Origin of the sequence: Aquamicrobium sp. LC103 (genome assembly GCF_001014615.2) — a bacterium.
Classification (GTDB): Bacteria; Pseudomonadota; Alphaproteobacteria; order Rhizobiales; family Rhizobiaceae; genus LBCQ02.
In genome coordinates this window covers 226,000-337,023 of the sequence record NZ_LBCQ02000004.1, presented here as the reverse complement: position 1 = coordinate 337,023, position 111,024 = coordinate 226,000, and the positions used below count along the sequence as shown (strand labels likewise).

At 63.2% G+C, this 111,024-nt stretch carries 114 protein-coding genes and 5 tRNA genes (2 of these 119 cut by a window edge); 26 read left to right on the top strand and 93 right to left on the bottom strand.

Going from position 1 to position 111,024, the window contains the following annotated elements:
* Window positions 1-148 carry the 3' end of a heat shock protein HspQ gene (gene hspQ, locus XW59_RS10425; protein WP_047144979.1) on the top strand. 176 nt of this gene lie to the left of the window's left edge, so 148 of the gene's 324 nt are visible here — the last part of the coding sequence; its start codon lies beyond the left edge, outside the window; the stop codon is at window positions 146-148.
* An 80-nt stretch (window positions 149-228) separates the two neighbouring features.
* Here the strand turns inward: hspQ and XW59_RS10420 are convergent, their stop codons facing one another.
* Window positions 229-855: an invasion associated locus B family protein gene (locus XW59_RS10420; protein ID WP_047144870.1), complete on the bottom strand. Its 627-nt coding sequence runs from the start codon at window positions 853-855 to the stop codon at window positions 229-231.
* Between the two features lie 289 nt (window positions 856-1,144).
* Between XW59_RS10420 and XW59_RS10415 the strand changes: the two genes are divergently transcribed.
* Complete coding sequence (locus tag XW59_RS10415; RefSeq protein WP_047144978.1) at window positions 1,145-2,926, top strand: extracellular solute-binding protein; 1,782 nt, start codon at window positions 1,145-1,147, stop codon at window positions 2,924-2,926.
* Between the two features lie 26 nt (window positions 2,927-2,952).
* On the top strand, window positions 2,953-3,627 hold the full coding sequence (locus tag XW59_RS10410) for a DsbA family oxidoreductase (RefSeq protein WP_047144977.1): 675 nt from the start codon (window positions 2,953-2,955) through the stop codon (window positions 3,625-3,627).
* Window positions 3,628-3,658: 31 nt separating this feature from the next.
* Here the strand turns inward: XW59_RS10410 and mfd are convergent, their stop codons facing one another.
* Window positions 3,659-7,153, bottom strand: coding sequence for a transcription-repair coupling factor (gene mfd, locus XW59_RS10405; protein WP_047144869.1), 3,495 nt, complete (start codon window positions 7,151-7,153; stop codon window positions 3,659-3,661).
* Window positions 7,154-7,163: 10 nt separating this feature from the next.
* The gene (locus XW59_RS10400; RefSeq protein WP_047144868.1) at window positions 7,164-7,451 is read right to left on the bottom strand and encodes a succinate dehydrogenase assembly factor 2; all 288 of its coding nucleotides are present in this window, start codon (window positions 7,449-7,451) and stop codon (window positions 7,164-7,166) included.
* Between the two features lie 193 nt (window positions 7,452-7,644).
* Here XW59_RS10400 and recG point away from each other — a divergent pair, with 193 nt between their 5' ends.
* Complete coding sequence (gene recG, locus XW59_RS10395; protein ID WP_047144867.1) at window positions 7,645-9,753, top strand: ATP-dependent DNA helicase RecG; 2,109 nt, start codon at window positions 7,645-7,647, stop codon at window positions 9,751-9,753.
* On the opposite strand, the gene XW59_RS10390 is transcribed toward recG, so the two are convergent.
* The 3 genes from XW59_RS10390 to glmU form a co-directional block, all read right to left on the bottom strand.
* The gene (locus XW59_RS10390; RefSeq protein WP_047144976.1) at window positions 9,750-10,412 is read right to left on the bottom strand and encodes a DUF502 domain-containing protein; all 663 of its coding nucleotides are present in this window, start codon (window positions 10,410-10,412) and stop codon (window positions 9,750-9,752) included. The two genes, recG and XW59_RS10390, sit on opposite strands and share 4 nt — an antisense overlap.
* An 84-nt stretch (window positions 10,413-10,496) precedes the next feature.
* The gene (glmS, locus tag XW59_RS10385; protein WP_047144866.1) at window positions 10,497-12,320 is read right to left on the bottom strand and encodes a glutamine--fructose-6-phosphate transaminase (isomerizing); all 1,824 of its coding nucleotides are present in this window, start codon (window positions 12,318-12,320) and stop codon (window positions 10,497-10,499) included.
* 106 nt (window positions 12,321-12,426) lie between these two features.
* Window positions 12,427-13,797 (bottom strand): bifunctional UDP-N-acetylglucosamine diphosphorylase/glucosamine-1-phosphate N-acetyltransferase GlmU, encoded by a 1,371-nt coding sequence (gene glmU, locus XW59_RS10380; RefSeq protein WP_047144865.1) that lies wholly within the window; start codon window positions 13,795-13,797, stop codon window positions 12,427-12,429.
* Between the two features lie 107 nt (window positions 13,798-13,904).
* Here glmU and XW59_RS10375 point away from each other — a divergent pair, with 107 nt between their 5' ends.
* Window positions 13,905-14,828, top strand: a complete 924-nt coding sequence (locus XW59_RS10375; protein ID WP_047144975.1) for a DMT family transporter — start codon at window positions 13,905-13,907, stop codon at window positions 14,826-14,828.
* Between the two features lie 3 nt (window positions 14,829-14,831).
* On the opposite strand, the gene XW59_RS10370 is transcribed toward XW59_RS10375, so the two are convergent.
* Window positions 14,832-15,581, bottom strand: a complete 750-nt coding sequence (locus XW59_RS10370; RefSeq protein WP_047144974.1) for a cytochrome c biogenesis CcdA family protein — start codon at window positions 15,579-15,581, stop codon at window positions 14,832-14,834.
* A gap of 214 nt (window positions 15,582-15,795) precedes the next feature.
* Here XW59_RS10370 and XW59_RS10365 point away from each other — a divergent pair.
* Both XW59_RS10365 and XW59_RS10360 read left to right on the top strand, forming a co-directional pair.
* Window positions 15,796-15,871 (top strand) — tRNA-Lys (locus tag XW59_RS10365).
* Window positions 15,872-16,341: 470 nt separating this feature from the next.
* The gene (locus XW59_RS10360; RefSeq protein ID WP_047144864.1) at window positions 16,342-16,800 is read left to right on the top strand and encodes a BA14K family protein; all 459 of its coding nucleotides are present in this window, start codon (window positions 16,342-16,344) and stop codon (window positions 16,798-16,800) included.
* Between the two features lie 65 nt (window positions 16,801-16,865).
* Here XW59_RS10360 and XW59_RS10355 read toward each other — a convergent pair whose 3' ends face one another.
* The 12 genes from XW59_RS10355 to coaD form a co-directional block, all read right to left on the bottom strand.
* Window positions 16,866-18,284: a pyridoxal-dependent decarboxylase gene (locus XW59_RS10355; RefSeq protein ID WP_047144863.1), complete on the bottom strand. Its 1,419-nt coding sequence runs from the start codon at window positions 18,282-18,284 to the stop codon at window positions 16,866-16,868.
* A gap of 26 nt (window positions 18,285-18,310) precedes the next feature.
* Window positions 18,311-19,039: a proteasome-type protease gene (locus XW59_RS10350; RefSeq protein WP_047144862.1), complete on the bottom strand. Its 729-nt coding sequence runs from the start codon at window positions 19,037-19,039 to the stop codon at window positions 18,311-18,313.
* Between the two features lie 31 nt (window positions 19,040-19,070).
* Window positions 19,071-19,865: a transglutaminase family protein gene (locus XW59_RS10345; protein WP_047144861.1), complete on the bottom strand. Its 795-nt coding sequence runs from the start codon at window positions 19,863-19,865 to the stop codon at window positions 19,071-19,073.
* Between the two features lie 9 nt (window positions 19,866-19,874).
* Complete coding sequence (locus tag XW59_RS10340; protein ID WP_047144860.1) at window positions 19,875-20,810, bottom strand: alpha-E domain-containing protein; 936 nt, start codon at window positions 20,808-20,810, stop codon at window positions 19,875-19,877.
* A 17-nt stretch (window positions 20,811-20,827) separates the two neighbouring features.
* Window positions 20,828-22,240, bottom strand: a complete 1,413-nt coding sequence (locus XW59_RS10335; protein WP_047144859.1) for a circularly permuted type 2 ATP-grasp protein — start codon at window positions 22,238-22,240, stop codon at window positions 20,828-20,830.
* A gap of 173 nt (window positions 22,241-22,413) precedes the next feature.
* Complete coding sequence (tgt, locus tag XW59_RS10330; RefSeq protein ID WP_047144858.1) at window positions 22,414-23,544, bottom strand: tRNA guanosine(34) transglycosylase Tgt; 1,131 nt, start codon at window positions 23,542-23,544, stop codon at window positions 22,414-22,416.
* On the bottom strand, window positions 23,537-23,806 hold the full coding sequence (locus XW59_RS10325) for a hypothetical protein (RefSeq protein WP_047144857.1): 270 nt from the start codon (window positions 23,804-23,806) through the stop codon (window positions 23,537-23,539). The genes tgt and XW59_RS10325 overlap by 8 nt, the downstream gene beginning before the upstream one ends.
* A gap of 1 nt (window position 23,807) precedes the next feature.
* A complete protein-coding gene (gene queA, locus XW59_RS10320; RefSeq protein WP_047144856.1) occupies window positions 23,808-24,881 on the bottom strand; it encodes a tRNA preQ1(34) S-adenosylmethionine ribosyltransferase-isomerase QueA in 1,074 nt (357 codons plus the stop codon).
* Window positions 24,882-24,893: 12 nt separating this feature from the next.
* Complete coding sequence (locus XW59_RS10315) at window positions 24,894-25,280, bottom strand: hypothetical protein (RefSeq protein ID WP_047144855.1); 387 nt, start codon at window positions 25,278-25,280, stop codon at window positions 24,894-24,896.
* On the bottom strand, window positions 25,280-25,792 hold the full coding sequence (locus XW59_RS10310) for a peptidylprolyl isomerase (RefSeq protein WP_047144854.1): 513 nt from the start codon (window positions 25,790-25,792) through the stop codon (window positions 25,280-25,282). The genes XW59_RS10315 and XW59_RS10310 overlap by 1 nt, the downstream gene beginning before the upstream one ends.
* A 23-nt stretch (window positions 25,793-25,815) precedes the next feature.
* Window positions 25,816-26,400, bottom strand: a complete 585-nt coding sequence (locus tag XW59_RS10305) for a peptidylprolyl isomerase (protein WP_047144853.1) — start codon at window positions 26,398-26,400, stop codon at window positions 25,816-25,818.
* Window positions 26,401-26,418: 18 nt separating this feature from the next.
* A complete protein-coding gene (coaD, locus tag XW59_RS10300; RefSeq protein ID WP_047144852.1) occupies window positions 26,419-26,919 on the bottom strand; it encodes a pantetheine-phosphate adenylyltransferase in 501 nt (166 codons plus the stop codon).
* A 207-nt stretch (window positions 26,920-27,126) separates the two neighbouring features.
* Between coaD and XW59_RS29795 the strand changes: the two genes are divergently transcribed.
* On the top strand, window positions 27,127-27,261 hold the full coding sequence (locus XW59_RS29795; protein ID WP_281406224.1) for a hypothetical protein: 135 nt from the start codon (window positions 27,127-27,129) through the stop codon (window positions 27,259-27,261).
* Between the two features lie 31 nt (window positions 27,262-27,292).
* On the opposite strand, the gene gyrA is transcribed toward XW59_RS29795, so the two are convergent.
* Complete coding sequence (gene gyrA, locus XW59_RS10295) at window positions 27,293-30,073, bottom strand: DNA gyrase subunit A (protein WP_047144851.1); 2,781 nt, start codon at window positions 30,071-30,073, stop codon at window positions 27,293-27,295.
* A gap of 348 nt (window positions 30,074-30,421) precedes the next feature.
* Here gyrA and XW59_RS10290 point away from each other — a divergent pair, with 348 nt between their 5' ends.
* Window positions 30,422-31,051: a MarC family protein gene (locus XW59_RS10290; protein ID WP_047144850.1), complete on the top strand. Its 630-nt coding sequence runs from the start codon at window positions 30,422-30,424 to the stop codon at window positions 31,049-31,051.
* A 233-nt stretch (window positions 31,052-31,284) separates the two neighbouring features.
* On the opposite strand, the gene XW59_RS10285 is transcribed toward XW59_RS10290, so the two are convergent.
* From XW59_RS10285 to XW59_RS10275, 3 genes are all read right to left on the bottom strand, one after another.
* On the bottom strand, window positions 31,285-31,686 hold the full coding sequence (locus tag XW59_RS10285; RefSeq protein ID WP_047144848.1) for a DUF4168 domain-containing protein: 402 nt from the start codon (window positions 31,684-31,686) through the stop codon (window positions 31,285-31,287).
* 224 nt (window positions 31,687-31,910) lie between these two features.
* Window positions 31,911-32,408, bottom strand: a complete 498-nt coding sequence (locus XW59_RS10280) for a GyrI-like domain-containing protein (RefSeq protein ID WP_047144847.1) — start codon at window positions 32,406-32,408, stop codon at window positions 31,911-31,913.
* A gap of 12 nt (window positions 32,409-32,420) precedes the next feature.
* A complete protein-coding gene (locus XW59_RS10275; RefSeq protein ID WP_047144846.1) occupies window positions 32,421-32,936 on the bottom strand; it encodes a single-stranded DNA-binding protein in 516 nt (171 codons plus the stop codon).
* Window positions 32,937-33,722: 786 nt separating this feature from the next.
* On the opposite strand from XW59_RS10275, the gene uvrA reads away from it, so the two are divergent.
* From uvrA to XW59_RS10260, 3 genes are all read left to right on the top strand, one after another.
* Window positions 33,723-36,647 carry an excinuclease ABC subunit UvrA gene (gene uvrA, locus XW59_RS10270; protein WP_047144845.1) on the top strand — a complete coding sequence of 975 codons (2,925 nt, stop codon included), beginning with the start codon at window positions 33,723-33,725 and terminating at the stop codon, window positions 36,645-36,647.
* 67 nt (window positions 36,648-36,714) lie between these two features.
* Complete coding sequence (locus tag XW59_RS10265; protein ID WP_047144844.1) at window positions 36,715-37,341, top strand: glutathione S-transferase family protein; 627 nt, start codon at window positions 36,715-36,717, stop codon at window positions 37,339-37,341.
* A gap of 63 nt (window positions 37,342-37,404) precedes the next feature.
* Complete coding sequence (locus tag XW59_RS10260) at window positions 37,405-38,211, top strand: DUF72 domain-containing protein (protein WP_047144843.1); 807 nt, start codon at window positions 37,405-37,407, stop codon at window positions 38,209-38,211.
* On the opposite strand, the gene XW59_RS10255 is transcribed toward XW59_RS10260, so the two are convergent.
* Entirely contained in the window at window positions 38,206-39,747 is a 1,542-nt protein-coding gene (locus tag XW59_RS10255) for a bifunctional ADP-dependent NAD(P)H-hydrate dehydratase/NAD(P)H-hydrate epimerase (protein ID WP_047144973.1), read from the bottom strand. The two genes, XW59_RS10260 and XW59_RS10255, sit on opposite strands and share 6 nt — an antisense overlap.
* A gap of 296 nt (window positions 39,748-40,043) precedes the next feature.
* Here XW59_RS10255 and XW59_RS10250 point away from each other — a divergent pair, with 296 nt between their 5' ends.
* On the top strand, window positions 40,044-40,382 hold the full coding sequence (locus XW59_RS10250; protein ID WP_047144842.1) for a P-II family nitrogen regulator: 339 nt from the start codon (window positions 40,044-40,046) through the stop codon (window positions 40,380-40,382).
* Window positions 40,383-40,443: 61 nt separating this feature from the next.
* Window positions 40,444-41,853, top strand: coding sequence for a type I glutamate--ammonia ligase (glnA, locus tag XW59_RS10245; protein ID WP_047144841.1), 1,410 nt, complete (start codon window positions 40,444-40,446; stop codon window positions 41,851-41,853).
* Window positions 41,854-41,920: 67 nt separating this feature from the next.
* Here glnA and XW59_RS10240 read toward each other — a convergent pair whose 3' ends face one another.
* Window positions 41,921-42,580, bottom strand: coding sequence for a hypothetical protein (locus XW59_RS10240; protein ID WP_136068097.1), 660 nt, complete (start codon window positions 42,578-42,580; stop codon window positions 41,921-41,923).
* A 258-nt stretch (window positions 42,581-42,838) separates the two neighbouring features.
* Between XW59_RS10240 and XW59_RS10235 the strand changes: the two genes are divergently transcribed.
* The 4 genes from XW59_RS10235 (at window position 42,839) to XW59_RS10220 (ending at window position 45,718) form a co-directional block, all read left to right on the top strand.
* A complete protein-coding gene (locus tag XW59_RS10235; protein ID WP_047144839.1) occupies window positions 42,839-43,099 on the top strand; it encodes a DUF4212 domain-containing protein in 261 nt (86 codons plus the stop codon).
* Between the two features lie 11 nt (window positions 43,100-43,110).
* Window positions 43,111-44,973, top strand: a complete 1,863-nt coding sequence (locus tag XW59_RS10230; RefSeq protein WP_047144838.1) for a sodium:solute symporter family protein — start codon at window positions 43,111-43,113, stop codon at window positions 44,971-44,973.
* 107 nt (window positions 44,974-45,080) lie between these two features.
* Window positions 45,081-45,395 carry a YggT family protein gene (locus XW59_RS10225; protein ID WP_047144837.1) on the top strand — a complete coding sequence of 105 codons (315 nt, stop codon included), beginning with the start codon at window positions 45,081-45,083 and terminating at the stop codon, window positions 45,393-45,395.
* Window positions 45,392-45,718: a hypothetical protein gene (locus tag XW59_RS10220; RefSeq protein ID WP_136068095.1), complete on the top strand. Its 327-nt coding sequence runs from the start codon at window positions 45,392-45,394 to the stop codon at window positions 45,716-45,718. Before XW59_RS10225 ends, XW59_RS10220 begins: the two co-directional genes overlap by 4 nt.
* A 73-nt stretch (window positions 45,719-45,791) precedes the next feature.
* Here the strand turns inward: XW59_RS10220 and XW59_RS10215 are convergent, their stop codons facing one another.
* The 42 genes from XW59_RS10215 to rpsL all read right to left on the bottom strand — a co-directional run bounded on the left by XW59_RS10215 (window position 45,792) and on the right by rpsL (window position 73,993).
* Window positions 45,792-46,589, bottom strand: coding sequence for an ATP12 family protein (locus XW59_RS10215; protein WP_047144835.1), 798 nt, complete (start codon window positions 46,587-46,589; stop codon window positions 45,792-45,794).
* Between the two features lie 23 nt (window positions 46,590-46,612).
* Window positions 46,613-47,533: a DMT family transporter gene (locus XW59_RS10210; protein ID WP_047144834.1), complete on the bottom strand. Its 921-nt coding sequence runs from the start codon at window positions 47,531-47,533 to the stop codon at window positions 46,613-46,615.
* Window positions 47,530-48,516 carry an RluA family pseudouridine synthase gene (locus XW59_RS10205; RefSeq protein ID WP_047144833.1) on the bottom strand — a complete coding sequence of 329 codons (987 nt, stop codon included), beginning with the start codon at window positions 48,514-48,516 and terminating at the stop codon, window positions 47,530-47,532. The genes XW59_RS10210 and XW59_RS10205 overlap by 4 nt, the downstream gene beginning before the upstream one ends.
* A gap of 37 nt (window positions 48,517-48,553) precedes the next feature.
* Window positions 48,554-48,931, bottom strand: coding sequence for a fluoride efflux transporter CrcB (crcB, locus tag XW59_RS10200; RefSeq protein WP_047144832.1), 378 nt, complete (start codon window positions 48,929-48,931; stop codon window positions 48,554-48,556).
* Window positions 48,932-48,994: 63 nt separating this feature from the next.
* The gene (locus XW59_RS10195; protein ID WP_047144831.1) at window positions 48,995-49,336 is read right to left on the bottom strand and encodes a winged helix-turn-helix domain-containing protein; all 342 of its coding nucleotides are present in this window, start codon (window positions 49,334-49,336) and stop codon (window positions 48,995-48,997) included.
* A 108-nt stretch (window positions 49,337-49,444) separates the two neighbouring features.
* Window positions 49,445-50,524 (bottom strand): molybdenum ABC transporter ATP-binding protein, encoded by a 1,080-nt coding sequence (gene modC, locus XW59_RS10190; protein ID WP_137327006.1) that lies wholly within the window; start codon window positions 50,522-50,524, stop codon window positions 49,445-49,447.
* Window positions 50,521-51,222, bottom strand: coding sequence for a molybdate ABC transporter permease subunit (gene modB / locus XW59_RS10185; protein ID WP_047144829.1), 702 nt, complete (start codon window positions 51,220-51,222; stop codon window positions 50,521-50,523). Before modB ends, modC begins: the two co-directional genes overlap by 4 nt.
* A gap of 5 nt (window positions 51,223-51,227) precedes the next feature.
* Window positions 51,228-52,031, bottom strand: coding sequence for a molybdate ABC transporter substrate-binding protein (gene modA / locus XW59_RS10180; RefSeq protein ID WP_047144828.1), 804 nt, complete (start codon window positions 52,029-52,031; stop codon window positions 51,228-51,230).
* A 193-nt stretch (window positions 52,032-52,224) separates the two neighbouring features.
* Window positions 52,225-53,523, bottom strand: coding sequence for a replication-associated recombination protein A (locus XW59_RS29790; RefSeq protein WP_047144827.1), 1,299 nt, complete (start codon window positions 53,521-53,523; stop codon window positions 52,225-52,227).
* A 108-nt stretch (window positions 53,524-53,631) separates the two neighbouring features.
* Window positions 53,632-55,110, bottom strand: coding sequence for a DegQ family serine endoprotease (locus XW59_RS10170; protein ID WP_047144826.1), 1,479 nt, complete (start codon window positions 55,108-55,110; stop codon window positions 53,632-53,634).
* Window positions 55,111-55,272: 162 nt separating this feature from the next.
* Complete coding sequence (gene rplQ, locus XW59_RS10165) at window positions 55,273-55,704, bottom strand: 50S ribosomal protein L17 (RefSeq protein WP_047144825.1); 432 nt, start codon at window positions 55,702-55,704, stop codon at window positions 55,273-55,275.
* Window positions 55,705-55,743: 39 nt separating this feature from the next.
* Window positions 55,744-56,754, bottom strand: a complete 1,011-nt coding sequence (locus XW59_RS10160) for a DNA-directed RNA polymerase subunit alpha (protein ID WP_047144824.1) — start codon at window positions 56,752-56,754, stop codon at window positions 55,744-55,746.
* Between the two features lie 106 nt (window positions 56,755-56,860).
* Window positions 56,861-57,250, bottom strand: coding sequence for a 30S ribosomal protein S11 (rpsK, locus tag XW59_RS10155; RefSeq protein WP_047144823.1), 390 nt, complete (start codon window positions 57,248-57,250; stop codon window positions 56,861-56,863).
* 156 nt (window positions 57,251-57,406) lie between these two features.
* A complete protein-coding gene (gene rpsM / locus XW59_RS10150) occupies window positions 57,407-57,775 on the bottom strand; it encodes a 30S ribosomal protein S13 (protein WP_047144972.1) in 369 nt (122 codons plus the stop codon).
* Between the two features lie 187 nt (window positions 57,776-57,962).
* Window positions 57,963-58,556, bottom strand: coding sequence for an adenylate kinase (locus tag XW59_RS10145; RefSeq protein ID WP_047144822.1), 594 nt, complete (start codon window positions 58,554-58,556; stop codon window positions 57,963-57,965).
* On the bottom strand, window positions 58,553-59,893 hold the full coding sequence (secY, locus tag XW59_RS10140; protein WP_047144821.1) for a preprotein translocase subunit SecY: 1,341 nt from the start codon (window positions 59,891-59,893) through the stop codon (window positions 58,553-58,555). Before secY ends, XW59_RS10145 begins: the two co-directional genes overlap by 4 nt.
* Window positions 59,857-60,045, bottom strand: coding sequence for a hypothetical protein (locus XW59_RS10135; RefSeq protein WP_047144820.1), 189 nt, complete (start codon window positions 60,043-60,045; stop codon window positions 59,857-59,859). Before XW59_RS10135 ends, secY begins: the two co-directional genes overlap by 37 nt.
* Window positions 60,046-60,075: 30 nt before the next feature.
* A complete protein-coding gene (gene rplO, locus XW59_RS10130; protein WP_047144819.1) occupies window positions 60,076-60,549 on the bottom strand; it encodes a 50S ribosomal protein L15 in 474 nt (157 codons plus the stop codon).
* An 18-nt stretch (window positions 60,550-60,567) separates the two neighbouring features.
* Complete coding sequence (gene rpmD, locus XW59_RS10125; RefSeq protein WP_047144818.1) at window positions 60,568-60,765, bottom strand: 50S ribosomal protein L30; 198 nt, start codon at window positions 60,763-60,765, stop codon at window positions 60,568-60,570.
* A gap of 32 nt (window positions 60,766-60,797) precedes the next feature.
* The gene (gene rpsE / locus XW59_RS10120; RefSeq protein ID WP_047144817.1) at window positions 60,798-61,367 is read right to left on the bottom strand and encodes a 30S ribosomal protein S5; all 570 of its coding nucleotides are present in this window, start codon (window positions 61,365-61,367) and stop codon (window positions 60,798-60,800) included.
* Window positions 61,368-61,446: 79 nt separating this feature from the next.
* The gene (gene rplR, locus XW59_RS10115; protein ID WP_047144816.1) at window positions 61,447-61,806 is read right to left on the bottom strand and encodes a 50S ribosomal protein L18; all 360 of its coding nucleotides are present in this window, start codon (window positions 61,804-61,806) and stop codon (window positions 61,447-61,449) included.
* Window positions 61,807-61,886: 80 nt separating this feature from the next.
* Complete coding sequence (rplF, locus tag XW59_RS10110) at window positions 61,887-62,420, bottom strand: 50S ribosomal protein L6 (RefSeq protein ID WP_047144815.1); 534 nt, start codon at window positions 62,418-62,420, stop codon at window positions 61,887-61,889.
* 40 nt (window positions 62,421-62,460) lie between these two features.
* The gene (gene rpsH, locus XW59_RS10105; protein WP_047144814.1) at window positions 62,461-62,859 is read right to left on the bottom strand and encodes a 30S ribosomal protein S8; all 399 of its coding nucleotides are present in this window, start codon (window positions 62,857-62,859) and stop codon (window positions 62,461-62,463) included.
* Window positions 62,860-62,871: 12 nt separating this feature from the next.
* A complete protein-coding gene (rpsN, locus tag XW59_RS10100) occupies window positions 62,872-63,177 on the bottom strand; it encodes a 30S ribosomal protein S14 (protein ID WP_047144813.1) in 306 nt (101 codons plus the stop codon).
* 27 nt (window positions 63,178-63,204) lie between these two features.
* On the bottom strand, window positions 63,205-63,762 hold the full coding sequence (gene rplE / locus XW59_RS10095; protein WP_047144812.1) for a 50S ribosomal protein L5: 558 nt from the start codon (window positions 63,760-63,762) through the stop codon (window positions 63,205-63,207).
* Complete coding sequence (rplX, locus tag XW59_RS10090; protein ID WP_047144811.1) at window positions 63,755-64,066, bottom strand: 50S ribosomal protein L24; 312 nt, start codon at window positions 64,064-64,066, stop codon at window positions 63,755-63,757. The genes rplE and rplX overlap by 8 nt, the downstream gene beginning before the upstream one ends.
* 13 nt (window positions 64,067-64,079) lie before the next feature.
* Entirely contained in the window at window positions 64,080-64,448 is a 369-nt protein-coding gene (rplN, locus tag XW59_RS10085; RefSeq protein WP_047144810.1) for a 50S ribosomal protein L14, read from the bottom strand.
* 68 nt (window positions 64,449-64,516) lie between these two features.
* The gene (rpsQ, locus tag XW59_RS10080; protein WP_047144809.1) at window positions 64,517-64,777 is read right to left on the bottom strand and encodes a 30S ribosomal protein S17; all 261 of its coding nucleotides are present in this window, start codon (window positions 64,775-64,777) and stop codon (window positions 64,517-64,519) included.
* Window positions 64,778-64,788: 11 nt separating this feature from the next.
* Complete coding sequence (gene rpmC, locus XW59_RS10075; protein WP_047144808.1) at window positions 64,789-64,989, bottom strand: 50S ribosomal protein L29; 201 nt, start codon at window positions 64,987-64,989, stop codon at window positions 64,789-64,791.
* 14 nt (window positions 64,990-65,003) lie between these two features.
* The gene (gene rplP, locus XW59_RS10070) at window positions 65,004-65,417 is read right to left on the bottom strand and encodes a 50S ribosomal protein L16 (protein WP_047144807.1); all 414 of its coding nucleotides are present in this window, start codon (window positions 65,415-65,417) and stop codon (window positions 65,004-65,006) included.
* A gap of 28 nt (window positions 65,418-65,445) precedes the next feature.
* The gene (rpsC, locus tag XW59_RS10065) at window positions 65,446-66,153 is read right to left on the bottom strand and encodes a 30S ribosomal protein S3 (protein WP_047144806.1); all 708 of its coding nucleotides are present in this window, start codon (window positions 66,151-66,153) and stop codon (window positions 65,446-65,448) included.
* Window positions 66,153-66,542 carry a 50S ribosomal protein L22 gene (gene rplV, locus XW59_RS10060; protein WP_047144805.1) on the bottom strand — a complete coding sequence of 130 codons (390 nt, stop codon included), beginning with the start codon at window positions 66,540-66,542 and terminating at the stop codon, window positions 66,153-66,155. The genes rpsC and rplV overlap by 1 nt, the downstream gene beginning before the upstream one ends.
* Before the next feature lie 2 nt (window positions 66,543-66,544).
* Window positions 66,545-66,823 carry a 30S ribosomal protein S19 gene (gene rpsS / locus XW59_RS10055; protein ID WP_047144804.1) on the bottom strand — a complete coding sequence of 93 codons (279 nt, stop codon included), beginning with the start codon at window positions 66,821-66,823 and terminating at the stop codon, window positions 66,545-66,547.
* A gap of 16 nt (window positions 66,824-66,839) precedes the next feature.
* Window positions 66,840-67,673 (bottom strand): 50S ribosomal protein L2, encoded by an 834-nt coding sequence (gene rplB / locus XW59_RS10050; protein WP_047144803.1) that lies wholly within the window; start codon window positions 67,671-67,673, stop codon window positions 66,840-66,842.
* Between the two features lie 10 nt (window positions 67,674-67,683).
* Window positions 67,684-67,977: a 50S ribosomal protein L23 gene (locus tag XW59_RS10045; protein ID WP_047144802.1), complete on the bottom strand. Its 294-nt coding sequence runs from the start codon at window positions 67,975-67,977 to the stop codon at window positions 67,684-67,686.
* Window positions 67,974-68,594, bottom strand: a complete 621-nt coding sequence (rplD, locus tag XW59_RS10040) for a 50S ribosomal protein L4 (protein WP_047144801.1) — start codon at window positions 68,592-68,594, stop codon at window positions 67,974-67,976. Before rplD ends, XW59_RS10045 begins: the two co-directional genes overlap by 4 nt.
* Window positions 68,594-69,325 carry a 50S ribosomal protein L3 gene (rplC, locus tag XW59_RS10035; protein ID WP_047144971.1) on the bottom strand — a complete coding sequence of 244 codons (732 nt, stop codon included), beginning with the start codon at window positions 69,323-69,325 and terminating at the stop codon, window positions 68,594-68,596. Before rplC ends, rplD begins: the two co-directional genes overlap by 1 nt.
* 22 nt (window positions 69,326-69,347) lie before the next feature.
* The gene (gene rpsJ, locus XW59_RS10030; RefSeq protein ID WP_007066362.1) at window positions 69,348-69,656 is read right to left on the bottom strand and encodes a 30S ribosomal protein S10; all 309 of its coding nucleotides are present in this window, start codon (window positions 69,654-69,656) and stop codon (window positions 69,348-69,350) included.
* A 65-nt stretch (window positions 69,657-69,721) separates the two neighbouring features.
* Entirely contained in the window at window positions 69,722-70,897 is a 1,176-nt protein-coding gene (tuf, locus tag XW59_RS10025) for an elongation factor Tu (RefSeq protein WP_047144787.1), read from the bottom strand.
* A gap of 65 nt (window positions 70,898-70,962) precedes the next feature.
* Window positions 70,963-73,053, bottom strand: a complete 2,091-nt coding sequence (gene fusA, locus XW59_RS10020; protein ID WP_047144800.1) for an elongation factor G — start codon at window positions 73,051-73,053, stop codon at window positions 70,963-70,965.
* Window positions 73,054-73,086: 33 nt separating this feature from the next.
* The gene (gene rpsG, locus XW59_RS10015) at window positions 73,087-73,557 is read right to left on the bottom strand and encodes a 30S ribosomal protein S7 (protein WP_047144799.1); all 471 of its coding nucleotides are present in this window, start codon (window positions 73,555-73,557) and stop codon (window positions 73,087-73,089) included.
* A 64-nt stretch (window positions 73,558-73,621) separates the two neighbouring features.
* Complete coding sequence (rpsL, locus tag XW59_RS10010; protein ID WP_024585419.1) at window positions 73,622-73,993, bottom strand: 30S ribosomal protein S12; 372 nt, start codon at window positions 73,991-73,993, stop codon at window positions 73,622-73,624.
* A 461-nt stretch (window positions 73,994-74,454) separates the two neighbouring features.
* On the opposite strand from rpsL, the gene XW59_RS10005 reads away from it, so the two are divergent.
* Window positions 74,455-74,736, top strand: a complete 282-nt coding sequence (locus tag XW59_RS10005; RefSeq protein WP_047144798.1) for a hypothetical protein — start codon at window positions 74,455-74,457, stop codon at window positions 74,734-74,736.
* Window positions 74,737-74,909: 173 nt separating this feature from the next.
* Here XW59_RS10005 and XW59_RS10000 read toward each other — a convergent pair whose 3' ends face one another.
* The 15 genes from XW59_RS10000 to XW59_RS09930 all read right to left on the bottom strand — a co-directional run bounded on the left by XW59_RS10000 (window position 74,910) and on the right by XW59_RS09930 (window position 92,735).
* Window positions 74,910-76,055 carry a helix-turn-helix transcriptional regulator gene (locus XW59_RS10000; RefSeq protein WP_047144797.1) on the bottom strand — a complete coding sequence of 382 codons (1,146 nt, stop codon included), beginning with the start codon at window positions 76,053-76,055 and terminating at the stop codon, window positions 74,910-74,912.
* A 202-nt stretch (window positions 76,056-76,257) separates the two neighbouring features.
* Window positions 76,258-80,454, bottom strand: coding sequence for a DNA-directed RNA polymerase subunit beta' (gene rpoC / locus XW59_RS09995; protein WP_047144796.1), 4,197 nt, complete (start codon window positions 80,452-80,454; stop codon window positions 76,258-76,260).
* A gap of 159 nt (window positions 80,455-80,613) precedes the next feature.
* The gene (gene rpoB / locus XW59_RS09990; RefSeq protein WP_047144795.1) at window positions 80,614-84,747 is read right to left on the bottom strand and encodes a DNA-directed RNA polymerase subunit beta; all 4,134 of its coding nucleotides are present in this window, start codon (window positions 84,745-84,747) and stop codon (window positions 80,614-80,616) included.
* 189 nt (window positions 84,748-84,936) lie between these two features.
* Window positions 84,937-85,317: a 50S ribosomal protein L7/L12 gene (gene rplL, locus XW59_RS09985; protein ID WP_047144794.1), complete on the bottom strand. Its 381-nt coding sequence runs from the start codon at window positions 85,315-85,317 to the stop codon at window positions 84,937-84,939.
* 53 nt (window positions 85,318-85,370) lie between these two features.
* Complete coding sequence (rplJ, locus tag XW59_RS09980) at window positions 85,371-85,889, bottom strand: 50S ribosomal protein L10 (protein WP_047144793.1); 519 nt, start codon at window positions 85,887-85,889, stop codon at window positions 85,371-85,373.
* A 361-nt stretch (window positions 85,890-86,250) separates the two neighbouring features.
* Window positions 86,251-86,949, bottom strand: a complete 699-nt coding sequence (gene rplA, locus XW59_RS09975; RefSeq protein WP_047144792.1) for a 50S ribosomal protein L1 — start codon at window positions 86,947-86,949, stop codon at window positions 86,251-86,253.
* Window positions 86,950-86,953: 4 nt separating this feature from the next.
* Window positions 86,954-87,382, bottom strand: coding sequence for a 50S ribosomal protein L11 (gene rplK / locus XW59_RS09970; RefSeq protein ID WP_047144791.1), 429 nt, complete (start codon window positions 87,380-87,382; stop codon window positions 86,954-86,956).
* A 167-nt stretch (window positions 87,383-87,549) separates the two neighbouring features.
* On the bottom strand, window positions 87,550-88,089 hold the full coding sequence (nusG, locus tag XW59_RS09965) for a transcription termination/antitermination protein NusG (protein ID WP_047144790.1): 540 nt from the start codon (window positions 88,087-88,089) through the stop codon (window positions 87,550-87,552).
* A 28-nt stretch (window positions 88,090-88,117) separates the two neighbouring features.
* The gene (secE, locus tag XW59_RS09960) at window positions 88,118-88,321 is read right to left on the bottom strand and encodes a preprotein translocase subunit SecE (protein WP_047144789.1); all 204 of its coding nucleotides are present in this window, start codon (window positions 88,319-88,321) and stop codon (window positions 88,118-88,120) included.
* A gap of 236 nt (window positions 88,322-88,557) precedes the next feature.
* Window positions 88,558-88,633 (bottom strand) — tRNA-Trp (locus XW59_RS09955).
* A 387-nt stretch (window positions 88,634-89,020) separates the two neighbouring features.
* The gene (tuf, locus tag XW59_RS09950) at window positions 89,021-90,196 is read right to left on the bottom strand and encodes an elongation factor Tu (protein WP_047144787.1); all 1,176 of its coding nucleotides are present in this window, start codon (window positions 90,194-90,196) and stop codon (window positions 89,021-89,023) included.
* 191 nt (window positions 90,197-90,387) lie between these two features.
* Window positions 90,388-91,314 (bottom strand): tripartite tricarboxylate transporter substrate binding protein, encoded by a 927-nt coding sequence (locus XW59_RS09945; protein WP_206077699.1) that lies wholly within the window; start codon window positions 91,312-91,314, stop codon window positions 90,388-90,390.
* A gap of 322 nt (window positions 91,315-91,636) precedes the next feature.
* Window positions 91,637-92,413, bottom strand: coding sequence for a glycosyltransferase family 25 protein (locus tag XW59_RS09940; RefSeq protein WP_082137505.1), 777 nt, complete (start codon window positions 92,411-92,413; stop codon window positions 91,637-91,639).
* 142 nt (window positions 92,414-92,555) lie between these two features.
* Window positions 92,556-92,629 (bottom strand) — tRNA-Gly (locus XW59_RS09935).
* Between the two features lie 21 nt (window positions 92,630-92,650).
* Window positions 92,651-92,735, bottom strand: a tRNA-Tyr gene (locus tag XW59_RS09930).
* A gap of 201 nt (window positions 92,736-92,936) precedes the next feature.
* Between XW59_RS09930 and XW59_RS09925 the strand changes: the two genes are divergently transcribed.
* The gene (locus XW59_RS09925; RefSeq protein WP_047144786.1) at window positions 92,937-93,803 is read left to right on the top strand and encodes an RNA methyltransferase; all 867 of its coding nucleotides are present in this window, start codon (window positions 92,937-92,939) and stop codon (window positions 93,801-93,803) included.
* 3 nt (window positions 93,804-93,806) lie between these two features.
* Here the strand turns inward: XW59_RS09925 and XW59_RS29325 are convergent, their stop codons facing one another.
* Window positions 93,807-93,974 carry a hypothetical protein gene (locus tag XW59_RS29325; protein ID WP_170990122.1) on the bottom strand — a complete coding sequence of 56 codons (168 nt, stop codon included), beginning with the start codon at window positions 93,972-93,974 and terminating at the stop codon, window positions 93,807-93,809.
* Between the two features lie 609 nt (window positions 93,975-94,583).
* Here XW59_RS29325 and XW59_RS09920 point away from each other — a divergent pair.
* Together XW59_RS09920 and XW59_RS09915 are read left to right on the top strand one after the other, a co-directional pair.
* Window positions 94,584-98,222: a glycosyltransferase gene (locus XW59_RS09920; protein ID WP_170990121.1), complete on the top strand. Its 3,639-nt coding sequence runs from the start codon at window positions 94,584-94,586 to the stop codon at window positions 98,220-98,222.
* Window positions 98,219-99,127, top strand: a complete 909-nt coding sequence (locus tag XW59_RS09915) for an NAD-dependent epimerase/dehydratase family protein (protein ID WP_047144784.1) — start codon at window positions 98,219-98,221, stop codon at window positions 99,125-99,127. The genes XW59_RS09920 and XW59_RS09915 overlap by 4 nt, the downstream gene beginning before the upstream one ends.
* A 653-nt stretch (window positions 99,128-99,780) precedes the next feature.
* On the opposite strand, the gene XW59_RS09910 is transcribed toward XW59_RS09915, so the two are convergent.
* The 3 genes from XW59_RS09910 to XW59_RS09900 all read right to left on the bottom strand — a co-directional run bounded on the left by XW59_RS09910 (window position 99,781) and on the right by XW59_RS09900 (window position 101,842).
* Entirely contained in the window at window positions 99,781-100,638 is an 858-nt protein-coding gene (locus XW59_RS09910; RefSeq protein ID WP_047144783.1) for a rhamnan synthesis F family protein, read from the bottom strand.
* Between the two features lie 184 nt (window positions 100,639-100,822).
* Window positions 100,823-101,548 carry a methyltransferase domain-containing protein gene (locus XW59_RS09905; RefSeq protein ID WP_170990119.1) on the bottom strand — a complete coding sequence of 242 codons (726 nt, stop codon included), beginning with the start codon at window positions 101,546-101,548 and terminating at the stop codon, window positions 100,823-100,825.
* Between the two features lie 218 nt (window positions 101,549-101,766).
* Window positions 101,767-101,842: transfer RNA gene (locus tag XW59_RS09900), tRNA-Thr, on the bottom strand.
* 146 nt (window positions 101,843-101,988) lie between these two features.
* Here XW59_RS09900 and XW59_RS09895 point away from each other — a divergent pair.
* Both XW59_RS09895 and XW59_RS09890 read left to right on the top strand, forming a co-directional pair.
* Entirely contained in the window at window positions 101,989-102,762 is a 774-nt protein-coding gene (locus XW59_RS09895) for an NAD kinase (protein ID WP_047144782.1), read from the top strand.
* Between the two features lie 216 nt (window positions 102,763-102,978).
* A complete protein-coding gene (locus XW59_RS09890) occupies window positions 102,979-104,499 on the top strand; it encodes a DEAD/DEAH box helicase (RefSeq protein ID WP_047144968.1) in 1,521 nt (506 codons plus the stop codon).
* Here the strand turns inward: XW59_RS09890 and XW59_RS09885 are convergent, their stop codons facing one another.
* Entirely contained in the window at window positions 104,500-104,823 is a 324-nt protein-coding gene (locus tag XW59_RS09885) for a TfoX/Sxy family protein (protein ID WP_047144781.1), read from the bottom strand.
* Window positions 104,824-104,902: 79 nt separating this feature from the next.
* Here XW59_RS09885 and XW59_RS09880 point away from each other — a divergent pair, with 79 nt between their 5' ends.
* On the top strand, window positions 104,903-105,400 hold the full coding sequence (locus XW59_RS09880) for a GFA family protein (RefSeq protein ID WP_047144780.1): 498 nt from the start codon (window positions 104,903-104,905) through the stop codon (window positions 105,398-105,400).
* 1 nt (window position 105,401) lies between these two features.
* Here the strand turns inward: XW59_RS09880 and sufA are convergent, their stop codons facing one another.
* The gene (gene sufA, locus XW59_RS09875; RefSeq protein WP_047144779.1) at window positions 105,402-105,788 is read right to left on the bottom strand and encodes a Fe-S cluster assembly scaffold SufA; all 387 of its coding nucleotides are present in this window, start codon (window positions 105,786-105,788) and stop codon (window positions 105,402-105,404) included.
* A gap of 178 nt (window positions 105,789-105,966) precedes the next feature.
* On the opposite strand from sufA, the gene XW59_RS09870 reads away from it, so the two are divergent.
* Window positions 105,967-106,272, top strand: coding sequence for a DUF1236 domain-containing protein (locus XW59_RS09870; RefSeq protein ID WP_047144778.1), 306 nt, complete (start codon window positions 105,967-105,969; stop codon window positions 106,270-106,272).
* 52 nt (window positions 106,273-106,324) lie between these two features.
* Here XW59_RS09870 and XW59_RS09865 read toward each other — a convergent pair whose 3' ends face one another.
* From XW59_RS09865 to sufB, 5 genes are all read right to left on the bottom strand, one after another.
* The gene (locus tag XW59_RS09865) at window positions 106,325-106,711 is read right to left on the bottom strand and encodes an SUF system Fe-S cluster assembly protein (RefSeq protein WP_170990118.1); all 387 of its coding nucleotides are present in this window, start codon (window positions 106,709-106,711) and stop codon (window positions 106,325-106,327) included.
* A 5-nt stretch (window positions 106,712-106,716) separates the two neighbouring features.
* The gene (locus XW59_RS09860; protein ID WP_047144776.1) at window positions 106,717-107,958 is read right to left on the bottom strand and encodes a cysteine desulfurase; all 1,242 of its coding nucleotides are present in this window, start codon (window positions 107,956-107,958) and stop codon (window positions 106,717-106,719) included.
* A gap of 70 nt (window positions 107,959-108,028) precedes the next feature.
* A complete protein-coding gene (gene sufD / locus XW59_RS09855; RefSeq protein WP_047144775.1) occupies window positions 108,029-109,294 on the bottom strand; it encodes a Fe-S cluster assembly protein SufD in 1,266 nt (421 codons plus the stop codon).
* A 9-nt stretch (window positions 109,295-109,303) separates the two neighbouring features.
* A complete protein-coding gene (gene sufC, locus XW59_RS09850; RefSeq protein WP_047144774.1) occupies window positions 109,304-110,059 on the bottom strand; it encodes a Fe-S cluster assembly ATPase SufC in 756 nt (251 codons plus the stop codon).
* A gap of 30 nt (window positions 110,060-110,089) precedes the next feature.
* Window positions 110,090-111,024, bottom strand: the 3' portion of a protein-coding gene (sufB, locus tag XW59_RS09845) for a Fe-S cluster assembly protein SufB (RefSeq protein WP_047144773.1). 577 nt of this gene lie beyond the right edge of the window; 935 of the gene's 1,512 nt are visible here — the last part of the coding sequence; the start codon falls outside the window, past its right edge; it ends in the stop codon at window positions 110,090-110,092.

Here is a 111,024-nt window from a genome sequence, read left to right as displayed (position 1 = left end):
CGACGAAACCGAATACGTCGCCTATGTCTCGGAGCAGAATCTGGTCTCCGACGAGACCGGCGAGCCGGTCCGGCATCCGCAATTGGGCGAATTCTTCGACAAGACGAGCGACGGACACTACGCCCCGAAGCCGCGCGCGCATCATTGAGGTCGCCTCGAGGTCTGCCTGTAGCATAAAAAAAGCGGGGCGCATCGCCCCGCTTTTTCAATGGTTTTTTGGAACTGCGATCAGTTCTGCTTCGCCTTTTCCTGCTCTTCCTTGAGCTTCTTGGCGAAATCCTCGGTGTTCTTGCTGACGAATTCCTGGATCTTGCGCTGGCGATCCTCAAGGTCGGACTGCTGCAGCGCCTCGCCGTCGAACGCGCCGGTGAAGCCGGAAAGCGTCATCTTGATCGGGTTCGGCTGATTCTGGAAATTGACCGAGGTCAGCGTCAGCTCGGAGCCGCGCTTGAACGAGTTGACGAGTTCGTCGGACATCTGGCCCTCGGCGATGCAACGGTCGGGCAGGCAGATCACGTAGTCGATCTTCTGCGCCTTGCCGCCGTCGATCTGCAGACCGATGCCGGGAGGCACCATGCGGCCCGAAGGCACGGTGATCTGGAACACCTTGCGGTTCACCTTGCCCTTGACCTCGATGAGGCTGACGCCGGTGAGCAACTGGCCGGAATCCGCGACCATGATGTTCTGGACGTTGCAGATATCGACGTCTTCCTGCTTGCTGCACGCCTTGAACCAGCCCTGCGGCAGTTCGGGTCGCTGCTGCGCGGAAGCCGGTACGAGGCTGCTGGCAAGAAGACCGGCAATGCCTGCGGCCATGATCGATGCACGGGACGCGTTGAATTTCCGGCTAGTCATAAATCGTAATCCTCTCGAATGTGCGCGTTGCTGCAGGCTAGACCGTTTCGACGGTACCTGATGCCGAATTGCGGCGACAGCATGACTCCCGCGCGCCTGTTACACCGCAAAAAGCCGCAAATCCAGTGAAATAAAGCGCTCCGTGCCGGCTGGCGGATCGCGAAGCGAGGGTGAGGTTCCTCGCCCTTCGGCAGTCATGTTACGGTGGGGCGAATCACCGCCCGGAAATCACGAGGAAGAAATGAGAATGCGATCAGGCGCATTGTTGCTGATTGCCGCGACGTTCGGCATGGCGACCGTGCACTCCTTCGCGCAGGAAGCGAAGCCGAAACACGCGATCGCGATGCAGGGCGAGCCGGCGTTGCCGGACGACTTCGCGCATTTCCCCTATGCCGATCCCGACGCCCCGAAGGGCGGCAGCATAACCTATTGCGTCATCGGCAGCTTCGATAACCTCAATCCGTTCATCATCAAGAGCCTGCGCACCACCGCGCGTGGCGTGATCGATACCATTTTCGGCAATCTGGTGTTCGAGGCGCCGATGATGCGCAACGCCGACGAGCCCTTCGGGCTCTACGGCCTGCTGGCCGAAACGGTGACGATGGACGAGGAACGCTCCTTCATCGAGTTCCATCTCAATCCGAACGCCAAATGGTCGGACGGAAAGCCGGTGACGCCGGAAGACGTGCTGTTCACCTACGACGTCTTCACCGAAAAGGGCCGACCGCCCTACAGCGACCGGATGAAGCGCGTCTCCAAGCTCGAGAAGACCGGCCCGCACAGCGTCCGTTTCACCTTCAACGAGGAGGCAGACCGGGAATTTCCGCTGATCGTCGCGATGACTCCGATCGTCCCGAAGCACGCCTTCGACAAGGACACTTTCGACGAGACCACGCTGAAGCCGGTGATCGGCAGCGGGCCGTACCGCATCGCCAGCGTCGCCCCCGGCCAGCGCATCGTCTTCGAGCGCAACCCCGAATATTGGGGCAAGGACATTCCGTCCAAGCGCGGCTTCGACAATTACGACCGCATCACCATCGAATATTTTCTGAACGCCAACGCCCAGTTCGAGGCCTTCAAGAAGGGCATCTGCGCGATCCACGCCGATGCCGACCCCGTGCAGCGCGAGCGCAATTTCGATTTCCCGGCCTTTCACAAGGGCGACGTGGTCGCCGAGACCTTCGAGGTCGGTGTGCCGCCGGTCGTGACCGGCTTCGCCTTCAACACGCGCCGGCCGATATTCGCCGACGTCAGGGTCCGCCGCGCGCTTTCGATGCTCTACGATTTCGAATGGGTCAACCGCAACATGTTCGCCGACAAATACAAGCGCACGGCGAGCTACTGGCAGAATTCGGAACTCTCCGCTCTCGGGCGGCCGGCGAGCGCGAAGGAGCGCGAACTGCTCGCCCCCTTCCCCGATGCGGTCACCCCGGAGGTGATGGAGGGAACCTACGCGCCGGCGGAATCGGACGGCTCGGGCCGCGATCGCGAAAGGCTGCGCGCGGCTTACGATCTGCTCAGGGAGGCAGGCTATTCGATGCGGGATGGCCGGATGATCGGCCCCGACGGCAAGCCATTCGCGTTCGAGATACTCGTCGCCTCGCAGCAGGAGGAACGGCTCGCGGCCGTCTACCAGCGCGCGCTTGCCCGCCTCGGCATCGCCATGACGATACGCGCCCTCGACGACACCCAGATGCAGCAGCGCAAGCAGCGCTATGAATTCGACATGATGATCGGCACCACCGGCTTTTCCGGCACGCTGTCGCCGGGCATCGAGCTGCTCAATCGCTGGTCTTCGGAAGCCCGCGACGTGGAAGGCTCGTTCAACCTCGTGGGCGCAGCCGACCCGGCCATCGACGCGATGATCGGGGCGATGCTCGCCGCGCGCACGAAGGAGGATTACGTGGCCGCGGTGCGCGCGCTCGATCGCGTGCTGATCTCCGGCGCCTATATGGTGCCGATGCAGCACAATACCGAGCAGTGGATCGCCTACTGGAAATATCTGAGACACCCGGAGCGATCGCCTATATACGGATATCAGCTGCCGACATGGTGGCGCGAACCCGGATAGGGCGCGGGGGCTTCGAGGAGGCCAAATTGAACGAAATCGCTTCAATAACCGTCGACGTCGTTTCCGACGTCGTGTGCCCCTGGTGTTTCATCGGCCAGAAACGGCTGGAAAGAGCGGTCGACGCCGTTCCCGAGGTGGATGTGACGGTGCGCTGGCGGCCGTTCCAGCTCGACCCGACCATCCCCGAGGAGGGATTGGATCGCCGCGACTACATGCTGGGCAAATTCGGCAGCGATGAGCGCATCCGCGAAATCCATGAGCGCATCTCCGCGCTCGGCGTGGCGGAGGGCATCGCCTTCGATTTCGACGCCATCGAGGTTGCTCCCAACACCTTGAACGCGCATCGGCTCATCCGCTGGGCGGGCACCGCCGGCGAGGAAGCGCAGAACCAGGTGGTTCGCCGCCTCTTCAAGCTGAATTTCGAGGACGGCGCCAATCTCGGCGACAATGAAGTGCTCGTCGGCGTCGCGCGCGAGTGCGGCATGGATGCTCCGGTCGTCGAGACGCTGCTGCCGACCGATGCCGACCGGGAGGCCGTGACCAATGAGATCGCCACCGCCTCGCGCATGGGCATCACCGGCGTGCCGTGCTTCCTCCTGGAAAGCAAATACGCGGTGATGGGTGCGCAGGACGCCGAGACGCTGGCCGACGCGATCCGCAAGGTCGGCGAGGCGAAGGCGCGCGGCGAACTGGAGGGCTGAGCGTCACGCGCCCGTCGATTTGATCTGATGCCTAGGCCGCCGCCTTGTCGGCGATGCGCGCGAGCTGCGTCATGACCACGGCGGAGCCTGCCAGGCGCTTCTCGGCGTTCGGCCAGTCGCGCATCAGAACGATGCTGTGGTCCGGCCTGATCTTGGCCAGCGACCCCTGTTCGCCGATGAACCGCACCAGGCCCGCCGGTTCCGGAAACTGCTTGTTGCGGAAGTGGATGACGACGCCCTTCGGCCCGGCGTCCAGCTTCTCGACGTTCGCCTTGCGGCAGAGCGCCTTGATGTAGACGATCTTCAGGAGATGGTCGACCTCCTGCGGCAGCGACCCGAAACGATCGATGAGCTCCGCGCCGAAGCCGTCGATCTCCTCGGGCGTGTCGAGATCGGCGAGACGGCGGTAGAGGCCGAGCCGGAGCTGCAGGTCCGGAACGTAGTTTTCCGGGATCATGACGGCCGTTCCGATGGTGATCTGCGGCGACCAGCCCGTATCGACCGCCTCGCCAGTTCCGCGCAGCTCGGCCACCGCTTCCTCCAGCATCTGCTGGTAGAGTTCGAAGCCGACCTCCTTGATGTGACCGGACTGCTCCTCGCCCAGAAGGTTGCCGGCCCCGCGTATGTCGAGATCGTGGCTAGCAAGCTGGAACCCGGCTCCCAGCGTGTCGAGCGACTGAAGCACCTTCAACCGACGTTCCGCGAGCTGCGTCAATGTCCGGTTGGCGGGCAGCGTGAACAGGGCGTAGGCGCGCAGCTTCGAACGCCCCACACGTCCGCGAAGCTGATAGAGCTGCGCGAGGCCGAACATGTCGGCCCGGTGGACGATCAGCGTGTTGGCCGTCGGAATATCGAGACCCGATTCCACGATCGTGGTCGAAAGCAGCACGTCGTACTGCCCGTCGTAGAAGGCGTTCATGATGTCGTCGAGCTCGCCCGCCGGCATCTGGCCGTGCGCGGTCGCGATCTTCAGCTCCGGCACCTGCTCGGCGAGGAAGCCGTGTATCTCCGAGAGATCGGAGATGCGCGGGACGACGTAGAAGCTCTGCCCGCCGCGATAGCGTTCGCGCAGCAGGGTCTCGCGTATCACCAGCGGATCGAATGGTGAGATGAAGGTGCGCACCGCCATCCGATCGATCGGCGGCGTCGTGATCAGCGAGAGCTCGCGCACGCCGGTAAGTGCCAGTTGCAGCGTGCGCGGGATGGGCGTCGCGGACAATGTGAGCACGTGAACGTCGCTCTTCAGCTCTTTCAGCCGCTCCTTGTGCTTGACGCCGAAATGCTGCTCCTCGTCGACGATGAGAAGGCCGAGATTCTTGAAGGAGATCGACGAGCCCAGAAGCGCGTGCGTGCCCACCACGATGTCGATCGTGCCGTCGGTGATACCCTTCTTGGTTTCGGCAAGCTCCTTGGAGCCGACCAGCCGGGAGGCCTGCCTTACCGTCACTGGCAAACCCGCGAAACGCTGGCTGAACGTCTTGAAATGCTGGCGGGCAAGCAGCGTCGTCGGCACCACCACCGCCACCTGAAAACCCTCCATCGCGGCGAGGAAGGCAGCGCGCAAGGCCACTTCGGTCTTGCCGAAGCCGACATCGCCGCAGATCAGCCGGTCCATCGGCCGGCCGGCCGCGAGATCGTCCTTGACCGCGTCGATCGCATTCTGCTGGTCGTCCGTCTCGTCGTATGGAAAGCGCGCCGCGAACTCGCCGTAGAGCCCGTCTTGCGGCGCGAGCACCGGTGCCGCGCGCATCTGGCGCTCCGCCGCCAGCCGGATGAGCTGGCCAGCCATTTCCAGAAGCCGCCGCTTGAGCTTCGCCTTGCGCGATTGCCATGCGACGCCGCCGAGCTTGTCGAGAACGGCCTCGGCGGAATCCGAGCCGTAGCGCGACAGGAGCTCGATGTTCTCCACCGGCAGGAATAGCCGGTCGTCGCCCGCATAGTGGATTTCCAGGCAGTCGTGCGGCGCGCCCGCCGCCTCGATGTTGCGCAGGCCGATGAACCGGCCGATGCCGTGATCGGCATGAACGACGATGTCGCCGGCCGAAAGTGCCGCCACCTCGGCGATGAAGTCTGAGGCGCGCTTGCGTTTCTTGGCGCGGCGCACGAGCCGGTCGCCCAGCATGTCCTGCTCGGCGATGAAGGCGAGCCTGGGCGTCTCGAAGCCGGTTTCGAGCGGCAGGACGGCAAGCCCCGCCTCGCCCGCGGCCAGCTTCCCCACTTCGGCGAGATTTGCGACCGGCTTCAGATTGCCGAGATGGTGTTCGGCGAGGATCTGGCTCAGCCTGTCCGACGAGCCCTCGGTCCAGCCCGCGACGACGACGCGGCGGCCAGAGGCGCGCAGTTCCGAAATGTGGTTCACGACATGATCGAAGACGTTGGCCTTCGGATCCGCCCGCTCCTCGGCGAAATTGCGCCCCCCATGTGCCCTGGCGTGACGCAGGGTGCGCCCGCTCGTCTCGGGCGCGTCGAAGGGGGTGAATTCGGCGAGCCGATGCCCGACGGCGCGCGCGTTCACCTCGTCCGGCGAGAGATAGAGCAGTTCCGGCTTCACCGGCTTGTAGGGCACGGTATCGGCCAAGCCGGAAGCCGGCTGGCGAATACGGGATTCGTAATGGTCGACGACGAGTGCATGTCTTTCGCCGATCGCCTCGCGCGCCAGATGGTCGTAGACGATCGTCGCCTCCGGCAGGTAGTCGAACACCGTCTCCAGCCCTTCGTGAAAAAGCGGAAGCCAGTGCTCCATGCCGGCAAAGCGCCGGCCCTCGCTGATCGCGGCGTAGAGCGCGTCGTCGCGCGACGGAGCGCCGAAGGTCTCGATATAGTTGCGGCGGAAGCGGCTGATCGTCTCCGGCGTCAGCGTCACCTCGCTCATCGGCCTGAGCGTGACGATGGTGCGCTGTCCGGTGGTGCGCTGCGTCGCAACGTCGAAGGCGCGGATCGTCTCGAGCGTGTCGCCGAAGAAGTCGAGCCGCAGCGGCTCGCCGCCGGGCGCGTAGAGGTCGAGTATACCGCCGCGCACCGCATATTCGCCGACGTCGCGAACCGTCGCGACGCGCTCGAAACCGCTCGTTTCCAGGCGCGCCAGAAGCGCGTTCATGTCGACCTGGTTTCCGGGGCGCGCGCTGAATGTCTGCGCCTCGACGGAAGCCGCCGGCGGCATGCGCTGGAGAACCGCGTTGGCGCTCGCCAGGATGACGGCGCGGTGCGGCGCCCGGCGCAGCGCGATCAATGCCGCCATGGCGTCGAGACGGCGCGCCGCGGCATCCGAACCCGGAGAGACGCGGTCGTAGGGGAGGCAGTCCCAGGCCGGCAGTTCGAGGACCGGCAGGCCAGGCGCGGCAAACGCCAGGATTTCCGCGATCGCGGGAATGCGCTGGCCGTCGCGGGCGACGAAAAGCACCGGCCGCTCGCCCTGTTCCTCGGCGAGCGCGGCAAGCGCGAAGGCCTCGTAGCCGTCGGCCACGCCGTCGACGACGGTCAAGCCGCCGCCGTTCTCGGGCAGTCTGATGGGATCGATCAAGCTCATCTGCAAACCGTCAGGCCGAATTTGTCTCGCGATAAGCGAGAATCTTGCGGAAAACAGCCGTGTCGTGGCGCGCAGGCAGCGGCGCCTCGCCCGTCACCCATTTGAGGATATCTCCGTCGGACTCGGCCATCAGGCTTTCGTAGATATCCAGTTCCTCGTCGCTCAACGCGCCGATCTCGCCGTCCGCGAAGCTGCCGAGCACGAGGTCGACCTCGCGCATGCCGCGATGCCAGGAGCGGTAGAGCACCTTGCGTCTTCTGTAGTCGAGATCGGAGCTCGACCGCGAGGTTCCGGTCATTGTTCACACCTTGTTCGAGGAACCGGGATATAACCATTGACGAGGCGGATGTCAGCCTTTGCGATGGGTCTTCGCCGGACTTTGTGGCGCCCGGGCAAGACCCGGGCCGCAGCGCCACTCCTATCCCCTTGTTTGCACACCGGATTATCGGAAACCGGTTCCCATCCTCGGGTCCGATGTCTAATGTCGGCCCATGCGCCCATCCCTGCTCGACCCCCTCTTTGCGCCCGTAACCTCGCTCGACGGCGTGGGCGGCAGGATTTCGGCCCTGCTGGCGAATGTCGTGCCCGTGGACACGACAGGACGCGAGGTGCGCATCGGCGACCTGATCTTCGTTCTGCCCCATTCGATGATCGACCGCCGCAACCGGCCAGGCATCGCGGCGGCGCCCGAAGGCGCGGTCGTCACCCTGGAGGTCCGGGTCGATCGGCATCAGCCGCCGCCGCGCGGGCGCGGATCGGTGCCCTACCGGGTCTTTGCCTATGACGATACCGGGGAGATCGCGCTTACCTTCTTCCACGCCAAGCAGCCATGGATCGAAAAGCTCCTGCCGGTCGGCGAGGACGTGATCGTTTCCGGTCGCATGGAGTGGTTCAACGGCCGCCCCAGCATGGTGCATCCCGACCACGTGGTGCTGGCCGACAAGGCGGAAGAATTGCCCGAGGTCGAGCCGGTCTATCCGCTGACCGCCGGCCTCTCGGCGAAGGTCCTGCGCCGCGCGATCGTCGGCGCCGTCGACCGGGTACCGGTCCTGCCGGAATGGCAGGATGCGGCGCTGATGCGCAAGCAGACCTTTCCCTCCTTTACCGACGCCCTGCGCCGTCTGCACGAGCCCGCCGACCCGATCGACATTGATCCGGCGAATTCCGCGTGGCGAAGGCTCGCTTATGACGAGCTTTTGGCCGGGCAACTGGCGCTCGCCCTGGTCAGGTCCAGGATCAGGCGCGTCACCGGCCGGCCGCTCAGGGGCGACGGCGCCGTCGAGGCGCGCATCCGTGCCGCCCTGCCCTATTCGCTGACGCCTTCGCAGCAACTCGCGCTCGACGAAATCCACGCCGACCTCGCCTCGCCGGACCGGATGCTGCGCCTGCTGCAAGGCGACGTCGGCTCTGGAAAGACCGTGGTGGCGCTGCTTGCGATGGCACGCGCGGCGGAGGCCGGTGGCCAGGCCGCATTGATGGCGCCGACGGAGATTCTCGCCCGCCAGCATTTCGCCACCATCGACCCCCTGGCACGGGCCGCGGGCTTGACGACAGCCATCCTCACCGGTCGCGAGAAAGGTGCAGAGCGCACGAGAATCCTCGACGACATCGCCGCCGGCCGAACGAATTTCGTCATCGGCACGCACGCACTTTTCCAGGAAAGCGTCAATTTCGGCGACTTGGTCCTTGCCATCGTCGACGAGCAGCACCGGTTCGGCGTCCACCAGCGGCTGGCGATGACCGCCAAGGGCGACGTGCCGGACATGCTCGTCATGACGGCGACGCCGATCCCGCGCACGCTGGTGCTGACCGCGTTCGGGGACATGGACGTCTCGCGCTTGACCGAAAAACCGGCCGGCCGCCAGCCGATCCAGACGGTCACCCTGCCGCTTTCACGTCTTTCCGAACTGGTCGAGCGGATGCGAAAGGCGGTTTCAGAGGGGCAGAAGATCTACTGGATCTGCCCGCTTGTCGAGGAATCCGAGGAAATCAAGCTGATGTCGGCCGAGGACAGGTTCGCTCATCTGAAGCCCGTCTTCGGCGATGCGGTCGGCCTGATCCATGGCCGCATGAACGGGCGCGACAAGGACGAGGCGATGCGCGCCTTCAAGGAAGGCGAGACGCGCATCCTGGTCGGAACGACGGTGATAGAAGTCGGCGTCGACGTTCCCGACGCCACGATCATCGTGATCGAGCATGCCGAGCGCTTCGGTCTCGCCCAGCTCCACCAGCTCCGCGGCCGCGTCGGGCGTGGATCGAAGCCATCGACCTGCGTGCTCCTCTACAAGGAGCCGGTCGGCGAGGTCGCCAAGCGCAGGCTTTCTGTCATGCGCGAGACGGAGGACGGCTTCCGCATCTCGGAGGAGGATCTGAAGCTGCGTGGCGAAGGCGAGCTGCTCGGCACCCGTCAATCCGGCACGCCGGGATTTCGCGTCGCGAGGCTGGAGCTCCACGGCGACCTGCTCGAGATCGCCCGCGACGACGCCCGCCTCGTCCTCGATCGCGACGCCGAGCTTCGTTCGGAGCGCGGCGAGGCGTTGCGGATGCTGCTCTATCTGTTCGGCCGCGACGACGCGATCCGCCTGCTGCGCGCCGGCTAGGCCGCGTCGCTCTTTCTCGCTTCCTCGGCGAGCCTGGCGGTCTTGGCCTGGTATTCGGGCGCTACCAGCCCGGCCGAGATGATGAGCTTGGCCGCATCCTCGATCGACATCGAAATCTCGATCACGTCCGTCCGAGGCACATACATCAGGAAGCCGGTCGTCGGATTGGGCGTCGTCGGCATGAAGACGGCGACCACCTCGTCATGCAGGTCCTCCAGCCGGCTCGACACCTCGTTCGGCTTGTCGCTGGCGATGAACACGATCGACCAGACGCCCTTGCGCGGATATTCGATCAGCGCGACCTTGTTGAACATGTCCGCCTTGTTGGAAAGAACGGTCTCGAATATCTGCTTCAGCCCGCGATAGACGCTGCGCACCAGCGGCATGCGGTCGAGGATGTACTCGCCGTAGGAGACGATGGTGCGGCCGATGAAATTGGCGGTCAGGAAGCCGACCAGCGTGATCAGCATCAGCGCGACGATCAGCCCGAAGCCGGGAACCGCGAAAGGCAGATAGTTGTCGGGATTGTACCTGCCGGGGATATAAGGCTTTACCCACGAATCGACCCAGCCGACGAAGGACCACGCCAGATAGGCGGTGATCGCCAGCGGCGCGGTGACGATGAAGCCCGTCAGAAAGTAGTTTCGCAGGCGGGTTATCAATGCTTCGTTTCCTGGCTGCAGGACAAGGCGCCGACCGAGGATAGGTCAGCGCCCGTGCCTTTTGAATGGCGAATCTCGTGGCTATTCGACCGTGACGGACTTCGCCAGGTTGCGCGGCTGATCGACGTCCGTGCCCATGAACACGGCCGTGTAGTAGGCCAGCATCTGCACCGGCAGGGCATAGACGATCGGCGTGATGATCTCCGGCACGTCCGGCACCACGATCGTCTCCAGCGTCTGAACCGTCGCCTGCTCGGCGCCCTTGCGGTCGGTGATCAGGATGATCTTGCCGCCGCGCGCGGCCACCTCCTGCATGTTCGAGACGGTCTTTTCGAAGATGCGGTCGTGCGGCGCGATGACCACCACCGGCATCGTCTCGTCGATCAGCGCGATCGGCCCGTGCTTCAGCTCGCCCGCGGCGTATCCCTCCGCATGGATATAGGAGATTTCCTTGAGCTTGAGCGCGCCTTCCATGGCCAGCGGGAAATTGGTGTCGCGCCCGAGATAAAGCATGTGCTTCACATGCGCGAGCTCACGCGCCAGCTTCTCGATCTGGTCGGAAAGCTTGAGCACCTGATTGGCGTATTTCGGCGCTTCGGAAAGCTGGCGGATGAGGCCCGCCTGCTCCTGCGGCGTCACCTTGCCGCGATCGGCCGCCGCCTTCACCGCGAGCGAGGCGAGCACGGAGAGCTGGCAGGTGAACGCCTTGGTCGAGGCGACGCCGATCTCCGGTCCTGCCAGCGTCGGGAAGACGCCGTTGGATTCGCGCGCGATCGTCGATTCCCGAACGTTCACGATCGAAGCGATGGGCAGTCCTTCCTGCTTGCAATAGCGCAGCGAGGCGAGCGTGTCCGCCGTCTCGCCGGATTGCGAGATGAAGAGAGCGGCGCTTTCCTTCGAAAGCGGCATTTCGCGATAGCGGAACTCCGAGGCGATATCGATGTCGACGGGCAGCCGCGCCAGCCGCTCGAACCAGTATTTGCCGACCAGCCCGGCCAGATAGGCGGTGCCGCAGGCCGAGATCGCCAGGCGGTCGATCTTTGCGAAATCGAAGGGCATCTCGATCTGCTTTGCCGCGCCGGTCGTGAAGTCGAGATAGTGGGCAAGCGTGTGGGAGATCACTTCCGGCTGCTCGTAGATCTCCTTCTCCATGAAATGGCGATAATTGCCCTTGTCGACGAGGAAGCTGGTGCCGATCGACTGCTGGCGCTTGCGCTGCACCTCGGCGCCGGTCATGTCGTGGATCTTCAATTCGTTGCGGCGCACCACCGCCCAATCGCCATCCTCGAGATAGGTGATGGCATTGGTGAACGGCGCGAGCGCGATCGCGTCCGAGCCCAGGAACATCTCGCCGTCGCCATGGCCGACGGCGAGCGGCGGGCCGTTGCGCGCGCCGATGATCAAATCGTCGTCGCCGCGGAACATGATCGCCAGCGCGAAGGCGCCCTCGAGCTGCTGAAGCGTCCTGAACGCCGCCTGCTCGGGGTCTGCACCGCGATCCATCTCGCGCGACACCATATGGGCGACGACTTCGGTGTCGGTCTGGGACGTGAATTCGTAGCCGTCAGCGAGAAGGCCGGCGCGCAGCTCGGCGAAATTCTCGATGATGCCGTTGTGGACGATCGCGACGTCCTTCGAGAAATGCGGATGCGCGTTGGTCTCGTTGGGAACGCCGTGCGTCGCCCAGCGCGTGTGGCCGATGCCGATCAGCCCGTCCAGCGGCTCCTCGCCGATGCGGCGCTCCAGATTGACGAGCTTGCCTTCGGCCCGCCTTCTGTCGAGCCTGCCCTTCTCGATCGTCGCGACGCCGGCGGAATCGTAGCCGCGATATTCCAGTCGCTTCAAGGCGTCCACGATCAGCGGCGCAACGGGCGTCCGCCCGACTATCCCAACGATTCCGCACATTGAAATCTACCTTCCCTTCCCGCCCGACGAATGCCGGTGATCTAGCCAATCCCATGCATCCGCGAAATTCAAAATTGGTTTCACACAATCGCCGATCGTGTGAAAATCATTTGCCTTTTTCAGCCTTTCGCTTCGCCGCCGCCTCGGCATGTTTCTCCCGCAGGCGGCGCCCGTAATCCGGCTTGGTCACCTGCCGGGCGCGGCCGAAAGCCAGCGCATCGGCGGGAACGTCGTCGGTGATCACGCTGCCCGACGCGATATAGGCGTTCTCGCCTATGGCCACAGGCGCCACCAGCGACGAATTCGACCCGACGAAGACGCCCGCGCCGATCTCCGTATGATGCTTGAGAAAGCCGTCATAATTGCAGGTGATCGTTCCGGCGCCGAGATTGGCTTTCGCACCGACATGCGCGTCGCCGACATAGGTCAGGTGGTTGATCTTGGCGCCTTCGTCGACGACGGCATTCTTGACCTCGCAGAAATTGCCGACCTTGGCCTTCGCGCCAATGTCCGCTCCCGGCCGCAGACGCGCGAAGGGGCCGATTTCCGCGCCCGGCGACACATGCGCGCCCTCGATGTGCGAGAACGCCCTGATCTTCGCGCCGGGCTCCACCTTCGCGCCGGGGCCGAAGACGACATTCGGCTCGACGATCGTCTCCTCGCCGATCTCCGTGTCGAAGGAGAGATGAACGGTATCGGGCGCGGTCATCGACACGCCGGAAAGCATCAGCTCGCGACGCTTGCGCCGCTGCCAGATCGCCTCGGCCTCGGCCAGCTCCACGCGGTTGTTGACGCCCAGCACGTCCTCGTGGCCGGCTTCCGTGGCGACGACCTTCATCCCTCGATCGGCGGCGATCTCGACGATGTCGGTGAGATAATATTCGGACTTGGCATTGGCGTTGCCCACGGCTTCCAGCAGCGAAAGCGCCTCCGCACCGGCGACCGCCATCAGTCCGCCATTGCAGAAATCGATCTTCAATTCTTCCGGCGAACAGTCGCGATGCTCGCGGATCGCGGCGAGATTGCCGTCCTTCTCGATCAGACGGCCATAGCCGGTCGGGTCGGGGGCGCGAAAACCCGCAACGACGACGCCAGCGCCTTCGAAAAGACGCCCGCGCAGGTCGGCCAGCACGTCCGACCGCACAAGCGGCGTGTCGCCGAAGACCACGAGCACGTCGTCATAGCCCCGTGCAATCGCCTCGCGGGCAGCGAGAACCGCATGCGCCGTGCCCAGCCGCTCGCTCTGCACGAAGATTCCGGCCGCCGGCGCGAACGGCTCGACCGCCTCGCGCACCCGCTCCGCCGCGCGCCCGACCACGACCGCGATGTCCGATTCGCCCGCACCCAGCGCTGCGCGCACGACATGGCCGATCATCGGCAGTCCCGCGATCGGATGCAGCACCTTCGGCAAGGCGCTCTTCATGCGGGTGCCCTCACCGGCGGCAAGGATGATCGTCAGGCAGCTTCTGTGGCTCATGCGTGCGTTCCGGCGTGGAATTGATGGTGGTTCGCGATCTCTGTTATCACCGTCGGCAGTTCCGTCCAATCCTCCCCTCCGTGGAAGGGATACCTCCTTTGAGCGCCATGCCAACAAGCCGCACCCGGGTTGCCTTTCTCGTCATGCTCATGGCGCCCCTGTTCTTCTCGACCAATCTCGTTTTCGGCCGCGGCGTGACCGGAGACGTCGCCCCGTTCACGCTTGCCTTCATAAGGTGGGCGGCGGTCGCGCTCGTGCTCCTGCCTTTCATGATGAAGCAGAAGGATGAACTGTTTCTTGTGCTTCGCAAAAACGGCTTCCTGATAGCATTGCTCGGATTTCTCGGCATGTGGATCTGCGGCGGCGTCGTCTATCTCGGTCTCGGGATGACGACGGCGACCAACGGCACGCTCATCTACACCACCTCGCCGGTCATCATCATCCTCATGGAAGCGCTGCGCGGCCGCCCGATCGCCGCGCGCGAGGCGATCGGCGCGCTCATCGCGTTTCTCGGCGTCGCGGTGATCCTGCTCAAGGGCGACCTGTCGGCCTTGTTGAAGTTCGATTTCAACCTCGGCGACCTGCTCATCCTCGGCGGCGCCTTCGCCTGGGCCGCCTATTCGATCCTCTACCGCTCGCCCTCGCTGCAGCGTCTTTCCAACCTGGCGCTTTTCGGCATCGTCGCCGCGGCCGGCGCGATCCTGCTCCTGCCGATGGCCCTGCACGAATGGGCGACCGGAGCCCAGATGCCGGTGACGCAACGCGCCTGGATGGGGATTGCGGGGATCGTGGCCTTCTCCTCGCTGCTCGCCTTTTCCTTCTTCCAATACGGCATCCGAATCCTCGGCGCCTCGATCAGCGGCATATTCATGTATCTGCTGCCTGCCTATGGCGTGATGCTCGCGGTTCTGCTTCTGGGCGAAAGCCTCGAAGGACATCACATGGCGGGCATCGCGCTCGTCATGGGCGGCATCGTCCTCGCCACCCTGCCGGCCGGACGGGCAAAAGTCGGGCGAGCAAAAAAGGCGTGAACGTCAGCCCAGCGTTCCGAGCGTGGGGAAGGTTTCGAGCAGCCAGTAGGACGCGGCCTGGATGCCGCCGGTGAGGAACAGCACGCCGGCGATCACCAGCAGACCGCCCATCACCTTCTCGACACGCCCCAGATGCACTCGAAAGCGTGAAAGGAAGCGCATGAAGGCGCCCGAGAACAAGGCCGCCAGCAGGAACGGAATGCCGAGCCCCAGCGAATAGGCGGCCAGCAGCAAGGCGCCCTCGCCCACCGTGTCGCGGCCGCCGGCGAGCGTCAGGATCGGACCGAGCACCGGTCCGATGCACGGCGTCCAGCCGAAGGCGAAGGCAAGGCCCATCAAATAGGCCGCGGCCATGCTCGCGGGGCTGCCCTTCGCCTGGAACCGCGCCTCGCGCGACAGGATCGGGATGCGGATGACGCCGAGGAAATTCAGCCCCATCACGATGATGATGAGGCCCGCGACGATTGCGAGTTCCTGTTGCCAGGCCCGCAGCAGGCCGCCGATGGTGGAGGCGCCGGCGCCGAGCGCGACGAAAACCGTCGAAAAGCCGAGCACGAAGGCGACCGATGCGCCGGCGAGCGCCAGCCGCGCCGGGCTCGCGGCCGCGGACGGTGCCTTGTCAGCACGAAAATCGTCCATCGACACGCCGGCCATGTAGCACAGATAGGGCGGGACCAGCGGCAGGACGCAAGGCGAAAGGAAGGAGATCGCCCCCGCCGCGACCGCGCTTGCATAGCCCACATCTATCGCCATCGATTCCCGATCCGTCTTCTCGAACTGCGCATTGCATATAGCCGCCGCGCTCCCCAGCCTCCAAATCACCATTGCGTGGCAAAGGGTCGCTGGGCGGTGCCCGTAAAAAGCCGGGGACAGGACGGATGAAATAGCGGCTTTTCCGGTTGACCGCCAACCGCTCTCTCCCTATGTTCCGCCGCAATTTCGAGGAGCGCCGCACTGCGCTTCACGGGAGCGCGTAGCTCAGCTGGTAGAGCAACTGACTTTTAATCAGTAGGTCCAGGGTTCGAGCCCCTGCGCGCTCACCAATCGAACCAAAGGCTTAGTAGTTAGATTTTGGAACGCAGCCAGAACAAAGTATGGCTGTGCGAGATTTTTGCGAGATTCAAATCTCGCACGGCCCAATTCCGCCTCGCACGGCAGGGCTCCCTTTCCCGGGCGAAATTACGGGCTTGGGTTGGTCAAGTGCCTCATCAGACGGGATTTCTCCCAACCGGCGGCCGCAAGGAGAGTACCCCGGCCGCCGGCCCCTCGATTGCCTCGCGCCCGTAGTTGCTCAACCGCCGGTAACGAGGCTGCCTGCCCCGGAGGGTGGGACGGGCGGGCGCGGCGTAGCGGGAAAAGGCGGAGGAATTGGGGCGCGGGTCGAGGCCCTCAACCCGGTTACCACCTTTACGACAAGGTCGAAATCGTTCTATCCAAGGTGGCGGAACAAAAAGTGGCGCGCCACGTTTCCACCGCGAGGGACTGCAACCTGGAATCCTCTAGGAGGTCACACATGATGAAGATCGTTTCGAGCCTTTGCGCGGCCGCAATGGCGCTTTCGATCCCGTTCGCCGCCCCGGCGGTGGCCATGCCTGCTCCGAAGCCCGTATTCGATCAGGTGAACACGACAAACGTACAGTATCGCGATCGCCGCCATTATCGTGATCGTCGCGACCACCGGCGCGGCGGCTATTATCGCCAGGGCAACCGCCACTACTACAACGGCCATCGCGGCTACCGCCACCACCGCCCCGGCTATCGCCGTCACAACGGCTATTGGTTCCCGCCGGCCGCCTTCATCGCCGGCGCGATCATAGGCGGCGCCATCGCCAGCCAGCCGCCGGTGCGGTACAGGCCGCGCGGCAATGCCCATGTCGACTGGTGCTATGCGCGCTATCGCTCCTATCGCGCGTCGGACAACACGTTCCAGCCCTATAACGGACCGCGCCGACAGTGCATCTCGCCTTACTGATTGACGGCAGATAACCGACCGAAAGGCCCCGCGTGTTTGCGCGGGGCCTTTATTTTTGCGCCTGGCTACGCCGAAGCGAGTTTCTTGGCGCAATCGCGGATGACGTCGAAGGCCATGTCGACATCCTCCTTCGTCGTCTCGAACTGCCCCGCCTGAAAGCGGATGGCGATGCGCCCGTCGACGCGCGTCTGCGTGAGATAGATGCGGCCGTCGTCATTGATCGCGTTGACGAGCGCCAGATTGTGCGCATCGACGTCGTCGCCGCCTTCCGGAACGTGCCTGAAGCTGAAAAGCGATAGCATCGGCTTGGTGACGAGTTCGAAATCCGGCTCGCCGGCGATCTTCCTAGCCAGGTCGCCGCTCCATTCGACATGGTTGCGGATCATCGCCCTCAACTGCTTCAGCCCGTGGGCGCGCAGCAGGAACCACAGTTTCAGCGCCCGAAAACGCCTGCCGAGCGGCACCGACCATTCCGAATAGTTGACGATGCCGTCGCTGCCATGCGTCTTCAGATATTCGGGCTTTATCGCCAGCGTGCGGACGAGGTCGTCCGGCTCGCGGATGAAATGCGCCGAGCAGTCGAACTGCGCGCCGAGCCATTTGTGCGGGTTGAAGACGATGGAATGGGCCTTCTCCACGCCCTGCCAGAGATGACGGAATTCCGGACAGATCATCGCCGAGCCGGCCCATGCGGCATCGACATGAACATAGAGGCCGTGCCGCTCGGCGATCTCGCACACGGCCGCCACGTCGTCGGTGCCGCCGACGCTGGTTCCGCCCACCGAGGCGACGATGCCCGCGGGTAGAAGGCCTGCCTCCCTGTCGCGAACTATGGCCTGCTCCAGCGCCTCCGGAACCATCGGTCGCAGCGGTCCGGCAACCGGAATGCGCACCAGGTTTTCCTCGCCGATGCCCGAAACCCAGATCGCCCGATCGACGGAAGTGTGCACCTGGTCGGAGGAATAGACCCTCACCTTCGGCTGCCCCGCGAGGCCCTGCCGGTTGCCTTGCCAAGAAAGCGCACGCTCGCGCATCGTCAGGATGGCGGCGAGCGTGGCGGAAGACGCCGAATCCTGGATGACGCCGCGAAAACCGTCGGGTAGGCCGAGCGCCTGCCTCAGCCAGTCGAGAACCCGTGTCTCAAGCTCGGTCGCGCTGGGCGAGGTCTGCCAGAGCATGCATTGCGCCGCCATGGCGCTGACGAGATATTCGGCGACCACCGACACCGGCGCGGCATTGGCCGGAAAATAGGCGAAGAAACGCGGATGCTGCCAATGCGTCATGCCGGGAAGGATCTTCTCTTCGAAATCCGCGAAGATCGCCTCCATCGGCTCGCCGTCCTCCGGCGGCGCGGTCTCCATGCCTGCCGCGATCTCGCCCGGCTTGGTGCGCGCCCGCACCGGCAGCTCGCGCAGGCCGGCGCGATAGTCCGCGCCCCATTCGGCCGCCTTGCGCGACCATTCGCGAAAATCGTCGTTGTTCATGGAGCCTCCCGCGCCATGGCGGCGTTTCAGTCCTTCAGATGGGGCAGGCTCTTGAAGGCGGTTCTCAACGCTTTCGACCAACCCTCTGCAAGCTCTTGATAATACGGATCGTCCTGCGCGAAGCGCCGGCGGTAGGTCACCTTGTACGTATCGCGCTCGCAGAACAGCAGATCGAGCGGCAGACCTACCGACAGGTTCGATCTGAGCGTGGAATCGAAGGAGAGAACCAGCAGCTTCACGGTCTCCTCGAAGGACATCGCCGGATCGTAGGCGCGCACCAGTATCGGTTTGCCGTATTTCGTCTCGCCGATCTGGAAGAAGGGCGTGTCCTCGCAGGTCTCGATGAAATTGCCTTCCGGGTAGATCAGGAAGATGCGTGGCTCGCCGCCCTTGACCTGCCCGCCGAGGATGAAGGAGGCGGCGAAGGCGTCGGCGCTCTCGCCGGCGGGCGCGGAGCTCGCGATCACCTCCTTGACCGTGTCGCCGACGAGCTTCGCCGTCTGGTACATCGACGGTGTGTGCATGATCGAAGGCGGACGCTTTCCGGTGGATTTCACCCGCTCGTTGAGATTGCTCACCACGGCCTGCGTGGTGGCCAGGTTGCCGGCGCCCATCAGCACGATCACGCGCTCGCCCGGCTCCTCCCAGGTATACATCTTGCGGAAGGTCGAAATGCTGTCGATGCCCGCATTGGTGCGGGTGTCGGACATGAAGACGAGGCCTCGATCGATCTTGAGGCCGACGCAATAGGTCATGAGTCAGGGATCCGTATTGTCTCTGCCGCAATTACTGCTCGACAGTTATGTGAACTGCAAGCGCTTCCTGCGCGCTGCCCAGCCTGATGCCCGAGGTCGGCATCGCGTCGCGGTAGTCACGGCCGGTGGCGATGCGGACGTAACGCTCGTCCGGCGAAATACCGTTGGAGACGTCGAAGCCGACCCAGCCGAGCCCGTCGATATGGGCTTCCGCCCAGGCATGGGTCGCCACCTGGTCGGTCGCGTCGTCGAGCATCAGATAGCCGCTCACATAGCGGGCGGGAAAGCCGAGCGCGCGGGCCGCCGCGAGAAAGATATGGGCGTGGTCCTGGCAGACCCCCCGTCCAAGCGCCAGCGCTTCCTCCGCGGACGTGCCGGCATCGGTCACGCCGATCACGTAATCCACCCTGGCGCGTATCGCCGCGCTCAGCCCATGCAGCGTCTCGATCTCCGACGCGCCGGAGGAAGTCGACGTCAGATCGCGCGCCAGCGACCCCGCGCTGGTGAGCCCGGTCTCCTGCTGGAACAGCCAGAGCGGCGCAAAGCCGGTGTGCGCACCGGCGACGCCGCTGGTGTCGCGCGTCTCTATTTCGCCGCTGGCGACGATCGAGATTTCATGCGGCTCGCCCGATACGCTGATCAGCCGCGTGTCGTTGCCGAAATGATCGTGAAAGCGGAGTTCTTCCCTCGCCCCTTCTATCGAAACCGTCCACGAATGCACCGTCTGCGTCGCACCGCCGAGCGGCACGAGCCTCACCCGCTGCAGCGCATAGGGCACCGGCGCGTCGTAGCTGTATCGAGTCCTGTGCGAGATCTTCAGGCGCATCGGCCGCCCTCAATAGAACCGGTAGGCCTGGGCGACTTCGTTGCCCAGCTTGTTGTTGAGCCTGATGAAGTCGCCAAGGAACTCGTGCAGCCCGCGGTCGAATATGTCGGCGATTGTGCCCCGCTGCAGCATGCGCATGGTCTGTACCGCCGTATCGTGGCAATCGTGCCGCGCATCATAGTCGTCGCCGAGAAAATTCAGGCTTTCGAGGATCATCCGGTAGCAATAGGCGAGCGAACGCGGCATGCGGCGGTTGAGGATCAGGAAATCGGCGACATTGGTCGGCCGGTAGTCCGCCTCGTAGACCCAGCGATAGGAGCGATGCGCGGCCACCGAGCGCAGGATCGATTCCCACTGGTAGTTGTCGAGCGACGAACCGACCCATGAGATCGACGGCAGCAGCACGTAATATTTGACGTCGAGAATGCGCGCCGTATTGTCCGCGCGCTCGACGAACGTGCCGAGTTGCGAGAAGTCGAATATCTCGTTCCTGAGCATCGTGCCGTGGAAGGAACCGCGGATCAGCGCCGTCTCCCGCTTGATCGCGTCGAGGATCTTCGGCAGTTCGCGCTCGTCGATCGGCACGGCCAGTATGCGCTTCAGCGACATCCAGGCTTCGTTGATGCTCTCCCAGGTCTCGCGCGTCAGCGCGGTGCGCACCATCCGGGCATTGTTGCGCGCCGTCTCGATGGAAGAAAGCACGCTCGAGGGGTTGACCGTGTCGCGAAGCAGGAAATCGATCGCCAGCGGACCGCTATATTCGGAGTGGCGCGCGTCATAGGCATCGCGCGCGCCGGCGCTGACCACCACCGAGGCCCATTCGTCGGCCGAGCTTTCTCGCGTCAAGGCGAGCCGCAGGCCGGCATCGACCAGCCGCGCCATGTTCTCGGCCCGCTCGATGTAGCGGCTCATCCAGTAGAGGCCGTTTGCGGTGCGCCCGAGCATGTCAGCCTGCCTGCCGATCAGTCATCGAGCACCCATGTATCCTTGGTGCCGCCGCCCTGCGAGGAATTGACGACGAGCGAGCCTTCCTTCAGCGCCACGCGGGTCAGGCCGCCGGGAACGATGCGGATGCGGTCGGAAACCAGCACGAACGGCCTCAGATCGACGTGGCGGGGCGCAAGCCCCTTTTCCGTCAGTATCGGGCAGGTCGAAAGCGCGAGCGTCGGCTGGGCGATGTAGTTGGCGGGCTTCGCCTTGAGCTTGCGGGCGAAATCCTCCCGCTCCTTCCTGCTCGCGGCCGGTCCCACCAGCATGCCGTAGCCGCCCGAGCCGTGCACTTCCTTGACCACCAGCTCTCCGAGATGCTCCAGCACATATTTCAGGCTGTCGGGCTCCGAGCAGCGCCAGGTCGGTATGTTGCCGAGAATCGCCTTGCGGCCGGTGTAGAACTCGACGATCTCGGGCATGTAGGAATAGATCGCCTTGTCGTCGGCGATGCCGGTTCCCGGCGCGTTGGCGATGGTGATGTTGCCGGCGCGGTAGACGTCCATGATGCCGGCGACGCCGAGGGCGGAGTCCGGATTGAAGGTCAGCGGATCGAGATAGGCGTCGTCGACGCGGCGGTAGAGCACGTCGATCTGCTTGTAGCCCTGCGTGGTACGCATGGCGACGTGGCCGTCGACCACGCGCAGATCCTGCCCCTCGACCAGCTCCACCCCCATCTGGTCGGCAAGGAAGGCGTGCTCGAAGAAGGCCGAATTGTAGCTGCCCGGCGTCAGCACCGCGATCGTCGCCTCGGCGGCATTGCCGCGCGGGCTCACCGCCGAAAGCGACTGGCGCAGCAATTGCGGATAGTTCTCGACCGGCCGCACCTTGATCCGCTGGAACAGCTCCGGAAAGAGCTGCATCATCGTCTCGCGGTTCTCCAGCATGTAGGACACGCCCGACGGCGTGCGGGCATTGTCCTCCAGCACGAAAAACTCGTTCTCGCCGGTGCGCACGATGTCGACGCCGATGATGTGCGTATAGACGCCGGCGGGCGGGCGCACGCCGATCATTTCGGGAAGGAACGCCTCGTTGCGCGCGATCAGCTCCTTCGGCACGCGACCCGCGCGCAGGATCTCCTGGCGATGATAGATGTCGTCGAGGAAGGCGTTGAGCGCCTGGACGCGCTGCTCGATGCCCTGCGTCAGACGTCGCCATTCGGAGCCGGAAATGATGCGGGGCACGATGTCGAAGGGAATGAGCCTTTCGGCCGCCTCCTCCGTGCCGTAGACCGCGAAGGTGATGCCGGTCCTGCGGAAGACGCTTTCCGCGTCGCGCATCTTTTCGGTCAGGCGCGTCGTGTTCTGGGCCTGCAGCCAGTCGCAATATGCCGAATAGGGTTCCCTCAGCCCGGTCTTTTCCGGGCGCATTTCGTCGAACGCAGCCACACGGACACTCCCCTCTGAGAGAGCATTTCAATGGCCGAAAACGGGAAATGCAAGCAGATTTCACATCGGACGGGCTCTCCGATGCGCGAATCCGCGCCATTGCTCAAGCCTGAGGCAGATTGCACCGTGTCCTGCATGGCGCTTGAGCATGTCGGAAAGCGTGAAGATCGCGCTCAGAGCGGGGCGATGTCGCCCCGCGCCCAGCCCTCCGTCAGTTCCGCCGCGCGATCGCTGAACCTGCCGGCGGCAATCGCCTCGCGGATATCGGCCATCAGGCGCTGGTAATAGGCGAGATTGTTCCAGGTCAGCAGCATGGCGCCCAGCGCCTCGCCGGATTTCACGAGATGATGCAGATAGGCGCGGCTGTAGTCGCGTGCGGCGGGACACTCGCTCTCCTCGTCGAGAGGGCGCGGATCGTCGGCATGGCGGGCGTTGCGCAAATTGATCTTGCCGCGCCGTGTATAGGCGAGACCGTGACGTCCTGCCCTCGTCGGCATGACGCAGTCGAACATGTCGATGCCGCGCGCCACCGATTTGAGGATGTCGTCGGGCGTGCCGACGCCCATCAGATAGCGCGGCTTGTCCTCGGGAAGAACGGGACAGGTCGCCTCGAGCATGTCGAGCATCACCTCCTGCGGCTCGCCGACCGCGAGGCCGCCGACCGCATAGCCCTTCAGGTCCATCGCCGTCAGCGCGGCCGCCGACTTTTCCCGCAGCTCGCCGATGTCGCCGCCCTGGACGATGCCGAACATCGCCTTGCCCGCCTGCTCTCCGAAGGCCGCCTTGCAGCGCTCGGCCCAGCGCAGCGAAAGTTCCATCGCCCGCTCGATCTCCTTCGGCTTGGCGGGAAGTGCGGTACATTCGTCGAGCTGCATCTGGATGTCGGAATCGAGAAGCCCCTGGATCTCGATCGACCGCTCGGGCGTCATCTCATAGGCGGCACCGTCGATATGCGAGCGGAAGGTGACGCCGTTTTCGTTGAGCTTGCGCAGCTTCGCCAGCGACATCACCTGGAAGCCGCCGGAATCGGTCAGGATCGGATAGGGCCAGCGCGCGAAATCGTGCAGGCCGCCAAGCCGCGCGACGCGCTCCGCGCCCGGCCGCAGCATCAGGTGATAGGTGTTGCCGAGGATGATGTCGGAGCCGAGCGCCCGCACCTGGTCGAGATACATCGCCTTGACGGTGCCGCCGGTGCCCACCGGCATGAAGGCGGGCGTGCGCACCGTTCCGCGCGGCATCGTGATCTCTCCGCGCCGGGCTGTTCCGTCTGTGGCGAGGATGCGGAAGGAAAAAGTCTCAGTCATCGAATTCCTTGTCGTGAACGGGCGCGCCGGGCACCTGTTCTTCAAGCGGCTGGCGGTAACGGATGCAGCCGCGCATGAATTTCGGCCATGGCGGCACGGCTATCGAGGGTTTCGTGCGCTCCGGCAGAAGCGCCCAAAGGTCGGGGTGATGCGAGCAAAGGTCATGGCCGGTGGAATCGCGATACGCCCGGATGCCGGCGCGCAGCCGCTTCGCCTCCTCGATCAACGTTGCCCGGTCCATGCGGCCCAGATCCTCGTCCATCTCACTTCTCCCTGAAAAGAAGACTTGCGTCCCCATAGGAATAGAAGCGGTAGCCGGTGTCGATTGCGTGGTGGTAGGCCTCCCGCATCGTCTCCAGGCCAGCGAAGGCGGAGACGAGCATGAACAGCGTCGAGCGCGGAAGGTGGAAATTGGTCATCAGCATGTCGGCGGTCCTGAAGCGGTAGCCGGGCGTGATGAAGATATCGGTCGCGCCGGACCACTCGCCGAGCGCGCCGTCAGGCGCCGCCGCGCTCTCCAGCAGCCGCAGCGAGGTGGTGCCGACGCAGACGATGCGTCCGCCCCGCGCCCGCACCTCGTTCAAGGCGCGCGCCGTGGCCGCCGGGACATATCCCCGCTCCGCGTGCATGCGGTGGTCGGCCGTGTCGTCGGCCTTCACCGGAAGAAACGTTCCGGCGCCGACATGCAAGGTAACGAAATGCCGTTCTATTCCAGCATCTTCCAGCCGCGACATCAGGTCTGGCGTGAAGTGCAGCCCGGCGGTCGGCGCGGCAACAGCACCCTCTTCGCGCGCATAGATCGTCTGGTAGTCGGCGCGGTCGCGTTCGTCGTCGGCGCGCTTGGAGGCGATGTAGGGCGGCAGCGGGATATGGCCGACCGCATGCAGCGCCTCGTCGAGGAACGGGCCGGATATGTCGAAGGCAAGCAGCACCTCGCCCGCCTCGCCCTTCTCCATGACGGTCGCGTCGAGCGCACCGATCATGCAGGCGTTTTCCTCGTGGCCGAAGCTGATCCGGTCACCCTCCGCAAGCCGCTTGGCCGGGCGCACGAACGCCTTCCAGCGATCGGCGTCGACGCGCATGTGCAGCGTCGCGTCGACATGGGCGATCGCCTCGCCGCGGCGGCGAATGCCGCGCAGCTGCGCCGGGATCACCTTGGTGTCGTTGAAGACGAGCGCATCGCCCGCCCGCAGCAACGAGGGCAGATCGCGCACGATCCGATCCTCCGGCGCCTCGCCGGGTCGCACGATGAGAAGCTTCGCGCTGTCACGCGGCTCGGCCGGGCGAAGGGCGATGCGATCCTCGGGCAGATCGAAGTCGAAGAGATCAACGCGCATGGCTATCCGGCCTCAGGGCCCGACGCAGGTGACGGCCCAGGCGCCCTTGCCCGCTATCTTGAGCGTGCCGGCCATGGCCGCGTCATCGCCCTCGGCGGCCTTGAAAAGCCTGATTTCGGCAACTACCGCCTCGACATTCGCGTCGGTGAAGTCGATCCGCATCTCGCCGGGGGTCTCGAATGCCTGGCCGACCCGGATCGACCGTTCATTCCCGGCCAACGACCAGGTCTCGCCGGCGGCATCGATTTCGGCGCCCACGACCGCGAGCACCGGCACATTGCCGATGGTGAGGTCGAAGGACGCCCGATCGTCCGCGGCCGCGCAGCCGATGCTCGCCGTCGCCGACGCCTGTCCGGCGCAGGCAAGCAAGATCGATGCGGCCGCGAAGATCCGTTTCATCATTCCACGTCGGCCGCGACCTTCAGCGACACGATCTTGTCGGGATCCTGCACGGGTTCGCCGCGCTTGATCTTGTCGACATTTTCCATGCCCTCGATGACCTGGCCCCAGACCGTATACTGGCGGTTGAGGAAGCCTGCATCCTCGAAACAGATGAAGAACTGCGAATTGGCGGAGTTCGAGTTCTGCGCGCGCGCCATGGAGCAGGTGCCGCGGCCGTGATTGACGTTGGAGAACTCGGCCTTCAGGTCCGCCTTGTCGGAGCCGCCCATGCCGGCGCGGGCCGGATTGAAGCTCGGGCCGTCGGACTTGCCGAACTTCACGTCGCCGGTCTGCGCCATGAAGCCGTCGATGACCCGGTGGAAGACCACGCCGTCATAGGCTCCCTCGCGGGCGAGTTCCTTGATGCGGCCGACATGGCCGGGAGCGAGATCGGGAAAGAGCTCGATGACGACCTGGCCCTTCGTCGTCTCCATGATCAGCGCGTTCTCGCGATCCTTGATTTCAGCCATAGTGAGAATCCTTTGCTTTGAGTTCAGTTCGCGTCCGCGCCGATGCGGACCGAAACCATCCTGTCGGGGTCGGTGACGGCGCCGTTGTTGGCCGCATCGCCCTTCTTGATGTTGTCGACGAGTTCCATGCCGCTCTCCACCTGCCCGATGACGGTGTAGTTGCCGTCGAGCGGAGGCGCCGGAGCGAACATGATGAAGAATTGCGAATTGGCGGAATCCGGATCCTGCGCGCGCGCCATGCCGACCGTGCCGCGCACGAAGCGTTCGTCGGAGAACTCGGCCGGAATGTTGCCGAGCGAGGAGCCGCCCGTGCCGGCGCGCTGGCTGTTGTAGCCGTTCACCATATCGCCGAATTCGACGTCGCCGGTCTGCGCCATGAACCCGCCGATGACGCGGTGAAAGGCGACGTTGTCGTATTCGCCGCCGCGCACCAGCTTCTTGATCTGCTCGACATGCTTGGGCGCGAGGTCGGGACGAAGCGCGATCGTCACCTCACCGTCCTTGAGTTCGATGACCATGGTGTTCTCGGGCTCGGCGGCGATTGCCGAACCGGCCATCAGCAAGCCCGCGGCGACGATCGCCGACGAGGCAAACCTCAGAAATTGCATGGAGCCACTCCCGTCTGTTTATGATTTGAATTTGGCCGCGAGCGCATCCGCCACGACCGAGGGAACGAAGGGCCGGATGTCGCCGCCCATGGAAGCTATCTGGCGCACGAGTGTGGCCGTAATCGTGCGCACCGAGGGGCTGGCCGGCAGGAAGACCGTCTGCAGTTCCGGCGCCATCGTCTCGTTCATGCCGGCCATCTGCATCTCGTAATCGAGATCGGTGCCGTCGCGCAGCCCGCGGATCATGATCGAGGCGCCATGCTCGCGCGAGGCGTCGATCACCAGTCCCTTGAAGGAGACCACGCGCAACCGCGGCGCTTCCTCCCCGAGCTCCCCCTTCGCCCAGTGCTCGATGAGCTTCACGCGCTCCTCGAAGGAGAACAGCGGCTGCTTCGAGGCCTGTATGCCAATGCCGACGACGATCTCGTCGGCGATCGTCAGCGCGCCCTTCAGCACGTCGAGATGGCCGTTGGTCAGGGGATCGAAGGATCCCGCGTAGAAGGCGATGCGCTTGGTCATGCCTGCGCTTCTAGCGGGCTTGCCGGGCAAACGCAATTCGCACGCGCCGACCGCCCTCGATGGGCGAATGAACGCCGCATGAACGGCCGTCTCAGCATGGGTTCAACACGCTTCATCCAAAGTCCCCGCAGAATCACCGCCGACCATGCGGATGGCCGGTGAAACCAAATCGAAATTCGTCCGTTATTTCACCAAGGAGATACGCAGATGATGATTTTCATGCTCGCTCTGGCCATGACCTTGGCCATGCTCATCGCCACCGCATTCGGCATTCATCAGGAAACCCAGCGCATGCGGCTGCAGACACAGCGTGAAACCGTAAACCGCTACCGGCCTCGTTGAACCAACGGGGCCGGCGGCGTCTGCCTGATCCTTACGCTTCCGTCTCGCCCGCTTCCGCCTCGGGCATTCCGTTCTCGACGGCCTCCCCTTCATCCTCATCGCCCTGCGGCTCGGAGATGCGCTCGACCGAGACCACGCGCTCGCTCGCGGCGGTGTTGAAGATCGTCACGCCCTTGGTCGCCCGGCTGGCGAAGCGGATGCCGTTGACCGGCACGCGGATGACCTGGCCGCCGTCGGAGACCAGCATGATCTGGTCCTCGTTCTCCACCGGGAAGGCGGCGACGAGCGGGCCGATCTCCGCCGCTTTCGAGACGTCGGTGGCGCGAATGCCCTTGCCGCCGCGTCCGATCACCCGGAAATCGTAGGACGACGAACGCTTGCCGTAGCCCTTCTCGCTGACGGTCAGCACGAACTGCTCGCGCGCCTTCAGCTCGTCGAAGCGCTCCTGCGAGAGCTGGGCGTCCTCCTCGACCTCCTCGTTGGTGAGTGAGATTTCCTCTTCCTCGCCGGTCGCGAGCCTGCGTTCGGCGGCGCTCTGCTTGAGATAGGCCGAGCGTTCCGCAGGGCTCGCCTCGACATGGCCGAGGATGGCCATCGAGATCACCTTGTCCCCGGAGGAGAGATTTATGCCGCGCACGCCGACCGAATTGCGGCCCGCGAACACACGGACGTCCGTCACGGGGAAGCGGATGCACTGGCCGGTATCCGCCGTCAGCAGCACGTCGTCGTTCTCGGTGCAGGTGTAGACGCCGAGGATCTCGTCGCCCTCCTCGTCGAGCTTCATGGCGATCTTGCCGTTGCGGTTGACCTGGACGAAGTCGGACAGCTTGTTGCGACGCACCGTGCCGCGCTTGGTCGCGAACATGACGTCGAGCTCACCCCAGCTCGCCTCGTCCTCCGGCAGCGGCAGGATGGTGGTGATGCGCTCGCCCTGCTCGAGCGGCAGCATGTTGATCAGCGCCTTGCCGCGCGATTGCGGGCTGCCGACCGGCAGGCGCCAGACCTTCTCCTTGTAGACGATGCCGCGCGAGGAGAAGAACAGCACCGGCGTGTGGGTGTTGGCCACGAACAGGCGCGTGACGAAATCCTCGTTCTTGGTCGACATGCCCGAGCGGCCCTTGCCGCCCCGGCGCTGCGCCCGGTAGAGCGACAGCGGCACGCGCTTGATGTAGCCGGAATGGCTGACGGTGACGACCATGTCCTCGCGCTGGATGAGATCCTCGTCGTCCATGTCCGCGCCGCCGTCGACGATCTCGGTGCGCCGCGGCGTGCCGAATTCCTCGCGGACGGCGTTGAGTTCGTCCTTGACGATCTGCTGGATGCGCGCGCGCGACGAAAGGATGTCGAGATAGTCGGTGATCTCGGTGCCGATCGTGTTCAGCTCGTCGGCGATCTCGTCGCGGCCGAGCGCCGTCAGGCGCTGCAGGCGCAGTTCGAGGATGGCGCGGGCCTGCTCCTCGGAAAGGTTGTAGGTGCCGTCCTCGTTGATCCGATGGCGCGGATCGTCGATCAGCAGGATCAGCGCCTCGACGTCGGCGGCCGGCCAGCGTCGCTCCATCAACTGCTCGCGCGCCGTCTGCGGGTCCGGCGCGTGGCGGATGAGCTTGATGACCTCGTCGATATTGGCGACGGCGATCGCAAGCCCGACCAGCACATGCGCGCGGTCGCGCGCCTTGCGCAGCAGATACTTCGTGCGCCGGCTGATCACCTCCTCGCGGAACGCGGCGAAGGCGCGCAGCATGTCGAGCAGGTTCATCTGCTCCGGCTTGCCGCCGTTCAGCGCCACCACATTGACGCCGAAGGAGGTCTGCAAGGGCGTGAAACGGTAGAGCTGGTTGAGGATCACCTCGGCATTGGCGTCGCGCTTCAGCTCCACCACCACGCGGTAACCCTGGCGATCGCTCTCGTCGCGTATGTCGGAGATGCCCTCGATGCGCTTGTCGCGCACCAGCTCGGCCATCTTCTCGATCATCGAGGCCTTGTTCACCTGGTAGGGAACTTCGGTGACGATGATCGCCTCGCGTTCGTTGCGGATCTGCTCGATGGCGACACGGCCGCGCATCAGCACCGAGCCGCGGCCGGTCTGATAGGCGCTGTAGATGCCGGAGCGGCCGAGAATGAGGCCGCCGGTCGGGAAGTCCGGTCCTGGAATGATTTCCATCAGTTCCGGCAGCTCTATCGCCGGATTGTCGATCAGCGCGATGCAGCCATCGACCACTTCGGTGAGATTGTGCGGCGGGATGTTGGTGGCCATGCCGACGGCGATGCCGCCTGAACCGTTGACGAGCAGGTTCGGGAAGCGCGCCGGCAGCACCTTCGGCTCCTGCCCGGACGCATCGTAGGTATCCTGGAAATCGACGGTTTCCTTGTCGATATCTTCCAGCAGCTCGTGCGCGACCTTGGTGAGGCGCGACTCCGTATAACGCATCGCCGCCGGAGGGTCGCCGTCGATCGAGCCGAAATTGCCCTGTCCGTCGATGAGCGGCACGCGCATCGACCAATCCTGCGCCATGCGGACCAGGGCATCGTAGATCGAAGCGTCGCCATGCGGATGGTACTTACCCATCACGTCGGCGACGGGACGCGCCGACTTCACATATTTGCGGTTCCAGTGATAGCCGCTCTCATGCGACGCATACATGATGCGCCGGTGAACGGGCTTGAGCCCGTCGCGCACATCGGGGAGAGCGCGGCTCACGATCACGCTCATGGCGTAGTCGAGATAGGAGCGCTGCATCTCCTCTATGATCGAGATCGGTTCGATGCCGTCAGGCTCGTCCTGGGGCCCGCGCGGGGTGGTCTGGTCGGTCAATTGAAGTCACAATCATGCATGGGGATCACTGTCTCCTTATATAGGAACAGCAGCCATTTTTCCAAATCGGCGAGGGAGATTTCCAGAGACGAATTTTCATTTTAAATCAGATAGTTGACGCATTACGACGAAACACGTTGTCGCGGCCTCGCCCCGAAAACTCCCATATTGAACCGCCGATCGCCGGAAGGGTGATTCGCGGCCGTTGAAAACGGCAGATTTCGCTGCAATCCCCCACATCCCCCGCGCCGTCGTTTCGATCCGCGACCGGTGCCATGTTCTGGCCTTCGGCGCGATCATCCGCTACCACTGACGACGTGAAAGGGTCGCGCAGCGAGGGGAAAGGCGATGGCGAGCTTCGAGACCTATTTTAACGCCTTCGTGACGATCCTCGTGACGATCGACCCGCCCGGCCTCGCCCCGCTCTTCCTGGCGCTGACCGGCGGCATGAACCGCAGCGAGCGCATGCAGGTCGGCTTGCGCGCCAGCATCATCTCGCTCGTCGTCCTCGCCATATTCGCGATAGCGGGCGCCACCATTCTCGCCGTCTTCGGAATAACGCTGCCCGCCTTCCGCGTCGCAGGCGGACTGCTGCTCTTCTACATCGCCTTCGAGATGATCTTCGAACGGCGCCAGGAGCGGCACGAGAGGAGCGCGGAACGCGCCGTGACCAAGGACATGATCCGCAACATCGCGGCCTTCCCGTTGGCCATACCGCTGATCGCCGGCCCCGGCGCGATCTCGGCGACGGTGCTGCTTTCCGGCACCCTGCCCTCGCCGGCCGAGAGAGCCGCGCTCGTGGCGATCATCGCCCTGTCGATCGCGATCACCTATCTCGTCTTCGTCCTCGCCGAGCGCGTCGACGCCTTCCTCGGTGAGACCGGACGCTCGATCCTCACCCGGCTGCTGGGCGTCATCCTCGCCGCGCTCGCCGTCCAGTTCGTCGCCGACGGCATCAAGGCGCTCATCCTCGCCTGACTCATCCAAGCCGCGATGCGATCCTTCGGATTCGCTGACCGCGCCAAGGTCTTCGTTTCCACGCATGTCTACCGAACCCGGATACCGCTTTCGGAAGACACGCTTGGCCGGCCCGCCGCGATCGCAAGACGGGATCGTGGCGGTACCGGTCGACAGACAGACGGCACCGCGCCGGAAAAGTTCCGGCCGGCGCCGATGCCTTGCGTCCTGCGTGCCCGTTCGGGCCCCGCGGCCTATTGAGCCGCTTCGGTGATGTGTCCGTTGATCTTCTGGGCCAGTTCGGGATCCGTCTGCGCGGCCTGGATGATCTGCGTGTACTCCTCAACGGAAATACCTTCAGACGATTCAACCGCGTTGACCATCTTGTCGCTGGCTTCGGACTGGACGCGCTGCTGGTCCTCGGGCGTCTTGGCGCCCTCCAGCTGCGGCTGGTATTCCTGCGTGATCTTGCTGACCTCGAGGAAGGCGACCGCGAACGACTTCAGCTTCTCGTCGCTGAAGGACGGCGCTTCGGCAGAGGGTTGCTCCTGATTGGGAACCGGCGAAGCCTCCTGGGCATGCACCACGCCGAGCATCGGCCCGAAACCCAGGGCAACGACTGAGCACGCCGCGATGAGCTTTGTTCTGAGGTTCATAGGTTCTGTCCTTTTCGAGTTTTGGAATCGTGTCGAAAAGGTTATCCGCATCTTTGACCGGTTCTGACCCGGGTCCGAATAACCGCGCCTACGGTGATCCGAAAAACCTGCCGAGAATGTGTCGTAATTGTCTCAATCGGAAGACCAGGCTTCACTTTGTCCGAACAGATGAGACATATCTTTATCCGCGCGATTTCTTACGAGGCCGGAATAGAATACGAAGCTCAGCCTTTGACCGGCATCATGATTCTCAGCGTCGGCGGCAGGGTGAGATCGATGTCGTGAGGGTATTCCTCGCGCTGATGCATGAGCGACGCGTCGCGGGCAAGCCCCTCCTCCCGCATCCACTCGATCATGCGCCCGTAGTGGGGGACGACGTCGCCGTCGCGCGGGCCATGCCAACTGCTGGCGAAGCGCATCTCGGGCAGCGATATCCGCCCGAACCCGTCGGCTTCCTCCGCCGGCGACATCTCCCCCTCGCCGGCGGAAACGCCCGCGAAATAGCGGAAGCCCTCGGGGCGGTCGTTCCAGGAAATACCGACGATCGGACTTTTCCAGACCCCCGGCTGAGCGTCCGAATAGGCCTTCACGCGCTCGATCATCGAATGGAGCGCGCCGGCGGCGGCCTCGTAGGTTCCCTCCCAGGTCAAACCGGTGAGAACCTGTGCCGGCCGCTCGCTCAGCCCAAAGCCGTGGCGCGCGGCGGAAACGTCGCCGCACATCAGGCACATCGATCAGAACGGAATTTCGTCGTCGAGATCGCTGGAATAGCCGCCGCGACCACCGCCTCCACCGCCCGGTCCAGACTGGCCGAATTCCGATCCGCCGCGGGCCGGAGCGCGGTCGTAACCGCCGCCGCCGCGATCGTAGCCGACCTGGCCGCCGCCCTCGCCCTGCCCGCGCGCGTCGAGCATCTGCAATTCACCGCGGAACTTCTGGAGGACGACTTCGGTCGTGTAGCGGTCGTTGCCGGTCTGATCCTGCCATTTGCGGGTCTGCAACTGACCCTCGACATAGACCTTCATGCCCTTCTTCAGATATTGCTCGGCGACCTTGGCCAGGTTGTCGTTGAAGATGACGACATTGTGCCACTCGGTCTTTTCCTTGCGCTCGCCCGAATTCTTGTCGCGCCAGGTTTCGGACGTCGCGATCCGCAGATTGACGACCGGATCGCCGGAGTTGAGACGGCGGATTTCGGGATCTGCGCCGAGATTTCCCACCAGGATGACCTTGTTTACGCTACCCGCCATGATGCTGCTCCGCGCTCGTCCTAAACCGAATTGAAAGTGCCGCGCACTCTAGCCGAATGCGGCGGCGGATGCGCTCCTCCGCCCGAAATCGGCCGTGCTCGTCCACAGGTTACTTTGTTCTTATTTTGTTCCATAACCGGAATTCCCTCTCGGATCAAGAGGCGGCCGGCCTGTAAGCAGACGGCCCCGCCACTGGTGAGTGGACGGGGCCTTGTTCCGGGTTCTGTACCCTTTACCGAGCAATTCTTGCCGGTTCTGTTTCGGATGCGTCTCAGGTCGCGCCTGATGATCCGATCGTGGTTTCAAATTGTACGATGAATCGACGATTTCCGCTTCGCGCCCGGCGCGATGGGATTATCGCCGCGGCCCCGCGACATGGCGGAGCCTCTGGGCACTGTCCGGTGGGGTCATACCTCGCTCCCTTGGTCGTTGCACCGTCTTCCAGATGGCCCTTGCCACACGGCCTCTTCCGAGCCCCTCGGGCGTCGCGGAACTCGGCCGGGCGAGCTTCATCTGACGCCTCGAAGTGTGCTCCAGAGGCAAAAAGGCGTCAACCTCGAACCCGGCCGCCGATATAAATCGTGATCGAGCCGCACGATTTTTGTCAGTAGCCTGTTCGGCCTTTGTTCTTTTCCCTTGCCCTGCCGCGAAAAAAGCGTGAAAAGCCGGATGTGCGAGAAAAATCCGGTGCCGGCTGCTCTCGATGCCGGGCCGTGAATACCTATATGTGCGAATTGGCCGGCGTGTCCGCGCCAATGCCAGGAACATCGAGGCGGCGACAGGGTCATGGCTGACCAGAAATACATTTCCATACGCGGAGCCCGCGAGCATAATCTCAAGAATGTCGATCTCGACCTGCCCCGCGACAAGCTGACCGTGATGACGGGGCTGTCGGGGTCGGGCAAGTCGTCGCTCGCCTTCGACACGATCTATGCCGAGGGGCAGCGGCGCTATGTCGAAAGCCTTTCGGCCTATGCCCGGCAGTTCCTCGAGATGATGCAGAAGCCGGACGTCGACCAGATCGACGGCCTCTCGCCGGCCATCTCGATCGAGCAGAAGACGACGAGCCGCAACCCGCGCTCGACGGTCGGCACCGTCACCGAGATCTACGACTACATGCGTCTGCTCTTCGCGCGTGTGGGTGTTCCCTATTCGCCCGCCACCGGCCTGCCGATCGAGAGCCAGACGGTTTCGCAGATGGTCGACCGCGTCCTGGCGGTCGAGGAAGGCACGCGCCTCTACGTCACCGCGCCGATCGTGCGCGGGCGCAAGGGCGAATACCGCAAGGAACTCGCCGAGCTCCAGAAGAAGGGCTTCCAGCGCGTCAAGGTGGACGGCGTCTTCTACGAGATCGCCGACGTGCCTGCGCTCGACAAGAAGTACAAGCACGACATCGACGTGGTCGTCGACCGCATCGTCGTACGTGGCGACCTCGCGTCGCGGCTCGCCGACTCGATCGAGACGGCCCTGCGGCTGGCCGACGGGCTGGCGATCGCCGAATTTGCCGACAAGCCGCTTCCGGCCGGCGAAACGGCCGAGGAGTCGGTGAACAAATCCAAGAACGAAACCCACGAACGCATTCTTTTCTCGGAGAAATTCGCCTGCCCGGTCTCCGGCTTCACCATTCCGGAGATCGAGCCGCGCCTGTTCTCCTTCAACAATCCGTTCGGCGCCTGCCCGGCCTGCGACGGGCTGGGCAGCCAGCGCGCGATCGACCCCGACCTGATCGTGCCGGAGGAGCACGTGTCGCTGCGCGAGGGCGCCGTCGCGCCCTGGGCGAAATCGACCTCGCCCTATTACGTCCAGACGCTGGAAGGGCTCGGCAAGGCCTACGGCTTCAAGGTCGGCGACCGCTGGCGCGAGCTTTCGGACGAGGCCAAGCAGGCCATTCTCTACGGCACCGGCGAGCGCAAGGTCGAGTTCAGCTACGATGACGGGCTGCGCTCCTACAACACCGCCAAGACCTTCGAGGGTGTCATTCCGAACCTCCAGCGGCGCTGGAAGGAGACGGATTCGGCCTGGATGCGCGAGGAGATCGAGCGCTTCATGTCGGCGACCCCCTGCCCGGCCTGCAACGGCTACCGGCTGAAGCCCGAGGCGCTGGCGGTCAAGATCGGCGGCCTGCACATCGGCCAGGTCACCGAAATGTCGATCCGCAAGGCGAATTCCTGGTTCGAGCATCTGCCGGCGGACATGAACGCCAAGCAGAACGAGATCGCCGCGCGCATCCTCAAGGAGATCCGCGAGCGCCTGCGCTTTCTCAACGATGTCGGGCTCGACTATCTGACGCTGGCGCGCAATTCGGGCACGCTGTCGGGCGGCGAGAGCCAGCGCATCCGGCTGGCCTCGCAGATCGGCTCCGGCCTCACCGGCGTCCTCTATGTACTCGACGAGCCCTCGATCGGCTTGCACCAGCGCGACAATGCCCGCCTTCTCGACACGCTCAAGCACCTGCGCGACCTCGGCAACACCGTCATCGTCGTCGAGCATGACGAGGATGCTATCCTGCATGCCGATTACGTGGTCGACATCGGCCCCGCCGCCGGCATTCACGGCGGCCGTGTCATCGCCCAGGGCACGCCGGCGGAGATCATGGCGAACCCGAATTCGCTGACCGGGCAATATCTTTCCGGCGATCTCGGCATCCCGGTACCGGCGGAACGCCGGAAGATGAAGAAGGGCCGCGCCATCAAGGTAATGGGCGCGCGCGGCAACAACCTCAAGAACGTCACCGCGGAGATTCCGCTCGGCACCTTCACCGCCGTCACCGGCGTTTCGGGCGGCGGCAAATCCACTTTCCTGATCGAGACGCTGTTCAAATCCGCGTCGCGCCGCGTCATGGGCTCGCGCGAGCATCCGGCCGAGCACGACCGCATCGAGGGACTGGAGTTCATCGACAAGGTCATCGACATCGACCAGTCGCCGATCGGCCGCACGCCGCGCTCCAACCCGGCCACCTACACGGGCGCCTTCACGCCGATCCGCGACTGGTTCGCCGGCCTGCCGGAGGCGAAGGCGCGGGGCTACCAGCCGGGCCGCTTCTCCTTCAACGTCAAGGGCGGGCGCTGCGAGGCCTGCCAGGGCGACGGCGTCATCAAGATCGAGATGCACTTCCTGCCCGACGTCTACGTCACCTGCGACGTCTGCCACGGCAAGCGCTACAATCGCGAGACGCTGGAAGTCACCTTCAAGGGCAAGTCGATCGCCGACGTGCTCGACATGACGGTGGAGGAAGGCGTCGAATTCTTCGCCGCCGTGCCGGCGGTGCGCGACAAGCTCGCCACGCTCAACAAGGTCGGCCTCGGCTATATCCATATCGGCCAGCAGGCCACCACGCTTTCCGGCGGCGAGGCGCAGCGCATCAAGCTCGCCAAGGAGCTTTCGCGCAAGGCGACGGGCAAGACGCTCTATATCCTCGACGAGCCGACCACCGGCCTGCATTTCCACGACGTGGCGAAGCTGCTCGAAGTGCTTCACGAGCTGGTCGACCAGGGCAACACGGTCGTCGTGATCGAGCACAATCTCGAGGTCATCAAGACCGCCGACTGGGTGCTCGACCTCGGACCCGAGGGCGGCGACGGCGGCGGCGAGCTCGTCGCGGCCGGCACACCCGAGGACGTCGTGGCCGAGCCGCGCAGCTATACCGGCCAGTTCCTCAGGGAACTGCTCGAACGACGGCCGAAGGCACGGAAGGCGGAAGCGGCGGAGTGAGCGCGCGCGCCGCGCTCGCGGCCGAAGTCGCAGCGCCGACGAAGCCGACCTAGAGGAGGAAGACGGCGTGATTCTGATAGGACAATATGATTCGTCCTTTGTTCGACGCGTCGGCATTGCGCTGCGGCTCTACGACATGTCTTTCGAGCACAGGCCCTGGTCGGTGTTCGGCGATGCGGAGAAGATCGCGGCCTACAACCCGCTGACGCGCGTGCCGACGCTGGTGCTCGACGATGGCGACGTGCTCGTCGACAGCGTCACCATTCTCGACCACCTCGACAATCTGGTGCCGGCGGATCGGGCGCTTCATCCACGGACGGAGCCGCAGCGCCACCAGTCCTTGAAGATCGCGGCGCTGGCGAGCGGACTGGCCGACAAGGCGGTCAGCCTGTTCTACGAACGCCGGCTGCACGAGAATCCGTCCGAAGCCTGGGAGGCGCGTTGCCTGAAGCAGATCCGGGGAACGCTGGCTTCGCTTGAGGCGGATCGTGCCCGAAGCTCGGCCCCCTACTGGTTCGGCGATCGCATCGGTCACGCCGATATCGCGGTCGCGGCATCCATCCGGCACATGAGCGAGTCACATCCCGACCTTGCGGGCCTTGACGAGTTTCCCGCCCTGGCAAGCCATTGCGATTGGATGGAGAGGCTTCCTGTCTTCCGCGAAATTTCGCAGCCCTTCATTGCTCCGGCATGAGCGGGGTGCTGTGATGAAGGTTTCGACGGGCGGCGGCACCATGCAAGCAACGGAGATCAGAGCATGACCACTTCCGGGAAAATTCGCGCCGGCATGGGCGGCTGGACCTTCGAGCCCTGGGACACCTCCTTCTATCCCGACAAGCTCTCCAAGGCGAAGCAGCTTCAATATGCCTCGCGGCAGGTGAGGACGATCGAGGTCAACGGTACCTACTATTCCACGTTCAAGCCCGCCACCTTCGCCAAATGGGCGGCCGACGCGCCGGACGGTTTCGTCTTCTCGCTCAAGGCGATCCGCTTCTCGACCAACCGCAGGGTGCTGGCGGAGGCCGGCGAATCCGTCCAGCGCTTTCTTGATTCCGGCGTCGCCGAGCTCGGCGACAAGCTCGGGCCGATCATCTGGCAGTTCGCGCCGACCAAGAAATTCGATCCCGTCGATTTCGGCGCCTTCCTGGCGCTGCTTCCGGAAAAACAGGACGGCGTCCCGCTGCGCCACGCGATCGAGGTGCGCAACGACAGCTTCGTCGATCCCGACTTCGTCGCGCTCGCCCGCAAGCACGAGGCCGCGATCGTCTACGCCCACCATGCGACCTATCCCGAGATGGCGGATATCACAGGCGACTTCGTTTATGCGCGCCTGCAGCGCGGCAACGACGACAATCCGCATTGCTATGCCGACGATCAGCTCGACGGCTGGGCGGAGCGCGCCAGGCTGTGGGCCGAAGGCGGCGCACCCGGCGACCTGCCCTATGCCGATCCGTCCGCCCCGACCGAGAAGAAGCCGCGCGACGTTTTCGTCTACTTCATCACCGAGGGAAAAGTGCGCGCGCCGCATGGCGCGATCGCCCTGCAGACCCGCGTCGATTCATAGGCGGCGGTCGATCAGATCGCCGAGGACGCTCGGCAACAGCCCCGGCAGATCTTCTGCGATCAGGCCCGCGCCGAAGCGCCGCGCCGCCTCGGCGTGAATCCAGACCGCGGCGCAGGCCGCGTCGAAAAGTGGCATGTTCTGAGTGAGCATGCCGCCGATGATGCCGGCCAGAACGTCTCCGGAACCCGCGGTCGCAAGCCATGGCGTGCCGTTCTCGTTGATCGCGGCGCGGCCCGTCGGGCAGGCGATGATCGTGTCGGCGCCCTTGTAGACGATCGCGCATCGCGACCGATCGGCGGCCAGGCGCGCCTTCTCCAGCCTGGAAAGCTTCTCGTCGGCGGCGATGTCGGGAAACAGCCTGCGGAATTCGCCCTCGTGCGGCGTCAGCACGATGGCGGGAAACTCCTCCTCGCTCTCGATCGCCGCGACGGCGTCGAACAATCGCGCGGGGTCCTCTGCGAAAGCCGAGATCGCGTCGGCGTCGAGGACGAGACCGCCGCGAAGCAGACCGTCGCCAAGGACCGTATGATTTGCCCGCCCCAGCATGTGCAGGACGAACGCGCGCAACTTGTCGGGATTGCCGAAGCCCGGACCGATCACGGCGGACAACGGCCGTCGCCTGTCGAGGAAATCGTCGAGATCGGCCACCGTGTCGGCACGCGCGAGCATCGTGGCGGTCAGGTGGCCTGCATTGATCGCGAGCACCTGCGAAGGCGAAAGCAGGGTGACCGCCCCTGCCCCGCTTCTCGCCGCGGCGCTTGCGGCCAGCCGCGCCGCGCCGGTGGAAAGCGCGCCGCCCGAAAATACCGCGACGTGGCCGCGCGCATATTTATGCGCATGCGTCTCCGGGCGATCGAGCCCGCCGCGCCATAGGGAAGGCCGATTGACGAAGGTGCGCGGGCGATCGCGCGTCGGGCGTGGGATCGCGCCGTCGGGCACGCCGATATCGGCGACGACGACCTCGCCGCAATGCTCGCGCCCGGGATAGAGCAGATGGCCGGGTTTCATGCGAACGAACGTTACGGTCAGCACGGCCTTGAAGGCCCCCGCCGCCGCGCCGGTTTCGCCGGAAACGCCGGACGGCAGGTCGATCGACACCACCTCGCGGTGCCGGGAGCAGCTTAGCGCCGCCCGTTCGGCCGCGCCCGAGAGGCTCCGCGTGAGGCCCGCGCCGAAGAGCGCGTCGACGATCACGCGGCCGCCGCTCGGCTGGAAATCCTCGAGCCGCCGGCGCGGCAGCGCGCACTCGCGGGCGGCGCGCTCGGCATCGCGGCCCGGACGCGGCTCGCCCTCGGCCCATAGCTCGACCGGAAGCCCGGTCTCCGCCAGCAGCCGCGCCACGACATAGCCGTCGCCGCCATTGTTGCCTGGCCCGCTAAGCACGTCGAAGCCGGTCGCCTGCGGAAAGCGCGCGAGCAATTCCCGAAACACCGCCTCGCCCGCACGCCGCATCAGCCCGTACCCGTCGACGTCTCCCCCGTCGATCGTGCTCCGTTCCGCTTCCGCCATTTCCGTCGGTGTCAGCAGTTCATTCATCGCGACCATCCTTCAGGCATTGCATCCCCTCTCGAAGCGTCCGACACTGGCTGCCTGCCTATCTAATAGTCGGTTTGCATAATTTTTCATCAGCCTTTAGAGCATTGAACTTCCGCAACTGCCGATCTCCTGGCGCGAACACCGCAATCCGGCACCGCCGAAGCGCAACCTATGCTTGGCTGCCATACGTTCCCGCCGTGGAAAGCGGTCGTCGCGTCCGACTGGCACGCTTCGTGCTTTCATTTTGGCGAAGCGGAGCCCAACAGCGTTTTATCCCACCGGAGGCCAACCATCACATGAAAAAGATCGAAGCGATCATCAAGCCGTTCAAGCTCGATGAGGTGAAGGAAGCGCTTCAGGAAGTGGGGCTGCAAGGCATCACGGTAACCGAAGCCAAGGGTTTTGGACGGCAGAAGGGCCACACCGAGCTCTACCGGGGCGCGGAATATGTGGTGGACTTCCTGCCCAAGGTGAAGATCGAGGTCGTTCTGGGCGACGACGCGGTGGAAAGCGCCATCGAGGCGATCCGCAAGGCCGCGCAGACGGGCCGCATCGGCGACGGCAAAATCTTCGTCTCCAACATTGAAGAGGTCGTGCGCATACGCACCGGCGAAACCGGCCCCGACGCCATCTGATCGGCTCCGGGCTCCATTTTTTCAAACCATCTTTGAGAATGTCATCACAGGGAAATAGGAAATGACGACAGCAAATGACATCATGAAGCAGATCAAGGACAACGACGTAAAGTTCGTCGACCTCCGCTTCACTGATCCGAAGGGCAAGCTCCAGCATGTGACCATGGACGTCGCCGAGGTCGACGAAGACATGTTCGCCGACGGCGTCATGTTCGACGGCTCATCGATCGCCGGCTGGAAGGCCATCAACGAATCCGACATGGTTCTGATGCCCGACACCGAGACGGTCCATATGGATCCGTTCTTCGCCCAGTCGACCATGGTCATCCTGTGCGACATTCTCGACCCGGTTTCCGGCGAAGCCTACAACCGCGATCCGCGCGGCACGGCGAAGAAGGCCGAAGCCTACATGAAGGCGGAAGGCATCGGCGACACCGTCTTCGTCGGCCCGGAAGCCGAATTCTTCGTCTTCGACGACGTCAAGTACAAGGCCGACCCGTACAACACCGGCTTCAAGCTCGATTCCTCCGAACTGCCTTCCAACGACGACACCGACTACGAGACCGGCAATCTCGGCCACCGTCCGCGCGTCAAGGGCGGCTATTTCCCGGTGCCGCCGATCGACTCGTGCCAGGACATGCGCTCGGAAATGCTGACCGTGCTCACGGAAATGGGCGTGCGCGTCGAAAAGCACCACCACGAAGTGGCGGCCGCCCAGCACGAGCTCGGCGTCAAGTTCGACGCGCTGGTGCGCAACGCCGACAAGATGCTGCTCTACAAATATGTCGTGCACCAGGTCGCCAACGCCTACGGCAAGACGGCCACCTTCATGCCGAAGCCGGTTTTCGGCGACAACGGCTCGGGCATGCACGTGCACATGTCGATCTGGAAGGACGGCAAGCCGACCTTCGCGGGCAATGAATATGCCGGCCTGTCGGAAAACTGCCTCTATTACATCGGCGGCATCATCAAGCACGCCAAGGCGATCAACGCCTTCACCAACCCGCTGACCAACTCCTACAAGCGTCTGGTTCCGGGTTATGAAGCGCCGGTTCTGCTCGCCTATTCGGCGCGCAACCGTTCGGCCTCCTGTCGCATCCCCTTCGGCTCGTCGCCGAAGTCGAAGCGCGTCGAAATCCGCTTCCCCGATCCGGGCGCGAACCCCTACCTCGCGTTTGCGGCCCTGCTGATGGCCGGTCTCGACGGCATCAAGAACAAGATCCATCCCGGCCAGCCGATGGACAAGGATCTCTACGATCTGCCGGCAAAGGAACTGAAGAAGATCCCGACCGTCTGCGGCTCGTTGCGCGAAGCCCTGCAGAGCCTCGACAAGGACCGCGCCTTCCTGAAGGCCGGCGGCGTCTTCGACGACGACCAGATCGACGCCTATATCGAGCTCAAGATGGCCGAGGTCATGCGCTTCGAAATGACCCCGCACCCGGTCGAATTCGACATGTACTACTCCGTCTGATCGCGGGCGGGCAAACGAAGGGCCGGTGCGTCGCCGCACCGGCCCTTCTTCATTTTTGGGTTTTGTGTCAGTCGTCGCCGAGCAGATCGAGGATGACGGCCTTCGCATCGACGCGGTCCAGGAAATCGCTGTGAACACGCAGCAGGTTCATCCTGAGATTGTTGAATATATAGTCGTAGTCGTTGGTCAGCAGATTCTGGTGGATGGGAAGCGCCTCGAAGACCAGCCTCGCCGCCGGCTCGGCCATTTCCCGCACGGGCCGCGGCGCATCGGCCTGCGTCGCATCCAACCGTTCGCGCAGAAGCTCGAGGGCTTCGCTCCAGAACTGGTCCGAAAGCCCTTCCGGAACCGGATAACCGGCAAAGGTCCGGCTCGCCATCTTTTCCAGCGCCTCGGGAAGCTTGCGCTGGCGCAGCCCGGCGGCGGGCCGCAGAACGCTTTCCACGGCCTCGGCGACCATCGCATAGGCCGGCGGATAGCTTTTCCACCGCGAGCGGCGCAGCTCGGTCTGGAATTCCTCCTCGCTGAACAGCTTCTGCCAGTAGATTCCCGCTCTCACCCGGGAGAATTCCTCCACGCATTTCTGCCCCATGAAGGCAGCGCGCGAATCCATGAATTCGGCCAGTTCGCCCACCGTGCGAATGGGTTTCGCCCGGCTGAAGAAGTTTGGAAGAAGGTCGCCCAACAATCCCATATTGCCCGCGTTCCGCAGAAAGTGAAACGTCATCCTACACCCCGTCTCCGGCAAGTCCAACGCATGCTTATACAGGCAGGTCGCGGCAGGCATCCTCGACGAATTGTCTAAGCCTAAGGTTTAATCAACGACTCGATCAAGAAGTGTTACGCATATGTGAACGTCCGGGATTCGGTCGACAGGCCGGCCCTGCGATGTCGCGCATCGGGAGGGTTTTGCGATGCGTTCAGCGCAACAGCCGCCATTCGAGCCCTGCGCCCGCGGCGGCACTTTGGAGGAGGGTCACGCGCGATGGCCAATTCGTCGCAACATGAAGCGTACTGGAACAAGACGAAAAACCTCATGCTGGTCATGCTGGCACTGTGGTTCTTCTTCTCGTTCGTCATCCACATGTTCGTGGATGCGTTGAACAACATCACCATTCTCGGCTTCCCGCTCGGTTTCTACATGGCCGCTCAGGGATCGCTCATAGCCTTCGTCATCATGCTGTTCTGGTTCGCCCGCAAGCAGAACGCCATCGACGAAGAGTATGGCATGTCCGAAGACAACTGAGGGGGAGAACAATGGCTTCGACAACGGGAGGCGGCGACAGTTTCACCGCCAATCTTGGCCGCGTATACACGCTATACACCGGCGGCTTCATCGCATTCATCATCCTCATGGCCATTCTCGGCGCGATCGGCGTTCCCAACGTCGTCATCGGCTACATGTTCATGGGCTTCACCATCCTGATCTACGCGGTGATCGGCATCATGAGCCGCACCATGCAGGTCGGCGAATATTACGTCGCCGGACGCAGGGTGCCGGCGATCTACAACGGCATGGCGACGGGCGCCGACTGGATGTCGGGAGCTTCCTTCGTCGGCATGGCCGGCACGCTCTATTTGCTCGGCTATGACGGCCTCGCCTATGTCGTCGGCTGGACGGGCGGCTACGTTCTCGTGGCCATCCTCGTCGCGCCCTATCTGCGCAAGTTCGGCGCCTATACGGTTCCCGACTTCCTCGCGGCCCGGTACGGCGGAAACCTTGCCCGCTTCATCGGCATCGTCGTGCTTTTCTCGTGCTCGTTCACCTATGTCGTCGCGCAGATCTACGCGACCGGCATCATCGCGTCGCGCTTCCTCGGCCTGAACTTCTCGGTCGCCGTCTATGTCGGTCTCGCCGGCATTCTGGTCTGCTCGATGCTCGGCGGCATGCGCGCGGTGACCTGGACCCAGGTGGCGCAGTATATCGTTCTGATCATCGCCTACCTCATCCCGGCGATCTGGATGTCCACCGCCAAGACCGGCGTTCCGATCCCGCAGATCATGTACGGCTCCGCGCTCGAAAACATCTCCGCGCTCGAGGCGGCGCAGGGCATCAGTCCGGGACACATCGTGCCATTCGCCCATGGCGGCTTCGATGCGAAGAACTACTTCCTTCTCATCGTCTGTCTCATGGTCGGCACCGCATCCCTGCCGCACATCCTGATGCGCTACTTCACGACGCCCTCGGTTCGCGAGGCGCGCGTGTCGGTGGCCTGGTCGTTGCTCTTCATCTTCATCCTCTACTTCACCGCGCCGGCATACGCCGCCTTCGCGAAGTGGACGATGCTCGACCTGGTGGCGAGCGGCCTCACGCCGGACAACATCGCCGAGAAGGCCGGCTGGCTGATGCGGTGGGCGGCTGCCGACGGCACCATGGTGCAGATCTGCGGCAAGGCCGCCGTGGACGCGGCTGCAGTCGCGGCGGCGTGCTCGGAAGCCGGCGTCACCGGCAACCTCGCCTTCAGCGACATCACGCTCAACGCCGACATGATCGTGCTTGCCACGCCTGAAATGGCCGGCATGCCCTATGTCATCTCGGGTCTGGTCGCGGCCGGCGGTCTCGCCGCGGCGCTGTCGACGGCGGACGGCCTGCTCCTGGCGATCGCCAACGCGCTCAGCCACGACATCTACTATAAGATGATCGACCAGAACGCGCCGACCTCCCGTCGTCTTGTGGTGTCGCGTGCCCTCCTCGTCGTCGTGGCGGCGCTCGCCGCCTACACCGCGTCGACGCGTCCCGCCGACATCCTGTCGATGGTCGCCTGGGCGTTCTCGCTCGCCGCCGCCGGTCTCTTCCCGGCACTGGTGTTGGGCGTGTGGTGGAAGCGCACGACCTCGGCGGGTGCCATATGCGGCATGATCGCGGGCTTCGGCATCACGGTGCTCTACCTGATCGGAACGCAATACGGTTTCGACCTGACCAAGGGCACCGGTGACGAATGGGCGATGTGGTGGGGCGTCAAGAACGTCTCGGCCGCCGCCTTCGGCCTGCCGGTGGGCTTCGCGGTGATGATCATCGTCAGCCTCCTGACCAAGGCTCCCTCCAAGGAGATGCAGGACTTCATCGACGAGGTCCGCGTGCCGAGGGGCAAGACCCTCATGGAGGAAAAGACCACCTAGTCGGTCGCCCCGATCAAACGGAAGCGGGGTCCGGAAACGGGCCCCGCTTTTCTTTCTGCAAGCTCCGGGCCATAAAGTCCGGTCATGGGAGGCGGCGGCACAGGCGCATGAGCAGTTTCTGGACCTACTGGTATTTCCACATCCCCAATTTCGTTCTCGCGGCGGTGATGTACACGCTGCTCGGCAGGATCGTGCTCGGCCTGTTCGTGCCGGAGAACTGGGACAACTACATCTGGCGCGCCTTCAAGGCGATCACCGAGCCTTTCGTCCGCTTCTTCCGCATGGTCACCCCGCGCATCATGACGCATCTGGTGGTGATGCTCTTCGGCGTGCTCTGGCTGATGTTTGCGCGGGTGGCCTATTTCGTGCTGCTGCTCAATCTCGGGCTCACGCCCGTCGCAACCCAGGGAGCCGGCTCATGATGGACAGGAACGCCCTCGTGCCGGTCATGGCGGTGGCGATCGTCAACGGCATCTTCTCGCCCTGGGTGCTGGCGGTCTTCGTGCTCTATCCGATCTGGTACCCGTTCTGGGCACCGCCCTATTCCCAGGCGGTCTACATGGTGAGCGCGCTGATCCTCTCCACGCTCACGGTGATGATTTCAGGCGTACCGGCAGCGCTCTACGAACGGTTCGCGCCGGACGGCAGCGGCAAGGTCGCCGCTGCGATATGGCTGGGCTGCGCCTTGCTCCTCACATTGCCCGCCGTGCCGAACGCCTTGCGCGCGCTGGGCTTCGGCGGATAGGTCGTCGGTCCGAAAACCAGGTTCCGGTTTTCGGACCGCCTCCCCGACGCTTGAACGGAGGACGATGGCCGGATCAGCGGCTGAAGCTCAGCGCCCCGAGCAGCGAAACGGAAGCCAGCATGTCGCGCTTGCGCACGGCGCGGCGCTCCACGGCTTCGGCGTCCTCGCCCCATTTTTCGATGTTCCAGTCCTCGTCGACATGGGCGGCCGCCCAAGCGGTTTCGGCATCGATCTCGCCTGCCTCGACGGCGAGCGCGAGCAACGCCGAACCCATCAGCGAGGTCATCACATGCAGGGCCGAAAGCCTGAACGGGTCCTCCCGCAATTTCAAATGAATGCCGATCGCCCCTATCGTCTCGCCCGGCTGCTCGACATGCATGACGCCCTCGGCGAGGATGAAGCGGGCGCCGAGCGACGCTCTCGCCCAGTCGATGATCGGATCCCAGGCTTCCGCCTGCCGCGCGACGAGGCCTTCCGGCGCGTCGGCGCGGTAGCAGAGGAGGTCGGAGGACGCGAAACGCATGATGTCTTCGAGCACCGCCTGCGTGTCCGCCGCGACGCCGTCGATCGCCGTGTTCGCCAGCCGCAGCACCGGCATCGAGATCGGATCGATCTCGTCGCGCTGGGCAGCGAATTCGTCGGCGACGAGCCGGGCCGCCCGCTCGCTCGGCAGCGCGAGCAGCGCCTTGCCCGGCGTGCGCACGGGCCTCCCGTCGAGACGCACGGCATAGGCGTCGCCTTCCCGGGCGACCTCGGCCTCCTTGTAGAAGCGCTTCGGCAGCGGTGGGCGCATCTGCTTCTGCGCGCGCCGCATCGGGTCCTTGTCGGAAAGGAATTCCTCGCCGCCGATATCGCTCAGCTTGTCACGCATGGCACTGTTTCCGATCTTGTTCTCTACGCCGGTATATCGCTACGTGGGCGCCGGTTGACAAGCACGAGCCCCGCGGCGATCAGCCCCAGCGCCAGGAAAATTCGCGGCGTGACCGTCTCGCCCAGCAGGAACCCGCCGCACAGGACGCCGAATGCCGGCGTCAGGAAGGCGAAGCTAGAAAGACCCGACGCCGGATAGCGCCGCATCAGCCAGAACCAAAGCACATAGGTGAAGGCGACGATGAACACCGCCTGGAAGAGCAGCGAGGCGGTGGCGAGCGCCGTGACGTCGCGCAGCGCCGGCCCGGCGAGCGGAACGAACGGCACCACGAAGAGCGCGGATACCGAAAGCTGGTAAAGCAGCGTCTTTTCCGCGCTCGCGCGCGCAAGCCGCGATCCCTTGATGACGAGAATGGTCGCCGCCCACAGGATGCCGGCGCCGAGGCACATCAGATCGCCCCAGAGCGCGGACGGACCCGGTACGCTGAGCTTGTCCGAAAAGACGAGGAACACCCCGCAGAAGGCAAGCGCCACGCCCGCGAGCTTCAGCCGGGTGATGTGCTCGCCGAGGAGGAAATGCGCGCCGATCAGCACCCAGAACGGCATGGTGTTGATCATCAGCGCGCTGCGCGCCGCCGTGGTGAAGTCGAGCCCGAGGAAAATCAGCGCGAATTCTCCCCCGAACAGCACGCCCGCCAGTATGCCCGCTCCCAGCGTGCCGTCCCGCTCGAACAGCGGAATCCTGCGCAGCCTGCACCACAGGAGAACGAGCACACAGGCGATCACCGAGCGCAAGAGCACGGCGAAAATCGGATTGTAGCCGACATTCGCCACCTTGATCGCGACCTGGTTGAACCCCCAGGAAAAGGTGAGGCCTATCATCACCGCGGCGGCGAAGCCGTCTATCGAATCACGCCTTTCGAGCGCGCCGGCGGCATCGCTCATCGTTCGTCCTCGGCGGTCGCCTCGTCGAAGCCGATGAGGTTCCAGCTTTGAACCATGTGCGGCGGCATCGGAGCCGTCACGTCCAGCTTTCCGCCGTCCGGATGCGGGATGACGATCCGCCGCGCGTGAAGGTGGAGGCGGTTCTGGATTCCGCCGGGAAACTCCCAGTTCTGGTCCGCCTCGAAATATTTCGGGTCGCCGATGATCGGACAGCCGATATGGGCGGCGTGCACGCGAAGCTGGTGGGTGCGGCCGGTATGCGGCTCCATCTCCAGCCACGAGAGCGACTGCCCCGCCTGGTCGACGACGCGGTAATAGGAGACGGCGTGATCGGCCCGTTCCTCGCCGTGGCGGGCAACGCGCATACGGTCGCCGTCGGGTGTCTGTTCCTTGACCAGCCAGGTCGAGATCTTGTCCTCGCGTTTCTTCGGCACGCCCTTCACCAGCGCCCAATAGGTCTTCTTCGCATCACGCCCGCGAAAGGCTTCCGCGAGCTTCATCGCGGCGAGCCGCGAGCGCGCGACGACGAGAACGCCCGACGTGTCGCGGTCGATGCGGTGGACCAGGCGCGGCTTCTCGCCCTTCTTGTTGCGGAAGGCCTCGAGCATGTCGTCGACGTGTCGGTTGACGCCCGAGCCGCCCTGCACGGCAAGCCCGGACGGCTTGTTGAAGACGTAGACGGATTTGTCCTCGTGCAGCAGCATCTTTGACAGGACCTCGGCATCGTCCTGCCCGCGCATGCCGCGCGCCGTCAGCGGTACGTCGCCCTTGCGGTCGACCGCGAGCGGTGGCACGCGCACCACCTGTCCGGCCTCGATCCGCGTCTCGGCCTTGGCGCGACCGCCGTCCACCCTGACCTGGCCGGAGCGCAGCAGCTTCTGCAACTGCCCGAAGCCGAGGCCGGGATAGTGCGCCTTGAACCAGCGGTCGAGCCGCATTCCGGTCTCGCCGGGTTCCACCGATATCTGTTCTACGCCAGCCATTTCACGTCGCTTTTTTCTCGAAGACCGCGAGATAGCATCAGGCGAGGCTTCTTGCGAGCCACAATCCCAGGAACAGCGCCAATATCGCCAGTATCACGCTGGCAATCGCATATGCGGCGGCCTGAAACATCGCCCCGCGCTCGAAAAGTACCGCGAAATCGAGCGAGAAGGCGGAAAAGGTCGTGAAACCGCCGAGTATCCCGGTCGCCAGGAACAGGCGCAGTTCGTTCGACGCGCCGAAGCGCCGGGCGATCAGTTCGACGATGACGCCCATGGCGAGCGAGCCGGCCACGTTCACGGCCAGCGTATGCCATGGAAACCCCGCGCCCAGCATCCGCAGGAAGGCGAGATTGACGAGATGCCGCGCTCCCGCGCCCAACGCGCCGCCGGCGGCCACGATCAGAAAGTGATACATGATGATGTTTTGGGTTGTTCGCGACGCTTCGTCAACGGTCGTCCCTATGCCGCATCCGTCCTGTCAGGCGGCATCGATCTCCGCCTGCAGGGCGGAGATGTGCGACGCCGCGACCGAATTCGCCGCCCGCTCGATCGCGCGGAACCGGCTGACGACCGCGAGCCCCACCGCGGTTAGCTGCGCTCCGCCGCCTTTCCGGCCGCCGGTCTGGGCCGACACGACCGGCTTGCCGAATATCCGGTTCATCTCCTCGACCAGATCCCAGGCGCGCTTGTAGGACATGTTCATGCCGCGCGCCGCCGCCGAGATCGAGCCGAACGCGGCGATCTGCTCGAGCAGCTCGATCTTTCCCGGTCCGATCCTTCCGTCTGGATCGAGGTCTATCCGAAGACTGAGCGACGGCATCCGGCATGCTCCACGTGGTCATCAGGTTCGCCGGCGAGGCGTTATCACCCTTTTGGTATAACGACCGCCGCGCATGATGAACAGGCGGGAGCGGCCGCGAAACACAGCCTACGTCGCCGTCTCGAAGCTTACCGTCTTCACGATTGCGAAGACGCTTTGTCCCTTCGAAAGACCAAGGCTCTCGACCGACTGGCGGGTGATGCGCGCGATGATCTTCTGCCCGCCGCAGTCGATGCCGATATCGGCGCCGGCGCCGTCGTCGAACTTCACCGCTTCGACCTTGCCCGCCAATATGTTCAGCGCGCTGATGCCCCTCGGCTCCGAGGTCGCGACGATGACGTCGCGCGCCCTGATCCTGATCCGCACCGTCCGGCCGATCTCGCTGGCAAGGCGCGGGACGCGCATCTCGCCGGCGGACGACCTCAGCACCGTCATGCCGTAGCGCTCGTCCTGGGCGGCGATCGACATGTCGAGCACGGCGCCGCCCTCGCCCCGTTCCTCCGCCGGCAGAAGATCGATCCGCTGCATGACCTGCGCCGTCGGTCCGGCCGCGGTCACCCTGCCCGCCGAGAGCATCACCACGTCGGTGGCGAGCCGCGCCACCTCCGCGATCGAGTGGCTGACATAGACGATCGGTATCTTCGTCTCGTCACGAAGGCGCTCGATATAGGGCATTATCTCGGCCTTGCGCGCTTCGTCCAGCGAGGCGAGCGGCTCGTCCATCAGGATCAGCCGCGGGCTGGCGATCAGTGCCCGTCCGATCGCCACGCGCTGCTTCTCGCCGCCGGAAAGGAAGGCCGGCCTGCGATCGAGCAGGTGGCCGATGCCCAAGAGGTCGATGACGCCTTCCATATTCGCATAACGATCGTTAGACGGCGTGAACCAGCGCCCGTAGCAGAGGTTCTGGCTCACCGACAGATGCGGAAAAAGCCGAGCGTCCTGAAATACATAGCCGATTCTCCTCTTGTGCTTCGGCAGGAAGGTTCTGGTCTTGGTGTCGACGAGCACGCGACTATCGGCCACGATTCGCCCCGTTTTGGGTCGGATAAGCCCGCCGATCAGATTGACGAGCGACGTCTTGCCCGAACCGGAAGGGCCGAACAGCGCCGTCAGGCCGCCGTCGCTCTCGAAGGAGGCCTCCAGCGAGAAGTCGCCCAGCCGATGGCTTATCTCGACGGAGAGCGTCATTCGACGTCCATCCGCCGCCCGACGCGACGCGCCAGCATTTCGGAGGCGACCAGGGCGCCCATCGCGATCACGATGGAGACGAGGGTCAGCCGCATCGCGCCGGCGTCGCCGCCAGGCACCTGGGTGAACGTATAGATCGCCGAAGGCAGCGTCTGCGTCTCACCGGGAATGTTGGAGACGAAGGTGATCGTGGCGCCGAACTCGCCCATCGCCTTGGCGAATGAGAGGATCATGCCGGCGATGATGCCGGGCAGGATCAACGGCAGGGTGATCGTCGCGAACACCCATGTCGGACTGGCCCCGAGCGTACCGGCGGCCGCCTCCAGCTTGCGGTCGACCGCCTCGATGGAAAGCCGGATCGCCCGCACCATCAGCGGAAACCCCATGATGCCGCATGCGAGCGCGGCTCCCGTCCAGCGGAAGGCGAAGACGATGCCGAAATTCTCCGCCAGGAAGGCACCAACGGGCCCGCGCCTGCCGAAGGTGAGGAGCAGAAGATAGCCCGTTACCACCGGCGGCAGGATCAACGGCAGATGCACGATGCCGTTCAGCACCGACTTGCCCCAGAAGCGGCCGCGCGCCAGAAGCATGGCGATCACGATGCCCGGCGGCAGGCTGGCGACCATGGCCCAGGTCGCCACCTTTATCGAAAGCTGAACCGCCGTCCATTCTTCCGGGCTAAGCCGCAGCCACTCCATATCGCTCAATTCGATGCGACGGGCGCCAGGAAGGTGAAGCCTTCGGCCTCGAAGAGCTGCTTCGCTTTCGCCGTCTGAAGATAGTTCAGGAATTCCGCAGCGTCAGCGTTGGTCGATTCCGCGGTTATTGCAACCGGATAGATGATCGGCTCATGGGTATCCTCCGGAAAGGTGCCGACGATCTTCACCCCTGGCTCGGCCGCGGCGTCCGTCTGATAGACGATCCCGAGAGGCGCTTCACCGGTGGCGACCAGCTTGAGCGCTGCGCGCACGTTCTCGGCCTGCGCGACCTTGCCCTCGACGGAGGCCCATACGCCGAGCGCCTCCAGCGCCGTCTTGCCGTACTTGCCGGCCGGCACCGCGTCGACATTGCCCATCGCGAGCCGCCCGTCCCCGAGCAGGCCGGAAAGGTCGAAATCCTTTGCGATCTCGGTCTCTACGGTCGAATCCTCCGGTGCCACCAGAACGATGCGGTTGCCGAGCAGGTTCGTCTCGGTATCCGGCTCGATCAGGTTCTTGTCCGAGAGATATTTCATCCAGTCGAGATCGGCGGAGATGAAGATGTCGGCCGGCGCGCCCTCCTCGATCTGCTTGGCGAGCGCCGAGCTGGAGGCATAGGAAACCGTCGTTTTCCTGCCCGCCTCCGCTTCCCAGGCCGTGTTCACGTTGTCGAGCGCGTTCTTGAGGCTCGCGGCCGCGAACACCGTCACGTCCTGCGCATGGGACGGCGCGACGGCGGCAAGCATAAGCGTTGCCGCCACGCCCGCGATCGCGGCGAATTTCGTTACAAAACGACGGCGTAAATGCATCTCGAAGCTCCCTCTGGCGAACGATCAGGCATGCCTTCATTCGCACGCCCGTACATCGATATATTCAACCGAATATAACAAGGAAAGCAAGCGCGATGCGGTGCGCACAGCTATTGAAAGACAGACGCCGCAAAATTAGGGGGCATCTATCTCATGTGCAGTATTCAGTTGAAAACAACGCCTGCGAAGGGAGTCAGTCGTCGCCGCGCTCCGCGCGGATCTTCTGCCAGTAATCCAGCCGCTTCCTGATCTCGCGCTCGAAACCGCGCTCGTTCGGACGGTAGAAGGCGGGACTCTCCTCGGCAAGCTCGTCGGGAAAGAATTCCTGCCCCGCATAGGCGTCGGGAAAGTCGTGGTCGTAGCGGTAGCCGCGACCGTAGCCGAGCTCCTTCATCAGTCGCGTGGGCGCGTTCAGTATGTGCATCGGCGGCGGCAAGGAGCCTGTCCGCTGCGCGAGTTCCAGCGCCGCATCGAAAGCGGAATAGGCGGCATTCGACTTGGGGGCCGTGGCGACATAGACGACCGCCTGCGCCAGGAACAGGCGTCCTTCCGGCCAGCCGACGCGTTCGAAGGCCTCCCAGGCGGAGACGACCAGCGGCATCGCCTGCGGGTCGGCCATGCCGACATCCTCGGAGGCGGCGCAGGCGAGCCGCCTGAACAGCGTGCGCGGATCCTCGCCCCCGGCGATCATGCGCGCGGCCCAGTAAAGCGCCGCCTGCACGTCGCTGCCGCGCAGGCTCTTGTGGAAGCAGCTCAGGAGATTGTAGTGGCCTTCCTGCGCCTTGTCGTAGACCGGCGCGCGCTTCTGCACGGTTTGCGCAAGTCCGGCAATATCGAGGGGCTCGGCGGCATCGAGGGAGAGAAGTTCCTCGCAGAGGCCCAGAAGATAGCGCGCGTCGCCGTCCGCCATGTCGACGAGGGCACGCCGTGCTTCCTCGTTGAGCGGCAGCGGCTTGCCGGCGTGCTCCTCCGCGCGCAGAAGCAGGTCTTCCAGCGCGGCGACATCCAGGCGATTGAGCGTGTAGACGCGCGCCCGCGAAAGCAGCGCGGCGACGATGCTGAAGCTCGGGTTTTCGGTGGTCGCGCCGATGAGCACCACGGTGCCGTCCTCGACATGGGGCAGCAATGCGTCCTGCGTCGTCCGGTTGAAACGGTGCAATTCGTCGATGAAGAGCGCGGTCTGGCGGCCGGAGGAGAAGCGCAGCCCCTTGGCGCCCTCGATCACCTTGCGCAGGTCTGCAATGCCGGCCGAGACCGCCGAGATTTGAACGAACTCGACGCCCGCCTCCTGCGCCACCAGCCGGGCGATCGTGGTCTTTCCGGTGCCGGGCGGCCCCCATAGGACGAAGGAGGAAAGCCTCTTGGCCGAGACCATGCGCGCGATCGGACCGTCCTTGGCGAGAAGGTGGTCCTGGCCGATCACGTCGGCAAGCTTCTTCGGCCGCAGCTCTTCGGCGAGCGGCCTCGGTGCGGTCGTTTCGAAAAGGCTCATCTCGTCAGCCTTGGGTCGGGACCGGCGGAATTCGCCGGACGGTTGCAGCATGCGCCATCCGCCTGTCCCGCGAGACAGGCGGCATCAGGCACATATAGGGTCGATCGCTCAATAACGCAGCATCTGCTGCATGAGCCGGCCGTCGCGCTCCACCGTGAAACGCCACCAGCGCGTCTCCGCGGCAGCGGCCTCGCGCAGCTTCTCCGGCGTGTCGATCGTCTCGCCATTGACCTCGCGCACGATGTCCTTCGGACGCAGCCCGAAGCCGGCCGCCGGCGAGTTGCGGTCTATCTCGACCACGGTGACGCCCTTGGCCTGCGCGTTCATTCCCAGCCGCTGGGCGAGCCTGGGCGAAAGCTCCGCCACCTTCGCGCCGGCGAACGGGCTGCGGCCCTCGATGATGATCTCGGCGCTCGACGTGCCGGCCGGCGGCCGGATCAGCTCGATGTCGACCGCATGCTCCTGACCACCGCTCAGGACCTGCAGCTGGGCGACGGTGCCCGCCGTCTGCGTGGCAAGACGGTAGCCGAGCGCGTCCGGATGCTCGATCGGGGCGCCGTTCATGGCCAGCACCACGTCGCCCGGCTTCAGACCCGCCTTGGCCGCCGGTCCTTCGGGTTCGACCGCCCGCACCAGCGCGCCGCTCGGTCGCGGCATGCCGAGCGCCTCGGCGATCTGCGCCGTCACGCTTTCAAAGCTCGCGCCGACGAAGGGCCGTTCGTAATAATCGAGCCCCTCCTTCGCGGCCGCCACCACCGCGCGCACCATGTTCGACGGAATGGCGAAACCGATGCCGATGGAACCGCCCGAACGGCTGAAGATCGCCGTATTGATGCCGACGACCTCGCCATCCATGTCGATCAGCGCGCCGCCCGAATTGCCGGGATTGATCGCCGCGTCGGTCTGGATGAAGAAGCCGAAATCGCTGACGCCGATATGGGTGCGCGCGAGCCCCGAGACGATGCCGCTCGTCGTCGTCTGGCCGACCCCGAACGGATTGCCGATGGCAATGACCAGATCGCCGACCTCGAGCGCGTCGGAATCGCCCAGCGGCACGATCGGAAAGGGCTCGGGGGACTCGATCTTCAGGACCGCGAGATCGAGCGATTCGTCCTTCAGCAATATCTTGCTGTTGAACTCGCGCCCGTCCGACATGGCGACCTTCACGTCATCGGCGTCGCGGATGACGTGGTAGTTGGTCACGACATAACCCGTCGGATCGACGAGCACGCCGGAACCGAGCGACGACTGCACGCGCGGCGGCATCTGACGGCCGAAGAAACGCTCGAAGAACGGATCTCCGGCAAACGGCGAATTTGCCGCCTGGCGCTGCTGCGAGGCGTAGACGTTGACGACCGCGGGGCTGGTCTGCTTGACCAAGGGCGCGAAGGAAAGCTGCATTTCCTCGCGGCCGAACGGAACGCGTTTGTCGACGGGCGCGCTCTCGCCGCCGCGAAGCAGATCGGTCAGCACATCCGACAGTTCCTTCCCGATCTTCTCCTGGGCGAAGCCGGGGGCTGACGACAGGGCAGCGGCGACGGAGATGGCTCCGGCGGCGACCAGTGCGAAAAACTTCTTGCGACGCATTAAGAATCCTCATCGGCACGATGCGAGCCCATTTTCATGATGATTGTGCAAAATGAAAGGCTCGAACGCGGCGCTTCGCGTCTCGATTGACGCACCCGCCCCTTCAATGAAAAAAAGGGGCCGTGGAGGCCCCTTTTTCAAGCATTTGATGCGATCAGGCGATCAGGCGGCCTCGGCCTCGCTGCTGGTCTCCTCGGCCTCCACGCGGGCGCGGTCGGCGGCACCCTTGGCCGAGACGTCGCGGTCGACGAACTCGATCACGGCCATCGGGGCGTTGTCGCCGTGGCGGAAGCCTGCCTTCATGATGCGCAGATAGCCGCCGTGACGGTCCGCATAGCGCGGAGCGATCGTGTCGAACAGGCGCTTGGCCAGCGCATCCGAGCGGATCGCGGCGATCACCTGGCGACGGGCGTGCAGGTCGCCGCGCTTGCCGAGCGTGACGAGCTTCTCCACGATAGGACGCAGCTCCTTGGCCTTCGGCAGCGTGGTGACGATCTGCTCATGTTCGATGAGCGAGGCGGCCATGTTCGAAAACAGCGCCTTGCGGTGGCTTACGGTACGGTTCAGCCGGCGGCCGGATTTTCCGTGGCGCATGAGCCTTCTCCTTCAATCTGGTTCCAGAGGCGCTGGGCCTCAATATTGATCTTCGTAACGCTTGGCGAGATCTTCGATGTTCTCCGGCGGCCAATCCGGCACTTCCATGCCGAGATGCAGGCCCATGGAGGCAAGCACTTCCTTGATCTCGTTGAGCGACTTGCGTCCGAAATTCGGCGTGCGGAGCATTTCCGCCTCCGTCTTCTGGATCAGGTCGCCGATATAGACGATGTTGTCGTTCTTCAGGCAGTTGGCCGAACGGACCGAAAGCTCCAGCTCGTCCACCTTCTTGAGCAGCGCCGGGTTGAAGGCGAGCTCGGTGACCTGCTCGGCGGCGACTTCCTTCTGCGGCTCCTCGAAATTGACGAAGAGCGCAAGCTGGTCCTGCAGGATGCGCGCGGCAAAAGCCACCGCGTCCTCGCCGGTGACGGCGCCGTTGGTCTCGATGGTCATGGTCAGCTTGTCATAGTCCAGAACCTGGCCCTCGCGGGTGTTCTCGACCTTGTAGGAAACCTTCTTGACCGGCGAGTAGAGGCTGTCGACCGGGATGAGCCCGATCGGCGCGTCCTCGGCGCGGTTGCGGTCCGCCGGCACGTAGCCCTTGCCGGTGTCGACGGTGAACTCCATGCGGATCTCCGCGCCCTCGTCCAGCGTGCAGATCACGTGGTCGGGGTTGAGGATTTCCACGTCGCCGACCGTCTGGATGTCGCCCGCCGTGACGGCGCCCGGACCCTGCTTGCGCACGACCATGCGCTTCGGGCCCTCGCCTTCCATGCGGATGGCGATTTCCTTGATGTTCAGCACGATGTCGGTGACGTCTTCGCGCACACCGGCGATCGAGGAGAATTCGTGCAGAACGCCGTCGATCTGGACGGCGGTGACGGCGGCGCCGCGCAGCGACGACAGCAGGACGCGGCGAATCGCGTTGCCCAGCGTCAGTCCGAAGCCACGCTCGAGCGGCTCGGCGACGAGCGTCGTCAGCGTCCGGCCCTTGGACGAAAACTCGATCTTGTTCGGCTTGATCAGTTCTTGCCAGTTCTTCTGGATCATTCAGATTTTCCTTCCGTTTCCCGCACCATCCAATCGTGACGGGTAAATCTGGAAACCGCGAGAGGAGCGCCGGTGAAGGCGCTCGTCGGGTGATGCCTGCTAATCGTCAGACGCGGCGCTTCTTGCGCGGGCGGCAGCCATTGTGCGGGATCGGCGTCACGTCGCGGATCGACGTGATGGTGAAGCCCGCGGCCTGCAGCGCGCGAAGCGCGGATTCGCGGCCCGAACCCGGTCCGCAAACCTCGACCTCGAGCGTACGCATGCCGTGCTCCTGCGCCTTCTTCGCGCAGTCCTCGGCGGCAACCTGCGCCGCGAACGGCGTCGACTTGCGCGAGCCCTTGAAGCCCTGCGCGCCGGCCGAAGACCAGGCGATCGCATTGCCCTGGGCGTCGGTGATGGTGATCATGGTGTTGTTGAACGTCGAATTGACGTGAGCGACACCGGAGGAGATGTTCTTGCGTTCGCGACGGCGAACCCGTGCGGCTTCCTTGGCCATGGTAGTCCTTTCAACGATATCTTCGCCGCCGTAGTGCCAGCGGCTACACCTGGAAGGGAGTAAGGGAGTAGGGAAATAGGGGAGTATGTTTCGGTCGCAGCTGGCCGCAACGCATTCACATACTTCCCCTACTCCCTTACTCCCCTATTCCCCAAATTACTTCTTCTTACCGGCGATGGCCTTTGCCGGACCCTTGCGGGTACGGGCATTGGTGTGCGTGCGCTGGCCGCGAACCGGCAGCGAGCGGCGGTGGCGCAGGCCTCGGTAGCAGCCCAGATCCATCAGGCGCTTGATGTTCATCGAGACTTCGCGGCGCAGGTCGCCCTCGACCTGGTAGTCGCGGTCGATCGCTTCGCGGATCTGCAGCACTTCGGCGTCGGTCAGCTGGTTGACGCGACGGTCGAGCGGAATGCCGACCTTCTCGACGATCTCCGAGGCGAACTTCGGGCCGATTCCGTGAATGTACTGAAGCGCGATGATGACGCGCTTGTTCGTGGGTATGTTGACGCCGGCTATACGGGCCATCTTCTTCTCCATCTGGGCCGGCGAACCGGCGTTTCAATGTTTGCCCGCGTCCGGTGGAGGCCGGCCCTTGCGGGTGTTTCCCTATCGATGCGGCAACAGGCCCGTCGAGGGGCCTCTGCTTCATACCTGAATGGAAGACGCGCCGCTATAATCCAGCAAGCAAAAATAGTCAACCATCGGCAGGTGTTTATTTATCCGCCGTCTCCGACAGAATTTCCTCGATCTTGGCGGTGACCGTATCCATGTCGGCCATGCCGTCGATCGTCTTCAGCTCGCCGGTACCGGCATAATACTGCGAAAGCGGCGCCGTCTTCTCGCGATATTCGTTGAGCCGCTTCTTGAAGGATTCGGGATTGTCGTCCGCCCTCGCCTGCCCCCCGGCGGCGACGGTGTCCGAAACCCGCTTCTCCATGCGCCTGACCAGCGCGGACTCGTCGACCTTGAGCTCGATGACGGCGTTGAGGCGCAGCCCCTTGCCGGCAAGCATCGCGCCCAGCGCCTCGGCCTGGGGCACGGTGCGCGGATAGCCGTCGAGAATGAAGCCCCTGCCGCAGTCCTGCTGGTCGATGCGTTCCGAGACGATCTGGTTGACGATGTCGTCGGAAACGAGCTGCCCCGCATCCATCACCGCCTTGGCGCGCCTTCCGACTTCAGTTCCGTTGGCAACCGCCGCGCGCAGCATGTCGCCGGTCGAAAGCTGCGGTATGCCGTGTCGCTCGACCAGCCTCTGTGCTTGCGTCCCCTTGCCCGCTCCCGGCGGCCCAAGCAGAATTAATCTCATCGTCCCCTCTTTCCTCCGCGCAGCTTCGACTTCTTGATAAGGCCTTCATACTGGTGGGCGATCAGGTGGCCTTGAACCTGCGCAACCGTGTCGAGCGTGACGCTGACGACGATCAGAAGCGACGTGCCGCCGAGATAGAACGGGACGCCGGTCGCCGAAATCAGGAATTCCGGCATCAGGCAGACGAGAACGAGGTAGATCGCGCCCACGACCGTGATGCGGGTGAGCACGTAGTCGATATATTCCGCCGTCCGCTCGCCCGGGCGATATCCCGGGATGAAGCCCGAATGCTTCTTGAGCTGGTCGGCCGTGTCCTTCGGGTTGAACACGATCGCCGTGTAGAAGAAGGCAAAGAAGACGATCATGGCCGCGTAGAGGAGCATGTAGAGCGGCTGTCCGTGGCCGAGCGTGGCCAGAACCGTGCTCGCCCAGGCGGGCAGCGTCGTCGTGTCGGAGAAGCCTGCGACGGTGGCGGGCAGCAGCAGCAGCGACGAGGCGAAGATCGGCGGGATGACGCCGGCCGTGTTCAGCTTCAACGGCAGGTGCGAGGTGTCGCCCTGGAACATGCGGTTGCCGACCTGGCGTTTCGGATACTGGATCAGAAGCCGGCGCTGCGCGCGTTCGAAGAAGACGATCACGGCGATCACCACGATCGCGAGAATGATGATGGCGAGGATCAGGCCGGTCGACAGGGCGCCGGTGCGGCCGAGCTCCAGCGTGCCGCTGATCGCGGACGGCAAGCCGGCGACGATGCCGGAGAAGATGATGAGCGAGATGCCGTTGCCGATGCCGCGCGCGGTGATCTGCTCGCCGAGCCACATCAGGAACATCGTGCCGCCGACGAGCGTGATCACCGTCGATATGCGGAAGAACCAGCCCGGATCGGTGACGATCTGGTTGCCTCCCTCGAGGCCGACGGCGATGCCGTAGGCCTGCACGGTCGCCAGAATCACCGTGCCGTACCGGGTGTACTGGTTGATGACCTTGCGGCCCTGCTCGCCTTCCTTCTTCAACTGCTCGAGCGTCGGGATGATCGACGTCATGAGCTGCATGATGATGGAGGCGGAGATGTAGGGCATGATGCCCAGCGCGAAGATCGCCATACGCTCGACCGCGCCGCCCGCGAACATGTTGAACATGCCGAGCACGCCGCCGGATTGTTGCTGGAAGGCCTGGGCGAAGGCATCGGGATTGATTCCCGGCAGCGGGATATAGGTGCCGAGCCGGTAGACAAGCAGCGCGCCGAGCGTGAACCAGATTCGTTTCTTCAGATCCTCGGCCTTGGCGAAGGCCGCAAAGTTCAGGTTTGACGCAAGTTGTTCTGCTGCCGATGCCATGGAAAATTCTCCGCTTCGTCACGCAAGAGAACCCGCTCGAAGCGGGTAGCGCGTGCCGCCGAGCCCACGAAATAGGCTTCGTCCGGCAAAGATGCAAGCGGCGGCTTGCGCATGTTGACCGGATCGAGAAAATTTCGATCGGGCCAGATCATGAGCAAGCCGCCGCGTAAAGGAAGTGCCAGTTACTCGGCTGCCGCCTGTTCGGGCAGTTTGACCGATCCGCCAGCCTTCTCGACCTTCTCGATCGCCGACTTGGAGGCGCCGGCGATGTCGAAATTGACCTTCGTCGTCAGTTCGCCGCCGCCCAGGAGGCGAACACCGTCCTTGGCACGGCGAAGCACGCCCGCCTTGACCAGCGTCTCGACCGTCACCGTCTCCTTGGCGTCGAGCTTCTTGGCATCGATCGCCGTCTGGACCCGGCCGAGGGAAACCTCGTTGTAGTCCTTGGCGAAGATGTTCTTGAAGCCGCGCTTCGGCAGGCGACGATACAGCGGCATCTGGCCGCCCTCGAAGCCGTTGATGGCGACGCCCGAACGGGACTTCTGACCCTTCACGCCGCGACCGCCGGTCTTGCCGGAGCCGGAGCCGATGCCGCGGCCGACGCGCTTGGGCGCCTTGGTGGCGCCGTCAACGTCACGCAGTTCGTTGAGTTTCATGATATCGCTCCTGCGGTCTTACGCCTCGTCCACGACACGGACGAGGTGCTGCACCTTGGCGATCATTCCGCGAACGGAGGGGGTGTCCTCCAGGGTGCTGCGCTTGTGCATCTTGTTGAGGCCGAGGCCGATCAGCGTCGCACGCTGCTCGGCCGGGCGGCGGATGGGGCTGCCGGTCTGTTCGACAGTCAGAGTCTTGCTCTGCTTCTTAGCCATGATCCAATTCCCTTGATCAGTCGCCCGGCGGACTATTCGTCAGCCGACACGGCAGCGCCGCGGCGCGCCTGCAGAGCCGAGTACTTGATGCCGCGCTGGGCAGCAACGTCCTTCGGATGCATCTGGCTCTTCAGTGCGTCGAACGTGGCGCGCACCATGTTGTACGGGTTCGACGAACCCATGGACTTCGCGACGACGTCATGAACGCCCAGCGTCTCGAAAACCGCGCGCATCGGGCCGCCGGCGATGATGCCGGTACCGGCCTTGGCGGCGCGCAGGAGGACGCGGCCGGCGCCGTGACGGCCGTGAACGTCGTGGTGAAGCGTGCGGCCGCCGCGCAGCGGCACGAAGATCATGTCGCGCTTGGCGCTCTCGGTGGCCTTGCGGATCGCCTCGGGCACTTCGCGGGCCTTGCCGTGGCCGAAGCCGACGCGGCCCTTCTGGTCGCCGACGACGACGAGGGCTGCAAAGCCGAAGCGACGGCCGCCCTTGACGACCTTGGCGACGCGGTTGATGTGGACGAGCTTGTCGACGATACCGTCGTCGCGCTCTTCGCGGTCCCGGCCGCGATCGCGGCCACCGTCCCTACGTTCTTGTGCCATTATCCTGATCCTTATTCTTTTCCGGAAGCACAGTTGGGTGAAAAGGCCGGACGCGGGTTCCCCGTACCGGCCCGGTTCCTTAGAAGCTCAGACCGCCTTCGCGGGCAGCTTCCGCAAGCGCCTTGACGCGACCGTGATAGATGTACGGTCCGCGATCGAAGACGACTTCCTTGATGCCGGCCTTGGCGGCGCGCTCGGCAAGCAGCTTGCCGACGGCTGCGGCGGCAGCAGCGTCAGCGCCGGTCTTCAGGGCTCCCTTGAGATCCTTCTCCAGCGTCGAAGCGGAGGCCAGGGTGTGGCCTTTCGAATCGTCGATGACCTGCGCGTAGATGTTCTTGGACGAACGGTAAACGGAAAGACGCGGACGATCGCCCGCGACCTTCTTGAGCTGACGGCGCACGCGCGACGCGCGACGCTGAACGGTTTCTTTCGAAGCCATGATCTAGTTCCTTGCCTTCTGAAACGGGTGCGGCCATCTGCGGTAAGCTTCTGCGCTTCCCGCGACCGCGCACCGCGGCGTTACTTCTTCTTGCCTTCCTTGCGCACGATGCGCTCGCCGGCATAACGGACGCCCTTGCCCTTGTAGGGCTCGGGACCGCGATACTTGCGTATTTCCGCTGCGACCTGGCCGACCACCTGCTTGTCGACGCCGGTCACGACGATCTCCGTCGGCTTCGGCACCGCGATGGTGACGCCCTGCGGGGCCTCATAGATGACGTCGTGGCTGAAGCCAAGAGCAAGCTGCAAATTCTTGCCCTGCATCGCGGCGCGGTAACCCACACCGGTGATCTCGAGCCGGCGCTCGAAGCCGTCCTTGACGCCCTGCAGGAGGTTCTGGATCTGCGTGCGCGACATGCCCCACTTGGAGCGGGCGTCCTTCGACTGGTCGCGCGGCTGCACGGCGATCTCGCCTTCCTCCAGCTTGACGAGCACTTCGTCGTTGACGACGAACTTGAGCTCGCCCTTCGGGCCCTTGGCGGTGACCGTCTGGCCATCCACGCTGGCGGTGACGCCCTGCGGGACTGCTACCGGTTTCTTGCCTATACGAGACATGATGTCGTCCTCGTCCTTTATATCTGTTCAGCCGTCACGATCAGAAGATCTGGCAGAGAACTTCTCCGCCGACATTCTGCTCACGGGCCTCGTGATCGGCCATCACGCCCTTCGGCGTGGACAGGATCGAAATGCCGAGGCCGTTCGCAACGTGCGGGATCGACTTGACCGACACGTAAACGCGGCGGCCCGGCTTCGAAACGCGGGCGATCTCGCGGATCACCGGCTCGCCGTCGAAATATTTCAGCTCGATCTCGATCTCCGACTTGCCGTTGCCGTAGTCGACCTGGCTGTAGTCGCGGATGTAGCCTTCCGACTTCAGCACGTCGAGAACGCGGGCACGCAGGCGCGACGCCGGCGTGGAGACCTTGGTCTTCTTGCGGCCATAGGCGTTGCGGATGCGGGTCAGCATATCGCCGAGGGGATCACTCATGGACATGGTCTGCCCTCCTTACCAGCTGGACTTGACAAGGCCCGGGATCAGGCCGTTGTTGCCGAGTTCACGCAGCGCGACGCGCGACATCTTCAGCTTGCGATAGTAGGCGCGCGGACGGCCCGTCACCTCGCAACGGTTGCGGATACGCGTCTTGGCGGAATTGCGCGGGAGCGAGGCAAGCTTGAGCTGCGCCCGGAAGCGCTCTTCCATCGGCAGGCTCTGGTTCATGACGATCGCCTTGAGTTCCGCGCGCTTGGCAGCGTAGCGGTCCACAAGCTTGCGGCGCCTGTTGTTCTTCTCGACTGAGCTGGTCTTGGCCATTTCAGATTTTTCCTTTTCTCGCTGCCGTTACTGGCGGAAGGGGAAGTTCAAGGCCTTGAGCAGCGCCCGTGCCTCGTCGTCCGTCTTCGCAGTCGTACAAACGATGATGTCCATTCCCCAGATCTGGTCGACCTTGTCGTAGTTGATCTCGGGGAACACGATGTGTTCCTTGATGCCCATGGCAAAATTGCCACGGCCGTCAAAGCTCTTCGGATTCAGTCCGCGGAAGTCGCGAACGCGCGGCAGCGCGATCGTCACCAGGCGGTCGACGAAATCGTACATGCGGTCGCGGCGCAGCGTCACCTTGGCGCCGATCGGCATGTTCTCGCGAACCTTGAAGCCGGCGATCGAGTTGCGCGCACGCGTCACGACGGCCTTCTGGCCGGCGATCATCGCGAGATCCTCGGCCGCGATCGTCGGCTTCTTCGAATCCGCCGTCGCCTCGCCGACGCCCATGTTGATCACGATCTTGTCGAGACGCGGAATCTGCATCTCGTTCTCGTAGTTGAACTGCTCCTGGAGAGCCTTGCGGATCTGCTCGTCATAGAGCTTCTTGACCCGCGGTTCGTATTGAGCCTTAGCCATTGATGACTTCTCCCGAGCGCTTCGCGATGCGCACCTTCTTGCCGTCGCGAAGCTCGAAGCCGACGCGGGTCGGCTTGCCGTCCTTGGGATCGGCGATCGCGATGTTCGACAGGTGGATCGGGGCTTCCTTGGTGATGATCCCGCCTTCCTGGGCCTGGGTCTGCTTCTGGTGGCGGCGGATCAGGTTCACGCCGCGCACGACGGCCTTGTCGTCCTTCGGCATCACGCGCAGGACTTCGCCGGTGCGGCCCTTGTCCTTGCCGGCCAGAACGACGACCTTGTCGCCTTTACGGATATTCTGCATCTTTCCGGCCTCCTTAGAGCACTTCAGGCGCGAGCGAGATGATCTTCATGTGGTTCTTGGCGCGGAGTTCGCGCGGAACCGGTCCGAAGATACGCGTGCCGATCGGCTCTTTCTTGTTGTCGACGAGAACGGCCGCGTTCTTGTCGAAACGGATCACGCTGCCGTCCGGGCGGCGGATGTCCTTGGCGGTGCGAACCACCACCGCCTTCATCACGTCGCCCTTCTTCACGCGGCCGCGCGGAATGGCTTCCTTCACCGAGACGACGATGATGTCGCCCACGGAAGCGTATTTCCGCTTCGAACCGCCCAGCACCTTGATGCACATGACACGACGTGCGCCGGAATTATCCGCCACGTCGAGGTTTGTTTGCATCTGAATCATGACTGGCCGCCTTCTTCTTTAGTCTCGGTAGGGCGCCCGCCCTGCCCGGCTTGTCCAAAATTCGTTTCTTACTCGGCTTTCGCCGGCGTTCCCTGGGTCTGGTTTTCGATCACGACCCAGCGCTTGTCCTTGGAAATCGGAGCCGATTCCTGGATGAAGACGAAATCGCCCACCTTGCAGGCGTTGCTCTCGTCATGCGCCTTGTACCGCTTGGTCTGACGCACGGTCTTCTTCATCACCGGATGCGTGAAGCGCCGTTCGATCTTGACCACGACGGTCTTGTCGTTCTTGTCGCTGACGACCGTGCCCTGCATGATGCGCTTTGGCATTTTCTTCGTCCTTAAGCCTTCTTGGCGGCAGACTTCTCGGCCGCGATCGTCTTGATGCGCGCAATGTCCCTGCGGACCTGCTTCACGCGCGCGGTTTTCTCGAGCTGGCCCGTCGCCTTCTGGAAGCGCAGGTTGAACTGCTCCTTCTTGAGGGCGGCCAGTTCGTCATTGAGCTGGTCGGGCGTCTTGGCCCTTACGTCGGCGGCTTTCATCTGGCTCACCTTCCCTATTCTGCAATGCGCTGCACGAAGCGCGTCCTGACCGACAGCTTGGCAGCGCCGAGACGCAGAGCCTCGCGGGCGATCTCCTCGGAGACGCCGTCGATCTCGAACATCACGCGGCCCGGCTTGACCCGGCACGCCCAGTAATCGACCGAACCCTTGCCCTTGCCCATGCGGACTTCGGTAGGCTTCGAGGTCACCGGAACGTCCGGGAAAATGCGGATCCACACGCGGCCCTGACGCTTCATCTGACGCGTGATGGCACGGCGGGCGGCTTCGATCTCGCGGGCGGTCACCCGGTTGGGCTCGACCGCCTTCAGTCCGTAACCGCCGAAGTTGAGGTCCGTTCCGCCCTTGGCCACGCCGTGAATGCGCCCCTTGAACTGCTTACGGAACTTTGTGCGCTTTGGCTGCAGCATCGTTCTTCTCCAAAATTCCTATGCCTTCTCAGGCGTTCTCGCGGCGGCGCGGGGCGCTCGACTGCGCATCGCCCTCGACCGCGCGGCGCTCGGAAGCCATCGGGTCATGCTCGAGGATCTCGCCCTTGAACACCCACACCTTGACGCCGCAGATGCCGTAGGCGGTCTGTGCCTCGGCCGTACCGTAGTCGACATCGGCGCGCAGCGTGTGCAGCGGCACACGGCCTTCGCGGTACCATTCCATGCGCGCGATTTCCGCGCCGCCCAGACGGCCCGCGCAATTGATGCGGATGCCCTCAGCGCCGAGACGCATGGCCGACTGCACGGCACGCTTCATGGCGCGGCGGAACGCCACGCGGCGCTCGAGCTGCTGGGCGATCGACTGGGCGACCAGGGTCGCGTCGATCTCGGGCTTGCGAACCTCGACGATGTTGAGGTGCGTTTCCGAATTCGTCATCTCGGTCAGCTTCTTGCGAAGCTTCTCGATGTCGGCGCCCTTCTTGCCGATGATCAGGCCAGGACGAGCGGCGTGGATCGTCACGCGGCACTTCTTGTGCGGACGCTCGATCACGATCTTGGAAACCGCGGCCTGCTTGAGTTCCTTCTCGAGGTACTCGCGGATCTTGAGATCCTCGTGCAGGAGCTGGCCATACTCGCCGGTGTTCGCGTACCAGCGCGAATCCCAGGTGCGGTTGATGCCCAGACGCAGACCGATCGGATTGACTTTCTGGCCCATCAGGCGGCCTCCACTTTCTCTTCAACTTCGCGAACCACGATCGTCAGGTTCGAGAAAGGCTTCTCGATGCGGCTGGCGCGACCGCGGCCACGTGCATGGAAGCGCTTCATGACGATCGACTTGCCGACATAAGCCTCCGCGACGACGAGCGCGTCCACGTCGAGGTCGTGATTGTTTTCCGCGTTAGCGATAGCCGATTCCAGCGTCTTCCTGACGGTGCCGGCAATGCGCTTGCGCGAGAATTCCAGATCGGCGAGCGCGGTCGCCACCTTCTTGCCGCGGATCAGCGCGGCAACCAGGTTCAGCTTCTGCGGGCTGACGCGGATGGTGCGGAGAACCGCACGCGCCTCGTTGTCAGCAAGCCTGCGCGGAGCTTTGGCCTTGCCCATCGTTACTTCCTCTTCGCCTTCTTGTCCGCGCCATGGCCGTAATAGGTACGGGTCGGGGCGAACTCACCGAATTTGTGGCCCACCATCTCCTCGCTCACCGAGACGGGGATGTGCTTCTGGCCGTTATAGACACCGAAGGTGAGGCCGACGAACTGCGGCAGGATGGTGGAGCGGCGGCTCCACATCTTGATCACCTCGTTGCGGCCACCCTCGCGCACTTTCTCTGCCTTCTTGAGCAGAAAGCCGTCGACGAACGGGCCTTTCCAAACTGAACGGGTCACGTCAGACTACCTCTCTTTAGCTCTTGCGCTGGTGGCGCGAGCGCATGATGAACTTGTCGGTCGACTTGTTGGACCGCGTTCTCTTGCCCTTGGTCGGCTTGCCCCACGGGCTCACCGGATGGCGACCGCCCGAGGTACGGCCTTCACCGCCGCCGTGCGGGTGATCGACCGGGTTCATGGCGACGCCGCGATTGTGCGGGCGCTTGCCGCGCCAGCGCGAACGACCCGCCTTGCCGTCGTTGATGTTGCCGTGGTCCGGATTGGACACGGCGCCGACGGTGGCAAGGCACGAGCCGTGCACGATGCGCTGCTCGCCCGAGTTCAGGCGAAGGATCGCCATTCCCTGGTCGCGGCCGACGAGCTGGGCGTAGGTGCCCGCCGAACGGGCGATCTGGCCACCCTTGTTCGGCTTCAGCTCGACATTGTGCACGATCGTCCCGACCGGCATCGCCGAAAGCGGCATCGCATTGCCCGGCTTCACGTCGACGCTCTCGCCGGCGATGACCTTGTCGCCGGCCTGGAGGCGCTGCGGAGCCAGGATGTAGCTGAGCTCGCCGTCCTCATACTTGATGAGCGCGATGAAAGCCGTGCGGTTCGGATCGTATTCGAGTCGCTCGACCGTGGCCGACATATCGAACTTGCGGCGCTTGAAGTCAATGACCCGATAGGTGCGCTTGTGACCGCCGCCGATGAAGCGGGCCGTCACGCGACCGTAGTTGTTGCGACCGCCCGACGACGACAGCCCCTCGGTCAGACCCTTAACCGGCTTGCCCTTGTAGAGGCCCGAGCGGTCGACGATCACCAGTTGGCGGGTGCCCGGCGTAACCGGATTATATTTCTTGAGTGCCATCGTTCCGTCCTCAGAGTCCGGTCGCGACGTCGATCGACTGGCCTTCGGCCAGCGTCACGACTGCCTTCTTCACATCGCTCTGGCGCCCGATGGTGCCGCGAAACCGCTTCACCTTGCCCTTGCGCACGAGCGTATTCACAGCCGTGACCTTGACGCCGAACAGCGCTTCGATCGCAGCCTTGATCTCAGGCTTCGTCGCCTTGCGGGCGACATTGAAGACGACCTGGTTCTGCTCGGAAGCCATGGTCGATTTTTCGGTGATCGCCGGGCTGACGATCACGTCGTAGTGGCGAAGATCAGTCATTTGAAGCGCTCCTCGAGAGCTTCCACGGCTGCCTTGGAAAGGACCAGCGTGCCGCGGCGCAGAATGTCGTACACGTTGATGCCCTGAACCGGCAGCACGTCGATGTTCGGAATGTTCGACGCGGCGCGCTTGAAGTTCTGGTCGAGCTCCGCGCCGCCGATCAGCAGTGCATTGCTGAGGCCGAGCTTCGCGAAATTGGTGACCAGCATCTTGGTCTTGACGTCATCGACCTTCAGGTCGTCGACGATGATCAGGTTCGACGCCTTGGCCTTGGCCGAAAGGGCGTGGCGCAGGCCGAGAGCGCGAACCTTCTTGGGAAGGGCGTGCTCGTGGCTACGAACGACCGGGCCGTGGGCCTTGCCGCCGCCGCGGAACTGCGGAGCGCGAGCAGATGAGTGACGGGCGCGGCCCGTACCCTTCTGCTTGTACATCTTGGCGCCGGTCCGGGCGATTTCCGCGCGGCCCTTCGTCTTGTGCGTGCCCTGCTGCTTCTTGGCGAGCTGCCAGCGCACGACGCGCTGCAGGATGTCCTCGCGCGGATCAAGACCGAAGATCTCTTCCGAGAGCTTGACCTTGCCGGCTTCGCCGCCCGCGAGCGTTGTAATCTTGACGTCCATTATTCGGCTCCTTCAGTCGCCGGAGCGGTTTCGCCCGCCGGAGCTTCGTTCTTCTGGGCGGCGCGCACGGCTGCCGGCTTCGGAACATTGTCCGGAAGCGGCGACTTGACGGCGTCGCGAACCATGATCCAGGCGCCCTTCGAGCCGGGGACGGCGCCACGGATCAGGATCAGCCCGCGCTCGGCATCGGTCGAGACAACCTCGACGTTCTGCGTCGTGACGCGGACGGCACCCATGTGGCCGGCCATCTTCTTGCCCTTGAACACCTTGCCGGGGTCCTGGCGCTGGCCGGTCGAGCCGTGGGTACGGTGCGAGACCGAGTTACCGTGGGTCGCGCGGCCGCCGCCGAAATTGTGGCGCTTCATGACGCCCTGGAAGCCCTTGCCGATCGAGGTGCCCGTCACGTCGACCTTCTGGCCGACGACGAAATGCTCGACGGTGATCTCGGAGCCCACGTCGATCAGGTTCTCGGGGGAAACCCGGAACTCGGCGACCTTGGACTTCGGCTCGACGGAGGCGGTGGCGAAATGTCCGCGCAGCGCCTTCGACGTATTCTTCACCTTGGCAAGCCCGACGCCCAACTGGACCGCCGTGTAGCCATTCTTCTCCTGGGTGCGCTGCGCCACGACCTGGCAGTTCTCCATGCGGAGAACGGTGACCGGTACATGCTCGCCGGCGTCGTTGTAGACGCGCGTCATCCCGATTTTCTGTGCGATAACACCTGAACGCATCGGTTCGTCCTTCCTCAAGCCCTTAGAGCTTGATCTCGACATCGACACCGGCAGCCAGGTCGAGCTTCATCAAAGCATCGACCGTCTGGGGGGTCGGGTCTACGATATCCAGCAGCCGCTTGTGCGTGCGCATCTCGAACTGCTCGCGGCTCTTCTTGTCGATGTGCGGCGAGCGGTTCACGGTAAATTTCTCGATCCGCGTGGGCAGCGGAATGGGGCCGCGGACGTTGGCGCCGGTGCGTTTGGCGGTCGACACGATCTCTCGCGTCGACGCATCAAGCACCCGGTGGTCAAACGCCTTGAGGCGGATGCGGATGTTTTGTCCGTTCATGCGTCAATTCCTTGTTCTGGCGCGGCGCGGGCATCCCGCGCCCGCGACAGATCCCGTTGATCCACTTATTCCGTGATGCTCGCGACGATGCCTGCACCGACGGTGCGGCCGCCTTCGCGGATGGCGAAGCGCAGCTTCTCTTCCATCGCGATCGGCACGATCAGCTCGACGTCGACCGTCACGTTGTCGCCCGGCATCACCATCTCCGTGCCTTCCGGCAGCGTCACGATGCCCGTCACGTCGGTGGTGCGGAAGTAGAACTGCGGACGGTAGTTGGTGAAGAACGGCGTGTGGCGTCCGCCCTCCTCCTTCGTCAGGATGTAGGCCTCCGCCTTGAACTTCTTGTGCGGCTTCACCGAACCCGGCTTGCACAGAACCTGCCCGCGCTCGACGCCCTCGCGGTCGACGCCGCGCAGAAGCGCGCCGATGTTGTCGCCGGCCTGGCCCTGGTCCAGAAGCTTGCGGAACATCTCAACGCCCGTCACCGTCGTCGACGTCGTGTCGCGGATGCCGACGATCTCCACCGTCTCGCCCACCTTCACGATGCCGCGCTCCACACGGCCCGTCACCACCGTGCCGCGGCCCGAGATCGAGAACACGTCCTCGATCGGCATCAGGAACGGCTGATCGATCGGACGCTCCGGCGTCGGAATGTAGGCGTCGACCTCGGCCATCAGCTTGCGCACCGCGTCCTCGCCGATCTCCTTGTTGGAATCCTCGAGCGCCGCAAGCGCCGAACCCTTGACGATCGGAATGTCGTCGCCCGGGAACTCGTAGGACGACAGAAGCTCGCGAACCTCGAGCTCGACGAGCTCCAGAAGCTCCGCGTCGTCGACCTGGTCGACCTTGTTCAAAAACACCACGATCGCGGGAACGCCGACCTGGCGGGCAAGCAGGATGTGCTCGCGCGTCTGCGGCATCGGGCCGTCGGCCGCCGAAACCACCAGGATCGCGCCGTCCATCTGCGCCGCACCCGTGATCATGTTCTTCACATAGTCCGCGTGCCCAGGGCAGTCCACATGCGCGTAGTGACGGTTCTCCGTCTCGTACTCGACATGCGCCGTCGAGATCGTGATGCCGCGCGCCTTCTCCTCAGGCGCAGCGTCAATCTGGTCATACGCCTTGAACTCGCCGAAATACTTCGTGATCGCCGCCGTCAGCGACGTCTTGCCATGGTCAACGTGACCAATCGTGCCAATGTTCACATGCGGCTTAGTACGCTCAAATTTACCCTTGGCCATGTGAGGTCTCCATTTTCTTGTGCCTGTTCAGGCAATCAATTTCGGGCTGCGCAACCGGTTCGGGGTTACGCGAATTTCTTCTGAATTTCCTGGGCGACTGCCGTCGGAACAGGCTCGTAGTGATCGAACTGCATCGTGTACTGGGCGCGGCCCTGCGACATCGAGCGCAGCGTGTCGACATACTTGAACATGTTGGCGAGCGGCACCATGGCGTTGATCACCACGGCGATGCCGCGGGTCTCCTGGCCCTGGATCTGGCCGCGACGGCCGTTCAAGTCGCCGATGACGCCGCCGACATAGTCTTCCGGCGTCACGACCTCGACCTTCATGATCGGCTCGAGAAGCTGCGCGCCGGCCTTCTGTGCGCCTTCACGGAAGGCCGCACGCGACGCGATCTCGAAGGCGAGGACCGAGGAGTCGACGTCGTGGAAGGCACCGTCGATCAGCGTCGCCTTGACGCCGAGCATCGGGAAGCCCGCCAGCGGACCGGAGGAGAGCACGCTCTGGATGCCCTTCTGGACGCCCGGAATGTATTCCTTGGGAACCGCGCCGCCGACGATCTTGGACTCGAAGACGAACTCTTCGCTCTCCGGATTCGGCTCGAAGATCAGCTTGACGCGCGCGAACTGGCCGGTACCGCCGGTCTGCTTCTTGTGCGTGTAGTCGACTTCGGCGGTACGCGTGATCGTCTCGCGGTAGGCCACCTGCGGAGCGCCGACATTCGCCTCGACCTTGAACTCGCGCTTCATGCGGTCGACGAGAATGTCGAGATGAAGCTCGCCCATGCCGGCGATGATCGTCTGGCCGCTTTCCTCGTCGGTCTTGACGCGGAAGGACGGGTCCTCGGCCGCCAGGCGGTTGAGCGCGAGGCCCATCTTCTCCTGGTCGCCCTTGGTCTTCGGCTCGATCGCGATCTGGATGACCGGATCGGGGAACTCCATGCGCTCGAGAATGACCGGCTTCAGCGGATCGCAGAGCGTGTCACCCGTGGTCGTGTCCTTGAGGCCCGCCAGAGCGACGATATCGCCGGCATATGCCTCCTCGATATCCTCACGCGAGTTGGAGTGCATCTGCAGCATGCGGCCGATGCGCTCGCGCTTGCCCTTGACGGTGTTCTCGAGCGAGACGCCCTTCTTCAGGACGCCGGAATAGATGCGCGCGAAGGTCAGCGAACCCACGAACGGGTCGTTCATGATCTTGAACGCCAGCATGGACAGCGCCTCTTCGTCCGAAGACTTGCGCTTGACCTCGTCCTCGGTCTTCGGGTCGATGCCCTTGATGTCCGGGACCTCGATCGGCGACGGCAGGAAGTCGACGACGGCGTCGAGCAGCGGCTGAACGCCCTTGTTCTTGAAGGCGGTGCCGCACAGGACCGGGTGGAACTTCACCTCGATCGTGCCCTTGCGGATCAGGCGGCGCAGCTCGTCGTTGGACGGAATGTTGCCATCGAGGTAAGCCTCGAGTGCAGCCTCGTCCATCTCGACCGCGGCCTCGATCATCTTCTCGCGATACTGCTCGGCCTTGTCCTTGAGGTCGGCCGGAATCTCGACGACGTCCCACTGTGCGCCGAGGGTCTCGTCGCGCCAGATCAGAGCGTTCATCTCGATCAGGTCAACGATGCCCTTGAAGTCGTTCTCGGCGCCGATCGGAAGCTGGACGGCGACGCCGACCGCACCAAGACGAGACTCGATCATCTCCAGGCAGCGGTAGAAGTCCGCGCCGGTCTTGTCCATCTTGTTGCAGAAGATCATGCGCGGGACATGATACTTCTCGGCCTGGCGCCAAACGGTCTCCGTCTGCGGCTCGACGCCCGCATTGGAATCGAGCAGCGCGATGGCGCCGTCGAGCACGCGCAGCGAACGCTCCACCTCGATGGTGAAGTCGACGTGGCCGGGCGTGTCGATGATGTTGAAGCGCCGCTTCTTGCCGTCGCGGCCTTCCCAGAACGTGGTGGTCGCGGCGGAGGTGATCGTGATGCCACGCTCCTGCTCCTGCTCCATCCAGTCCATGGTGGCGGCACCGTCATGCACTTCGCCGATCTTGTGCGACTTGCCGGTGTAGTAAAGGATACGCTCGGTCGTCGTCGTCTTGCCGGCGTCGATGTGCGCCATGATGCCGAAGTTACGGTAGTCTTCGATTTTATATTCGCGGGCCATGGTGATGTGCCTCTCGTATCCCTGCTCGCCGGATTACCAGCGGTAGTGCGCGAAGGCGCGGTTGGCTTCGGCCATCTTGTGCGTGTCTTCACGCTTCTTGACGGCGGTGCCACGATTGTTGGCGGCGTCGAGCAGCTCGCCCGACAGGCGATCGACCATCGTCGTCTCGTTGCGGTTGCGCGCGGCTGTGATCAGCCAGCGGATCGCGAGAGCCTGGCGACGCTCCGGACGAACATCGACCGGCACCTGGTAGGTGGCGCCACCGACGCGCCGCGAACGGACTTCCACATGAGGCGCGACATTGTCGAGCGCCTGATGGAAGACGGTAACCGGCTCCTGCTTGGTCTTGGCCTGAACCTGGTCAAGCGCGCCGTAGACGATCGTCTCGGCGACCGATTTCTTGCCGTGAAGCATCACGGCGTTCATGAACTTAGTTACAATCAGATCGCCGAACTTCGGATCCGGATTGATTTCACGCTTTTCTGCACGATGGCGTCGGGACATGTCTCTTGTCTCTCACGATCAACGGCTCGACGCTTAAAACAAAAGCGCCGAAGCCGGGAAACCCTTACTTCGGACGCTTTGCGCCGTACTTCGAACGACGCTGCTTGCGGTTTTTCACACCCTGGGTGTCGAGCACGCCGCGGATGATGTGATAGCGCACACCCGGAAGGTCCTTCACGCGGCCGCCGCGGATCATCACCACGGAGTGCTCCTGAAGGTTGTGGCCTTCGCCGGGAATGTAGCCAATCACTTCGAAGCCGTTCACGAGGCGAATCTTCGCAACCTTGCGGAGCGCGGAGTTCGGCTTCTTCGGCGTCGTCGTATAGACGCGCGTGCATACGCCCCGCTTCTGCGGGTTGGCCTGCATGGCCGGAACCTTGTTGCGCTTCACCGGCGCAATGCGCGGCTTGCGGATCAGCTGGTTGACGGTAGGCATTAAACCTTCCTCTTTCTCAAAAATCCGTGTCACAAGCCCTTCGCAGAGCCGTTTCAAGCGTCATTTCCATACGCAAATTCGGGCACCAAAACCGCCTCAGCGGTGCTGCCCGAACAAAACGCAGAGGAAGCGGAAGCCGCTTCATGCAAGCCGGAAATGTCTTTTCGCTCGTAAAACGAACCCTGTTTGAGGCAAGCTCCGGTTCGAGATGTCCCGGAAATGAAAGCCTCACATCGGCTCAGACGTCGCGGCTTCTACCCGCAACAACGACCCTCGTCAACCCCAAGCACCTGTTATTCGTCCAGAAACCGCCGGTTTGAGGGTCTAGACGGTCATGTAGTAACTTTGTTGCCCGATCCAAGGCAAACTCAATAGATAATTTGCCGCCGCCGTCTGTTTCTGGCCTGCCCGCCGTGGCAAAGGACGGGAATCGCCGGGACGAGGCATGAAAGGAATCACTCATGAACGACAATGAAGCGAATCCCGTGACCATAATCGTTGGCCGCGTCTGGCGCAGGAAGGGCGGCGAAGCGGAAGGCGTGCACGTCATGCTCGTTGCGCCGGACGATGATTCCGCCGTGCGGCTGGCGCTGGAGGCGCTCGCGCGCGAAGGCTATGCCGAGGCGGAGCTGGACCAGATCGGCGAGATGCAGGGCGCGCCCGACGACGAGCCGCATCTTTCGGCCTATCAGGGCGCGACCGAGGGCGAGGTTTCGATCGTGACCTTCAACGAATCGAACTGACCTCAAAAAGCCGCCCGGTCGGGGGCCACCGACCAGGCGGTAAGGGTATGCGATCCCAAGACCACAAACCGAAAGCCGAAACGCAACAGCGCTACGACACGTTGTATTAAGCCATCAATCTAGAATTGTATCTACTCCCATTTGGGAGGTATTTTCTCTTTTTCGCAAGCCGGCTAGCTTCGCCCCCCGAACTGCGCCAGAAGAGCGATCAGTTCGCCCTGCCGGTGGGTCCGGGTTTTCCTGAACACCGCCTTGGCCCGTTGGCGCAGCGTGCCGACCGAAACGCCGGACCGGATCGCCGCCTCCTGTAGCGACAGCCCCGACATCAGCGCCTCGCACAACCTGACCTCGGCGAGCGACAGCCCGAACGAGATGCGCAACGCGACGTCGTCCAGCCGCAGTGTCGCGCCGGAGAGGCGCTTCACCGTCACCAGCAGCAGGTCCTGTGTCGGGATGAGCATTCTGTGGCGCTCACCCATGCGCGGCACGATCGCCACCGAGGCGCGGTAGACGGCTTCGCCGTCGACGAAGACCATCGACTGGGATTCCAGGAACTCGCCTGCGGCGAGGCGCGCGATGGTTTCGATGAGCCAGCGATGCGCCTGCGGATGCCGCAGCGCCAGAAGCCCGCCGGCGCTGGCTATCGGCTCGCCTTTCGACAGAGCCGCGACGGCCCGGTCATTGGCTTCGAGCAGGCGGCTGCGGCCGTCGACGACGATCGCGATCTCGCCGACCCTTTCCACCAACGCCCCCTGCCTCAACCCCTGCTCGACGCCCTCGCGCATCGCCACGGCGAATTCGGCGGCGCTCGCGAGCCGCCCGCTGAGCCGTGTCAGCACGGCGGCGGCCACACGGTCGTATTCCGGGGCATAGGCGATCGGATAGTGCCAGGTGAGATGGACGAGGTCGTTCGGGCCGCCGTCGACGCGCATTCCCGCCGCCGCATGCATGTGGGCCTGCGGGCGCAGCCAATCCGCGTAGAACTCGGTCTTCTCGAGCAGCCGCGTCGGATAGGTCTCCTCCGACAACAGGACGCGGCAGGCCGGCTGCCTGATCCAAAAGCCGATCCAGGGGTTTATCGACGAGTAGTAGGTGCTGTAGGAGCGGAAGAACTCCGGCTCTATTCCCGGCGCGAAGCTCGATCGAACCGTGTGGGCCGAAACGTCGTAGTCGACGATCGCCGCGGCCGACCCCGGCAGGACATTCTGGAGCGAGAGGCCGACATCGAGCCAGGACGTCTCGCCGCAGCTTGCCAGTGCTATCCTCTCGCCGAGCTCGGAGGCGACGGTGCCCAGCCTGTCTTCGTCCAGTACGTTCATAGCGTCTTCCCTCCCCCCAAAAGGATGCCGCCGCCTTCAGGCATCCCCGCGGGAATGCTCCTGTATCAAGTCGTCCCCTTCTACCCCCGCAGCCTCGCCTTCCCATACTATCGGACAATTTCGCGCCGTCACCCGGCCCGTAAAAAGAAAAAGACCGCCGGGCATGCCCGGCGGTCTCGTTTTCGGTCGCTGACGACGTGCCTTACTCGGCGGCGTTCGTCATGTCGGTCAGCATCGGATCGGCCATCTCGGCGCCGGAGGACTTCCGGCGCTCGTCGAGAATGAGCTCGTCGCGCGACGTCGCGATGCGGCGGATCTGGTTCATCTGACCGCCGGTTCCGGCCGGGATGAGACGGCCGACGATGACGTTCTCCTTGAGACCCTGCAGCGTGTCGGTCTTGCCGGCAACGGCCGCCTCGGTCAGCACGCGCGTCGTCTCCTGGAAGGAGGCGGCGGAGATGAAGGACGGCGTCTGCAGCGAGGCCTTGGTGATGCCGAGCAGCACCGGCTGGCCTTCCGCGGGCTTCTTGCCCTCCTCGACCAGGCGGTCGTTGATCTCGTCGAACTCGATCACGTCCACATGGTCGCCCGGAATGTAGGTCGAGTCGCCCTGAACGGTGATTTCGACCTTCTGGAGCATCTGACGGACGATCACCTCGATGTGCTTGTCGTTGATAAGCACGCCCTGCAACCGGTAGACTTCCTGGATCTCGTTGACGAGGTAGGACGCAAGCGCCTCCACGCCCTTGATCGCCAGGATGTCGTGCGGTGCCGGGTTGCCGTCGAGGATGTAGTCGCCCTTCTCGATGGTGTCGCCTTCCTGGAGATGGAACGGCTTGCCCTTCGGGATGAGGTACTCGACCGGCTCGAGCGTGGAATCATGCGGCTCGATGATGATGCGACGCTTGTTCTTGTAGTCGCGTCCGAACCGCACGGTGCCCTCGATCTCGGCGATGATGGCGTGGTCCTTCGGACGACGCGCCTCGAAGAGCTCGGCCACACGCGGCAGACCGCCGGTGATGTCCTTCGTCTTCGCGCTTTCCATCGGCACGCGTGCCACCACGTCGCCCGGCTGGACGGTTGCGCCCGGCTCGACCGAGAGGATCGCCTCGACCGAAAGCATGAAGCGCGCGTCGCCGCCCTTGGAGAGCTTCAGCACCTTGCCCTTGTCGTCGAGGATGGTGATCGCCGGCTTGAGGTCGGAACCGCGCGGCGTGGACCGCCAGTCGATGACCTCGCGCTTGGTGATGCCGGTCGACTCGTCGGTGGTCTCCTGCACGGAGACGCCGTCGACCAGATCCTCGAACGTCACCTTGCCGCCGACTTCCGTCAGGATCGGACGGGTGTACGGGTCCCACTCGGCGACGCGCTGGCCGCGCTTCACCGTGTCGCCCTCGTCCACGAAGATGCGCGAGCCGTAGGTGACGCGGTGAACCGCCCTTTCCTTGCCCGCCTCGTCGAGGATGAGGATCGCCATGTTGCGGCCCATCACCACGAGGTGGCCGTCGGAGTTGCGGACCACGTTGCGGTTGCGGATCGCGACCTTGCCCTCGTAGGAAGCTTCCAGGAAGGACGAGTCGACGACCTGCGCCGTGCCGCCCATGTGGAAGGTGCGCATGGTGAGCTGGGTTCCCGGCTCGCCGATCGACTGCGCGGCGATGACGCCGACCGCTTCGCCCTGGTTGACGGGCGTTCCGCGGGCGAGGTCGCGACCGTAGCAGACCGCGCAGACGCCGGTCCTGACCTCGCAGGTCAGCGCCGAACGGATGCGCACCGACTGGATGCCGGCCTTCTCGATCACGTCCACGTCGCGCTCGTCGATGAGCGTGCCGGCCTTGACGAGCACGTCGCCCGTGGTCGGATGCTCGATGTCGTCGAGTGCCGTGCGGCCGAGAATGCGCTGGCCGAGCGAAGCCACGACCTGGCCGGCGTCGATGATCGCCTGCATGGTCAGGCCCTTCTCGGTGCCGCAGTCGGTCGCGTTGACGATGCAGTCCTGGGCGACGTCGACGAGACGGCGCGTCAGATAGCCCGAATTCGCGGTCTTCAACGCGGTGTCCGCGAGGCCCTTGCGGGCGCCGTGGGTCGAGTTGAAGTATTCGAGAACGGTCAGGCCCTCCTTGAAGTTGGAAATGATCGGCGTCTCGATGATCTCGCCGGAAGGCTTGGCCATCAGGCCGCGCATGCCGGCAAGCTGGCGCATCTGGGTCGGAGAACCGCGGGCGCCGGAGTGCGACATCATGTAGATCGAATTCATCGGCTTCTGACGGCCGTTGTCGTCGAACTCGACCGCCTTGATGCGGCCCATCATCTCGTCGGCGACCTTCTCCGAGCACTTCGCCCAGGCATCGACCACCTTGTTGTACTTCTCGCCCTGGGTGATCAGGCCGTCATTGTACTGCTGCTCGTATTCCTTCGCGAGCGCCTCGGTCTCGGCGACCAGGTTCACCTTGGTGTCCGGAATGACCATGTCGTCCTTGCCGAACGAAATGCCGGCGCGGCAGGCATGGCTGAAGCCGAGCTGCATGATGCGGTCGCAGAAGATGACCGTCTCCTTCTGGCCGCAGTGGCGGTAGACGGTGTCGATCATCTTGGAGATGTTCTTCTTGGTCATCTCCTGGTTGGCGGTCTCGAACGGCACGTTGACGTTCTTCGGCAGAAGCTCGCCGATGATCATGCGGCCGGGCGTCGTGTCGTAGATCTTGGAGACGGGGTTGCCGTCCGCGTCCACGGTCTTGAAGCGGCCCTTGATCTTGGTGTGCAGCGTGACCGCCTTGGTCTCCAGCGCATGGTGCAGCTCGCCCATGTCGGCGAAGGCCATGCCCTCTCCCGGCTCGTTCTGGTTGACGATCGAGAGATAGTAGAGGCCCAGAACCATGTCCTGCGACGGCACGATGATCGGCGCGCCTGAGGCCGGGTGCAGGATGTTGTTGGTCGACATCATCAGCACGCGGGCTTCGAGCTGCGCTTCGAGCGACAGCGGCACGTGGACCGCCATCTGGTCGCCGTCGAAGTCGGCGTTGAACGCCGTGCAGACCAGCGGGTGAAGCTGGATCGCCTTGCCCTCGATCAGGATCGGCTCGAACGCCTGGATGCCGAGGCGGTGCAGCGTCGGCGCGCGGTTGAGCAGCACCGGATGCTCGCGGATGACCTCGTCGAGGATATCCCAGACTTCCGGCTTCTCCTTCTCGACCAGCTTCTTCGCCTGCTTGACGGTGGACGAATAGCCCTTGGCGTCGAGGCGCGCATAGATGAACGGCTTGAACAGCTCAAGCGCCATCTTCTTCGGCAGGCCGCACTGATGCAGCTTCAGTTCCGGGCCGGTCACGATGACCGAGCGGCCGGAATAGTCGACGCGCTTGCCGAGCAGGTTCTGGCGGAAGCGGCCCTGCTTGCCCTTGAGCATGTCGGAGAGCGACTTCAGCGGGCGCTTGTTCGCACCCGTGATGACGCGGCCGCGGCGGCCGTTGTCGAACAGCGCGTCGACCGCTTCCTGAAGCATGCGCTTCTCGTTGCGGATGATGATGCCCGGCGCGCGCAGCTCGATCAGCCGCTTCAGACGGTTGTTACGGTTGATCACGCGGCGATAGAGATCGTTCAGGTCCGACGTCGCGAACCGGCCGCCGTCCAGCGGCACCAGCGGACGCAGGTCCGGCGGGATCACCGGGATGATCTTCATGATCATCCATTCCGGACGATTGCCGGATTCCATGAAGTTCTCGACCACCTTGAGACGCTTCAGAAGCTTCTTCTGCTTCAGCTCGGAGGTGGTGGAGGCGAGGTCCGAACGCAGCTCGCCCGCGATCTTCTCCAGATCCATCGAGCCGAGCAATTCGTGGATGGCCTCCGCGCCGATCATGGCGGTGAAGGAATCCTCGCCATACTCGTCGACGGCGATCATGTACTCTTCTTCGGAAAGAAGCTGGTTCTCCTTGAGCGCCGTCAGGCCGGGCTCGGTCACGATGTAGTTCTCGAAATAGAGAACGCGCTCGATGTCCTTGAGCGTCATGTCGAGCAGCGTGCCGATGCGCGAGGGCAGCGACTTCAGGAACCAGATGTGGGCGACGGGGGCCGCGAGCTCGATATGGCCCATGCGCTCGCGACGCACGCGCGACAGCGTGACCTCGACGCCGCACTTCTCGCAGATGACGCCCTTGTACTTCATGCGCTTGTACTTGCCGCACAGGCACTCGTAGTCCTTGATCGGGCCGAAGATGCGCGCGCAGAACAGACCGTCGCGCTCGGGCTTGAACGTGCGGTAGTTGATCGTCTCCGGCTTCTTGATCTCGCCGTAGGACCAAGAAAGGATCTTGTCCGGGCTGGCGAGCGAGATCCGGATGGAATCGAAGGTCTGTGCCGGCGCCTGAGGATTGAAAAGATTCATGACCTCTTGGTTCATGCCGTTCTCCTTATCGGGGTCGCAGACCCCTTGCCTGGAACATCGGTGCCGGCCATCGCCGCATCGACACCGTTTTGTCTTGTGCGGATCGCCGCTGCGATCCTTCCGCCCCGCCGGGCGGTCGCGTCGCGGAGCCCCTGCCCCGCGACGCCGCTGGTCTTACTCGGCCGCGTCCGGAAGGCGCGTCGGCGTCTCGTCGATCTTCGAATTCTCGAGTTCGACATTGAGGCCCAGCGAGCGCATTTCCTTGACGAGAACGTTGAAGCTCTCCGGGATGCCGGCTTCGAACGTGTCGTCGCCGCGCACGATCGCCTCGTAGACCTTGGTACGGCCGGCGACGTCGTCCGACTTCACCGTCAGCATCTCCTGCAGCGTGTATGCCGCGCCGTAGGCCTCGAGCGCCCAGACCTCCATCTCGCCGAAACGCTGGCCGCCGAACTGCGCCTTGCCGCCCAGCGGCTGCTGGGTGACGAGCGAGTACGGGCCGATCGAACGGGCATGGATCTTGTCGTCGACCAGGTGGTGCAGCTTGAGCATGTAGATGTAGCCCATCGTCACCTTGCGGTCGAACGGCTCGCCCGTGCGGCCGTCGTAGAGCTGCGACTGGCCGCTGGTGTGCAGACCCGCCTGCTCCAGCATCTCGTTGATGTTGGCCTCGTTGGCTCCGTCGAACACCGGGGTCGCGATCGAGACGCCGCGCTTCATCTGCTCGCCGAGGCGAACGATGGAGTCGTTGTCGTAGTCGCGAACCGGCTCGTTGCGGTCGTTGGGCGGGATGATGCTTGCGATCGTCTCGCGCAGCGGCTCGATGTCGCCGCCGGCCTTGTAGGCCTCGATCAGCTCGCCGATCTTCCTGCCCATGCCCGCGCACGCCCAGCCGAGATGCGTCTCCAGGATCTGACCGACATTCATGCGCGACGGCACGCCCAACGGGTTGAGCACGATGTCGGCATGCGTGCCGTCATCGAGGAACGGCATGTCCTCGATCGGAACGATGCGCGAGACCACGCCCTTGTTGCCGTGACGGCCGGCCATCTTGTCGCCGGGCTGCATCTTGCGCTTCACCGCGACGAAGACCTTGACCATCTTCATGACGCCGGGGGGCATCTCGTCGCCGCGCTGCACTTTCTCGACCTTGTCCATGAAGCGCTGCTCCAGCGCCTTCTTGGATTCGTCGTACTGGCCGCGAAGCGCCTCGAGCTCGCCCTGGACCTTCTCGTCCTCGACGGCGAACTGCCACCACTGCGAGCGCGGATGGTCGTCCAGCGTCTCGCGGGCGAGCGCGGTGCCCTTCTTGAAGCCCTTCGGGCCGGCGATCGCTTCCTTGCCGATCAGCATGTCGGCCAGTCGGCTATAGACGTTGCGGTCGAGGATCGCCTGCTCGTCGTCGCGGTCCTTCGCGAGACGCTCGATCTCCTCGCGCTCGATCGCCATCGCGCGCTCGTCCTTCTCCACGCCGTGGCGATTGAAGACGCGCACCTCCACGACCGTTCCATACGTGCCGGGCGGCATGCGCATGGAGGTGTCGCGGACGTCCGAGGCCTTCTCGCCGAAGATCGCGCGCAGAAGCTTCTCTTCCGGCGTCATCGGGCTTTCGCCCTTCGGCGTGATCTTGCCGACCAGGATGTCGCCCGGCTGCACTTCCGCGCCGATATAGACGATGCCGGCCTCGTCGAGGTTCTTCAGCGCCTCTTCCGAAACGTTCGGAATGTCGCGCGTGATCTCTTCCGGTCCGAGCTTGGTGTCACGTGCCATGACCTCGAACTCCTCGATGTGGATCGAGGTGAAGACGTCGTCGGCGACGATGCGCTCGGAAAGGAGGATCGAATCCTCGTAATTGTAGCCGTTCCACGGCATGAACGCGACGAGCACGTTGCGGCCGAGGGCCAGATCGCCGAGATCGGTCGACGGACCGTCCGCGATGATGTCGCCCTTCTCGATCCGGTCGCCCATCCGCACCAGCGGACGCTGGTTGATGCAGGTGTTCTGGTTCGAGCGCTGGAACTTCATCAGGCGATAGATGTCGACGCCCGACTTGCCGGGATCGAGATCTTCCGTCGCGCGGATGACGATACGCGTCGCGTCCACCTGGTCGACGATGCCGCCGCGGCGGGCCGCGATCGCGGCGCCGGAGTCACGGGCCACCACCGGCTCCATGCCGGTGCCGACGAACGGAGCCTCGGCGCGCACCAGCGGCACGGCCTGACGCTGCATGTTCGAGCCCATCAGGGCGCGGTTGGCGTCGTCGTTCTCGAGGAACGGGATGAGCGCCGCGGCGACCGAAACGAGCTGCTTGGGCGAAACGTCCATCAGGTCGACATTCTCGCGCGGTGCCATCATCACTTCGCCGGCATGGCGGCAGATGACGAACTCCTCGATGAAGGCGCCGGTCTTGTCGAGCTCGGCATTGGCCTGCGCGACATAGTGCTTGGCCTCCTCCATCGCCGACAGATAGATGACCTCTTCGCTCACCTTGCCGTCGATGATCTTGCGGTACGGCGTCTCGATGAAGCCGTATTTGTTCACGCGAGCAAAGGTGGCCAAGCTGTTGATAAGACCGATGTTCGGGCCTTCCGGCGTCTCGATCGGGCAGATGCGGCCGTAATGCGTCGGGTGCACGTCGCGCACCTCGAAGCCGGCGCGCTCGCGGGTCAGGCCGCCAGGTCCGAGCGCCGAGAGACGACGCTTGTGCGTGATCTCGGAGAGCGGGTTGGTCTGGTCCATGAACTGCGAGAGCTGCGAGGAACCGAAGAACTCGCGCACGGCGGCGGCCGCCGGCTTGGCGTTGATCAGGTCCTGCGGCATGACCGTGTCGATCTCGATCGAGGACATGCGTTCCTTGATCGCACGCTCCATGCGGAGCAGGCCGACGCGGTACTGGTTCTCCATCAGCTCGCCGACCGAGCGGACGCGGCGGTTGCCGAGATTGTCGATGTCGTCGATCTCGCCCTTGCCGTCGCGCAATTCGACCAGCGTCTTGACCACGGCGAGGATGTCGTCCTTGCGCAGCACGCGCACGGTGTCCTCGGCGTCGAGCTCGAGACGCATGTTCATCTTGACGCGACCGACGGCCGAAAGGTCGTAGCGCTCGGCGTCGAAGAACAGCGAATTGAACATCGCCTCGGCGGTTTCGAGCGTCGGGGGCTCGCCCGGGCGCATCACGCGGTAGATGTCGAAGAGCGCGTCCTGACGGCTCTCGTTCTTGTCGGCTGCAAGCGTGTTGCGGATGTAGCCGCCCACATTGACGTGGTCGATGTCGAGAACCCTGATCTCGTCCTCGCCCGCGTCGAGCAGCACCTTCAGCGTCTTCTCGTCGATCTCGTCGCCGGCCTCGAGATAGATCTCGCCGGTCGCGTAGTTGACGACGTCCTCCGCCAGATAGCTGCCGTAGAGGTCGTCTTCGGTCGCCTTGATCGCCTTGACCTTCTCGGCAAGCTGCTTGGCCTGCCGCGCGGTGATCTTGCGGCCGGCCTCGACGACGATCTCGCCGGTGTCGGCATCGACCAGGTCGGTCACGGCCTTGAGGCCGCGGAAGCGGTCCGCAGTGAACGGAATGCGCCAGTGATCCTTCGCACGCTTGAAGGTAAGCGTGTTGTAGAAGGTCGACAGGATTTCCTCGGCATCCATGCCGAGCGCCATCAGCAGCGACGTCGCCGGGATCTTGCGGCGGCGGTCGATGCGGGCGTGCACGATGTCCTTGGAATCGAACTCGATGTCGAGCCAGGAACCGCGGTACGGGATGACGCGCGCGGCGAAGAGCAGCTTGCCCGACGAGTGCGACTTGCCCTTGTCATGGTCGAAGAAGACGCCCGGCGAACGGTGCATCTGCGAGACGATGACGCGCTCGGTGCCGTTGATGATGAAGGTGCCGTTCGACGTCATGAGCGGCATGTCGCCCATGTAGACGTCCTGCTCCTTGATGTCCTTGATCGACTTGGAGCCGGTGTCCTCATCGACATCGAACACGATCAGGCGCAGCGTCACCTTGAGCGGCGCGGCGAAAGTGAGATCGCGCTGCCGGCATTCGTCCACGTCGAACTTGGGCGCCTCGAACTCGTACTTGACGAATTCGAGCATCGAGGTGCCGGCGAAATCCTGGATAGGAAACACCGACTTGAAAACCGCCTGAAGTCCCTCATCCGGACGCCCGCCCTTGGGCTCGTCCACCATCAGGAACTGATCATAGGATGCTTTCTGAACCTCGATGAGGTTCGGCATCTCCGCAACTTCCGGAATTTTTCCGAAGAACTTGCGTACGCGCCTGCGACCATTGAACGTGTGGGTCTGGGCCATCGTCGCTCCTTGCTGCCTTTTGGCTTCGTGCCAAACTACCAACCGCGCATGCCGCGCGGTCCATCAAAAACGGGTAAAAACCCGTTTCCTGAGAGCCGCTTTCGGCCCACAGGAAAGAGGTTTTGCTCATTCAGTTCTACGCCCGCGGGAGCGGCGGACGGATTGCCCGCCCGCCGCGTTCCACGGTCGTTACTTCAGGTCGACCTTGGCACCAGCGCCTTCGAGCTGAGCCTTGATCTTCTCGGCTTCGTCCTTCGACACGCCTTCCTTGACCGGCTTCGGAGCGCCTTCGACCAGGTCCTTGGCTTCCTTGAGGCCGAGACCGGTGATCGCGCGCACTTCCTTGATCACGTTGATCTTCTGGGCGCCGGCATCCGTCAGGACGACGTCGAACTCGGTCTTCTCTTCCACGGCTTCGGCAGCAGCGCCGGCACCGCCGGCGGCAGCGGCGACAGCCACCGGAGCGGCGGCGGAGACGCCCCACTTCTCCTCGAGGAGCTTCGAGAGCTCGGCCGCCTCGAGGACGGTCAGGCTCGACAGGTCTTCAACGATCTTTGCGAGATCAGCCATTTTTCATTTCCTTCAAAAGTTCGAACAAGTGTTGATGACAGCGAGGAACGGCCTCATGCCGCCTCGTCCTTCCGGGCATAGGCGCCGAAAACGCGGGCAAGCTGGCCTGCCGGTGCGTTGACGACTGCGGCGATCCTGGTTGCCGGCGTCTGAATCATGCCGACGATCTTGGCGCGAAGCTCGTCCAACGATGGCATGGTGGCGAGTGCCTTCACACCATCGGCGTCGAGCGCGGTTGCTCCCATTGCGCCGCCGAGAATGACGAGCTTGTCATTCGCCTTGGCGAACTCGGAAGCGACCTTCGGTGCCGCGACCGGATCGTCCGAATAGGCGATCAGGGTCTGTCCCTTGAACAGATCCTTCATCCCTTCGGATTCCGTACCCTGAAGAGCGATGATGGCGAGACGGTTCTTCGCGACTTTGACGGTGCCGCCCGCTGCGCGCATTTTCGACCGAAGGTCGTTCATGTTCGCGACGGTAAGCCCGGCATAGTGGGCCACGACGACTGAACCAGTGCCATTGAACACTTCATTCAGGCCCGTGACGAATTCGCGCTTTTCCGCTCTATCCACTGCCTATCTCCAGTTGACGACCATCCCGTTGCAGCGGATGGCCATCCATTGCCTTTTGCCGTGCGGGGGCACCCTTGCAAGGGATCGCCCGAACGACGCTCGAGGATCCTGTCCCCTTTCGCCACAACGGCATCGGCCGATGCGCGACAAAAGGCAAACACGGTTCGAACTTCCTCTGGAGCTCTCGCTCCTTTGTCCGTTCTCACCCGTCTCATGCAGGCCCATTCGAATTAAGGTCGGGTTTCCCCGGGGGCCGCCTGCAATCTCGGACAGGATGACCGGAAGTTTCCTTCCGGCATCCGGACCCCGATGGACGAGGCCCGGAATTCTTGAAGCGGCGCGCCCGCGCCGCCTGCGGCTATCAAGCCGAAAGTGTCGCCGGGTCGAGCTTGAGGCCCGGACCCATGGTCGAGGAAAGAGCAACGCGCTTGACGTAGTTGCCCTTGGCGCCGGACGGCTTCGCCTTCACCACGGCATCGGCGAAAGCCTTGACGTTCTCCTCGAGCGCCTTGACGTCGAAGGAAGCCTTGCCGACGCCGGCATGCACGATGCCCGCCTTCTCGACGCGGAACTCGACCGCACCGCCCTTGGACGCCTTGACGGCGGCGGCGACGTCGGCCGTAACCGTGCCGACCTTCGGGTTCGGCATCATGCCGCGCGGGCCGAGCACCTTGCCGAGGCGGCCGACGAGCGGCATCATGTCCGGCGTGGCGATGCAGCGGTCGAAATTGATCTCGCCCTTCTGCACGATCTCCACCAGGTCCTCGGCACCGACGATGTCGGCACCCGCGGCCTTGGCCTCTTCGGCCTTGGCGTCGCGGGCGAACACCGCCACGCGCACGTTGCGACCCGTGCCGTTCGGCAGGTTGACCACGCCGCGGACCATCTGGTCGGCATGACGCGGGTCGACGCCGAGATTCATCGCGACCTCGATGGTCTCGTCGAACTTGGCGGTCGCGCGCTCCTTCAGGAGCTTGATGGCCTCGCCGAGGTCATAGTGCTTGTTCGGGTCGATGCCCTCGCGCGACTTGGTGACGCGCTTTGCAATCTTCTTCGCCATCGTCTCAGCCCACCACTTCCAGGCCCATGGAGCGAGCGGAGCCTTCCACCATGCGCATGGCGGCTTCCACGTCGTTCGCGTTGAGGTCCTTCATCTTCGCTTCGGCGATCTCGCGCACCTTGTCGCGGCTGATCTTGCCGATGGTCGACTTGCCCGGCTCCTTCGAGCCCGACTTCAGATTGGCCGCCTTCTTCAGGAAATAGCTCACCGGCGGCGTCTTCATCGCGAAGGTGAACGACTTGTCCTGATAGTAGGTGATCACGACGGGGATGGGCTGACCCTTCTCCATCTCCTGCGTCTGGGCGTTGAACGCCTTGCAGAATTCCATGATGTTGATGCCGCGCTGACCAAGCGCAGGACCGATCGGGGGCGACGGCGTGGCCGAACCCGCGGGGACCTGGAGCTTGAGCTGGCCTGCAACTTTCTTAGCCATTACTCGTCTGCCTCTGTTTCAAGCCGGAAGCCTTCCGGCGGTTGCAGTTCGGTGGTGCGGAGTTCGGACGGCCGGCTAAGCCGCCTCTCCTTCCACCAGTCACGCGCCGTCACCCTCCGGAGCCGGCGCGACCCGCCCGATCTTCTCGACCTTGCGGGATTTCCCGGTCAGCCCTTCTCGACCTGACCGAATTCGAGATCGACAGGCACCGCGCGCCCGAAGATCGAAACTTCCACCTTGAGCCGCGAACGCTCCTCGTCGACTTCCTGAACGAAGCCGTTGAAGGAGGCGAAGGGGCCGTCGGAGACCCTGACCTGTTCGCCGACCTCGAAGGTGACGGAGGGCTTCGGCCGCTCGACGCCTTCCTGGACCTGATGGAGGATCTGCTGCGCCTCCTTCTCCGAAATGTGCATCGGCTTGGCCGTATGGCGGTCCTCGCCGAGGAAGCCGGTCACGCGCGGCGTGTTCTTGACGAGGCTGATGACCGGATCGGTCAGCTCGGCCTTGAGAAGGACATAGCCGGGGAAGAACTTGCGCTCGGCATCCACCTTCTTGCCGCGACGGATCTCGACAACCTTCTCGGTCGGAACGACAATCTGCTCGATCTTGTCGCTCAGGCCCTTCTGTTTCGCCTTGTTTTCAATGTCTTCGGCGACCTTCTTCTCAAAATTCGAATAGGCGTGGACGATGTACCACCGAGCAGTCATGATGCGAATTCTCCGTTGACCGGCTTTGTTATCGTCCGATGCCGAGAATCAGCTCGACGCCGAACGCCATGAGCTGACCAGAGGCGAAGAAGAAGATCGAGGCCAGGAACGCGAACACCAGGACCATGACCGTCGAGATCACCGTCTCGCGACGCGACGGCCAGGTGACTTTCGCCGTCTCGGCCCGCACCTGCTGCAGGAAAACAAAAGGATTCGTGGTCTTTGCCGCCATTTGCCGCTCTCATTCATGGCCCATCGGATGGGCGAGATTCCCTGTCCTCACGGACACGCCGGAAACTTCCGGCGCCCAACGTCTGCGAATCACCGGCTGAGTTTTAGCCATGCAATTCGGGCGCGTAAAGCTAGTTTCCCAGCCCCACGCACCGCGCGTCTGTCGCCCTTACATAAATCCGATTCCCGGGAGATGCAAGTGTCTTGATGCGCTTTCACGACCGCTTCGGACGAAGCTGGCAGGGGCAGAGGGGCTCGAACCCCCGACCTGCGGTTTTGGAGACCGCCGCTCTACCAACTGAGCTATACCCCTTCGCTGGACGCCCCTCTAGGCAAAAAACCGACCGGACGCAAGTGCTTTGCGCCGCGCCTCGTCGTCTTCCGGCGATTTATTCGCATGTGGCGCCGGCGCAAGCCGACACGGAACCTCTCGGCGGCTTCGAAGAAGGGCGGCGGCATCCGAGCTCGCTCGTTGCCGAATATGGAAGGACGCCGAACCGCGTCGCCGCAAGACCGGAACCGTCGCAGGAGCCGCATCGCGAATCGCTGAACCGGGCCGCCATGCGCGGCTTCGATCGGATCGATGGACCTCGCCGGAAACGCATCGGCGGCCTTCCGGCCGCAAAAGAAAACCGGTGCGAGCCTCTTCGGCCCGCACCGGTCTCATCATGTCGTCATGTCGTCGATCGTTTGGCTTCGATCACTCGGTGATCGAAGCAACGATGCCTGCACCGACGGTGCGGCCGCCTTCGCGGATGGCGAAGCGCAGCTTCTCTTCCATCGCGATCGGCACGATCAGCTCGACGTCGACCGTCACGTTGTCGCCCGGCATCACCATCTCCGTGCCTTCCGGCAGCGTCACGATGCCCGTCACGTCGGTGGTGCGGAAGTAGAACTGCGGACGGTAGTTGGTGAAGAACGGCGTGTGGCGTCCGCCCTCCTCCTTCGTCAGGATGTAGGCCTCCGCCTTGAACTTCTTGTGCGGCTTCACCGAACCCGGCTTGCACAGAACCTGCCCGCGCTCGACGCCCTCGCGGTCGACGCCGCGCAGAAGCGCGCCGATGTTGTCGCCGGCCTGGCCCTGGTCCAGAAGCTTGCGGAACATCTCAACGCCCGTCACCGTCGTCGACGTCGTGTCGCGGATGCCGACGATCTCCACCGTCTCGCCCACCTTCACGATGCCGCGCTCCACACGGCCCGTCACCACCGTGCCGCGGCCCGAGATCGAGAACACGTCCTCGATCGGCATCAGGAACGGCTGATCGATCGGACGCTCCGGCGTCGGAATGTAGGCGTCGACCTCGGCCATCAGCTTGCGCACCGCGTCCTCGCCGATCTCCTTGTTGGAATCCTCGAGCGCCGCAAGCGCCGAACCCTTGACGATCGGAATGTCGTCGCCCGGGAACTCGTAGGACGACAGAAGCTCGCGAACCTCGAGCTCGACGAGCTCCAGAAGCTCCGCGTCGTCGACCTGGTCGACCTTGTTCAAAAACACCACGATCGCGGGAACGCCGACCTGGCGGGCAAGCAGGATGTGCTCGCGCGTCTGCGGCATCGGGCCGTCGGCCGCCGAAACCACCAGGATCGCGCCGTCCATCTGCGCCGCACCCGTGATCATGTTCTTCACATAGTCCGCGTGCCCAGGGCAGTCCACATGCGCGTAGTGACGGTTCTCCGTCTCGTACTCGACATGCGCCGTCGAGATCGTGATGCCGCGCGCCTTCTCCTCAGGCGCAGCGTCAATCTGGTCATACGCCTTGAACTCGCCGAAATACTTCGTGATCGCCGCCGTCAGCGACGTCTTGCCATGGTCAACGTGACCAATCGTGCCAATGTTCACATGCGGCTTAGTACGCTCAAATTTACCCTTGGCCATTGTAACTTCCCTTTGGCGAGGTGGATGAGTTTGGACTTCAGATTGCGGGCGATTAACGACTGACGCCGCAAAAGACAAGTGTTTTGTCTGTCATATAGGGAGCGGCCGGCTTTGAGGCGAACCCGCGGTGCCGGTTTCGCCGCGAGGAGAGCAAAGGCTCGCGCCCCGCGGGACCGTCCGGGCGTGCGGCCTCAATCGACGCTTGCACCCGAAGCCTTCACCACCTCGCCCCACTTCGCGGTTTCGCTTTCGATGAAGGCCGCGAATTCTTCCGGCGTCTCGGGATGCGGTAGCGCTCCCTGCTCTTCGAACTGCGCTTCTATTTCGGGATCGTTCAAGGTCTGCACGATCGCCGCGTTCAGCTTCTCCAGGATCGGCTCGGGCGTGCCCGCGGGCGCGAACAGGCCGAACCACGACGACGCTTCGTAGTCCGGGTAACCGGCTTCGGCGACCGTCGGCACGTCCGGCAGCGCGGCGCTCCTCGTATTGGAGGTCACCGCCAGCGGCACGAGCGCGCCGGTTCGGACATGCTGAACCGCCGAGGGGAAATTGTCGAACATGACCGCGACCTCGTTGCCCATCAATCCGGTCAGCGCCTGCGCGCTCCCGCTGTAGGGGACGTGCTCCATATCGATGCCGGCCTGAGCCTTGAACAGCTCGGCGGAGAGGTGGATCGACGTGCCGTTGCCGGAAGAAGCGTAGAACACATCGTCCGGGTTCTCCCGGGCATGCTCCACGAGTTCGCCGACGGTCGCAAACGGCTGTTCGGGATTGGCCACGACCAGGTTCGGCACCATGGCCACGCGCGAGAGCGGCGCGAAATCCGCCACATGGTCGAACGGCATGTTCGTATAGAGGCTGGCGTTGATCGCGTGGGTCCCGACGGTGCCCATCAGCAGAGTGTAGCCGTCCGGTTCGGCATTGGCGGCATGGCCGCTTCCGATGTTGCCGCCCGCGCCGGCCCGGTTTTCGATGATGACGTTCTGGCCGAGCTGCCTCGCCAGCGATTGGCCGACGATCCGCGCCAGGATATCCGTGGTCCCGCCCGCCGGAAACGGAACCACCATCGTGATGACCCTATGAGGATAATTCTCATCGGCGACGGCGGCTGCCGGCATGAAAATGGCGGCACCGAGAGCCGCCGCGAACATGGAAGAAAGAACAAAGCCGCTTCTAATGCTTATGCGTACCGATTCCTTGCCGAGTGTTCCGCCGCGCACCAATGAAATCCTCCCGTTCCTTGATCGTCATTTTCCGAAACCCGCCTCCCCTTCGCATCAAAGCCGCGCGGTCAACGCAGTGTCAAGAAGGAGGACTGGCGACGGTCCCGAACGGTGAGCCTTGGAGCACACAACGGCCGGGCTCGAAAGGAAAAAGATGACGGGCGGAATGCTCGGCCGGCAGTAAACGCCTGGAGCGGGTAGCGGCCCCACAATCGCGTTAGGAAAACGGCACGCGTCCCCATCGGCGCTTGGTCGCACAATTTATCCATAGTCCAACTGCACCTGAGCCCGTTCGCCTTACAATCCGCTTTAGCTCGCGTACAATACGTGAGCCCAGCGGTGGTCGCTCATATGAGCCCTGCCGCTCCGCCTCAATCGTGCTCACGACACCTGATTGGATACAGAGCGCGGGAAGCAACTGGTATATGACCAGCTTCGAAAAAACACCGTGCGAAGGATTGAAAAGTAGGTGGTCTATAGGAACTGAAATTATTTTCATTTCATCGAGAAGTCGCTGCGCCGCATCTCGAGATACGACGTATCCAGCAGCTAAAATATGTCCACTGCAAAGCCGTGCTACACTAAACCGGGAATCTCGACAGGAAATAGGCTGGTCCGTGAGGACCTTCTTGCGGTGTGTCTCGATTTTCACGACATCCGCATCTTCAGGGATCCAACCATCGGAATTTAGCAGCATTCTGGCATCTTGGGCGAAGATAACGTCGTCCTCGAAAATGGCCGCGTATTCATCCGCACCTACAGCAATAAGTTCCAAACAACGCTTGTGACTTAGAAAGCAGCCGATCTCGGACGCAGTAAGCGGCGCGGCCCAGGGTCGCTGTTCGGACATCAGTTCATAAAGCCGTTCTGGCGCGAAAGATCGTCCATCGACGGCAGGCACCCGCGTAAATTCCAGCCCAATCCGTTCAAACTCTGCAGTCATACGCAAAAGACGATCGTCCGAACGATCGAGATTGATGAGATAGCATCTCATCCCCCGCCCCTATCTTAACAAGCCCCAAGAGCCTGTTAGGGGAGCAGTGATCAGCCGTCAATTGTCGCTATCTTTCATTTCCGGGCGAAAAGAAGATAGTCGCCAGCGCCCGACCTAAATCGAAGTGAAAGAAACAAACGTCTGGAGCGGGTAGCGGGAATCGAACCCGCATATTCAGCTTGGAAGGCTGCTGCTCTACCATTGAGCTATACCCGCTTTCCTGGCTCCGATGCGCAGTGGTGGAGGGGGTTGGATTCGAACCAACGTAGGCATAGCCAACGGATTTACAGTCCGTCCCCTTTAACCACTCGGGCACCCCTCCGTACTGCGCCGGAGCCATGCTGCGAGGCAATGCGGGATCGACGTTGAGTGGCTTTCTTGCCGCCGCCGAAAATCCGCGAGCGCCTTATGGCGGCAAGGGCAAAGCGTGTCAACCACGCATGGACGCAATTTGCGGGTAATTTCGACTTCGCCGCCGTTCCTCCCGTATCCACGGCGATCATACCCGTCTATAGAGGCGGCCATGAGCAAGGAAAACAAGCCCGGCACGCCCAAGGACAGCCATTATGCCCGCCTGCGCCGCGCGCATCGCGACCAGAAGGGAGTGCGCAGCGCGCCCGTTCCCGGCAAGCAGCCGCGCAGGCCCGCGATCGCCGGTGATCCGCCGGCCGACGGCCTGGTGAGGCTGTACGGCCTGCACACTGTCCGCGCCGTGCTCGACAATCCGAGACGCAGCATCCGCCGGATGCTGGTCACGCGCAACGCGCTCGCCCGGCTGGACCTCGCCGAGCCGCTCTCCCTGCCCTTCCCGGCGGAAATCGTCGAGCCGCGCGACATCGACCGCATCACCGGTTCCGAAGCCGTGCACCAGGGCGTGCTCGTCGAGGCCGAACCGCTCAAGCCGAAGCCGCTTTCCGCGCTCGGCGACACCTCGCTGATTCTCGTCCTCGACCAGGTGACCGACCCGCACAATGTCGGCGCGATCATGCGCTCCGCCGTCGCCTTCGGCGCGGGGGCGCTCGTCACCACCGCCCGCCACAGCCCGTCGGAAACGGGCGTGCTCGCCAAATCCGCCTCCGGCGCGCTGGAGCACATCGACCATATCGAGGTGCGCAACCTTGCGAGCGCGCTCGAGGAATTGAACGCGGCGGGCTTCCAGACCGTTGGCCTCGATTCGGCGGGCCCGGCGGAGCTGGAGGAGACTTTCTCGGGCGCGCGCGTCGCGCTCGTGCTCGGGGCCGAGGGCAAGGGCCTGCGCCAGAAGACGCGCGAGACCGTCGACGCGCTTGCCCGTCTCGACATGCCGGGTGCGATCCACTCGCTCAACGTCTCCAACGCCGCGGCAGTCGCGCTCTACGCCGCGCGGGCCTATCTGAAATCCGCCGGCTGAGCGTCAGCCCATTCCGGTTGCGTGATGCAGATAGAAGGCGAGCGCCACGAAACCGACGGCAAAGGCGATGCCGTTCCAGTCGAGGCCGGACGACCGCGCGGCGCGGACAATCTGAAACGCCACGAAGGCGAGCAGCACCAGCAGCGGGACGATCACGACAAGTCGCAGCATGGCGGCTCCTCCTTGTTTCCACGAGCCGTGGGATAGATGGGGTGCCGGCGACCGCGATTTAAGGGCCTTTAAGGGGCCGCGCCTGACGCACGCCGGAAATCGCGCCGGACGATGTGAGAAACGCCCCATGGGCGGAAAAGGCGACGACCGAACCCGTGCTGTCATAAAATCTACAACGGACCCGGTGAAAATTTCACGGTTGCGGGCGGCATGCGGCTCGCCAAGTCGCGCCCCGGAGATTCGTGGCCGGCTCGGCGGTAGCGCTGCGGTCGTCGCGCATTGCGGGGGCACACATGATTCGTCGCGCTTTCCTTCTCGAAAGGCGCATTTTCGCAAGGCAATGCCGGCAGCCGCTTCATGCGTCGGGCAGCACCGGCGCCGTCTTTCGTGCGCCTGTTCTTCGCGTTGGGCCAACGGCAGCGCGCATTCCCGACCATGCGGGGCACATGCCCCTCCTGGCAATGTGACCCCGCACGCGATGCGTCCGTTGACACCCACATTAAAGTTGGTATCTCCGCCGAACGATCAGCCAAGCTCCCCGCATTCGCCGAGGGACGCAAGCAATTCACCAGTCAATTTACTCGACCTACGGCGAAATTGGGGAATCGAATGAACGGACGCATAAGATCGCGCGTGCAACGCTTGGTGCGAGCACGTCGACTTATCTATGATTTGCCCGCTGTATGGGCCATCAAGCGCAGCGACCTGCATGACAGCGCCTGGTATCTCGCCAACAATCCCGACGTGAGGGCAGCGGGAATCAACACAGCGTTACACTATCTCCGCCATGGAGCTTCCGAAGGCAGGGAACCTGGTCCGTTTTTCTCCGGGTCTGATTATCTTGCTAGAAATCCGGATGTGAAATCAGCGGGGATAAACCCACTGGTCCATTATCTGAGACACGGCCGCCACGAGGACAGAAAGTATGGGCCGGTTCGCGCACTGGCTCAACATGCCCCCGTGCTGGAAAGAACGTTGAACGAGGTGCGTGTCCCGGCTTGGCTTTCCGAGCAGCAATCGTACATCGACAGCCACAGGCGCTACACAAAATGGAACTCGGATCTGGAAAACCAGTTCCTAGGTGAAATCCAGCGCCATTACGCGCAGGAAAAGGATCGATATGATGCCGTCCTGGCGTCAATCGTGATGCCGACCTACAATCGCGCGGAAACGATCAGCAGAGCCATCGATTCAATCATCCGGCAGACCCATGGCAATTGGCAGTTGATCATCATCGATGATGGCAGCACCGACCATACGCGCACGGTTCTTGATCCATATCTTTCCGATCCTCGAATTAGCTACATCAAGCAAGCCAACTCCGGCGTGTCGTCCGCTCGTAACGCCGGCCTCGATGCGGCTCAGGGTCAGTTCGTTTTCTATCTGGATAGCGACAATATCTGGTATGAAAATCACCTGCGATCGCTGATCGTATACATGGAGAAGGCGGGTCTAAAGACGGCCTATTGTGGCCTTAGGTGCATGGGAGACCAAGGAGAAAGGTTTTTCCGGGGCACGGATTTCCTGTGGGAAGCCTGCCACAAGCTCAATTACATAGATTTGAACTGTTTTGCTCACCGAAATTTCCGTCATCGGAACTTTCGGTTCGACACTCAATTGAAACGCCTCGTTGATTGGGAGTTCATACTGAACCTAACCAAGTTCAACCGTACCGCTTATGCTCCTTTTCTGGGTGTTGAATATTATGACGGCGGGAATGGCGCACGCATTACTCACACACAACACGTCAACGGCGACCTTCCGAAGCTGATGGAGGCAATCCGAAATCGACATGTCGTTGATGAGAAGCAACTTGTCCTCATACGAGAGATACATCAGCCGCAACATTCCCTTCAACGTCTACTCGATACCACCAATGGCGGCATCCCCAACCCGCCACGCATCGGCTATGTCGTTTGGGATTGGCCGGCAATGTCGCAAACATTCGTGATCAATGAGGTGCGGTGGCTCGTCGAGCATGGCATTGACGTCAAGGTCTATTATCATGTCGCTCCAGACAAGTCGTTTTCCCTGGACTTTGCGGTCGACCAGTATCAAGTGAAGGATGCGAACGAGCTTTCAGCCTTGCTGAGGCAGCATCAGCGCACCGCCTTGCATTCTCCATTCGCTTATCCTGCCACCACGCTGTTGACCTGGCCGGCAGCGGAAGCTGTCGACATTCCGTTCACGTTCATGCCTGGCGGCGTCGATATTTCTCATCACACCAACCGTAAGCGCAACAGGATCGCCGAGGTAACCGCATCAGCAAATTGCGCCGGCGTCATCACGCTCGGCTCATACCATCGCGATTTCCTGATTTCCTCGGGTGTTCCCTCGAATAAGATCGTGATGGAGCGTCAAGCAGTCGGTCTTCCTGAATTCAAGCCGCGGCCGAGGACGACGAACACGCCCCTGAACATCGTCTCGGTCGGGCGCTTCGTGGAAAAAAAGGGCTTCAAATATCTGATCGACGCCGCCCCATACATAAAGGACGCGGTCGTCACGATCTACGGCTATGGACCGGAGGAACAGTCGCTCGCGCGCCAAATCGAACAGCTTGGCACCAGCAACATCAAATTGGAGCGCGGCCCATCCACGATCGGCGAACTCCATGAGATCTACCATTCAGCCGATTTGTTTGTTCTCCCATGTGTACAGGCCGAAAACGGCGATCTCGACGGGTTGCCAACGGTGTTGCTGGAAGCAATGGCCGCAGGCGTGCCGGTTCTGAGCTCGAAAATAGCCAACATTCCCGATTTGGTCATAGACGGAGTAACTGGCCATCTCGCCGATCCGGAAAGTCCTCTGGCCATAGCGGAGGCAATCGAGCGCTTCCGGCAAACCCCAGATCAACGTCTCGCGCAACTGATCGAGGACGCGAACCAAAAAGCGCGCTCCTATGCAAGCGTAGATCAAACCATGGCAACGCTGCTCGACTGCCTAAGCAAGCGCCCAATACATATATTCCTTGTAACGTACGACAATGAAAAATATAGAAATATAGTCGAAACATCAGAAATAATAAATAGAATATATAAATTTACATCCATGCCATTTAGACTAACTATTGTTGACAACAATAGTGATGATTCATTTAAAAAATCGATAAAAAATCAACTTTCGTCGAAAAAAAATTCTACATTTATAGAACTTCCGGAAAACATATTCTGCGGACCAGCATCGAATATCGCGCTTGATCGGTGTGAGTCCGAATATGCGATCTATATCTGCAGCAAAGAAGGCTTCATCCTGAAACATGGATGGGAGCGAGAAATTGTACGGGCAATGGATCGACACCCCAATGCAGCGATGGGGGGACATCTCCTCCCCTTGGCGAAGCATGCAACTGGCGAGCAGATCCAGAGCTACCCATCCTTCGGCTCTTGGCGCAACAAGGAATATGCGCAAAACAACCCCGATAAGCTCATAAATCACGTTCAGGGCGGTTTCTACATATTGAGACGCCGAGCATTTGTTGATGTTGGCGGATTTAATGAGCTCGTGCCACAGGACGGAATGGACGTCGAATACAGCTATTACCTGCTGAGCTGTGGATATGAACTCCTTGATCTGCCGATGGTAGCGTCCGTGAGCAACAAGACCCTCCCCAGGGCACTGAGTCTGGTCGACGAAAACACGATCTTTGTTCATCCAAGCACACATGCCCAGGTGAGCAACTTCGATCGTATCTCCTCGCGCCAGACGATGCATTGCGGCTGCTGTGGCTGGCAAGGGACCTCATTTACCCGAAACAACGCCCGGTCTGACGAGGATATTTGCCCCAACTGCGCCAGCACAGGCTTCGGGCGCACGGTATGGCGCACGTTGAGCTATTCCGGTCGCCTGCAAACAAGACCGGACGCGGTTGTGTTGTCGGAGGATGCGGGGCTTGTGAGAGCCTTGAAGACAATATGCCGGCGTGTGGAAAGGCTCACTCCCGACAAATCGTCGCTTTCATCCGTCGTGGCCAATTTTCATGAACATTCATCGCCTCCCCCTTTGCTCGTGATCGATAACATGGAGGGCATCATTGATTATCTCGATGCGGTCGACCAAATGGTCGCTGCAGGATCAAATGTCCTCATTCGCTTGATTCCTGACGAACAGCGCTCATCGCTTTCTGACCTGGCACTCAGACCGGACGTCACCATCGTAAAGTACACAAGCTCGACCGGCGCATATGATTGGGCTCCCGTCGCCAATCTCAACAACGATCTTAAATGCGGTCAGAAAACGGTGAATGGATGAGAGCTTTGATAATCGGCGGCACCGGCTTTATCGGGTCGGCGCTACGAGACGAGCTACTCGCTCGCGGCATTTCCACCTCTACCATCGCGCGCTCGGTCAACACGATAGCACATAAAAACCTGAGGCACATTTCATCGAGTTTGGAGAACTTCAGTCTCATTCGCGAGGAAATTTCCAAGGCTGATGTCGTATTTCATCTGGCGCATACAAATACGCCAGCATCCGCTGAACACAATTGGAACCGAGACATTAGTGACAACTTGCTGCCACTTACCGAGATTATCAAGGCCTGCGCTCAGAGGGGGAGCAAGCTCATTTTCGCTTCGTCGGGGGGCACTGTCTACGGAAAACCGACGCAAATACCCACACCGGAATTTGCACCAACGAATCCGATCGGGGTATATGGGCTGACAAAGCTCATGAGCGAGAATGCGTTACGATTTGGGCATGTTCGATCCGGCATCCCTACCTCCATACTTCGTATCGCTAATCCTTTTGGCCCGGCGCAAACAGGCGAAAAGGGCCAGGGGGTGATAGGACGTTTCTTGCGATCTGCTATTGACCGTATGCCGTTTGAAATATGGGGGGATGGGTCGATAGTTCGAGATTATGTGTATATCGATGACGTTGTATCCGCCTTGCTCCTCGCAGCAGATAAATGCAGTTCATTTCACATCTACAACGTCGGCAGCGGCGTCGGGCGTAGCCTAATCGATATCGTGGATTCTATTGAGCGCGTTGTCGGCACAACGCTTGGTCGAACTTTTTCTGAGCAGCGCCAACTTGATGTTCCTGTCAGCATTTTGGATATTGCCAAAATACAGGAAGAAATTGGATGGAAGCCGGACTTGGACTTTGAATCCCACCTTCGTCTGACGTTCGATGGCCTGACCGCTCGGCACTAAAATTAGCTTTGTTGCTGCTCGCAAATAGGCCTTAAGGTGGCCACCTTCGGGTTGAGCAGCTGAATTACGACAACAGCGGGGTGCGCAGGGGACAAGGGCGGCCTCGCGACGGCATTGTCGGAGACATAGGCTGGTCGCGCGACGGCACGGCTCTAGCCGGAGCGGCTAGCGCCTCCCCTGCGTGGCGTAGATCCAAGAAAATTCGTCTATGGGGACCGCATCCTTCCTTTGCGCTAGCGCCGCCCGCTTCGGTTCGATGGTTCTTCCTTCGTGGCGGCCATACCGAAGGTAATGGAGCACTGGATTGAAGCCAGCAGCTTTCACGTCCGGATTGCGCGCAAGATAGCCAGCTCCTGAAAAGAATGGGCCGGGCTCCCTTCCTTCTAGAGCACCGTGTAGAAGGTAGTGCCAGACTGGGCTGATCCCCGCTGCCTTAACATCGGGATTGTTGGCGAGATACCAACGGCCATCGAACAGATCACTGGCCCTAATGGCCCAATAATTTCGCAAAAGTGAAGCGAGCCGTGCCGGCCGCGCCACAAGTCGCAGATGAGACGTCGAACGTCCGATCATGTAATCCCCCGCCGCCGCTGGTGTGCGTCGAATCTGTTGCCTAGCTGATTGGGTCGAAAGCGCCGAATAGCACCTTGGTGTTACGTGTCAATGTCAACGCGTTCCAAGGAGACTTGCGTTGATTTTATGTCTCGCATGATCTGGCTTATTGCGCGCCGAGATGGTTTGGGGTCGAGCTTTTGAATGGCGCCACGAGGACTTAAGACGAGCGTCGCGACCGTGCCTCGAGCCAGCCGTGGGAGAAGGCCAAAGACGCGTTCCAATGCATGCGCGAACTCGCCGTCACCTCTCGTGGCGCCCCGTTCGAACTTTTCTGCGATTTCCGATGCTTTAGGAAGCGGCTTGAATATTTCTGACCGCGCCCAAAACATTGTACCGGCGAAAAAGCCCCAATCGGTTTCAATGTCGGTCTTGAGCCACGTCGAGTTGATGAGTTCGACATCGGACGCGTTCTGCTTCATCGCTTGGTGTGCCGACAGATAGACAGAATCGGCGCCCAGCAAATGCACGCTGGGGTTATCGCGGAGAAAGGTCACATTTTCAGAGAACCGCGCTCCGTCGCCCAAGGCGGCGGTAAGCAACTGGTCTTTCCAGACATTGCCTATCTCGCCATCGCCGCGCTTGGTGTGGAGCTTGCAAACGATACGACCATTGAAAAGCTGAAAGTGCTCTAAAGCCTTCAGGAACGGATAAATGTCCATTCCCTTATTCTCAATCTTGAGAAAGTGAGCCACCGCCGGAAGAGCTTCTAGGGCGTCTATCGTCTTCTGAGCCAGCGGCGACGAGTGCGTGACATACAGGTCGAATTTCAATGTCGTGTTCGAAAGAGCTGCAACGATCTCATCGACCGCATCCTCGTAATATATGTGAAATAGAACTGCCACCTTCTCCCTTCGGAGCAACTTCCGAATGGCGCCCGCTATAGCCCCTAACGGCATCTCTCTTCCTCAATGCAGCTAATCTAGCGCTGCCTTTTCCGTGGCCTGTCCGGCAATGTCAATCGTTAGGAAATCCACACTGCACCGATGGGTATTTATGTGGATTGAGCTACTCGCTCCTGGCGGCCAGTGAATCGCGATGAACCCATCCGCCCTTTAGACATTGCTTCCGAAACGGAAGATCTCACGACACGGCGGGCCGTTCGTATTCACCTAGCAAATAGTCCTGCTTTCTGGTGACGAAGACAGTGCTGCTGTGAAGCCCGCTTCGCTGGGACGCTGGGATATTATGGTGGGAAATGGTTTCTTCGTCAGCGTATTCATATAGCGAATAGTTCTTATTGATCCGAACGATTGCGCCGAGATGGCGGGAGATGTCTGCTAGACCGAAGCGTCTAACATGATCATGCTGGCCGAAGCGCCGAACGGCCTCCTCACTCGACAGAGGTCCGAAGTATTCGTCATAGTGTCCGCGCATGAGCGGTACGCTGAAGATGTGATAGCCGGTCGCCTTCAGCGCCCGAGATAGATGATGGAACACATACGCGAGGTTGCAGGGAACGTGCTCCAAAACGTGCGAGTGAATGATCAGGTCGTAATGGTCTGACGGCAACGACTCGCCGTCGGTCGTCAGGTCGAATTTGGTCACATCTGTTTTCGAGTAGAGAGAAGGATCAAAGTCGACTGGAGCATAGCCGCCGGGCGAAACCCTAGCGAAATATTCCGCCAATCCCCGCTCGGGAGCAAAGTGCAGGATATAATCGCCTGGCTTCGGGATATTGAGGCGATCAAGAACGAGCTTTATTGCTCTCGTCCGCTCCAGTGAATTGCAGGAGGCGCAGCGAACGCCACTGCGACCATTCATGTCGGCCCAGTCGTTCGAGCCGCAGATATTGCAATTGGCACCCACCTTCCCCCCCATAGCGGTCCCAAATAGGCAGGCTAGTTACCTTCCTCAAAAATATCAATTGCCGCCCCGTGCGGGAGAAAGGGCTTCGCATGCTCGACAACTCATCGAACTCGAACAGAGAACCCTGCAGATCATCGACGATCCGTTCGGCACGAGATTGTCACCCATGTCTTAGGTACAAACTGTTACCTATGTCTCCGGGCCGGGCACAGGAAAATTGGTGCCCCCGGACGGACTCGAACCGCCGACCCCCTGATTACAAATCAGGTGCTCTACCAACTGAGCTACAAGGGCACGGGGTCGGGTTATCACAAAATGCGCGCCAGTAAAGCGGAATGTGGCGATCGCCGTTTCGCATCCGGCCCTATGCAGCCCGGTTGACGCATGATAGGCCGTTGGCCGCAGGATCATCGTGTCACGACAAGGGGCTGCGGTTCGACATGACGGACGGTTCTTCCGCGATAGCCTTCATTTCGGCGGACAATGACGACGCGCGCGAGGCGGCCAAGCGGCTCGCCGCGCTCTACGGCCAGTCGCAGATCGAGGAAGCCAGGACGATCGTCGCGCTCGGCGGCGACGGCTTCATGCTGCAGACGCTGCACGAGCACATGGACAGCGGCCGCAAGATCTACGGCATGAACCGCGGCACGGTCGGCTTCCTCATGAACGAATATTCCGAGGTCGGCCTGCGCGAGCGCATCGACGCAGCCGTTCCCGAGACGATCCGGCCGCTGGTGACTGAGGCGACGACCGCCGGCGGCAAGACCGAGACCATGCGCGCCATCAACGAGGTGTCGTTGTTCCGTCAATCCGCCCAGGCGGCGAAGATCAGGATCACCATCGACGACCATGTCCGCCTCGACGAATTGATTTGCGACGGCGTGATGGTGGCGACGCCCGCCGGCTCCACCGCCTACAATCTCTCCGCGCATGGGCCGATCCTGCCGCTCGACGCCCCCCTGCTCGCGCTGACGCCGGTCAGCCCGTTCCGCCCGCGTCGCTGGCGCGGCGCCCTCATTCCCAACCGCTCGGTGGTCCGCTTCGACATATTGGAGGCCGACAAGCGCCCGGTGAACGCGGTTGCCGACCACGCGGAGGTGAAATCGGTGGTTTCCGTCAGCGTCCGGGAATCGCGCCGGTCCACGGCGACTATCCTTTTTGACGCAAGTCATTCATGGGACGAGCGCATTCTCGCCGAACAATTCAGGTATTAAGTGTTATACGCACATGAAATTTACCTTGAATCACGTCTATTGCATTGCTTTCGGGCTGCATCAGGTTGACATCGCGTTAATCGCGGCTTAACGCCTGCCGCCATGTATCCGCGCGCGCCGCGCCGGGCCACGTGCATGCGCAGCGCATCCGCCTCGCGAACGAGCAAAGACAGCCAAAACGTGTCATCTGACGATCAGACCGATATTCAGGCCGAAATGACGGCCGAAACGCCCGCAACCACCTTCGCCGACCTCGGCCTTTCTCCGAAAGTGCTCTCGGCGGTGACTGACGCAGGTTACCAGAACCCCACCCCCATCCAGGCGGGCGCGATCCCGCATGCGCTGGAGGGCAAGGACGTCCTGGGCATCGCGCAGACCGGAACCGGCAAGACCGCCTCCTTCGTCCTGCCGATGCTGACGCGGCTGGAGAAGGGCCGCGCCCGCGCCCGCATGCCGCGCACCCTGATCCTCGAGCCGACGCGCGAGCTCGCCGCGCAGGTCGAGGAGAACTTCGTCAAATACGGCAAGAATCATCGCCTCAACATCGCGCTTCTCATCGGCGGCGTTTCCTTCGACGAGCAGGAAAAGAAGCTGGAGCGCGGCGCCGACGTGCTGATCGCGACGCCCGGCCGCCTGCTCGACCATTTCGAGCGCGGCAAGCTGCTTCTTTCCGCGGTCGAGGTCCTGGTCATCGACGAGGCCGACCGCATGCTCGACATGGGCTTCATCCCCGACATCGAGCGGATAGCGAAGCTCATCCCCTTCACGCGCCAGACGCTGTTCTTCTCGGCAACCATGCCGCCCGAGATCACCAAGCTGACGGAGCAGTTCCTGCAGGCGCCGGTGCGCGTCGAGGTGTCGAAGGCAGCCTCCACCGGGCAGAACATCACGCAGCGGCTGGTGAAGTCGAAATCCAAGAGCTGGGACAAGCGCGCGACGCTGCGCGACCTGATCCGCGCCGAGGAAGGCGAGCTCAAGAACGCGATCATCTTCTGCAACCGCAAGGTCGACGTCTCCGAGCTCTTCCGCTCGCTGGTGAAGCACGATTTCGACGCCGGCGCGCTGCACGGCGACATGGACCAGCGCGCGCGCATGGCGATGCTTGCCGCCTTCCGCGACGGCAAGCTGAAGCTGCTGGTGGCTTCCGACGTCGCGGCGCGAGGCCTCGACATTCCCGATGTCAGCCACGTCTTCAATTTCGACGTCCCGATCCATGCCGAGGACTATGTGCATCGCATCGGCCGCACCGGCCGGGCGGGACGCTCGGGCAAGTCCTTCACCATCGTCACCAAGTCCGACACCAAATATCTCGATGCGATCGAAAAGCTGATCGGCAACAAGATCGAATGGCTGGACGGGGATCTTTCGACCGTTTCCACCGACGAGGGCGAGGACGAAGCACCGCGGCGCGGTCGCGGACCGCGCAAGAGCGCGCGCGGCAGGGGCGATGACGAGCGCAAGCCGCGCGGCCGCGGACGCGGAAAGCCCGCCGCGGATGGCGAGGACGCCGGCAAGACGGCCGTTTCGACGAACGAGGACCGCGACGACAGGCACTCGCGCAAGGACGCCATCAAGGCCGACAACGCGGAGCGCAGGAAGGTCGACAAGAACGCGGAGCCTCAGCAGCGCCCGCGGCGCGAGGAGCGCGCCAGGCATCGCCGCGACGACGACGAGCCGGCGCCTGTCGGCTTCGGCGACGACGTGCCCGCCTTCATGAAGATACCCGCGCGGGTCTGATCACTTCCTCGCCCTGACCGAGGCTTCGTAGGCCTTTCGCGCCCACAGCGCCATCTCGTCGGGGTCGTCGATGGCCTCGTCGGGTATGCTCCAATAGGGCATGGCGACGGGCCCCCTGCCCTTGCCCCCCTCATAGATCCACTGCCGGCTGCCGGCTGCCTCGAATTCCGGCGCGCTCTCGCTATCCGCCTTGAGCAATATCTCGCCGGAGACTTCCAGCGCGACGATCAGCCCGTGGTGATAGATCCCCTTGCCGCCGAACATCCGCTTGATGGCGACCGGGCCGAGCCCCGCGAACAGATCGGCAATGTCGTCATTCGTCATGTCTGTGGTCCTTTGCAACTTCGGCGCTCCTTGGCCGTTTGGCTAATCTGCGTCAAAGACGAAACCGAGGAAAGCCGCCATGCCCATGCTCCTGAAAGGCTCCTGCCGCTGCGGCGCCGTCCGTTTCGAGGTCATGAGCCATACGCCCGTGCCCTACCAGCGCTGCTACTGCTCGATCTGCCGCAAGCAGCAGGGCGGCGGCGGATATGCGATCAATCTCGCCGCCGATTCCGCCACGCTGAAGGTGGAGGGGGAAGACGATCTCGGCCTCTACCGCGCCGCGATCCACGACGACGAGCATCCCCATTGCGAGATTTCGACTGGCGAGCGGCGCTTCTGCCGCGAATGTGGCTCCGCCCTGTGGCTCTACGACCCGACGTGGCCGGAGCTCGTCCACCCGTTTTCCTCCGCCATCGACAGCGAATTGCCGAAAGCGCTGGAGACGGTGCATCTGATGTTGAAATACAAGGCGTCCTGGGTCGAACCGGACATCCGCCGGGGCGATGCGACCTTCGACCTATATCCCGAGGAATCGATCGCCGGCTGGCATCGCAAGCGCGGATTGTGGATGGAGTAGATTACGCCGCGCTTTGCGCGCGCGCATCCGCCAGGGCCTTGAGGTCGGCGGGCTTCAGTTCCACCGATTCGCCGCAGCCGCAGGCCGAGCTCTGGTTCGGGTTCCTGAAGGTGAAGCCGGTCCGCAAGGTCGTCGTCTCGAAATCCATCTCGGTACCGAGCAGGAAGAGCGCCGCTTCCGGCGCGACATAGACGTGGGCGCCGCCACGCTCGATGTGATCGTCGCCAGGCTTGGGCTCCGTCACCAGGTCGATCGTGTATTCCATTCCGGCGCAGCCGCCCTTCTTGATGCCGAGGCGTATCCCGGCGGCGCTCTCGCGGGTCGCGACGATCTCGCGCACGCGTTCGGCGGCCTTGTCGGTCATGCTGATGACGGCGAAGCGTCCCATGTCTGTCTCCACTCCTGACGGGTTCAAGGCCCGCGAAATGCTTCTATCCTAAAATGGTGAAGAATCGGCCGCGATGCAAGCCGGTGCTCTGTTTCGTGTGTATGCCGTTGATTGTTCGTGATGGAACAGTTTTCGCAACCCCAATGTTTGGCAGGCATCGAGAAAAAGGAGATGTCTCATGAGGCTCCACCTTGCAAGCGCCTGCGCTCTGTTCCTGATGGCGGGAAGCGCTGCGGCTCAAACTGTCATCGTCGCTCCCGAGCAGGAAACGGTGATCCGCGAATACATCACCACCCACGAAGTCGCCCCGATAGCGCCGCCTCCCGACATCGAGATCGCGGTGGGGTCGGTGTTGCCCGACGCCATCGATGTCCACGCGATCGAGGTACCGGAAATCACCGACCAGTACGGCTACGTCGTGGTCGAGAACCGCACGATTCTCGTCGATCCCCAGACGCGCGAGATCGTTCATATCATCGAATGAGGCGCGCGCGTTGAAACCCTGAGGGACGGATGGCGGATTGAACCGCCATTCGTCAGTACCATCCGACCGCGACCTGCGCTTCCTCCGACATGCGGTCCGGCGTCCATGGCGGATCGAACACCATCGACACGTCGACGTCCGAGACCCCTTCGACCGCGCCCACCGCGTTCTGCACCCAACCCGGCATTTCACCCGCCACCGGGCAGCCCGGCGCCGTCAGCGTCATGTCGATCTTCACCGAGCGATCGTCCTCGATGTCGATCTTGTAGATCAGGCCGAGCTCGTAGATGTCGGCCGGTATCTCCGGATCGTAGACCGTCTTGAGCGCGGAAATGATGTCGTCCGTCAGCCGCGCCAGCTCCTCCGCGGGAATGGCGGAAGCGGCCTTGCCTTCCCCGGTGATCTCGGGAGCTTCGTCAGTGCCGATATTTTCATCCATGGCCGTCATCCGAAAAACTTGCGTGCCTTTTCCAGCGCCTCCGCCAGCGCGTCCACCTCCCCCAATGTGTTGTACATGGCGAATGAGGCACGGCATGTCGAGGTCACGCCGAAACGCTTGAGCAGGGGCTGCGCGCAATGCGTACCCGCGCGCACGGCAACGCCGGCGCGGTCGATGACCATCGACACGTCATGCGCGTGGATGCCCTGCAGTTCGAAGGAGACGATCGCGCCCTTGCCGGGCGCGTTGCCGAAGATGCGCAGCGAGTTGATCCCGCGCAGGCGCTCATGGGCATAGGCGAGAAGCTTCGCCTCGTGCGCGGCGATCGCCTCGCGGCCGACCTTTTCCATGTATTCGAGCGACGCGCCCAGACCGATCGCCTGCACGATCGGCGGCGTGCCCGCCTCGAAGCGGTGCGGCGGCTCGTTGTATGTGACCTTGTCCTCGGTCACGTCCTCGATCATCTCGCCGCCGCCTTGGAAGGGGCGCATCGCGTCGAGCATCGCCTTCTTGCCGTAGAGCACGCCGATGCCCGACGGCCCGTACATCTTGTGACCGGTGAAGACGTAGAAGTCGCAATCGAGCTCGCGCACGTCGACCGGCATGTGGACGGCGGCCTGGCTGCCGTCGACGAGCACGGGGATGCCGCGTTCATGTGCGATCCGCACGATCTCCTTGATCGGCGTCACCGTTCCGAGCATGTTCGACATGTGGGTGATGGCGACGAGCTTGGTGCGCTCCGTCAGCCGCTTCTCGAATTCCTCGACATGGAACGCGCCGTCGTCGTCGACCGGCACCCAGACCAGCTTCGCGCCCTGCCTTTCCCGGATGAAATGCCAGGGAACGATGTTGGAATGGTGCTCCATGATCGAGATGACGATCTCGTCGCCCTCGCCGATATTCGGCATGCCCCAGCCATAGGCGACCGTGTTGATCGCCTCGGTCGTGGACTTGGTGAAGACGATCTCGTCGACGCTTCCCGCGTTGAGGAAGCGGCGCACGGTCTCGCGCGCTTTCTCATAGGCGTCGGTCGCGGCGTTCGACAGAAAATGGAGGCCGCGGTGCACGTTCGCATATTCGTTCGAATAGGCGTACAGGACCGCGTCGAGCATGGCCTGCGGCTTCTGCGCCGACGCGCCGTTGTCGAGATAGACCAGCGGTTTGCCGTAGACCTCGCGCGAAAGGATCGGAAAGTCGCGGCGGATGGCCTCCACGTCATAGGCGGTTTGTTCGACGGACTGGTCCACGTTCGTTGCTCTTTCGATCAGTTCGAGCCCGTTTCGACCCGGACGAGGGCAAAGGTTCTCCGCGCCGGACTCACCCGTGCGCGGCGAACCACTGGGTCAGTTTCTCTTCCAGCGCCTCGACGATGTTTTCCTCCTCGAGCTCCTCGATCACTTCGGCGAGGAAGGCCTTGACGAGCAGCCCGCGCGCCAGCTTCTCCTCGACGCCGCGCGCCATCAGGTAGAAGAGGTGGTCATGGTTGATCTCGGTCACCGTCGCGCCATGGCCGCAGGCCACGTCGTCGGCGAAGATCTCCAGCTCCGGCTTGGTCGAGAATTCGCCGTCGTCCGAAAGAAGAAGCGTGTTGCACGCCATCTTCGCATCGGTCTTCTGGGCGATCGCCGCGACGCGGATCTGTCCCTGGAAGACGCCGCGCGCCTTGTCGAGCACGACATTGCGGATGACCTCGGTGGAGGTCGTGTCGGGCGCGGCATGGTCGAGAACCATCGTCACGTCGCAATGCGTCTCTCCGCCGAGGAGGTTCGCTCCGCGCAGCTTGAAATCCGAGCCTTCGCCGGCCGCCACCACGCGCACTTCCTGGCGCACCAGCTTGCCGCCGGCGTTCATGAGGAACAGCGTCAGCTTGGCGTCCTTGCCGATCGTCACCTTGATCTGGCCGAGCTGGGTCGCGCCTTTCGGCTGTTCCTGCAGGATCAGCCACACGATCTCGGCGCCGTCGCCGACCTCGAGTTCGCTGACGGAACTGACCAGCGCATCGCCGGAACCGGTCTGGCGCTCGACGATCACCGCCTTCGAGCCCGCGCCGGCCGAGACCGCGAAGCGGGTATGCGCCTGGCCGCCGGCCTGAACGTTCTGCAGTTCGATCGGCGCCTCGATCTCCGCGCCGTCGGCGATCGTCAGCGTATGGCCATCGGAAACGAAGGCGACGTTGACCGTGCCGATCGCATCGGCATCGTCCTCGATCGCGAACGCCTTGCCGGGATCGCCGGCAAGCAGCCGGTCGCGGAAGAGCTCGCTGGCAACGCCTTCCAGCGTCGGCGCCTTTTCCGCGACGCCGTTCAAGACGCGATAAAGCGCCGAGCCTTCGAGCAGCGGACGCACCGCCTGCGGCTTGGCCGCCGGATCGAAGGCCGGAACCGAGTTCAGAAGACGGCGAAGGTCGGTATAGTGCCACGCCTCGATCCGCCGCGTCGGCAGGCCGATCTTCAAGGCCTCGATGGCGTCGTCGCGCCGGGTGGTCACCTCGGCGTCGCCCGGCAGGTCGGAAAGCCGCTCGGCAAATGCCTCGACGAGCGCGTTTTCCGCCGGGGTCAGGGTCTGGCCCGCATGAATGTTCATCGCTACCCCCTACGCCGCCTCGTCGATGACGCCGGCATAACCGTTCTGCTCGAGCTCGAGCGCGAGGCTCTTGTCGCCCGACTTGATCACCTGGCCCTTGTAGAGCACGTGCACGCTGTCCGGCACGATGTGCTCGAGCAGGCGCTGATAGTGCGTGATGACGACGATCGCGCGGTCGGGCGAGCGAAGCGCGTTGACGCCTTCCGACACGATCTTGAGCGCGTCGATGTCGAGGCCCGAATCGGTCTCGTCGAGCACACAGAGCTTCGGCTCCAACAGCTTCATCTGCAGGATTTCCGCGCGCTTCTTCTCGCCGCCGGAGAAGCCGACGTTCAGCGGGCGCTTGAGCATGTCCATCTCGATGTTGAGCGCGCCGGCGGCTTCCTTCACGCGCTTCAGCAGATCGGGAATCTTCAGCTCGTCCTCGCCGCGCGCCTTGCGCTGCGAGTTCATCGCGACCTTGAGAAACTCCATCGTCGCCACGCCCGGTATCTCCATCGGATACTGGAAGGCGAGGAAGATGCCGGCGGCGGCGCGCTCGGCCGGGTCCATTTCCAGGATGGATTCGCCGTTGTAGAGGATGTCGCCCTCGGTCACCTCGTAATCCTCGCGGCCGGCGAGGATGTAGGAAAGCGTCGACTTGCCCGAGCCGTTCGGCCCCATGATTGCGGCGACCTCGCCCTGCTTCACGGTGAGGTTCAGGCCGCGGATGATCTCGGTGTCGGTATCGGCGATCTTGGCGTGCAGGTTTCTGATTTCAAGCATTTGGTTCTTCCTGAAAAATTTGCGTTCGGATCAGCCGACGGAGCCTTCCAGCGAAATACCGATCAGCTTCTGCGCCTCGACGGCGAACTCCATCGGCAGTTCCTGGATGACTTCCTTGACGAAGCCGTTGACGATCAGCGCGATCGCTTCCTCTTCGGGAATTCCGCGCTGCATGACGTAGAAGAGCTGGTCTTCCGAGATCTTCGAGGTCGTCGCCTCGTGCTCGAACTTCGCCGTCGCGTTCTTCGCCTCGATATAGGGCACGGTGTGCGCACCACACTCATTGCCGATCAGGAGCGAATCGCACTGGGTGAAGTTGCGGGCGTTCGTCGCCTTGCGGTGGGCCGAGACCTGGCCGCGATAGGTGTTGTTCGACTGGCCCGCCGAGATACCCTTGGAGATGATCCGGCTCGACGTGTTCTTGCCGAGATGGATCATCTTGGTGCCCGAGTCGATCTGCTGATGGCCGTTGGACACGGCGATCGAATAGAACTCGCCGCGGCTGTCGTCACCGCGCAGGATGCAGGACGGGTACTTCCAGGTGATCGCCGAGCCGGTCTCGACCTGCGTCCAGGAAATCTTGGAGCGGTCGCCGCGGCAGTCGCCGCGCTTGGTGACGAAATTGTAGATGCCGCCCTTGCCCTGGGCATCGCCCGGATACCAGTTCTGCACCGTCGAGTACTTGATCTCGGCGTCGTCCAGCGCGATCAGCTCGACCACGGCGGCATGAAGCTGGTTCTCGTCGCGCTGCGGCGCGGTGCAGCCTTCGAGGTAGGAGACGTAGGCGCCCTCCTCCGCGATGATCAGCGTGCGCTCGAACTGGCCGGTGTTCTTCTCGTTGATGCGGAAATAGGTCGACAGTTCCATCGGGCAGCGAACGCCCTTGGGCACGAACACGAACGAGCCGTCGGTGAACACGGCCGAATTGAGCGTGGCGTAGAAATTGTCGGTCGTGGGCACCACGG

What these genes read in the sequence shown, in the direction of transcription:
- XW59_RS10325 (WP_047144857.1), bottom strand. Translation starts at nt 23,806, where the DNA reads ATGGACGAGGATCTGGGCCGCATGGACCGGGCAACGTTGATCGAGGAG.
- modB (WP_047144829.1), bottom strand. Translation starts at nt 51,222, where the DNA reads ATGGAGTGGCTGCGGCTTAGCCCGGAAGAATGGACGGCGGTTCAGCTT.
- rplK (WP_047144791.1), bottom strand. Translation starts at nt 87,382, where the DNA reads ATGGCTAAGAAAGTTGCAGGCCAGCTCAAGCTCCAGGTCCCCGCGGGT.
- uvrA (WP_047144845.1), top strand. Translation starts at nt 33,723, where the DNA reads ATGGCTGACCAGAAATACATTTCCATACGCGGAGCCCGCGAGCATAAT.
- queA (WP_047144856.1), bottom strand. Translation starts at nt 24,881, where the DNA reads ATGCGCGTTGATCTCTTCGACTTCGATCTGCCCGAGGATCGCATCGCC.
- rpsL (WP_024585419.1), bottom strand. Translation starts at nt 73,993, where the DNA reads ATGCCTACCGTCAACCAGCTGATCCGCAAGCCGCGCATTGCGCCGGTG.
- XW59_RS10170 (WP_047144826.1), bottom strand. Translation starts at nt 55,110, where the DNA reads ATGCGTCGCAAGAAGTTTTTCGCACTGGTCGCCGCCGGAGCCATCTCC.
- rpsN (WP_047144813.1), bottom strand. Translation starts at nt 63,177, where the DNA reads ATGGCCAAGACCAGCTCAGTCGAGAAGAACAACAGGCGCCGCAAGCTT.
- sufC (WP_047144774.1), bottom strand. Translation starts at nt 110,059, where the DNA reads ATGCTTGAAATCAGAAACCTGCACGCCAAGATCGCCGATACCGACACC.
- rplO (WP_047144819.1), bottom strand. Translation starts at nt 60,549, where the DNA reads ATGAAACTCAACGAACTGCGTGACGTTGACGGCGCCACCAAGGCGCCC.
- XW59_RS10260 (WP_047144843.1), top strand. Translation starts at nt 37,405, where the DNA reads ATGACCACTTCCGGGAAAATTCGCGCCGGCATGGGCGGCTGGACCTTC.
- rpoB (WP_047144795.1), bottom strand. Translation starts at nt 84,747, where the DNA reads ATGGCCCAGACCCACACGTTCAATGGTCGCAGGCGCGTACGCAAGTTC.
- XW59_RS10240 (WP_136068097.1), bottom strand. Translation starts at nt 42,580, where the DNA reads ATGACGTTTCACTTTCTGCGGAACGCGGGCAATATGGGATTGTTGGGC.
- XW59_RS10290 (WP_047144850.1), top strand. Translation starts at nt 30,422, where the DNA reads ATGGCGAGCTTCGAGACCTATTTTAACGCCTTCGTGACGATCCTCGTG.
- rplN (WP_047144810.1), bottom strand. Translation starts at nt 64,448, where the DNA reads ATGATTCAGATGCAAACAAACCTCGACGTGGCGGATAATTCCGGCGCA.
- XW59_RS10350 (WP_047144862.1), bottom strand. Translation starts at nt 19,039, where the DNA reads ATGACCTATTGCGTCGGCCTCAAGATCGATCGAGGCCTCGTCTTCATG.
- rpsK (WP_047144823.1), bottom strand. Translation starts at nt 57,250, where the DNA reads ATGGCCAAGGAAGCCGCACGGGTTCGCCGTCGCGAACGCAAGAACATC.
- XW59_RS10420 (WP_047144870.1), bottom strand. Translation starts at nt 855, where the DNA reads ATGACTAGCCGGAAATTCAACGCGTCCCGTGCATCGATCATGGCCGCA.
- XW59_RS10340 (WP_047144860.1), bottom strand. Translation starts at nt 20,810, where the DNA reads ATGCTCGGGCGCACCGCAAACGGCCTCTACTGGATGAGCCGCTACATC.
- XW59_RS09865 (WP_170990118.1), bottom strand. Translation starts at nt 106,711, where the DNA reads ATGGATGAAAATATCGGCACTGACGAAGCTCCCGAGATCACCGGGGAA.
- XW59_RS09890 (WP_047144968.1), top strand. Translation starts at nt 102,979, where the DNA reads ATGACGGCCGAAACGCCCGCAACCACCTTCGCCGACCTCGGCCTTTCT.
- XW59_RS29795 (WP_281406224.1), top strand. Translation starts at nt 27,127, where the DNA reads ATGATGATTTTCATGCTCGCTCTGGCCATGACCTTGGCCATGCTCATC.
- XW59_RS10400 (WP_047144868.1), bottom strand. Translation starts at nt 7,451, where the DNA reads ATGACCGGAACCTCGCGGTCGAGCTCCGATCTCGACTACAGAAGACGC.
- XW59_RS10370 (WP_047144974.1), bottom strand. Translation starts at nt 15,581, where the DNA reads ATGGCGATAGATGTGGGCTATGCAAGCGCGGTCGCGGCGGGGGCGATC.
- XW59_RS10285 (WP_047144848.1), bottom strand. Translation starts at nt 31,686, where the DNA reads ATGAACCTCAGAACAAAGCTCATCGCGGCGTGCTCAGTCGTTGCCCTG.
- XW59_RS09945 (WP_206077699.1), bottom strand. Translation starts at nt 91,314, where the DNA reads ATGCCGGCAGCCGCCGTCGCCGATGAGAATTATCCTCATAGGGTCATC.
- XW59_RS10225 (WP_047144837.1), top strand. Translation starts at nt 45,081, where the DNA reads ATGAGCAGTTTCTGGACCTACTGGTATTTCCACATCCCCAATTTCGTT.
- XW59_RS10310 (WP_047144854.1), bottom strand. Translation starts at nt 25,792, where the DNA reads ATGGCTGAAATCAAGGATCGCGAGAACGCGCTGATCATGGAGACGACG.
- XW59_RS10000 (WP_047144797.1), bottom strand. Translation starts at nt 76,055, where the DNA reads ATGAACGTACTGGACGAAGACAGGCTGGGCACCGTCGCCTCCGAGCTC.
- XW59_RS10415 (WP_047144978.1), top strand. Translation starts at nt 1,145, where the DNA reads ATGGCGACCGTGCACTCCTTCGCGCAGGAAGCGAAGCCGAAACACGCG.
- rpoC (WP_047144796.1), bottom strand. Translation starts at nt 80,454, where the DNA reads ATGAACCAAGAGGTCATGAATCTTTTCAATCCTCAGGCGCCGGCACAG.
- tuf (WP_047144787.1), bottom strand. Translation starts at nt 70,897, where the DNA reads ATGGCCAAGGGTAAATTTGAGCGTACTAAGCCGCATGTGAACATTGGC.
- XW59_RS10135 (WP_047144820.1), bottom strand. Translation starts at nt 60,045, where the DNA reads ATGATCTGGCCCGATCGAAATTTTCTCGATCCGGTCAACATGCGCAAG.
- XW59_RS10235 (WP_047144839.1), top strand. Translation starts at nt 42,839, where the DNA reads ATGGCCAATTCGTCGCAACATGAAGCGTACTGGAACAAGACGAAAAAC.
- secE (WP_047144789.1), bottom strand. Translation starts at nt 88,321, where the DNA reads ATGGCGGCAAAGACCACGAATCCTTTTGTTTTCCTGCAGCAGGTGCGG.
- rplD (WP_047144801.1), bottom strand. Translation starts at nt 68,594, where the DNA reads ATGGACGTCAAGATTACAACGCTCGCGGGCGGCGAAGCCGGCAAGGTC.
- coaD (WP_047144852.1), bottom strand. Translation starts at nt 26,919, where the DNA reads ATGACCAAGCGCATCGCCTTCTACGCGGGATCCTTCGATCCCCTGACC.
- XW59_RS09920 (WP_170990121.1), top strand. Translation starts at nt 94,584, where the DNA reads ATGAACGGACGCATAAGATCGCGCGTGCAACGCTTGGTGCGAGCACGT.
- rplB (WP_047144803.1), bottom strand. Translation starts at nt 67,673, where the DNA reads ATGGCACTCAAGAAATATAATCCGGTTACGCCGGGCACCCGCCAACTG.
- rplA (WP_047144792.1), bottom strand. Translation starts at nt 86,949, where the DNA reads ATGGCGAAGAAGATTGCAAAGCGCGTCACCAAGTCGCGCGAGGGCATC.
- XW59_RS10205 (WP_047144833.1), bottom strand. Translation starts at nt 48,516, where the DNA reads ATGGCTGGCGTAGAACAGATATCGGTGGAACCCGGCGAGACCGGAATG.
- nusG (WP_047144790.1), bottom strand. Translation starts at nt 88,089, where the DNA reads ATGACTGCTCGGTGGTACATCGTCCACGCCTATTCGAATTTTGAGAAG.
- XW59_RS10220 (WP_136068095.1), top strand. Translation starts at nt 45,392, where the DNA reads ATGATGGACAGGAACGCCCTCGTGCCGGTCATGGCGGTGGCGATCGTC.
- XW59_RS09925 (WP_047144786.1), top strand. Translation starts at nt 92,937, where the DNA reads ATGAGCAAGGAAAACAAGCCCGGCACGCCCAAGGACAGCCATTATGCC.
- XW59_RS10230 (WP_047144838.1), top strand. Translation starts at nt 43,111, where the DNA reads ATGGCTTCGACAACGGGAGGCGGCGACAGTTTCACCGCCAATCTTGGC.
- rplP (WP_047144807.1), bottom strand. Translation starts at nt 65,417, where the DNA reads ATGCTGCAGCCAAAGCGCACAAAGTTCCGTAAGCAGTTCAAGGGGCGC.
- rplE (WP_047144812.1), bottom strand. Translation starts at nt 63,762, where the DNA reads ATGGCTAAGGCTCAATACGAACCGCGGGTCAAGAAGCTCTATGACGAG.
- XW59_RS09895 (WP_047144782.1), top strand. Translation starts at nt 101,989, where the DNA reads ATGACGGACGGTTCTTCCGCGATAGCCTTCATTTCGGCGGACAATGAC.
- glmS (WP_047144866.1), bottom strand. Translation starts at nt 12,320, where the DNA reads ATGTGCGGAATCGTTGGGATAGTCGGGCGGACGCCCGTTGCGCCGCTG.
- rplR (WP_047144816.1), bottom strand. Translation starts at nt 61,806, where the DNA reads ATGGCTTCGAAAGAAACCGTTCAGCGTCGCGCGTCGCGCGTGCGCCGT.
- XW59_RS09885 (WP_047144781.1), bottom strand. Translation starts at nt 104,823, where the DNA reads ATGACGAATGACGACATTGCCGATCTGTTCGCGGGGCTCGGCCCGGTC.
- modC (WP_137327006.1), bottom strand. Translation starts at nt 50,524, where the DNA reads ATGACGCTCTCCGTCGAGATAAGCCATCGGCTGGGCGACTTCTCGCTG.
- XW59_RS09940 (WP_082137505.1), bottom strand. Translation starts at nt 92,413, where the DNA reads ATGAGATGCTATCTCATCAATCTCGATCGTTCGGACGATCGTCTTTTG.
- rpsC (WP_047144806.1), bottom strand. Translation starts at nt 66,153, where the DNA reads ATGGGCCAGAAAGTCAATCCGATCGGTCTGCGTCTGGGCATCAACCGC.
- rpsJ (WP_007066362.1), bottom strand. Translation starts at nt 69,656, where the DNA reads ATGAACGGACAAAACATCCGCATCCGCCTCAAGGCGTTTGACCACCGG.
- rpmD (WP_047144818.1), bottom strand. Translation starts at nt 60,765, where the DNA reads ATGGCTAAGAAGCAGAGCAAGACTCTGACTGTCGAACAGACCGGCAGC.
- rpsG (WP_047144799.1), bottom strand. Translation starts at nt 73,557, where the DNA reads ATGTCCCGACGCCATCGTGCAGAAAAGCGTGAAATCAATCCGGATCCG.
- XW59_RS10305 (WP_047144853.1), bottom strand. Translation starts at nt 26,400, where the DNA reads ATGCAATTTCTGAGGTTTGCCTCGTCGGCGATCGTCGCCGCGGGCTTG.
- XW59_RS09870 (WP_047144778.1), top strand. Translation starts at nt 105,967, where the DNA reads ATGAGGCTCCACCTTGCAAGCGCCTGCGCTCTGTTCCTGATGGCGGGA.
- XW59_RS10355 (WP_047144863.1), bottom strand. Translation starts at nt 18,284, where the DNA reads ATGAACAACGACGATTTTCGCGAATGGTCGCGCAAGGCGGCCGAATGG.
- recG (WP_047144867.1), top strand. Translation starts at nt 7,645, where the DNA reads ATGCGCCCATCCCTGCTCGACCCCCTCTTTGCGCCCGTAACCTCGCTC.
- rplX (WP_047144811.1), bottom strand. Translation starts at nt 64,066, where the DNA reads ATGCAGAATATCCGTAAAGGCGACAAGGTCGTCGTTCTGGCCGGCAAG.
- crcB (WP_047144832.1), bottom strand. Translation starts at nt 48,931, where the DNA reads ATGTATCACTTTCTGATCGTGGCCGCCGGCGGCGCGTTGGGCGCGGGA.
- XW59_RS10280 (WP_047144847.1), bottom strand. Translation starts at nt 32,408, where the DNA reads ATGTGCGGCGACGTTTCCGCCGCGCGCCACGGCTTTGGGCTGAGCGAG.
- XW59_RS10275 (WP_047144846.1), bottom strand. Translation starts at nt 32,936, where the DNA reads ATGGCGGGTAGCGTAAACAAGGTCATCCTGGTGGGAAATCTCGGCGCA.
- fusA (WP_047144800.1), bottom strand. Translation starts at nt 73,053, where the DNA reads ATGGCCCGCGAATATAAAATCGAAGACTACCGTAACTTCGGCATCATG.
- rpmC (WP_047144808.1), bottom strand. Translation starts at nt 64,989, where the DNA reads ATGAAAGCCGCCGACGTAAGGGCCAAGACGCCCGACCAGCTCAATGAC.
- XW59_RS10375 (WP_047144975.1), top strand. Translation starts at nt 13,905, where the DNA reads ATGCCAACAAGCCGCACCCGGGTTGCCTTTCTCGTCATGCTCATGGCG.
- sufA (WP_047144779.1), bottom strand. Translation starts at nt 105,788, where the DNA reads ATGGGACGCTTCGCCGTCATCAGCATGACCGACAAGGCCGCCGAACGC.
- secY (WP_047144821.1), bottom strand. Translation starts at nt 59,893, where the DNA reads ATGGCATCGGCAGCAGAACAACTTGCGTCAAACCTGAACTTTGCGGCC.
- rplL (WP_047144794.1), bottom strand. Translation starts at nt 85,317, where the DNA reads ATGGCTGATCTCGCAAAGATCGTTGAAGACCTGTCGAGCCTGACCGTC.
- rpsQ (WP_047144809.1), bottom strand. Translation starts at nt 64,777, where the DNA reads ATGCCAAAGCGCATCATGCAGGGCACGGTCGTCAGCGACAAGAACGAC.
- XW59_RS10315 (WP_047144855.1), bottom strand. Translation starts at nt 25,280, where the DNA reads ATGAAACGGATCTTCGCGGCCGCATCGATCTTGCTTGCCTGCGCCGGA.
- rpsH (WP_047144814.1), bottom strand. Translation starts at nt 62,859, where the DNA reads ATGTCCATGAGTGATCCCCTCGGCGATATGCTGACCCGCATCCGCAAC.
- rpsM (WP_047144972.1), bottom strand. Translation starts at nt 57,775, where the DNA reads ATGGCCCGTATAGCCGGCGTCAACATACCCACGAACAAGCGCGTCATC.
- rplC (WP_047144971.1), bottom strand. Translation starts at nt 69,325, where the DNA reads ATGCGTTCAGGTGTTATCGCACAGAAAATCGGGATGACGCGCGTCTAC.
- XW59_RS10360 (WP_047144864.1), top strand. Translation starts at nt 16,342, where the DNA reads ATGATGAAGATCGTTTCGAGCCTTTGCGCGGCCGCAATGGCGCTTTCG.
- XW59_RS09915 (WP_047144784.1), top strand. Translation starts at nt 98,219, where the DNA reads ATGAGAGCTTTGATAATCGGCGGCACCGGCTTTATCGGGTCGGCGCTA.
- glnA (WP_047144841.1), top strand. Translation starts at nt 40,444, where the DNA reads ATGACGACAGCAAATGACATCATGAAGCAGATCAAGGACAACGACGTA.
- modA (WP_047144828.1), bottom strand. Translation starts at nt 52,031, where the DNA reads ATGCATTTACGCCGTCGTTTTGTAACGAAATTCGCCGCGATCGCGGGC.
- XW59_RS10005 (WP_047144798.1), top strand. Translation starts at nt 74,455, where the DNA reads ATGAACGACAATGAAGCGAATCCCGTGACCATAATCGTTGGCCGCGTC.
- XW59_RS10210 (WP_047144834.1), bottom strand. Translation starts at nt 47,533, where the DNA reads ATGAGCGATGCCGCCGGCGCGCTCGAAAGGCGTGATTCGATAGACGGC.
- XW59_RS10250 (WP_047144842.1), top strand. Translation starts at nt 40,044, where the DNA reads ATGAAAAAGATCGAAGCGATCATCAAGCCGTTCAAGCTCGATGAGGTG.
- rplV (WP_047144805.1), bottom strand. Translation starts at nt 66,542, where the DNA reads ATGGGCAAGGCCAAAGCTCCGCGCAGGCTTGCTGACAACGAGGCGCGT.
- mfd (WP_047144869.1), bottom strand. Translation starts at nt 7,153, where the DNA reads ATGAGCTTGATCGATCCCATCAGACTGCCCGAGAACGGCGGCGGCTTG.
- XW59_RS10160 (WP_047144824.1), bottom strand. Translation starts at nt 56,754, where the DNA reads ATGATCCAGAAGAACTGGCAAGAACTGATCAAGCCGAACAAGATCGAG.
- XW59_RS10345 (WP_047144861.1), bottom strand. Translation starts at nt 19,865, where the DNA reads ATGCGCCTGAAGATCTCGCACAGGACTCGATACAGCTACGACGCGCCG.
- XW59_RS10215 (WP_047144835.1), bottom strand. Translation starts at nt 46,589, where the DNA reads ATGCGTGACAAGCTGAGCGATATCGGCGGCGAGGAATTCCTTTCCGAC.
- XW59_RS10195 (WP_047144831.1), bottom strand. Translation starts at nt 49,336, where the DNA reads ATGCCGTCGCTCAGTCTTCGGATAGACCTCGATCCAGACGGAAGGATC.
- sufD (WP_047144775.1), bottom strand. Translation starts at nt 109,294, where the DNA reads ATGAACATTCATGCGGGCCAGACCCTGACCCCGGCGGAAAACGCGCTC.
- glmU (WP_047144865.1), bottom strand. Translation starts at nt 13,797, where the DNA reads ATGAGCCACAGAAGCTGCCTGACGATCATCCTTGCCGCCGGTGAGGGC.
- rplQ (WP_047144825.1), bottom strand. Translation starts at nt 55,704, where the DNA reads ATGCGCCACGGAAAATCCGGCCGCCGGCTGAACCGTACCGTAAGCCAC.
- tuf (WP_047144787.1), bottom strand. Translation starts at nt 90,196, where the DNA reads ATGGCCAAGGGTAAATTTGAGCGTACTAAGCCGCATGTGAACATTGGC.
- XW59_RS10145 (WP_047144822.1), bottom strand. Translation starts at nt 58,556, where the DNA reads ATGAGATTAATTCTGCTTGGGCCGCCGGGAGCGGGCAAGGGGACGCAA.
- XW59_RS10045 (WP_047144802.1), bottom strand. Translation starts at nt 67,977, where the DNA reads ATGACTGATCTTCGCCACTACGACGTGATCGTCAGCCCGGCGATCACC.
- XW59_RS29325 (WP_170990122.1), bottom strand. Translation starts at nt 93,974, where the DNA reads ATGCTGCGACTTGTCGTGATCGTCCCGCTGCTGGTGCTGCTCGCCTTC.
- XW59_RS29790 (WP_047144827.1), bottom strand. Translation starts at nt 53,523, where the DNA reads ATGAGCCTTTTCGAAACGACCGCACCGAGGCCGCTCGCCGAAGAGCTG.
- XW59_RS09880 (WP_047144780.1), top strand. Translation starts at nt 104,903, where the DNA reads ATGCCCATGCTCCTGAAAGGCTCCTGCCGCTGCGGCGCCGTCCGTTTC.
- tgt (WP_047144858.1), bottom strand. Translation starts at nt 23,544, where the DNA reads ATGACTGAGACTTTTTCCTTCCGCATCCTCGCCACAGACGGAACAGCC.
- rpsE (WP_047144817.1), bottom strand. Translation starts at nt 61,367, where the DNA reads ATGGCACAAGAACGTAGGGACGGTGGCCGCGATCGCGGCCGGGACCGC.
- XW59_RS09910 (WP_047144783.1), bottom strand. Translation starts at nt 100,638, where the DNA reads ATGCCGTTAGGGGCTATAGCGGGCGCCATTCGGAAGTTGCTCCGAAGG.
- XW59_RS10255 (WP_047144973.1), bottom strand. Translation starts at nt 39,747, where the DNA reads ATGAATGAACTGCTGACACCGACGGAAATGGCGGAAGCGGAACGGAGC.
- rplF (WP_047144815.1), bottom strand. Translation starts at nt 62,420, where the DNA reads ATGTCTCGTATAGGCAAGAAACCGGTAGCAGTCCCGCAGGGCGTCACC.